This window comes from Dongia sp. P2_B8 (genome assembly GCF_056404715.1).
Map to the genome: position 1 here is coordinate 167983 of NZ_JBFUDM010000002.1, position 115343 is coordinate 283325.

The window sequence follows — 115343 nt, forward strand, 5'->3', positions numbered from 1 at the left end:
ATTCAGGATCGGCTGATTGGCGCCTCCAACCAGCTCTGCCACAAGTACGAACTCTACATGCAGGATCTGAGTTCACAGGGCAACTTCTGGGCAGGATTGTTTACCACCGCGGCGGCGACCGCCGGTGCCCTGGTCAGCGGCGGCGCCAGCCAGATTTTTGCCGGCGCAGCAGCGGTTGCCAGCGGCGGCAGGGCCGAATTCAATCAGGATTTTTTCTACAAGGAAGCGGTGCCGGCCATCTTCAAGGGTATCCGCGCCAAGCGCACCGACGTGTTGAACGCGATCTTGGCGAAGCGGTCGCAGCCAGTCTCGGCCGCGACATTGGCAACCGATGGCAGCGAGGATGCGGCGTCGCCAGGCAATACAGTCGGCCGCATTCGCGTACCGGTGCAGGATTATACGGTGGAAGCGGCGATTGCAGACGCCATCGACTATCACTGGCAGTGCAGCCTGGCATCGGGCATCGCGCATCTTGGCAGCCTGGCGACCTTGTCGGAAGAGGTTGGCGTGAAGGCGGCACGCAATTTCAACAATGCCAATACCAGCGACGGGCGCGCCAGTGTCGCCATCTCCAATCTGTTGGCCGTTGGCCCCAGGGCACAGAGTGCGATCAACGCCTCGGCGACCGGTTTCCCGGCAGCGACCGCTGCCATGAAGCTGCCCAGCGGCAAAACCGTGAAAGACAGCGTGGCAAGCCGGCAGGCCGGACAAATTGAAAAGGTGACTGCCTGCACGGCAAGCGCCATGACAGCCGCCTCTTCGGTGAGCACGGCACAGCAGGCCGTGGCGGCGGCGCAAGGCAACGCAGATGCCGTGAAGCTGGATGCGTTGAACGCTGCGATTGCCAACGGCAATCTGATTGTCACGCAGATCCAGTTCGGCCCGACGCGCTTCTCCGACGAATTGAACGCGCTCAGCAAAGGCCTTGCTGCCTTGCCGGTGGATGCCGGGGGTGCTGCCGATCCTGCGGCGGTCGAAAAGGCCGTCAGCAAGGCATTCCCTGGCGACAAGCCGGCCGATCTCGGGTGCGAAACAAAGAAATAGCCCGGAGGGCAGGACAAGGGAGAAGAGCCCTATCGTCGTCAGATGAGGCTCTTTCCTGCCGAGGCTGCCAACACCTTACCCCATGCAGGGCTGTGCCTCATAGGCACCAAGGACGCCGCGCAGGGCGAAGTCGCGCAAGCACTCGTTTAGCACCGGCTCTTTGCCAAGATAGGTGGCGTAGAACATGTTCCACACCACGGCCAGCCGCACGACATGGAGGTCGTCGCCGATCTTCTCGACTTCAAGATGGAACAATCGCAACAGCCTCTCGTCGAAGGACTTTTGGATGGCCGCATCCGATTGCTGCACAATGAGAGTATGGACCAGCGCATGATCGACGATCAGCGGCAGGGTGATGCGGCAATGGTCCGCATTGTCCCGCAGGCGCGCAAGATCGAAGATCGTGCGGATCTTCTGCTGCTTGAGCGTATAGGCTGTCTCGGCGCCAACCGCGACGATCAGTTGCGCCTGCGCCACCCAATCGACCACCTGTAGAATCTTGTAAGGCGTTTCGATGCAGATCTGGATCGGATTGGCCGTGGCCAGGGCCTGGACGTCGGTGATGTCCAATTCGCTGAGGCGGAAATCGACGAAATCATCGATCCCCTCGATCATGTCGAGCGGATAGCTGGTGCGCATCTTTTCGGCCTTCGGGTCGGGCCGTTTCAAGGCCAGCGTTGGAAATTTGCGCAACAAGGCATCGAGGCCGACGGCGGGATTGACACCGACAAAGAACGCCATGACATAAGCCGCCGCCTGGCCGAGCGTCATGTCGCCGCCGGCATCAGCGGTCGTGCCCGCGGTCGGATCCGAGCCGATGGCGTAGAATAACGTATGGCGCAGTGTGACGACGACAGCGAGCGCCAGGGTGATCCGAACAGCGCAGAGCAAGGGGGAGAATGGCGTGAGGTCGGAATTGTTGACGCGCCGGATGAGATAGATGATCGACCAGAGATAAGCCGCCACGAAGGTAATTGATATCAGCACCAACGTGCGGTCGCCCGCCGCGGTGTCGCCGAAGCCATCCAGCAGAATGCGGAACGACATGATGCAGCGGACCGATGGAATGGCGTCGGCACAGGCGCCCTGACGCATCGTGACGATGGCAAATGTACCGATGGCGGTCAGAGCCGAAAAAACCAGCATCGCCAACAGATGGATGACCACCGTATAGATCCGCGAGACGACAACATCACGGATCTCGCGCCATGACTTTTCTTGGCCTTCCCCGCTCTGAATACCGTATTTTCGGGCCACGACCGCAAAGGCCGGATGCTCGCGCAGCGGCTTGACGATCTCGCCCATATTCTCAAGCTGGCCGCGCCGCCAACGGACCACACCGAAATGACCAATGTAGATGGTGAGCGGAATGAGGAGCGACGAGACGATCGTCACGGCGACGGCGACCGGCATATCGCCCTGATATCCCGGGAAGAACAGCTTGATGAGCTCCAACATATCTGCCCCCAATTCGTTATGCGCCTGGTCGCCGGATAGCCGTGGCGTGGGCAAAAGCCCGGTAAGCGAAAGCAATGGGTGATGTCGCAAGAAAGCGGACGCGGCCGACACGCACGGCACATCGACAGGGCTGGCGCGTTCTGAGCCGCAGCCACCTTGAGGGCCAATCGTCTATACAGTTATTTATAGAAGAATTATTATTTAATCAACAAAAAAGTGCATCGATGCTGGCAAGCATGCACGCCGGCGGCAAAACGGCCGCAGAAAGATCTTCCTGCGGCCGTCAGCTGGCGATTAACGGATGTATTTATGAAGCAGCGAGATTCCGCAGCACATAGGGCAGCACGCCGCCATGGCGGAAATATTCCACTTCCTCCGCGGTATCGATGCGGCAGGTGACGGTGATCTCCTCCGTCTTGCCGTTGGCTCGCGTGATGCGAACCGCCACATCCATGCGCGGCTTGATGTTGCCGGCTTTGCCGGGGCCGGCGAGACCCACGATGTCGAACACTTCCGACCCGTCGAGACCCAGTGACTTCCGATTCATGTCGCCCTTGAACACCAGCGGCAGGACGCCCATGCCGACAAGGTTCGAGCGATGGATGCGCTCGAAGCTCTCCACCAGCACGGCCTTGATGCCGAGCAACAGGGTGCCCTTGGCTGCCCAGTCGCGGCTGGAGCCGGTACCGTATTCTTTACCACCGACCACGACCAGCGGCACGTTCGCCTTCTGGTAACGCATGGCGGCGTCATAGATCGCCATCGGCTCGCCCGCCGGCATGTAGCGTGTCACACCGCCTTCGGTGCCCGGCGCCATCTCGTTCTTCAGACGGATGTTGGCGAAGGTGCCGCGCATCATCACTTCATGATGGCCACGCCGTGCGCCGTAGGAGTTGAAGTCCGCCACCTGCACGCCCTGGCCAATGAGATACTGGCCGGCGGGGCCGTCCTTCTTGATCGAGCCCGCCGGGCTGATGTGATCGGTGGTGATGGAATCGCCCAGGATCGCCAGCGGCCGCGCGCCGCGAATGTCGCTGATGGTGCCCGGCTCCTTGGCCATGCCCTGGAAGTAGGGCGGGTTGGCGACATAGGTCGAGGCCTTGGGCCATTGATAGGTGAGGCCCTTCACGGTCTTCACCTTGCGCCAATTGGCGTCGCCCTTGAATACATCAGCATAGCGCTTCTTGAAGTCGGACAGTTTCACGGCCTTGGCGACCGTGTCGGCCACTTCCTTGGTCGTGGGCCAGATGTCCTTCAGGTAGACGGGCTTGCCCTTCTTGCCATAGCCGATCGGATCCTTGGTGATATCGATCTTCATCGTGCCGGCGAGTGCATAGACCACGCACAGCATCGGCGAGGCGAGATAGTTCGCCTTGCAATGCGGGTTGACGCGGCCTTCGAAATTGCGATTGCCCGACAGCACGGCGGCCGCCACCAGATTGCCTTTGGTGATGGCGTCGGCGATCGGTTCGGCAAGCGGCCCGGAATTGCCGATACAGGTGGTGCAGCCATAGCCGACCAGGTTGAAGCCCAATTTATCGAGTGGCTTGTTGAGGCCGGCATTCTTGAGATAGTCGGTCACGACCTGCGAACCGGGGGCCAGCGATGTCTTCACCCACGGCTTCACCGTAAGGCCAAGCTCCACCGCCTTTTTGGCGACGAGGCCGGCGCCCAGCATCACCGAGGGGTTCGAGGTATTGGTGCAGGACGTGATGGCGGCGATGACGACGGCACCGTCCTCCAGTTCCCAATCGGCACCCTTCACTGAGACGGCGCTCTCATTGCCTTTGCGGGCGAAGACATCGACCAAATTGGCCTTGAAGGTGCTGGAGACATCGGTGAGCGGTACGCGATCCTGTGGGCGCTTCGGGCCTGCCATGCTGGGTTCGACGGTGGCGATGTCGAGGCTCAAGCTGTCGGTAAAGATCGGGTCCGGGCTCTTCTTGTCGCGCCACATCCCTTGCGCCTTGGCGTATTTCTCGACCAGGGCGATGCGGTCCGCTTTGCGGCCGGTGGCCTTCAAATAGCGAATCGTCTCGGCATCCACGGGGAAGAAGCCGCAGGTGGCGCCATATTCCGGCGCCATGTTGGCGATGGTGGCGCGGTCCGTCAGGCTGAGGTCATCGAGGCCGGGGCCATAGAATTCGACGAACTTGTTGACGACGCCCTTCTTGCGCAGCATCTGCGTGACAGTCAGCACGAGGTCGGTCGCCGTGGTGCCTTCGCGCAGCTTGCCGGACAGCTTGAAACCGACCACTTCGGGAATGACCATCGAGATCGGCTGGCCGAGCATGGCCGCTTCCGCTTCGATACCACCCACACCCCAGCCCAATACGGCAAGGCCGTTGACCATGGTGGTGTGGCTGTCGGTGCCGACGAGCGTATCGGGATAGGCGACTGTCTTGGCGGCCACCTTCTTGCCCTTCACCGTGGAGGCTGGTTCCTTGAGCGTCCAGACGACTTGGGCGAGATTTTCGGTATTCACCTGATGGCAGATGCCTGTTCCCGGCGGCACGACCCGGAAATTGTCAAAGCCCAGCGAGCCCCAGCGCAGGAACTCATAGCGTTCGCCATTGCGTTCATATTCGAGATCGACATTCTTCTTGAAAGCGCCGGGGCCGGCGAAGAAATCGACCATCACCGAATGGTCGATGACGAGATCGACCGGCGAGAGCGGATTGATCTTCTTCGGATCGCCGCCCAATTTGACCATCGCATCGCGCATGGCGGCGAGATCAACCACGGCCGGGACGCCGGTGAAATCCTGCATCAGCACGCGGGCCGGGCGGTAGGCGATCTCGCGGTCGGAGCGCTTGTCCTTGAGCCACTTCTTGACCGCCTGGATGTCCTTCACCGTGACGCTGCTGCCATCTTCGTAGCGCAGCAGGTTCTCCAGCAGCACCTTCATCGAATTGGGCAGGCGCGAGAGGTCGCCCAAGGTCTTTTCGGCCGCCTTCAGGCTGAAATAATCATAGGATTTCGACCCGACCTTCAGGCTTTTGCGGGTCTTCAGACTGTTTAATGCTGGCACGGAACCACTCCCAGTTTGCGGCGCAAGATGAGCGACCCCACTCCCTGGTGCAGCGCGTTCGCGCGACCCGGCTGCAATATGCGGCTGGCAAGATGGGCCGACCGCCCAGGCTAGCAGGACATAAAACCTATAACCGACCTCGATCAGCGATCCGGACCTCGCTCTTGAACAAGATACCGGCGGCAAGGATCGAGTCGAATGCGGCGTAATTTACCATGAAGCCCCCGGTCCAGCGAGTGGCAAAGGATCGCAAAGTCCCGGATTTCCAAGGGAAATCCAGTAGATCGCTGCGGGAAAGGCCTTTGCCGTTAGACTGGCACGTTAGCTCTTGAGTTAACGTGGTTTAGATGAATTTTTAGCTAACCGAGAGACGGAATTTCCATGCTCTACCCACAGGAAATGTTGGCCTGGGCAAAGGCTACAGGACCCTCTTCAGCCCGATCGGGATCACTGCCCAGTGCGGCCAATTCCTTATTCTTGCCACATTCCCGTCCTAAACGGGACACAGGGCAAGTTGAGAGTGCCGTTCAGGACGTGAAGGCCATCCCCCTTTCCGTCCTATTGCGACCCTGGTGAATGGTCGGCCCATTCGCCCGGATGCCCCTCGAAGGGTTCCTTCTGACCGGTGCCCGCGCGCCGAGCAGCGGAACCCAGGCCGAGAACCGCGCCAGTCCCTACCCCCGAATGGCGCGGTGTGAAGGGCAGGCTGCCGCGCGCCATCCCCATCCCCCGGCGCGCGGCGCCGCCTTCTTAAGGCGGACCGCGTGCCTGTTGTTGATCCATGGGCCGCGCGGCGCCGCCTTCTTAAGGCAGTGACGAGTTTTTAGTTTCCTGGTTTTGCAACCGCCACACTGCACCGCGCACCTCACCCGAGGTAGCGCGGTTCTTTTTTGTGCGGTCGCATTCTTTGAGGTGCTATTCGGCGGCGCTGCGCGCTTCCTTGTCGCCTACCCATTTGTCGTCAATGAGAGGCAGGTGCAGGGTCACGATGGTCCCCTGCCCGACTTCGCTTTCCAGATGGAACGAGCCACCGGACAAGGCGGTGAGCGATTTCACGATCGGCAGCCCCAGGCCTGTTCCGGATTGCCGGCGCTGGTGGGCGCCGTCCACCTGCACGAAAGGCTTCAGTACTTCCGGGATGTCGGCCTTGGCGATGCCGATGCCGGTATCCTTGATCTGGATCTCGGCCTTGTTCGCATCGAGCCGCCGCGCCACCAGGTCGACCGAACCATCCTTGGGCGTGAATTTCACGGCGTTGGAAACGAGGTTGGTGACGATCTGCTTCATGACGCGCAGATCAGCCAGCAGCGGCGGCAGGTCGGGCGCCACCTCGGCCCGCAATTGCACACCGGCATTCTTGGCACGCTCGCGCATCAGCGTCATGGCGGAATCGAAAATATCGGTAACGGCAACCGCTTCCGGATGCAATTCCATCTTGCCGGCCTCGATCTTCGAAAGATCGAGAATATCGTTGATGAGCGAGAGCAGCATCTTGCCGCTGTCGAGAATATCCTTGGCATAGCCGCGATATTTCGGCGTCCCCAGCGGCCCGAACAATTCCATCTTCATGACATCGGAAAAGCCGATGATGGCATTGAGCGGTGTGCGCAGCTCATGGCTGACATTGGCGAGGAATTCAGATTTGGCACGGTTGGCGAGTTCCGCCTGGTTCTTGGCCTCGCGCAGATTTTCTTCGGACCGGATGCGTTGCGTCACGTCGCTGACGATGCCAACGAACTGCACGATGCGCCCCTGCGGGTCGGCAATCGGGCTGATCGACAATTCGTTCCAGAAGGTGCGGCCGTCCTTCCGATAGTTGCGCAAGGTGACACTGACCGGCCGCTGCTGTGCCAGTGCCCGGCGCAGGCGGTCGAGGGCTTCCGGATCGGTGTCGCGGCCTTGCAGGATGCGGCAGTTGCGGCCGATCATTTCTTCCGCCGGATAGCCGGTGATGCGGCTGAACGCGGCATTGACGAAAGTCACCGGATGTTCGGGCTTGGTTGCGTCGCAGATGAGAATGCCGGTCGAGACGGATCCCACAGCGGTTGCCAGCACTTCGTTGCGTTGGGCGAGTTCCGTCAGCCGGCTTTCCCGGCCCTTGATCGCCGTGACGTCAGTCATCAGGCGCAGGGTGCCGCCATCGGCAGTCTTCGATTCAATCACCAGCAGGGTGCGATCGTCGGGACCCGGGATTTCGACGCGCCAAGGTAGCTGCCGGTGACGCACCAGATGATCGGCGATGAGCGCTTCAGGATCTGCCGTCGCGGCATCACCCTGCGCTGGCTGTCCGCGCAGCACGTTGGCCCGCACCAGGTCGCCATAGGTAGCGCCGATCACCAGCATTTCGGCAACCAGTGGATTGAGCCGGCGATAGGTGGCGTTGCAGGCGACCAGCCGGTCCGCGGCGTCGAACACCGCCACGCCTTCCGGCAGATCGGCGATGGTGCGGCTGATGAGCGGGGCGGCCTTCAGTTCCTCCTGCTCCAACCGCGCGCGGCGATCCAATTGTGCGGCAGCGGCGGCAACAGAGTCGGCATCAAGCAAGCGGATCATGCCGATGAGCGCCGGTCCTTGCATCAGGAAGGCCAGCAACGTCACCGCCATGCTGACGAGTGGTGTGCCAGCGGATGCCGTGGCAAGTCCCGCCGGGATCAGCAGCAAAGCCGGGAGATAGGCAAGGAGCGCAAAGCGCTGCTCGGCGCGCAAACCGCGCCAGCGCTGCAGCAGCGCAGGCAGAGAGATTGCGGCCAGCAGGGCAAAGCCGCTGACGATGCCGCCCGGCCAGGAGAGCACCGGCATGGCGCCCAGTGCCAGCACAATGGCGGCGATGCGGCCGAGCAGCGGGTCAAGCCGCAAGGCGGCCAGCAGCGGCAGCAGGAAGGGTGCCATGAGATAGGCTGTGTCGCGCCACAATGGCAGGGGTTCGGCCCCCAGGGTGACGCCGAGCCGGGCGAGGGCCAGACCCATGAGGATGAGCGCGCCGAAGGCAAGACCTGCACCAGCGCGTCCCAGCCGGCCAAAACCACGCCACCCCAAAAGCCCGAGCAAGCGGAAGCCGGCGACCAAGCTGAGCGCCAAGGCGAGATTCATGAGCCCCAAAGTCGGAGCCGCCGTGAGCGTCGATACGGTGCCGTCGATCACTGTCGGTCTCTTTCCAGGATCAGCTGAGGGTCACCAGGGATGGGGGACCTTATACCCAGGTCCGCAATATGGAGCAATCATTGTAATATCAAGCATTTGAGGCAATTTTTCGCAGTCCCCAAAATCCCTCAATTTTGGGCTGAACAAAATGCATGCCAGTCCACGTCGGCAGCCCTGGCGGCCGAATCGGCGAGCGCCAAAAGGGGCGTTGCGCATTTTTTGATCCAGTCCTTGGCCGATGCCCACTCCATGAGATCGTCGATGGTGGCGCCACCCCGCCAGCCGCTGGCCCGCAGCTGTGCCCAGGCGATGAGATCGCCCATGGCGCCGATCGCCTCTTCGCGCCGCGTCGCGTCGCCGGCGAGATGCACCACTTCCAGCTTGTCCTGGTCCGGCTGCAATTCGCGGAAGGTGAAAGCGGTTCTGCCGATCAGAATATCGGTGAGAAAGGCGGGGGCGGCCGCCTGCAGATGATATTCGATCTTCACCACGCGCTGTGCCTCGTTGGCGAAGGCCGGCTGCTTGTGCTTCGCTTTGACCAGCGCCGTGACCAGGGCGGAGCCCGGCTGTGACTTGAGATCGATGAGCGCCTGGCCTTCCTTGCCGCCATTGCCCTTGATCAGCACGACATAACGCGGGCGGCCGAGCGCGCCGAGGCCGGCAACGCGCTGCGCCACATCCTGTACCTCGAAGAAGCCGGGATGGGCGCGCTTGCGGGCAAAGCGGTCCATGGCGGCGATGACATTTGCCGCTTCCTGCTTGCCAAGCTTGATGGCCTTGCCGCTATCGAAACGCAGGCGCCGCTTGCCGTCCTTGAGGACGGTCCGCTTTTCCAGAAGATCGGATTGGCTGCGGCGCTCCAGGTCGCCAAGGAGGTCGCCGATGGCGCCGCGCGCTGTGCGGCGCTCCAGCCAGCGCGGCTTGCCATCGGCAAGGGCCGCGCGATACTGCGCAAGACCATGGGCCGCCAGTGCTTTGGCATCCTTCCGGGAAATGCCCAGTTCCGGCGCCGCCAGAATGATGCCCGTTGCAAAGCGCATGAGGTCGATAACCGCCGGGCCAAGCGCCGCATCATCGAAATCGCCGATGTCGAAATAGGTCAGGCGATTGTCGCCGCGATAGGTGCCGAAATTCTCAAGATGCATGTCGCCATTGAGCCAGACCGGCGGCGCCTCGATCGCCAGCAGCGGCTTCAGCCAGCGCGCATAGAAAAGATCGCCCGTGCCGCGAAACCAGGCAAAGGCCGATTGCATCATCTTCTGGCGTTTGAGGGCGAGCAGGTCGCGCTGGATGTCTTTGCGTTTCATGAGCGAACTATGCCCGGCATCGGGATGGATCGCCAGCCTCTGATCGTTCGGCATTCATCAAAATCGTCATGGTCCGCGGAGGATGTCGATAAGGCCGGGCTAAGATGCGATCATATGGCAGAAAATGATTGTTGAATGTCATTACTGCCATACTGGTTCGCGCGCAGGATGGCCGCAGGTTTGATGAAGCGAGGGTCCCGCCATGGCCGCACAGGCACGCCGCAGGCAGATACGGCAGATCGTGATGCTGATCTATCCGCAGGCGCATCTCCTCGATATTTCGGGGCCGATGTCGCTGTTTGCGGCAGCCAATGACTTTGCCGGCTACCGGGCCTATGAGGTCAGCCTCGCTGCCCCGGAGGCCGGCATGGTGGAAACCTCGTCGGGTCTTCACATGCTGGCGACGCGGAAGATCGGCGGGACGCTGCCCGGCATCGACACCTTGCTGGTGGCGGGCGGGATCGGCGTCGATGCCGTGCTGGGCGAGCGCAAGGTGATGAACTGGCTGCGGCGGCAGGCGCCGCATTGCCGGCGCGTCGCATCGGTGTGCAGCGGTGCGCTGCTGCTGGCGGAAGCGGGCCTCCTTGATGGGCGCCGCGCCGTCACCCATTGGGAACGCTGCGACCGTATGGCCGCCGACTATCCCCGCATCACGGTCGAGCAGGACCCGATCTTTGTCCGCGACGGCAAATTCTATTCCTCGGCCGGCATCAGTGCCGGCATGGATCTGGCCCTGGCCTTGATCGAGGAGGATTTGGGCAGCGCGGTGGCAAGCGATCTGGCGCGGGAATTCGTGCTCTATATGCGAAGGAGCGGTGGTCAGGCGCAGTTCAGCCCGGCCTTGAAGGCGCAGAACACACCGCCCGGCAAGATCGCCGGCCTGCAGACCTGGATTCTTGCCCATCTGCAGCTACCGCACAGCGTCGAGGATCTTGCCGCCCGTGCGGCCATGAGCCCGCGCCATTTCGCGCGCCGATTCGCGGAAGAAACCGGCATGACGCCAGCTGCTTTCGTGACCGCCGCACGGGTCGATGCGGCCCGCCAGGCCCTGGCTGCTGGCGAAGAGAATATCGATGTTGTCGCGGCGCGCCTCGGCTTTGGCAATGCCTTGCGCCTGCGAAGGTCCTTTCAGCGTCACCTGGCCGTGACGCCCAGCCAGTTCCGCACCCATTTTCAAACCTCGGGAGTTGCCTGACATGACCGCTCAACAGAAGACCGTCGCCCTGCTGCTGTTCCCGGAGGTCGAAGTGCTCGACTTTGCCGGCCCGTTCGAGGTCTTTTCGGTCGCCGCGCAATCCGTCGATCCGGCCCCCTTCCACGTCGTGACCGTCGCGGCATCGCGCGCGCAGCTGACCGCCATCGGCGGTCTCAAAGTGGTGCCGGATCATGATCTCGATAGCTGCCCGCAGGCCGATGTCGTGCTCGTCCCCGGCGGCAATGGCAGCCGCAAGGCGATGCGTGACGACAAGATCATGGCATGGTTGGCGCGTCAGGCAGCAGGTGCTGAGATCGTGGCCAGCATCTGCACCGGTGCGTTACTGCTGGGCAAGCTTGGGCTTCTCGACGGCTTGCGCGCCACCACACATTGGAGCGCCATCGGCGAGCTGCAGGCGCTCAGCGACAAGATCGATGTGCAGCCGCAAGCCCGCTTCGTCGACAATGGCAAATACCTGACCTCTGGCGGCATCACCGCCGGCATCGACATGTCGCTCTATCTGGTGAAGCGGCTGGGCGGCCAGGCGCTGGTCGATCTCGTCATCCGCGAGATGGAATATGACTGGCGGCTGCAGGCGGCTGGGTGAGAGTCAGTTGCCAGGCCACTTAGGTTAGCCTCGCCCCTTTGGAGAGAGGCCGCGCGCAAAGCGCGCGGGTGAGGGGGCTTTCTATCCACAAGACCGATAAGCCGCCCCTCACCCCCACCCTCTCCCCGCTATCGCGGGGCGAGGGAGCGAACGAGACCGACATGCTCACCGGTCAACCTCTTAAATCGCCCGCACCTGGGCGATGAACTGGCCGACTTCGTTGTTGAGGGTGTTGGATTGCTGGCCCAGTTCCGTGGCAGCCCCCAGCACCTGGCCCGCGGCCTTGCCGGTTTCGCCGGCCGCGTGGGTGACGCCCTGGATATTGCCGGAGACTTCGGTGGTGCCCTGGCTCGCCTGCTGAACGTTACGGGCGATTTCCGAGGTGGCTGCCGACTGTTGTTCGACCGCCGTCGCTATGGTGTTGGAGATCTGGCTGATCTCCTCGATCACGCTGGCGATGCCTTGGATCGCGGTCACCGATTCTTCGGTCGCGTTCTGGATCTCGCTCACCTTGGCGCTGATTTCCTCGGTCGCCTTTGCAGTCTGCGATGCGAGGTTCTTGACCTCCGATGCCACAACAGCAAAGCCGCGGCCAGCTTCACCGGCGCGCGCCGCTTCGATCGTGGCGTTGAGGGCGAGCAAGTTGGTCTGCGCCGCGATCTCGGAGATGAGGCGCACCACGTCGCCAATCGCCTGGGCCGAGATGGCAAGACCCTGGACCTGGCTGTTGGTGTGGGCGGCCTGTTGCACGGCTTTTTGCGCGATGCTGGTCGATTGGCTGACCTGGCGGCCGATTTCCGAGATCGAGGAGGTGAGTTCCTCGGTCGCTGCCGCCACCGTCTGCACGTTGGCTGTTGCCTGTTCGGCTGCCACCGCCACGGCATTCGATTGCTGGTTGGTTTCTTCCGCCGTGGCACTCATCGATTGTGCCGAGTGCTGGAGATCGCCGGAAGCCGCCGAGAGCGAGGCCACCAGATCGCCGACCTTGCCCTCGAAACCGGCAATCAGCGTTTCCAGTGCCTGGCTGCGGGCAAGCTTGGCTTCCGAGTCCCGCTTGGCGGCTTCGTCGGCAGCGCGCTGGGCCACCAGGGCGTCCTTGAACACCACGACCGTGCGCGCCATGTCGCCGATTTCATCGCGATTCTCGAGCGCTGGGATCACGACATCGAGATTGCCGCCAGCCAGGTCGCTCATGGTCGCGGTCATCGATTGTACCGGGCGCGAGATGCTGCGCCCGATCACGATGGCACAGAAGATGCCGACCGCGAGCGCAATGCCGGCAATGATCAGCATCAGCTTCAGGGCCTTTTGTACGGCCGCCGTGGTGTCGGCTGCCACCGTACCCATGGAAGTTTGCTGTGCCGCGGTGAGTTCGTTGGCCAATTCGCCGATCCGCTTGGAGGCCTTGGCCATCTTGTCGTTGATGAGCTTGTTGAGATCGATCGCCAACGTCCGGAGTTCGCTCAGCGTCGACGAATATTTCTGCATCGTCTGGGCGGCCCCTTGCGCCGCGAGACGCTGCGGTGCCAGCTTGAGCTTGCTCTGCAGTGCTGCAATGCTGGACGAGAAGATCAAGACCGAGCGGCCGGACTGCTCGATATATTTCGGATCCTTGGTGGAGACGAAACGTTCCGCGGCGATGCGCGCGGTCAGCAGCTTTTCCTCAGCCTGGCCGGCATAGGCTGCAACCTGAAAGTCGCTGCTGGACAAGGAGGCGGTTACGATATCGGACATGAACTTGGTGGCTTTGAGGCCGAGGTCGCCGAGCTCGTCATTCTGCAGCCAGTCGCGGTCGCTCTTCATCTTGACCGCGTCCTCGAAATCCTTGTTGTAGCTGTCGAGTAGTCCCAGCATCTCGTCATACTTCTGCCGCTGCTCGTCCGAGGTGATCGCAGCCTGCTGGGCGGTCAGTGTCTCTTTCAGGCTTGGCAGCAGGCGGCGCACTTCCTGGAGCGCTTCCGGCGAGTTGTCGCGGATGAAGTCCATGACGTTGCGGCGGAGCGAGACGACGTCGCGATCGACCTGCTGGGTGGCAATCGCACTGTTGGCCATGCTGGTGAAGCCGCCGAAGCTGGAGCGGGCGGTGGTCAGGGCGAAATAGCTGAAGCCCAGCACGGCCACCAGAACCGCCAGAACAATCACGAAGCCGAAGGTGATCCGGCTGCCGATACGCAAGCGAGCCAGGGCAGAGTGCAACATGCGAGAACCCTATCGTCTGATGTTTCCCCATCGCACGTCCGGACGTAAGCCGGATCGCGCCACCTGATTTTCTTCAGGACTCCTGATTTTTTTCAGGAAAACATAAATAACAGGTTACCGTTTTGGGCTTTGAGTCACATTTTCATGTGCTGAGCCTATCCAATTTCGTCATGCCCGGACTTGGTCTGGGCATCCATACGCCCGCTGCCGTGGCGGATTCCCGGCCTTCTCCCAGGGAGGGCGATGCCATTGGAACCTGATTTAGTAGCCGCGGGACCGGTCAGCCACATGTTGGAGGGGTAGACCGGCCCTGGCACGGCCGATCTGGCGGCTGATTTCGACAAGGCCGCTCACCGGATTGGTGTCGCTGGCATTGTGCGGGGTGACAAAGATTCGTGGGTGCGACCAGAAGGGATGGTCTGCCGTCAGCGGTTCCTGGGCAAAGACATCGAGGCTCGCCGCCAGCAACTGCCCCGAGTCGAGGGCCGGGATGAGGTCGCCTTCCACCAGATGCCCGCCACGGCCGACATTGATGAGAGAGGCCCCCTTTTTGAGCCTGGCGAAGAGATCGGCCCGCAGGATGCCTTGGGTCTCTGGCGTAAGCGGCAGCAGGCAGATGAGGATATCGAGCCCGTCGAGAAAGGCGGGCAGCTCACCTTCACCGGCAAAGCTCTCGATCCCCGGCACCGCCTTGCGGCTCCTGGCCCAGCCTCGCACGGGAAAGCCGAACTCGGTCAGCACCTTTCCGGCGGCAACGCCGAGGGCGCCCAACCCCAGGATGCCGATCTGCCGGTCCCAGGCGGCGGGGTACCAATGCGGCGCCCAGCGGCCCTCGGCCTGTGCCTCTTCCAGCTCCCAGATACGGCGGTGATGGCGCAGCACCTGCCACAGCACATATTCGCTCATGCCTTGGGTGAGGCCGGGTTCGACCATGCGGACAATGGGAATGTCAGGGGGCAGTTCGGGGTTGGCAAGCAGGCGCTCGACGCCGGCTCCAAAGCAGAACACGGCCTTCAAGTCCGGCATCGCGGCGGGCAGGCCTGGCACCGGGCGCCACATCATCAGGTAGCTGATGCCGCCAAGGTCCTGACCCCCAGGATTCTGATTCGGCCGGTAGGGCACAAGCTCGAGGTCCGGCAGCGTCGCCGCGGCCTCCGCGAACAGGCCCTCATATTCATCGGCGCCGGCGAAGAGCAGCTTGGCCCGGCTCATTGCCGCACCGTGCCAAGGTCGCGGGCTTCGTGATGGAGGGCGGCCGACAGCAGCGCCTGCGTGTAGGGCTCGCGCGGCCGTTCGAACACGTCGGCGGCAGCCCCGCTTTCCACGACACGGCCCTGCTTCAACACCATGACACGATGGCTCATCGCCCTTATCACCCTGAGATCATGCGAGATGAACAGATAGCCAAGCCGATGGCGCCGTTGCAAGTCCCGCAGCAGGTCGACGATCTGCGCCTGCACCGACATGTCGAGGGCCGAGGTCGGCTCATCGAGCACGATGAGCTTCGGCTTCAGGATGAGGGCACGGGCAATGGCGATGCGCTGGCGCTGGCCACCGGAGAATTCATGGGGGTAGCGGTGCCGTGTCTCTGGATCCAGCCCTACTTCCTGCAGGGTTTCGATCACGATCTCCTCGCGCTCGGCGGCATCCCGGCCGATATCGTGAATGCCAAGCCCCTCCGCCACGATCTCACCGATCGAGAAACGCGGGCTCAATGAACCGAACGGGTCCTGGAACACGATCTGCATTTCGCGGCGCAGCGGCCGCATCTCGCCCCGGTCCAGCTGGTCGATGCGCCGGCCGTTGAACTGGATCAGGCCCTCGCTGTTGATGAGGCGCAGCAGTGCCAGCCCCAGCGTGGTCTTGCCCGACCCCGATTCGCCGACGATGCCCAGCGTTTCACCTTCGTGCAGCTGCAGCGAGGCGTCGATGAGGGCCGGCACATAATCGACCACGCGGCGGAACACGCCCTGCTTGATCGGAAAGCGGACGGAGAGCTTGTCTGTACGCAGCAATTCCGGCGCGGCCTTGGCCAGCGGCTCGACGCTGCCCTTGGGTTCGGCCGCCAGCAGATGCCGGGTATAGGCATGCTGCGGCTGGTCGAACACGGTGGCCGTTTCGCCTTGTTCGACGATATGGCCTTGTTGCATCACCGCGACGCGGCTGCTGAATTTTCGCACCAGCCCCAGATCGTGGGTGATGAGCAGAATTGCCATGCCGAGGCGCTGCTGCAGATCCATCATCAAATTCAGGATCTGCGCCTGGATGGTGACATCGAGCGCTGTCGTGGGCTCATCGGCGATGAGAAGATCGGGTTCGTTGGCGAGCGCCATGGCGATCATCACGCGCTGACGCTGGCCACCCGACATTTCGTGGGGAAAAGCTTTCAGTTTCTGCGGCGCATTGTCGATCTTGACCAGCTCCAGGAGTTCCAGCGCGCGCTTGCGGGCCGCCGTCTCGGAGACCGGCTTATGGAGCTGGATGGTTTCCACCAGCTGCCGCTCGATCCGGTGCAGCGGATTCAAGGACAACGTCGGCTCCTGGAAGATCATGGCGATGCGCCCGCCGCGGATCTGGCGCAGGCGGTCCAGGGGCATCTGCAGCAGATCCTCCTGCCGGCCGTCCGTCATCGCAAAGCGGATGGTGCCCGCCGGGTGCGAGGCCACGGGATAGGGCAGCAGGCGCAGGATCGAGAGTGCCGTCACCGACTTCCCCGAGCCCGATTCACCCACCAGCGCCAACGTCTCGCCCTTCCCAATGGCAAGATTGACCCCCTCGACGACAACCCGCGCACCAAAGGCGACGGACAGGTTCTCGATTTCCAGCAAAGGCTCACTCATTGTGCGCTGCCTTTGCGCGGATCAAAGGCGTCGCGAATCGCCTCGCCAATGAAGATCAGTAGGATCAGCATCACGCCGATCACAAGGAATCCGGTGATACCAAGCCATGTTGCCGCCAGATTCTCCTTGCCCTGCGACAACAACTCGCCGAGCGAAGGCGAGCCGGGCGGCAACCCAAACCCCAGGAAGTCGAGGGAAGTCAACGCCGCCACGGAGCCGCTGAGGGTGAACGGCAAGTAGGTCAAGGTGGCGACGAGGGCGTTAGGCAGAATGTGGCGCGTGATGATGCGCCAATCGCCCAAGCCCAGGGCCTTTGCCGCCCGCACATATTCGAGATTGCGCGCACGCAGAAATTCGGCACGCACCACGCCAATCGGCCATGTCCAGCGAAACAGGAGCAACAATCCGAGCAGCGACCAGAAACCTGGAATGATGATGGCGGAAAAAATGATGAGGATGTAAAGCGTCGGCAGACTCTCCCAGATTTCCAAGAATCTTTGCGCGAGAAGGTCGACCCAACCGCCAAAATATCCCTGCGCTGCACCGGCGAGAACGCCTACGACGGTGGTGAATACCGTCAGCAACAGACCGAACAGTACGGAAATGCGGAATCCATAGATGACGCGCGCCAGGACATCGCGTGCTTGATCGTCGGTCCCCAGCCAATTGATCCCATCTGGCGGCGTTGGCGCCGGTCCTGGCAGATTTGTCATGACCGTGTCGTAGGAAAAAGGAATCGGTGGCCACAACATCCAGCCGCCGCCTTGCGCAACCCGTTCCTTGAGGAATTCGCCCGTGAAATCGGCGGTGAGGCCCGCAACACCGCCGAACACCTCTTCACCGTAATCATGAAACACGGGCCAATAGAATTTGTCTTGATAGGAAATCAGGATTGGTCGGTCATTGGCGATGAATTCCGCCGGCAAGCTGAGACCAAAGAGAATAAGGAAGATGATCAGCGACCAGAAGCCCCTCCGGTTGGCGAGAAAGTTACGCCAGCGCCGAGCAGTAATAGGCGCCACCTTGACGCCCAATATCCAATGCCGGCTCATAGCTCACGCGCCTCAAAATCGATGCGTGGGTCGACCAGCATATACATGATGTCACCGATCAGGCCCATGACGAGACCCATCAAGGTGAAGATGTAGAGAGTGGCGAACATGATCGGATAGTCGCGATTGATGGCCGCCTCGTAGCCGAGCAGGCCCAACCCGTCGAGCGAGAAGATGATTTCGATCAGCAAGGCGTCGGCAAACAGGATGCCGATGATGGCGCTGGGGAAACCGGCAATCACGATCAGCATGGAATTGCGAAAGACATGGCCATAGAGGACACGGTGGTCCGTCAAGCCCTTTGCCCGCGCCGTTGTCACATATTGTAGATGGATCTGGTCCAGAAAGGAGTTCTTTGTGAGAAATGTGAGGCTTGAGAAACCGCCGACGACCATCGCGACAATGGGCAACGTCATGTGCCAGAGATAATCGAGCGCTTTGCCGAGCAGCGTCAGTTGGTCCCAATCATCGGATACCAGCCCGCGGATGGGAAAGAAACTCCAATAGCTTCCGCCCGCAAAAAGTACCACCAGCAGAATCGCAAATAGATAACCGGGAATGGCACTCCCTGCGATAATCGCGGTACTGGTCCAGAAATCGAAAGGCGATCCATCGCGCAGCGCCTTGGCGATGCCCAGAGGTATGGATATCCCGTAGACGATCAGCGCGGTCCAGATGCCGATGGAGATCGACACTGGCATCTTCTCTATGACGAGGTCGACCACTGGCCGCCCCTTGAAGAAGCTCTTGCCGAAATCGAAGGTGAGATAGCTCTTCATCATCATGAGGAACCGCTCATGCATCGGCTTGTCGAAGCCGTACATGCGTTGGATCTCAGCAATGAATTTTGGATCGAGCCCGCGGGCGCCGCGATACTGGTCGTTATTGTCGCCGGGCGAAGTTTGCTTCTGCGATCCTGCCATCACCTCACCACCACCCCCGGTGATGCGTGCGGTGGAATCGATCGCGGTGCCGCGCAATTTCGCAATGGTCTGTTCTACCGGCCCGCCCGGGGCTGCCTGAATGATGATGAAATTGATCACCATGATCCCGAGCAGAGTGGGGATCATCAGCAGCAGGCGGCGGATGATGTAAGCGATCATGCGGGCAGCGGGTGTGTCAGAGAGATACCCCCCTCCACCGCCGACGAATGTCGGCCTTCGCCGACGACCCTCCCCCTCAAGGGGGGAGGGAGAAGAGGACGCTGATATCCCGCTGCAGCCCTCTCCCCCCTTGAGGGGGAGAGTTGGAGAGGGGGGTGACTGCGGTCCCGCTCCATCAAGGCGCTCACTTCGCCTTCTTCCGCCGCAGCGCCGCGACGACGATCAGCACCACGACCAAGGCGCCGCCGGCATAGAGCAGGTAGGAAAGCGGCGAGCTGCCGCGATCGGCCGGGGTCTCGCCGGCCGGCGCTTCTGCTGGTGCGGCCGGCACAGTCGGCGTGGCATTGGTTGCGGCCGCTGCCGGCGGCACTTCCGCCATCTTGGCGGCGATCGCTTTGTCCTTGGCCGGGTCGATCCACCAGGCGGAAAGGCCGATATTGTAGGTCGGCTCCGGCAGCTTCGCCGGGCGGCCGAATTTATCCCAATAGGCGATGCGGGTGGCACTCATATGGAAATTCGGTACCACGTAGTAACGCCACTGCAGGATGCGGTCGAGAGCGCGGCAATGCATGACGAGATCATGGCGGTTGGGGGCCGCGATCAGGTTTTCGATCAGCTGGTCGATCACCGGGTCCTTGATGCCGATCTCGTTGCGGCCGCCGGGCGAATCGGCAGAGGCCGATCCCCAGAAATCGCGCTGCTCATTGCCGGGCGAGAGCGATTGGCCGAAACCTGATACCTGCATGTCGTAATCATAGTCGGCACTGCGCTTTTGATATTGCGCAGCATCGACTGCCCTCAAGGTGCCTTTGACACCGAGCCGTTCCAGCGATTTCACATAGGGTTGCACGATGCGGTCGAACCCGTCGCCGGCCTGCATCAGAAATTCGAACTCGAACGGCTTGCCGTCCTTCATCCGCTTGCCGCCTTCAAGCTTCCAGCCCGCCTCGTCGAGCAGGATTGCGGCCTTGGCGAGGTTGGCAGCGTTGGTGCCGCTGCCGTCACTGACCGGCGGATTGTATTCGGTGGTGAAGACCTCGTCCGGAATCTTGCCGCGCAGCGGCTCGAGAATTTTCAGCTCATCTGGCGACGGCAGGCCTTTGGCCTCCATCTCGGAATTGCCGAAATAGCTGCGCGAGCGCGTGTACTGGCCATAGAACAGCGTCTTGTTCGACCATTCGAAATCGAAGGCGAGAATCATCGCCTGGCGCACACGCGGATCCTGGAACATCGGCCGGCGCAGATTCATGGCAAAGCCCTGCATGCCGTCCGGATTGTCGTCGTGGATCAGGATCTTCTTGATGCGCCCATCCTTCAGCGCTGGTGAGTCATAGGCCGTTGCCCAAGCCTTGGCGCTATTCTCGGCGCGGATATCGAAGGCGCCGGATTTGAACGCTTCCAGCATGACGGTCGGATCGCGATAGTAATCCGTGTGCGTGATATCGAAATTGTTGGTGCCGATATTGACCGGCAGATCCTTGCCCCAATAATTGGGATCCCGCTCCATCGTAACCGAACGGCCGGCTTCGAAGCTCTTGAGTTTGTAAGGGCCGCTGCCGAGCGGTGGCTCGAGCGACGGTTCTTCGAAATTCTTGCCCTCCCAGAAAGGCTTGGGCAGCACCGGCAGTTCACCCATGATGCCGGGCAATTCACGATTGTTCTTGGACGAGAAGGTGAATTTGACGCGGGCCGCGTCCAGCACTTCCGCCTTTTCGACATTGGCGTAATAGAAGCGATAGAGCGGCGCGCCCTTTTCCTTCAGGGTGTTGAAGGAAAAGACGACATCGTCCGGCGTGATCGGCTTGCCGTCCTGCCAATGCGCCTCTTTATGGAGCGTGAAGATGATCCAGGAATTGTCCTTGGCCACCTCCATGCTTTCGGCGATGAGGCCGTAATTGGTCAGCGTATCGTCGTCGATGCGCGTCGTCAGCGTCTCATAGAGACCGCCGAGGCCAGCCGCATCGCCGCGCACGATGAAGGGATTAAAACTGTCGAAGCTGCCGACCGCGGCGGTTCGCATGGTGCCGCCCTTGGGCGCGTCGGGATTGACGTAATCCAGATGCTTGAAATCTGCCGGGTATTTCGGCGCGTCATTCAGCGTGACGGCGTGGGTCTTGTAGCTGTCTTGTGCGATGGCGTCGGGGGTAAGCAGGGGCGCAGCCCAAAGGGCCAGCGCCAAGAGACCGGCAGCTACAGTTTTCGACATTCAAGGCCTTCCCGTCATTCAACAGCTTATTTTGTGCCGAGCATAGCGGAAGGCCGGCGCACCAGGGAAGCGCCCGCTACGCCAGAAAGACCAGAAATATTGGGTATTTAACGCCCCCAGGCCCGGACGCCCGGACCTCGGACAGCTCAGCCGTTCAGCACGGCAAGGGCATGATCAAGGATACGCCGGTCGCCGGCAGCCACCACCTGGTCGCCCGAGGCAGCGGTCAGCGGCCGGCCCTGCCAATCGGTGATATGAGCACCAGCCCCCTCCAGCACCGGCACCAGAGAGAGATAGTCGTAGATGCCCAGCGTCCGCTCGACCACCAGATCGATGAAACCCGTGGCGACCATGCCGTACTGATAGCAATCACCACCATAGGTGGCCGATTTGGCGCCACCTGCCAGCGCATCGTGGCGGGCGCGGTCGGCACCCTGGAACATCTGCGGCAAGGCACAGGAGAAATAGGCGTCCTTCAGTGTCGCACAGGCACGCGCCTTCACCGGCGCATCATTGAGGGTCGTCGCATGGCCTTTGGCACCGACCCAGGTGTCGCCCAGGATCGGCATGTCGATGATCCCGAGCAACGGCTTGCCGCCCTGCGTCAGGGCAATGAGAGTCCCGAACATCGGCCGGCCGGTCACGAAGGCGCGGGTCCCATCCAGCGGGTCGAGCACCCAGACGAATTCCGCATCACCCCGTTCGGTGCCATGTTCTTCGCCGATGATGCCGTGATCGGGAAAGGCCTTGGCAATGGCGACCCGCATGGCCGCTTCGCATTCGCGGTCGGCCTGGGTCACCGGGCTTTCGTCGCCCTTGGAGATGATGTCGAGCTTCGTGCGGTAATAGCGCCGCAGAATCGGCCGGCTGATCTCAATCAGGCCGCGCGCCACAGTGATGAATTCCTGTGGCGCGATTCCCTGTGGCGAGGTCAGCTCAGCCGCGACTTTTCCCATGAAACGGGCCTTATTCTATGATCCGGCCTTATTGCGGCAGCGGCACGGGGGCATCCGACTGGTCGCGCAGCCAGCGGATGAGAGCTGCACGCTCTTCCGGCTTCTTCAAGCCGGCAAAGCTCATCTTGGTGCCCTTGGCATAGGCCTTGGGGCTGGTCAGGAACTGGTCGAGATGATCGAAATCCCAGGTGATGTTGAGATTCTTGATCACTTCGGAATAGGTGTAATCATCCTTGTGCGCCGAATGGCCGCCCAGCACGCCCCACAGATTGGGGCCGACTTTGTTCGGGCCGCCCTTTTCGAAGGTGTGGCAGGTCTTGCACTTGGCCGCGGTCTTTTCGCCGGCGGCGACATCCGCCGCAGCGATCAACGGCACCGACGAGACCGGGGCAGCATCCGGGGTCGCGGCAGCAGGAGCCGCCTCGCCAGCAGCAGCGCCAGCCTCGGCAGCTTCGCCGCCTTCAGCATGTTCGGCGCCGGCGCCAGCCGGGTTGCCATAGATAATGTTGGAGACCAGACCGACCGAAAGGGTCAGCATGCCGCCGACCAGGACCGCAGCGGCGATCTTGTTGGCTTCCAAAGACATTCGACTTCATCCCTCATGGCTTGTGCGCATCGGTCCAGCCCAAACCCCAATTGCCCCAAACCCCAGGCACTGGGAACTCCAGGCTTACCCCGAGCCGACGCGCGGAACATTTTGGCTAGTCAAGGGGCCGTAACTCGGCGCGGAATTTAACCGCTTCCGCCGCCGCTGTCCAATACCAGCGCTCCGGGTAGGGGTGGCTGGCGCCGGGTCCGTCTGGAACAATGACCCAATTTCATGCGGGTTCACGCCGGGCTTTGATTTCCGATACTTAGCGGCATAATGTCGCGCCCGGCAGGCCAGCAACGCCAGCGCAGCCGGCTGGCGAAAACAGTATCAATCCCCAGCGGGGCTCCGGCCGGCGTCCCGCAGCAACTCGATTTCATGAGCCAATTCCGTGTCCAAACCAGTAAATCCCGTCATCCTCATTCCGGCCCGCATGGCCTCAACGCGCCTGCCGGACAAGCCGTTGGCCGATATTCATGGCGTGCCGATGATCGTCCATGTCTGGCGCCGGGCGATGGAAGCCGGGATCGGACCGGTCTATGTCGCCTGTGCCGAGGCGTCGATCAAGGCGGCGGTCGAGGCAGCGGGCGGCGAGGCCGTGCTGACCGATCCCAACCATCCGTCCGGCTCCGACCGCATCCATGAGGCGCTGACCAAGATTGATCCTCATGGCCGGTTCGATGCCGTGGTGAATGTGCAGGGCGACCTGCCGACGCTGAACCCCAACCTGGTGCGCCGCGCTCTTGAGCCGCTGGACAATCCGGATGTGGATATCGCGACCCTGGCGGTGGAAATCACCCGCGAGGTGGAACGCCATGACCCCAACATCGTCAAGGCGGTGGCGGCCTTTGGCGCTCCCGGCAAAACATCGGGTGGCATCGCCCGCGCCCTTTACTTCAGCCGCGCCACCGTGCCCGCCAATGCCGTGGCCGGCGTGGTAGGTCCGCACTACCATCATATCGGCCTCTACGCCTATCGACGTGTGGCGCTGGAACGTTTTGTCAAGCTGGCGCCGGGCATTCTGGAACAGCGCGAAAAGCTGGAGCAGTTGCGCGCACTTGAGAACGGCATGCGCATCGATGTGGCGCTCGTTGACACCCTGCCGCTCGGTGTCGATACTCCGGCCGAACTTGAACGGGCGCGCGCCATGCTCGCCCCGGCCAAGTAATCCAAACGACCAAGTAGTCCAATCGGCCAAGCAATCCAAACGGCATAACGCCATTGATCATGGCATCGTTTTCAAAGAGGCGATTTTGAGCGCATCCGCACACGACACCATCGCCTTTCAAGGCCTGCCCGGCGCCTATTCCAACCTGTCTTGCCGGGCAGCCTTTCCCGACATGGTGACACTGCCCTGCGCTTCGTTCGAAGACATGTTCGCGGCGGTCCATGAAGGCCGCGCGCGCCTTGCCATGGTACCTATTGAAAACTCCGTGGCCGGCCGTGTGGCCGACATTCATCACCTGCTGCCCGAATCCGGCCTTCACATCATCGGCGAGCATTTCCAGCGCGTGAATCACCAGCTCCTCGGTGTGAAGGGCGCCAAGATCGGCGATATCAAGACGGCGCACAGCCATATCCAGGCCTTGAGCCAATGCCGCAACAATTTGCGTGCGCTGGGCATCAAGCCGGTCATGCATGCCGATACCGCGGGCGCCGCCGCCGAACTTGCCGCAGGCGGCGACAAAAGTTCGGCAGCCATAGCCTCGTCACTGGCGGCCGAGATCTATGGCCTTGAGATCCTGAAAGCCGATATGGAGGACGCCGCCCACAACACCACGCGTTTCGTGGTGATGGCGCAGGAGCCGGTCGACCCGGACGTTGCCAAGGGGCCGATCGTCACCAGTTTCGTCTTCAAGGTGCGTTCCGTCCCGGCGGCGCTCTACAAGGCGCTGGGTGGCTTTGCCACCAACGGTGTCAACATCACCAAGCTGGAGAGCTATATGCTCGACGGCCATTTCAGCAGCACGCAATTCTATGCCGATATCGAGGGTCACCCTGACCAGCGCCCGGTACGCCTCGCTTTGGAAGAACTCTCCTTCTTCTCCCGCGAAGTGCGCATCCTCGGCGTCTATCCGGCGTCGCAATTCCGCTTCGACGATTAGCGTTCCCGGTTAAAGTTCCGCCGCCACCTCAATGATGCAATCGGCGAGCGCGTCGATGGCTGGCGAGGCTGTGCTGGCGCTGCGCAGCAAGGCGAGTTCCAGCGATGGCAGCGGCGGGAAACCGTCGCGCTCGCGCAGCACCTTCAAGGATGCCGGCACGCTGGAGAGCGGCATGGCCGCCACCGCAAGCCCGGCTTCCGCCACCGCCAGCAAGGGGGCGAGGTTCGGACTGCTATAAGCGATGCGGTAGGGCATCCCAGCCTTGGTCAGCAGCTCGGTCACGAATTGCCGTGCCAGGCAGTCGGGCTGGAAGACCGCCACCGGCAACGGCGATTTTCCCAGCATCGGATTGCGCTTTGCCGTGGCCCAGGCCAGGGGCTCGGTGCGCAGGAACTGGCCGGCGGCACGCCCGGGCGTGCGGGTGATGACGGCAAGGTCCAGCTCACCGTGATCGAGGAGCGACATCAGGCGCGGGCTGGTCTCGCATCTGAGGTCGAGATCGATGCGGGGCTGCTCGGCGGTAAAGCGCGCGAGGATCGGCGGCAGCAGGCCGGTCGCGTAATCATCCGGCATGCCGAGGCGCACCGCGCCGAAGGTTGCCGTCCCGGAAAGTGTCGCCAGCGCTTCGTCCTGCAAACTCAGCAACCGGCGCGCATAGCCAAGCAACGCCTCGCCCTTCGGCGTCAGGCGCGCAAAGGGCCGCTCGCGGGTGAAAAGCTGATGACCGGCCACCTCCTCCAGCCGCTGGATCTGCATGCTGACGGCCGATTGCGTGCGGCCGATACGCTCGGCGGCAGCCCGAAAGCTGCCATCGGCGACGATCGCGAGGAAGGTGCGCAGCAGGTCAGGATCGAGTTGGCGCAGCATGCTAATTCAATATTTCTGATTGATATGTCAATTTAATCAGTTTGCATGATTTTGCGAAATTTCTCAAGCTCCGCCACCTGTTAGGGAGGCATGAGATGTGGGATTTGATCTGGACCAGCGCGCCTTTTGTGCTGTCGATGGCGGGGTCGCCGGGGCCCAACAATGTCTTGGCGGCGGCGAGCGGCACCAATTTTGGCTTGGCGCGCACCGTGCCGCAGATCCTCGGTTTCACCTCAGGCGTGGGGGTGATGATCGTGCTGATGGGATTGGGGTTTGCCCAGATCCTCGACTTCTTCCCCTGGACCCATGACGGGCTGAAGATCGTGGGGGCATCCTATCTGCTCTATCTCGCCTGGCGCATCGCGCGGGCAAAGCCAGGTACCGCCAGCCGCACGGGCCGGCCGCTCTCCTACCTCGAGGGCATGCTGTTCCAGCTCAGCAATCCCAAGGCTTGGATCGTGGCGTTGGGCGCAGTCACCACCTTTACCGTGGCCGATACCGCGATCCTGCCGCAGGTGCTGACCTTGGCCCTGGTGTTCTTCGTCGTCGGCACGCCGGCGGTGGGCGCCTGGGCGCTGTTCGGCCATGCCGCCGCCAGGCTGCTCACCTCGCCGCGGAATCTGCGCCTCTTCAATCTCGCGATGGCAGGGCTGCTGGTAGCCTCGATCGTCACGCTGTTTGTTTGAGGGGCGATGCCTCGACGTTATGACTGACGCCGAGCAGCCCCAGCACCCGGTCGCGGAGACGGACGAAGGCGAGGTCGGAGCGGTCGCGCTCTGCCCCCAGCGGGACGGACAGGATGTTGGCAATGCGGCCCGGATGCGGCTGCATCACCACGATGCGGTCGCCCAGATAGACTGCCTCGTCCACATCGTGGGTGACCAGGATCGCCGTGATCCCCTCATGACGCACAATGCGGCGCAACTCATCCTGCAACCGCAGGCGCGTGAGCGCATCGAGGGCACCCAGCGGTTCGTCGAGCAGCAGTAGGCGCGGCCGGTTGACGAGCGCACGCGCAATGGCAACACGCTGCTGCATGCCACCCGACAGCTGCGCCGGATAGGCACCGGCAAAATCGCTGAGGCCCACCAAAGCCAGATGTTCGGCGATCGTGTCACCCTTCTGCACGCGGGTGAGCTTGCTCTTGCGGAGTGCCACGGCGACGTTGCCCTCGACGGTGAGCCACGGCAGCAGGCGATGTTCCTGGAACACGATGCCGCGATCGAGACTGGGGCCGGTGACCAGGTTACCGTCGACGCGGACGGTGCCGTCGTGATCGAGGTCGAGGCCCAGGATCAGGCGCAGCAAGGTAGATTTGCCGCAGCCTGAGGCGCCGACGATGCTGACGAACTCGCCAGGTTCGACGCTGAGGTCGATATCGGTCAGGGCCTGCACCGCCTTCCCCGCCACGACAAAACGCTTGGCAACACCGGCGATGTCGAGGGCCTGCGGATGTGCGGCCGTTTCCAGAGCATGCAGCTGTGCGTTCATATCGTTCTCCCGATTTGGATACGTGTCTCGATGAGGCTGGCGAGTTTGTTGAAGAGGATGCCGATCAAACCCAGCAACACGATGCTGAGGAGGACCAGATCCATCTGGAACAACTGCCGTCCTTCCATCAGGCGACCACCGATACCAGGCGAGATGGTCATGAAGAGCTCGGCTGCCACTGTCGCTTGCCAGGCATAGATGAGACCGGCATGAAGGCCGGTGAAGATTGACGGCAGGGCACCCGGCAAGGCCACAAAGCGCACGAAGTCGAAACGGCTGAAAGTCAGCACGTCGGCGAGTTCGACATACTTTGCCGGAATATCGCGGACACCCTGCCAGCTGTTGATGACATTGGGCTGGAAAGTGGCAAAGGCGATGAAGGCGATCTTGCCGATTTCGCCCGATCCGAACCAGACGGAGAGGAGCGGCACCCAGGCAAAGAGGGCGATCTGCCGGTGCACCAGCAGGCTGGGCCCGAAGATCTTCTGCGCCAGGCGCGAGAAGCCCAGCACAAGGCCTGCGGCAATGCCGAGTGCACTGCCGATAGCGAAACCGGCGAGGTCACGGCCGAGGCTGGCAAGGACATCCAGGATGAGATCGCCTTGCCGGAACTCCGCGATGGCGCGGGCGGCCACATCCTCCAAGGGCGGCAGGAATTTGATGTCGACCCACCCCAGATGACTGGCTGCTTCCCACAACGCCAGCAAAGCGAGGGGCAGGACGAAGCCGCGCGCGTGTTTTTTCGTGAGCTTCATGAGGCACGCAACTGCCAGCGTTGCAGATGTCTCTCGACCCGGCCCAGGACCCAATCGGCGCTGACGCCGATGATGCCTATGAGCAGCATGCTGGTGATGACCAGCTCCAACTGGAAGAGCTGCCGCCCATAGGCCATGAGATAGCCAAGACCCTCGGTCGAGGCCAGCAGTTCGACCGCGACCAGGGTCTGCCAGGAATTCGAGGCACCCTCGCGCAGGCCCGTGAAGATCGCCGGCACCGAGGCCGGCAGGATGATTGTGGAGAGTGTCGACCAGCGGCCAAAGGTAAAGGCCCGGCCTACCTCGCGATAGGCCGATGGCACATCGCGGATGCCCTGATAGGCGCCGAGCGCCACAGGGATAAACGCAGCCAAGGCAATGACGATGGTCTTCAATCCTTCGTCGATGCCGACCAGGACGATGAGGAGCGGTATCCACCCCACGATCGGCACCTGACTGATCGCAAGGAAGAGCGGATCGATATAATCGTGAAGCCGCTTTGAGAGACCCATGGCGGCGCCGATGAGGATGCCGATACCGGCGCCCAGCGCAAAGCCGCGCAACACGCGCGTTATGCTGATGAGACTGTCGCCCCACAGACTGCCATCGGCGGCATAATCATGGATCGTCTGCCAGACGATCTCGGGGGCGGGCAGGATCTGTTCCGGCAGCCAGCCAAAGACGGCGGAGGCCTGCCAGGCGATCAGCAGGAACACGGGAAAGGAAAGGCCGAGCGCAATATCGCCCCAGCGAATCTGCGACAGGAAAGCAGGGCGGGCAGCATTTCCGCGATCGCCCAGCTGATCATGATGATCATACCGGCCCTCGATCCCAAGATCGAGCTGCGATGTCAGGATATGCTGCCCGCTGGTCATTATTGGGCTGCCACTTCGACGCGGCCCGACGAAACCTTTTTGCCGTCGGCATCGTAGCGGGGCCAGTAATCCTCGAGACCCAGCTCCTTCAACGCCGTGTTGAGATATTGCGGCGCGAGCCAGCTGTCGATATCGACGTCCTTCTTGATGAGGCCGTATTGCTTGGCCTTCGCCGCCTTTTCCTTGTAGCGCGCGATGATGAAATCATCGAGCACAGCCGTATTACGCCGGGCGAGGGGCTGGCCGTCAAAATCTTCGGCGAAGCTTGCGGCCGGCACGCCGGATTTGGCCCAGGCATCGAACACCGCCTGCCGGTTGGCTTCGTCGGAACCCCAGGCTGCGGCCTTCACGAAAGCCGTGGTGATACGCTGGGTCAGGTCGGGATGCTTCTGTTCAAAATCCTCGGTCACAAAGACCGCGGAGTTAGTACCGAAGATCGGCTTGTCCTCTTTGGAGGCATAGACGATCTTGACGATGCCGCGCTTGGCGAGATCGAGATATTCCTCGCCACCGAAGGAGGCATCGACATTGCCGGCAGCCAGCGCCGCCGTGGAATCGCCTGTCGTCAGGCTGACGAAGCGGATGTCCTTTTCGGTGAGCTTATGCGCTTCCAGGACAGCATCTGTGGCGATCTGCAGATTGGTGCCGCGGAACTGCGCCACCTTCTTCCCCTTGAGATCGCCGATATTCTTGATCTCGGAATTGGGCGCGACCGCGAGATAAAGAGAGCCGCGTTCAGAGGCCGGCAGCAACAGCCTGGTCTTGAGGCCCCGCGACCGGCCAACGATCGAGGGCAGATCGCCAAGGCCTGCCGCGATGTCGAGCTTTTCGGCCGCCAGCGATTCATTCAGTTCCGGACCGGCACCCCGGAAATAGGTCCATTCGATCTTGATGTCCTTGTCGTTCTTGAACTCATTCTCCAGATACTCGCCGACGCGGGCGAGGCTCACGGAATCGCCATAGCCATAAGGGCGGTTGTCGACGCCCACACCGGGATAGCCGACGCGGATCACGGTTTCCTCGGCGAAGGCGGCGCTGCCAAGAGCGACCGATCCAAGGCCGATGGCCAACACGGCCAGATGTTTCAATTTCATGAGACAAGACTCCTCTGTTGCCGGCTGCGAGGGTCGCGGGCGGCTGGATGGTGGATGGATTGGGGAGGCGCTGGGTTAGCTGCCGGCGCTACATCGTTGCGTGAGAATGCTTATCATGCGCCGCATTATTCTGCGGCCTGGCGGGCCTGGGTACGCAGCGTCCTTGTGACCGAGCGGCGGCCGTCGGTGCTGATCGGAACATCGCCCGCCACGGTCGAACGGCGGACGATGCGGCTCTGATCGCCGTAATCGTTGATGGCGTAATGCTGGGTCGCCTGATTATCCCAGATCGCGACATCGCCCTTGCGCCAGTTCCAGCGCACCGTGTTCTCCAGCCGGATTACATGGTTCTGCAGCAGGCTGAAGAGGGAGGCCGAATCGATATTGGAATGACCGACGAACCGCTGGATGAAATAGCCCAGAACCAAGGACTTCTCACCGGTATCGGGATGGATGCGCACGACCGGATGTTCGGTTTCATAGGCGGTCGAGGCGAAGACGTCTTCGTAATGCTTGCGTTCCGCGTCGGTCGCCTTCGGGCGCTGGGCGGCATAGTCATACTTGTTGCTGTGGACCGCCCAAAGATTGTCGGCGAGCTGTTTCAGCTGTGGCGTCAGATCGTCATAGGCGGCAACCGTATTCGCCCAGACCGTGTCGCCGCCATAGGCCGGGATCTCGACGGCGCGCAGGATCGAATATTTCGGATAGGCGTCGACGAAGGTGACGTCGGTGTGCCATTGGTCGGCCTTGCCGTTGCCACGTACGGCGTCCAATTCCAGGATGGCGTTCGATCCGTCGCGCACCTTTTCCGTGGGATGCGGCACCAAATCACCGAACAGACAGGCAAAGCGCTCCTGGGTCGCATCATCGAGATGGCCCTGGCCGCGGAAGAACACCACGCGATGCTTGCGCAGCACCTCGCGGATCCCTTCCACCCGTTCCGGCGATAAATCGCCATCGAGGCTGACATCGAGAATTTCGGCACCGATCCGGCCGGCAAGGCGACGGATGGGCAATACTTCAAATTTGGTCACTTCCTTGAGCGCAGCGGTCATAATGTCTCTCCTCGAATCTGAGCGTGGGGCTCTGGGTTGGGATTATTCGGCGGCGGCGCGGGAACTGCTCGCCGCCACATGCTTGGGGAAAGGCAGGCCGAGATTTTCGCGCAGCGTGCGGCCTTCATAGTCGGTGCGGAACAAGCCACGTCGGCGCAGCTCCGGCAGGACCAGTTCGATGAAATCGTCGAGGCCGCCAGGCACGGTCGGCGGCATGATGTTGAAACCGTCGGCGCCGCCTTTGAGGAAGCGCTCCTCAAGCTCGTCGACGATCTGTTCAGCGGTACCAACCAACTGCCAATGGCCGCGAGCACCAGCGACGCGCAGATAGAGCTCGCGGATGCTGAGATTCTCGCGCCGCGCCAGATCGATGAACAATTGCTGGCGGCTCTTGCTGGCATTGGATTCAGGTAAATCCGGCAAGGGCCCATCGACCGGATAGGCCGAGAGATCGAAATTGCCGATATAGGTCGAGAGCAATGCCAGGCCAACATCCGGATGGATCAGATTCTGCAGCTGCTCGAACTTGTCCTGCGCTTCGGCCTCGCTGCGGCCGACCACCGGGAACACGCCCGGCATTACCTTGAGATCGTCGGCATGGCGGCCATATTTCGGCAGACGCGCCTTAAGGTCGGCATAGAAGGATTGTGCATCGCCTAGCGTGCGCTGGGCAGTGAAAACCACTTCCGCCGTGCGCGCCGCCAATTCCTTGCCGACTTCGGATGAGCCGGCCTGGATCAGCACCGGATGTCCCTGGGGCGAGCGCGCCACGTTCAAGGGGCCGCGCACCTGAAAATGCTTGCCCTGATGGTTGAGGATGTGGAGCTTTGCCGGATCGAAGAAGCGGCCGCTCTCCTTGTCGCGCAGGAAGGCATCGTCTTCCCAGCTGTTCCACAGGCCCAGCACGACATCGGCAAATTCATTGGCGCGGTCGTAGCGGTCGGCATGCAGCAGGCCACTCTTCGGGTTGAAGTTCTGCGCCTCGATCCCGTCCGATGAGGTCACCAGGTTCCAGCCTGCCCGGCCCTGGCTCAACTGGTCCAACGAGGCGAAATAGCGCGCAAGGTTGAAGGGTTCCGTGAAACTGGTCGAGGCGGTTGCGACCAGACCGATGCGCTCGGTCACCGCCGACAGAGCGGAGAGCAAGGTGATGGGCTCGAACCCGTTCGACCATTCATCAACGCGGCTCAAGGCATTGATGCGGCTTTCACCGACGCCGACACCGTCAGCCAGAAAGATGAGATCGAATTTAGCGCGCTCCGCGGCCTGGGCGAATTTGACACGATAGGCGAAGTCCGTCGTCGCCGTTGCCAAGACATCCGGGTGCCGCCAGGCCGCCACGTGATGCCCACCGGGATACATGAAGGCCCCCAACTTCATTTCTCTGGGCTTCATTTGTCTTTGTTGAGCCATCGCCGCCTCGATTTAAAAACGTGCTGTCGATCAGCGACAGCAGCACCGTTTCATAAATCTCTATTTAGGCGATGGGATAAAGCGAGGAATTCTGGCGCACAGCGTAAGGAAAACTGGGGAGGTTCTACACCTGAACGCGCGGTCAATAGCGCGCGACGTCGAAACCCCGTTTCTGCAACATCGATTGCAGCGAATCCTTGCCGGCAAGATGGGCCGCACCGACGGCGATGAAATGCGTGCCGCCGCTTTGCATGAGATTGGTGATCTGCTTTGCCCAATTGGCATTGCGATCGGTGAGAAGATGCCGATAGAAGAGCTGATCCGCCTCGGTCATCGTCTCCGCCTGCAGCAAGGCGCCGAGCCCGTCAACATCGCCGGCAAGCCAGGCCGTGGAAATCTTGTCGATCATCGCAGCTGCATCGGGCTGCGCTGCAAGCAACTGGCTCAGCATTGCCAATTCTATTTTCGGCGGCAGGCCGGCCATGAAGGAAAGCTGCTCCTGCGCCGTCTCCAATCCCTTGACCGGCTTGCCGATGGATTTGGCGTCCGACAGCAATTGATTGTCGACCCCTTGGTCTGATTCATATCCAGCCTGCTGCATCGGCGTGCCGCTCAGCTTCATGGCCGCGAACCAGGGGCGCATCGATTCGAATTCGACCAACGGAATGCCGACACGCTTGGCGGCTTCGCGCAGCCGCTGCCATTCTTCCGGTGTCAGCTTGGTGGAGAGGGGATGGACGGGATCCTTGCCGTACTTCCACAGATCCGCCTGGCTCAAGCTGCCTTTGCTGCCATCGGCGATTTCGAGCCACAGCGCGTCGCTTGACTTCAACGCGCTGGCAATCTTGTCGGAGCGCCAATCGGTGCCGGGCTTGAGGAGATGCACTGTGCCGAGCAGATAGATCGTGGTGTCGGCATCCTTCACCACCCACATGGCCGGGTCTGCCGTGGCAGCGCCGGCAAAGGGCAGGAGTGCGGCGAGGGTCGCAAGGCAGCCCAGCAGAGCCTGCCGGGCAGCATTGATCAGGCGATTCACATCAAGGCGCAAGGCAGGAACCCCCGGCTGGACAAGGCGCCTAGCTATATGGGTCCGGAAAGGCCTGCTGCCAAGGGGGCGCCCGGAAGGGAGGGCTGTCAGCCCTGATGACGCCAGCGCTTGACGATGTCGTTGAGGGCGGCGGCATCCAGCTGGTCCTGCTGCCAGGCGCTGGCAAAGGGCGCCGTGCGGCTGTGGGGCTGATGTTCATCGGCCAACCGGTCGAAATCGATGCGGGTCGGCAGGGGGACACCCTCACCCACCGCGATCGCCTGGCCGTTGCGCAAGGATGGCAGCTCGCTCATCAGGCCGAGGCTCGATTCCGGTAGCGCTGCCGCCAGGAATTCCTGATCCTTCTGACTGGTCATGCGCAGCGCGAAGATGGTGCTGCATTGCGAGAGCACCGTCGTGTCCAGTTCCGATGGACGCTGGCTGATCAAGCAGAGCGACACGCCATATTTGCGGCCTTCCTTGGCGATGCGCGAGAGCGCCCGCTTGGTCGGCTCGAACCCAGCGCGCTCATCCGCCGGCGCATAGCGATGCGCTTCCTCGCACACCAGAAGCACCGGTGCCTTCTGCTCGCTCCACAAGGCGAAATCGAAACTCATCCGGCACAGCAGCGAGACGACAACGTTAAGGATTTCCGCCGGCACGCCGGACGTATCCAGGACCGTCACCGGCTTGCCACCCACCGGCACGCGGAACAGGCGCCCCAGAATCTTCGCCATATTGTCGCGCGTGACCATGCCCTGAAGCGCGCTGCTGGTGCCACCACCCCCGGAAACTCCACTGGGAAACATGAAAGCCAAGCGCCGGTCGGCCTGCATATGCGCGAAACGTTCCTTGATGCGGTGATAGGCAGCCATGTCGGCCGGCCGGTCGAGCTTGCCCAGGATCGCATCGATGATCTTGGCGATGTCCGAGAGACGGTAAGGGACCGGCGTGTCGATGGTGATCTGCAGCGCTGCGTCCGCATCCTGCACCATGTTGCGCTTGGCCTGCGTTACCACCTGGTTCAGCAGCACCGCATCAGCGTCTGGCTGTGGACTGCCCGTGCCGATCACCATTTCCCGCAGCTCTTCGAAGTTGAGCAGCCAGTAGGGCAATTCGAGATCGGCAGGCGTCACGATCTCCGCCCGGTCCTTGAAGGCGGCTGCATATTCGTTGTGCGGATCGAGAATGACGATATGCGCGTTGGCATGCTGGCTGAGCAGGGCGCGGAGGATGGTGACGATGGCGCAGGATTTGCCGGCGCCCGTCGTGCCCAGCACGGCAAAATGCTTGCCGAGCAATTCCGTCGGCATGATTTCGGCCGGGATCGTGTGATCCTGATGCAGGGCGCCGATGCGTGCGCTCCGCTGCGTGGTGTCGACGGGGCGCGTGAAGACGCGCCGCAGATCCTCGCTACTGGCCCGCGCCATCACATCGTCGAGGGTCGGAAATGTCGAGACGCCGCGCTGGAAGAGTGCGTTGCCACCACCGCGATGGTCGATCTCACCCACCAGTTCCACATCGACGCGGCGCATTTCCTGCTCGCGATGCGACGGGTTATCGATGCTGATGCCGGTCACGAAGCCGAACACGGTCGATTGCTCGGTCACGATCTTGATGAGTTCGCCGATGTGAGGCCCGCGCGCGGCACCGCCATCGCGTTCCAGCAAGCCAACGACTTTTGCGCCGGAGACCGCGATCACCCGCCCTAATTTTGCGGCGGGGGCTGCCGTCGGCAGGGTTGCGGCGGCAATGTTGACGGGTAGGGCACTCATGGACGGCGCTCCGGGTACAACTTACACATGCGGTATGAGAGCGATGATCCTACAACGGGAATCGTTTCAATACTATTTATTGAACGCATACATAAATGTGCGTGAGGGCAATTGTCCTACCCGATCTAAGAGTCGGGGGCTTAGAGCTTCACCCAATCCTCGATCAGGCGGCGGGAAATCGAATCGGCACGCGGCAGACGAAAAGTCTCGTTTTCCGGCGAGTTCAGCAGTTCCATGCGCGTCATCCAGCGCGCCGATTCGATCTCGCCATCATGGAGATCGAATTTCTCCGTATCGGCTTCGGCGGTAAAACCCAGCATCAGCGAGGCCGGGAACGGCCAGGGCTGCGAGCCGAAATAGCGCACATCGCGGACCCGCAACCCTACTTCCTCGAACACCTCGCGCGCCACCGCATCCTCCAGCGCCTCGCCCGGTTCGACGAAGCCCGCCAGCACCGAATGCATGCCCTGCGCCCACATGCCTTGCCGCGCCATCAGGATCTTGTTGCCGCAGGTAACGCGCATGATGACGGCGGGATCTGTCCGGGGAAATTGCACCGTCGCGCAATCGCGATCGGTGCATTGCCGCTGATGCCCCGCGGCCTTCACCTCGGTGGGGGCGCCGCACACGCCACAATAACGATGGCGCTGATGCCAATAGGCCAGACCGCGCGCATAGGCGAGCAACGCTCCATCCCGCTGCGGCAGCAACGGACCGATGCCGCGCAGTTCCTGGAAATCGCCGAGCTCGGTCGCGCTGTTTTCATCGAGCACGGAAAGATCGAGCGCAAAATGCGCGATCCCCTCTTCGACCCCCAGCAATATGACGGTTTCGGCCTGGGCGACGATATCGGCCTGGGCGACCGGGTCCAGCAACCGCAATTTCGGTACCGTATCGGGCAACACCAAATGACGCAGCCGCCAGACGGGGTAGAGCCGGCTCGTCGGATCGGCCAGGCGCGCCTTCAGCCAGCCATGGTCTTCGCGATGTTGGGCGCTGCGGTCGAAATCGCCGGTGGCATAAAAATAAGTGTGCATGTCACAGATTCGTTAATTCGGCGGCGTAATCGGCTGGGGCCCCACCTATCCCTTGACGGGAAGATTGTCAGGACACATTTACCGTAACGGTCCTGCTGGTAAGCTAACAGCTTAGCAATTTGACCTTTTCGGCGCTTCAGTCGATCATGCGGCAATTGTTTTGATCATCAGGTTGTTATACTTGCCATGAGCATCACGCGGCGGCAATTGCTCTCGAACATGGCCGGCACCTTTGCGCTGACAGCGGGTGCGGGACTTGTCCTTTCTGTTTCCGGCAATCGGGCCTTTGCGGAATCGCAGCAGGCCTCGGCGGAAGCGGGGTTTACCTTCGCGCCACCCGAAGGCCGCTTCATTTATACCATCACCCGCGATGGTGACCCGATCGGCACGCAAAAGCTCGACTTCATGCATGACGGCAACAACCGGCTGACCGTGATCACCGACGTCGAGATCGACGTGCGCATGCTGGGCCTGAGCTTCTACAAATTCACCCAGCATATCGAAGAGAAGTGGCAGGACGGCGTCTTGCAGGGGCTTCTTTCGCAAACCAATGACGATGGCGAAGAGCGCAATGTGGATTTGAAGCGCGACGGTGACCGCCTGAAAGGCGTCTACAACGCCAAGAAGCGCGATGTTCCGGGCGATCTCATCCCCAGCACCCTGTGGCATCCCGATGCCATCAGGCAAAAGACCGTGCTCGACACCGTGCGGGCGCGCCAGCATCAGGTGATGGTCGACGACAAGGGCGAAGGGATGCTGATGCTGCCGGCGGGCCAAGTAACGGCGCGGCACTTCTCCTTCACCGGTGAGCTCAACCGCGATGTCTGGTATGGGCCGGACGGAATCATCCTGCAGGCCGAAATGAAGGCCAAGGACGGTTCCATCATCCGCCAGCAATTGCTCGATCGACCTTAGATAGTCGGGCCCCGAAGCTGGGCCCGCCATCCCACATCATCATCGAGGAAGATTCCATGCTTTGGCTCGTCAACGGGCAGATCTGCGACGTCGAGACCGGCCGCGTGCAACGCCTCGATCTTGGTGTCACGCTGGAGCCCGTGGATCGTGGCCGCATCACCACCGTGACCAAGAAAGCCAAGCCCAAGGCGGACGACCGAATCATCGACATGTCCGGCCTTTATCTGCTGCCGGGCCTCATCGATTGCCATGTGCATCTGGTCATGAAGCCCGAAGACGATGTCGCCGACATGCAGCGCCGCACCGATGCCGGCATCGCCCTTTACGCCGCGAACGCTGCAGCCAACACACTCCTCGGCGGCACCACCACGGCACGCGATTGCGGTGGCTGGAACTATGTCGAGATGGCGCTCCGCAATTCGATCGAGAGCGGCGAATCGATTGGCCCGCGCCTCTATCTCTCCGGCCGCATCCTCTCCATGACCGCACCCGGCATGTTCGATTATCCCGGCATGTATGAAGTGGCCGACGGACCAGAGGCCGTCAAGGCGGCAGCGCGCAAGCAATTGGCCATGGGTGCGGATTTCATCAAGCTGATGGCGTCCGGCGCGTTCCTCGCGCCAGAGCGCGAGGATCCGCGATCGACGCAATACACGATTGAGGAAATCAAGGCCGCGGTCGATGTCGCCCGGACGCAATTCAAGCATGTGGCAGCACACGCCCATGCTGCCGACGGCATCCGCCACGCCGTGGCGGCTGGTGTCGACAGTATCGAGCATGGCAGCTTCGCCGACACGGCCGCCCTCAAGCTGATGGCTAGCCAAGGTACCTATCTGGTGCCGACCCTTTGCTCGCTGACGTCGTTCCTGCGCGATGATGTGGCCATGGCCGCCACCCGCCCACATTGGCGCGAACGCCTTGTCTCGACCGGCGACGCTTTCCTGGAAACGATGCGGGAGGCGCATCGGCTAGGCGTCCCCTTTGCCATGGGGTCGGATGCCGGGACACCCGGCAATCATCACGGCGGCAATGCCGATGAAGCGGTCGATATGGTCCTGGAAGTCGGCATGAGCCCGGCGGAGTCCCTACGCGCCTCGACCCTCAATCCGGCCGTGCTGCTGCGCCAGGAGGAGCATCTGGGGACTCTGCAGGAGGGGCGTTTTGCCGACATCCTGGCCTGTGCCGAGAACCCGTTCCGCGACATCACCGCCGTGAAGCGTCTCAAGATGGTCATGAAAGGCGGCGTAAGCTATCGCGGCCTGGGGATCGCAACGGCGGCCTGATACCCCAAGAGGCTGAATTACAACGATAATTTATTGCGGCAATTCGGCAGTTGCGCGGAGTGGGTGGATTCTTGCTATAAGCTCGCCCGGGAGGTTGGTGGCGGACGTATGTCTCGCCAACCCGGTCAGGTCCGGAAGGAAGCAGCCGTAACGAGTTTGCATGCGGGTCGCAGGCCAGCCTCCCACCTCCCTTTTCCCAAAAATTCTCCATCCGAATAGGTGGCGCTGCCGTTAAGATTGCTGGCGCCGCTGTCCGATTTTTTGTACCAACTCACAGACACTTTTCCTTCCGGGCAAAGACCAGTGCCAAAGACCAGCGATGAGTGAAAACGAGGGGCCGATTCAGGCGGGTGGCAATGATGCCAACGGGCATTATCGCGTCCTTGCCCGCAAATACCGCCCGAGCGATTTTGCCGGCCTGGTCGGCCAGGAAGCCCTGGTCCGCACGCTGACCAACGCCATCGCCGCCGGGCGCCTCGCCCACGCCTTCATGCTGACCGGTGTGCGCGGTGTCGGCAAGACCACCACCGCCCGCATCCTGGCGCGCGCTTTCAACTGCGTCGGCCTCGATGGCAGCGGCGGTCCCACCGCCAGCCCCTGCGGCCAGTGCGAACATTGCGTGGCGATTGCCGAAGACCGTCATGTCGATGTCATCGAGATGGATGCCGCGAGCCGCACCGGTGTCGGTGATATTCGCGAGCTCATCGAGGGTGTGCGCTACCGGCCGGTGAGCGCGCGCTACAAAGTCTATATCATCGACGAAGTGCACATGCTCTCCAACAACGCCTTCAACGCGCTGTTGAAGACGCTGGAAGAACCGCCGGCCCATGTGAAGTTTGTCTTCGCCACCACGGAAATCCGCAAGGTGCCGGTGACGGTCCTATCGCGCTGCCAGCGTTTCGATTTGCGCCGCATCGAGGCCGATGTGCTGGCAGCCCATTTCACGCGCATCGTGGCGGCCGAGAATGTCGCCGTGGAGCCCAATGCGCTGGCGCTCATTGCGCGCGCCGCAGATGGTTCGGCGCGCGACGGCCTGTCGCTGCTCGACCAGGCGATCGCCATGGCGGAAGGGTCGGTCAGCGAAAACCAGATCCGCGAGATGCTGGGCCTCTCTGACCGCACGCAGCTCTTTGATCTTTACGAAGCGGTCATGGGTGGCGAGGCAGCCAGGGCGCTCGATCTGTTGGGCACCATGTACCGTGCCGGCGCGGATCCCATCGTCGTCGTGCAGGATCTCCTCGATCTCACGCATCTCCTCACGCGCGCCAAGATTTCCGCCGAGGTGCTCGCCCAGCCGACCCTGCCGGAAGCCGAGCGCAAGCGCGGCGCGGAACTGGCGCAGAAGCTTTCGATGCCCGTACTGGCGCGCACATGGCAGATGTTGCTCAAAGGTCTCGGCGAAGCGCAGGCGGCCCCGCAGGCGCTGGCCGCGGTCGAGATGGCCTTGATCCGATTGATGCATGTCGCCGATCTGCCGACACCGGGCGATCTGGTGAAGCGGTTGAGTGCCGGCCAGGGTGCAGCAGCACCCAGCGGCGCGGCATCTGCCGGAAATGGTACCCGCAACGGCAACGGTGCCGGGACATCGGCGATTGCGTCGAGTTACGTCGGCAACGGTAATTCAGGTGGATCCCGCACCCAGGCGCAGGGCTCGGCCATGCGCATGGAACTGGTGCCGCAGGAAGCACCGCCAGCATTGGGCCATACGGCTGCGAAGCCGGATGCCGCCACGTTGGCCGATCCGCGCAGCTTCGACGATATCGTGGCTTTGTTCCGCGCCAAGCGCGAAGCCATTTTGCTGACACACCTGCTTTCGGACGTGCATCTGGTGCATTTCGAGGCCGGGCGCATCGAGTTCCGCCCCTCGGAGCGGGCACCGACCAATCTTGCCAACCGTATCGCCGGCTGCCTCAATGAATGGACCGGCAAGCGCTGGCTGGTCTCGCTCTCCAACGCCGCCGGTGAAGCGACGCTGAAGCAGCAGGAGGCCGCCGCCGTCGCCGAGCGCAAGCGGCAGGCTGCCGAACATCCGCTGGTGCAGGCCGTCCTGAAAGCCTTTCCCGGCGCCAGCATCGAAGATGTGCGCGACTTGATCGACGCCGCTGCCGCCACCAGTTCAGATGCTGATAGCGATGCGCCGGATGCGGAAAGCGCCGGCGCTGAAATTGACTTCCCGATTGGAGACGATGAGTTATGAAGAATCTCGGCCAGATGATGAAACAGGCCCAGCAGATGCAGTCGAAGATGGCTGAGATGCAGGCGGCCCTGGAGCAAGCCGAAGTGACAGGCCAATCCGCCGGCGGCATGGTCAGCATCGTCATGACCGCCAAGGGTGAACCCAAGCGCGTGAAGATCGACCCCTCGCTCGTCAATCCGGCGGAAGTCGAGGTGCTGGAAGACCTGATCAGCGCCGCCTTGCGCGATGCCCGCGGCAAGGCCGAGGTCTACATCTCCGAGGAAATGGGCAAGGTAACGGGCGGCTTGCCCCTGCCACCGGGATTCAAGCTGCCGTTTTGATCGATCACGGTCCCGGTTGGTGAAAGCTTTCAGTCACTACCCCCCTCCCCAGCCCTCCCCCTCAAGGGGGGAGGGAGCGTTCTTTCTATTCCCCTCCCCCCTTGAGGGGGAGGGTCAGGGAGGGGGGTATCTCACTGCCAACTCGCTGTGGCCACGCCCATGAACGACATCGACAAACTCATCCAGATCATGGGGCGACTGCCGGGGTTGGGGCCGCGGTCGGCGCGGCGGGCCGTGCTGCATCTCCTGAAGAAGCGCGAGACGCTGCTGCATCCCTTCATCAACGCGCTGGGCGATGTCGCGGCCAATGTGAAGACTTGCACCGTCTGCGGCAATCTCGATGCCGCCGACCCCTGCACCATCTGCCGCGACACCGGGCGCGACGCGACGCAGCTCTGTGTCGTTGCCGATGTCGGCGATCTGTGGGCGCTGGAGCGCATCGCCACCTTCAAGGGGCGCTATCATGTGCTGGGCGGCGTCCTGTCGGCCCTCGATGGTATCGGACCGGAACAGCTCTCCATCGGGCCGCTTTTGCGCCGGATCGAGGGTGGCGAGGTGAAGGAGGTCATCCTGGCCCTTGGCGCCACCGTCGATGGCCAGACCACGGCGCATTATCTGGGTGACCGGCTGCAGCCCTTCAATCTTGCCATTTCGCGCCTTGCCCATGGCGTTCCGGTGGGTGGCGAGCTCGATTATCTCGACGACGGCACCCTCATCCAGGCGATGAAAGCCCGCCAGAAGCTGTAAACGGGCCTAAACCCGGCAAATCTGGCCCGATCCTTGCATTTCCAGTAGGATCACGGGACGCAACGTAAAGGCTTAAGACATTGGCCGAGCTGGAACCACCGCTGCCGCGCAAGGAAAGGCGGGCGCATAGGCGCCCCTTGCCGCTGCCGGAGGTCAAATTCGTGCCGGCCGGCAATCCCAGCCTACCGACCTTCGTCAGCCTGATGCTGATGATCACCACCTTCATGATCGTGCTCACCAGCATTTCGCTGCACGAGAACACCCGCATGCGCGCCCTGATGTCGAGCGTGAACGAAGCCTTTGCTGGCGTTCCCGGGGCCGCTTCGGCCGGCGAGGAAGCCGCCGCCAAGGAGAAATTGCTGGGCCAGATCGTGACTGGGTTCAAGACGGCCGTGCCGCTCGCCAATGTCGACGCCGCAGCAGGCGGCGACCGGCTGGAACTGACCCTGCCGCTGGATGCCGTCCTCGACACCGCAAACGGCATCGTCACCAGCGAGTTCGACAGTGGCATGAAGGCCATGGCGGCGGCGCTCGCCAAGAAGCCGGCCGATGTCGATTACGATCTGGAAATCCGCTTCGATGACAGCGCTCTCGGCAACGCCCATGCCGCGGCCATCGCTGCTGCCGCGATCAAGGGTGGCATCGCGCCATCGCATCTGTCGCTCGCCACCGGCCTGGTCAAAGCCGATCTCGATAGTGCGCATAATCTGGCGGTCCTGGTGAAGCTCGACCCCATTGCGGCGCCACCCGGCAAGGCGCCGCTCAGCACAGCACCGCTTATCACAGCACCGGCCGATTCATCGGGAGCACCCTGAGATCATGTCAGGCGACAATTTCATCCGCGCTGGCGAGATGCGCCGGGAAGAGATCAAGCAGCCGGTCTGGCTGATGAGCTTTGCCGATTTCGCCGGCTGCCTGCTGGCGAGCTTCGTGCTGCTTTATTCGCTGGCCCAGACCGACCGCGAGCGCATGCAGGCGGCGTTCGGCATCGAAGCCGGCCCCAAGGTCGAAGCCGGGACGGAGGGCGGTGCCGCCGACAAGTCGATGAAGGCGAAGCCGGTCGAGGACGGCAAGAACACCGATTACCTGGCGAGCCTGCTGCAGACCAAGATCGATGCAGTGCCGGCCCTTGCCGACATCGCGGTGATTCCCTTGGCTGACAAGATCGCCCTCGACCTGCCGATCACGCGGCTCAACATCGATGCCACAAATGCAGGCCGCGCCGACGATCTTCTCTTTGCCCTGGCCGGGCTGCTTTCCGTCATTCCCAATGAGAGCGCCATCACGACCGAGCTGCCCTTTGTCCCCGACGGCGAGAATTGGACCAAAGGCATCAGCCTTGCCAATGCCCTGGCGCAGAAGCTGCGGGATTCCGGGGCGCCGGATGGCCTCGTTGCCCGCACCGCCGTCAGCAGTGACAGTACGGCGCATGTCCGCGCAGTCATTTTCCGCGATGCGGAAGAGCCCTGAAACATTCCGGTAACGCGCACGCAAAAGTGATGGCCGTTACTTGAGCCGCACGTGGCGCCTGTCATAGTCTTGCCGCATTCCAACCCCATTTCTAGTCACGCAATTCTCGTCAGATCACTCGATAAAGGAATTCCCCATGCGCTCCCTTCTCGCCGCCGGCACCGCCTTGGCCCTCGCCCTCACTGCCACGACGGCAGCCAGTATTTCCGTTGCCTGGGCGGAGACCGCCGTTACCACGGACACGCAGACCGGCATTGCCGTCACCATCTACAACCAGGATCTGGCGCTCATTCGCGATTCGCGCAATGTGCCCGTGGTGGCCGGCGAGAATGACATCGCCTTCATCGATGTGGCAGCCGGCATGCGGCCGGAGACGGCGTTGCTGAATTCCGCCGGCGGTGCTCTTGATGTGCTGGAGCAGAATTTCGATTTTGATCTGCTGACGCCGCAGAAACTGCTGGAGAAATCCGTTGGCCAGACGATTCGTGTCTTCCGCACCAATCCGGAAACCGGCGAGGACAGCAGCGAAGAGGCCGAAGTCTTGTCCGTGGCCGACGGCCAGGCCGTGCTGAAGATCGGTGACCGCATTGAAACCGCGGTCCCGGGCCGTTTCGTCTATGCGGGTGTCCCTGCCAATCTGCGCGCGCGGCCGACCCTGGTGGTGAAGGCCAATGCCGAGAAGGCCGGCGATATCGCGGTCGATCTTTCCTATCTCAGCCGCGGCCTCTCATGGTCGGCGGATTACGTGGTCGACCTGGCGCCGGATGAGAAGACCGTCAACATCAACGGGCTGGTGACGCTGACCAATCAGAGCGGTGTTACCTACAAGGATGCAAAGCTGCAGCTGGTGGCCGGCAATGTGAATCAGGTGCAGCCCATGTTGGAGCGGGCTTCCGGTGGCGTGATGGCCATGGACGCCATGCCGGCGGCACCCAAGATGATCGAGCAGGCAGCGTTCGAATATCACCTCTATACGCTCGAGCGCCCGACGACCTTGAAGGAGAACCAGACCAAACAGGTTGCCATGCTGGCGGCCAGCGATGTCCCCGTCGAGAAGCAATATCTCATCACCAACAGCGCCAATGTCTGGGGCAATTACGGTTATAATTTCGGCGAAGGCCCGCGCCAGAATGCCGCCGTCAAACTGAAATTCAAGAATGAAGAGAAGGCGCATCTTGGGCTGCCGCTCCCGGCCGGTGTCATTCGCGTCTACAAGAAGGACAGCGCGGGCAATGCCCTCTTCGTCGGCGAGGATCATATCGACCATACGCCGAAGAACGAACGCGTCGACCTCACCTTGGGTGAAGCCTTCGACATCACCGCGCGCGCCAAGCAGACCGATTACAGCAAGCTTGCCGACGATCTCTATGAGAATTCCTACGAGATCGAAATCAAGAATGCGAAGAAGGAAAAGGTCACCGTCGATCTCCGCGAAGCCATCCCCGGCGATTGGAAGATGACCCAGGAATCACAACCTCACGAGAAGCTCGATTCCAGCACGGCGGGCTGGCAGGTCGAGGTCCCGGCGGAAGGGTCGACGGTGGTGAAATATACGGTGCGGATTAAGTTGTAAGAGCGGGACTGATCCCGCCACCCCCTCTCCCCCACGTTGGGGGGAGGGAGTTGCAGCCGACTGGTTGAGATGCTGCGTATCATGCTCGCTCGAGTCCCCTCCCCCCAACGTGGGGGAGGGTTAGGGAGAGGGGGCCTTCTCTGCCACGACTCACTTCCCAGCAAACGTCACTTCCGGATCCAGCACCTTCGAGAGTTCCCAGGGTGTCCAGATCCAGGTCGCCTGCATCTGCTCGACGAAGTCGCGCCAGAAGTCGCGCTTGCCTTTGACTTCCGCCGGCCAGCCCTTGTCGAAGAGAGCGGCTGCCAGATCGGCGTGTCCGCTATAGACGAGATCGAGCAAGTCGCTCCAGATGACGGAATCAAGCTCGCCCTTGGTCTGCGGCCGCTCGGTGGCTGTCATCGGCACATAAGGGCCGCCGAAAGCCAGCACCGCTGTTCGCATGTCGGCTGCCAGCTTATCGAGTGTCGCCTGGTCGGGTGTCTCCTTGTACATGGAATCCGACAAGTGATAGCCCTCCGGTGCCCAGTCGAGAATGACGGCACCGCCCGGCGATCCGGCAAAGGAGGTGTTCCAATAGGCAAAGGAATCATCGCCGAACGTCAGGCGTGGCGGGCTGCCAACCCATTCCTGCGACAAGGTCGGTTCGGAATTGCCGATCGCCAATTCCTGCATCTTGAATGCCGGGCCTGGGAAGATCGCATAGAGTGTCGTGCAGCAATGAGCACCACCGGAATAGCTTGAGAGGATGGCGAGCGGCGCCGGTTCGGCGACTGAATAGCCGTCCGGCATTGCCGGCCGCGCCCAGACAATGAAGGCGTTGCCATCGACGATGGCATCAAGGCATGTGTCGCCGCGCTCGATGACGATATATTCCTGCGGCAGTTCACCGTCGGTCACCTCGTCGGTGGATTGCCGCGGATAAAGCGTGATGGAAAGATCACCGACTTGCATCCGGGTCAATGTTTCCGGCCCCAGCGCGCGGCGCTTGGCGAGAGCGGTCCCGTCTTCGACCTTGCAGCCATTGCCCGCCGACATATCGCCAAGGCGGCCGTCGCCCGCCACTTTGGACACATCCTGCGCCCACGCGCCGGAAGCAGCCAGCAAGCCAATGGCGCATAGCAGGGTTGGCAGGGTCGTCGAACGCATCACAGAGTCTTCTCCTTGAACTGGCAGATATCGTGAACGACGCAGACCGCACAATCGGGCGAGCGCGCCTTGCAGACATAGCGGCCGTGCAGGATCAACCAGTGATGGCAATGCTGCTTGTATTTTGCCGGCACGCGTTTCTCCAGCGCGAGCTCCACCGCCAGGACATCCTTGCCCGGCGCCAGGCCCGTGCGGTTGGAGACGCGGAAGATATGTGTGTCGACGGCGATGGTTGGTTCACCAAAAGCGATATTTAAAACGACATTGGCGGTTTTCCGCCCCACGCCCGGCAAGGTTTCCAGGATGGTGCGGTCCGGCGGCACTACGCTGCCATGTTCCGCTATCAGGATTTCCGAGAGCCTGATGACGTTCTTGGCCTTGGTGTTGAAGAGGCCGATGGTCTTGATATGGTCCTTGAGCCGCGCTTCGCCCAGGTGCACCATTTTCTCCGGCGTGTCCACAATCTGGAACAGTTTGGCCGTCGCCTTGTTGACCCCTACATCGGTCGCTTGCGCCGAGAGAACAACGGCCACCAGCAAGGTGTAGGGATTGACATAGTTGAGCTCGCCCTTGGGTTCCGGATTGGCTTTCTGCAGGCGCGCAAAAAACGTCTCGATCTGGTCCTTCTTGAGCATAGCTGGCCTGTGATGCGCGAGGGGGCGGGCTTATTGTGCCGGCAGGTTGTATCGGGTGGGCTTCAGACTATACTTGGCCGCAAGCCAGCGGAAGACGTCACAGCTATGACCGACCCTCAGAACAATGCTGCAGAACGGCCAGCGAATGAACTGCCGGGAGATGAATTGCCGGTGTTCGAGGCGATTCTCTATCCGCATCGTTCCCTGGGAAGGCGCGGCTATCTCATCCTCATTGCCGGGACGGCGCTGATCATGGGCCTTTACGGCCTCACCTTCCTTCTCCTCGGCGCCTGGCCGATCTTCGGTTTCATCGGCGCTGAATGGCTGCTGTTCTGGTTTCTCTTCTCGCGCCATTACCGGGGCGATCGCCGTGCCGAGCGGCTGCGGCTCTATCACGACCGGCTGGTGGTGGAACGGCTGGACGCGAAGGGTCGCTTCACGGCCTTTTCGCTGCAGCCTTATTGGCTGCAAGTCGTCCTCGCCCCAATGGGAAGTTCTGGGGGAAGGCCTGGGGGACGGGCTGGCGAAGCCGAGCCGGACAATGCGCTCTATCTTCGATCCCACGGCAAGCATCTTGAGATCGGCGCTTTTCTGTCAGCCCCCGAACGGCGCGATTTTGCCGGTGAGCTTGCCCGCGTCCTCGACCGCAACCGCCATGCAACGCCGCCTCACGATTCACTGGCCCCGCAACAGAACTGATTTCCGATCATGACCCAAGACAGTACCCCGCCGCAGGCTTCCAATCTGCGCCATCCCGGGCTCGTCGAATATAGCCTGCTGCTGCTACTGGCGTTGGTCTGGGGCTCATCCTTCTTGTTCATCAAGATCGCGGTCAGCAACGGTCTGCCGCCCTTGAGCCTTGCCACCATGCGCATCGCGATCGGCGCGGTCATCCTGCTTGGGCTGGCACGGTTCCGCGGTCAGGCCTGGCCGCGCTGGTCGAAAGTTGAGGCGAATGACGCTGATATTCAGGGTGGCGCCGGGATCTGGCTGCGCCTCACCTTCCTCGGCATCATCGGCAATTCGCTGCCCTTCTTCCTCATCGGCTGGGGCGAGCAGTTCACGACCTCACAATTGGCGGCCATCCTAATGGCGACGATTCCGCTCCTCGTCCTCATCCTCGCCCATCTCATGACCCATGACGAAAAGCTCTCAGGCCCCAAGGTGATCGGCGTCATCTGCGGTTTTGCCGGCGTGGTCGTCCTGGTCGGCGTCGATGCATTGAAGGGCCTGGGAGCACAGGTGATCGGACAGATCAGCATTCTGCTGGGCTGCCTCAGCTATTCCTTTTACGGCGTCAATGCGCGGCGCCTGCCGCAGATGGGGGCCGAGATGACGGTCGGCATCATCTTAGCCTTGGGCTTTCTGTCGATCCTGCCGATCTGGCTGATCGTCGACCAGCCTTGGCAACTCTCACCGTCCGGCGGCGCCTGGTTCGCTGCCTTGTGGCTGGGCCTCCTGTCCACGGCCTTCGGCAATTGGCTGTTCTTCACCCTGATGCGCCGGTCAGGCGCCAGCTTTGGCGCCAACAACAATTTCCTGGTGCCGGTGATGGGCCTGGGCTGGGGCTATTTCGGCTATCACGAAGTGCCGGGCTACAATGCAGTGGTGGCGCTTGCGTTGATTCTGGTGGGGCTCGCCTTGCCGCGGGTCAAGTGGCGGCGGAGAGGCGCTTAGGCGCGATTCTTAGAACCCTCGCCCCGCTTGCGGGGAGAGGGCAGGGTGAGGGGTGGATGGGCGAAGTTCCGGCGTAGCGCCCCTCACCCCAACCCTCTCCCCACTATCGCGGGGCGAGGGAGTTCACCGAGTTATCTCAACCGGCGTTCGCCGCCGGACCACCGACATTGAAGCCGAGCACGTCCTTCATCGTATAGAGGCCCGGGCCTTTGCCTGCGGCCCAGAGGACGGCTTTCACGGCGCCCCGTGCAAAGATCTCGCGGGAGGAGGCCTTGTGGGTGATTTCGACGCGTTCACCGTCGGCTGCGAAGATGACACTGTGATCACCAACGACATCGCCGCCACGCAGCGCTGCAAAACCGATTTCACCTTTCGCCCGCGGGCCTGCCTGGCCGTCGCGGCCGCGCTTGGCGACCCGGCGCAGGGTCGTGCCCCGGCCGCGGGCGGCAGCTTCGCCCAAGGTGAGGGCGGTGCCGGACGGTGCATCGATCTTGTGGCGATGATGCATCTCGATGATCTCGATATCCCAATCGGTGTCGAGGATGCGTGCCATTTCCTCAACCACCTGTTCCAGGAGATTGACGCCCAGCGACATGTTGGAGGCCATGATGATCGGCGCGCGCTGGGCGGCGCGGGCGACGGCCGCCTGCTGGTCGGTGTCGAGACCAGTGGTGCCGATGACGTGTGCGGTGCCGTTCTTGGCCGCAAAGCTTGCGTGCAGGGCCGTGGCCGAGGGGTTGGTGAAATCGATCACCACATCGGCGCTGTCGAACAGCAAGGCCGGATCGTCGCCTACGGTGATGCCGAAAGGCTCGGTGCCGGCGAGGGCGCCAAGATCCATGCCGAGAGCCGGCGAGCCGCGGCGTTCGGTGCCGCCCACGACCAGAACGCCCGGTGCCTGGGCCAGCATTTTCAGGAGCATCTGGCCCATGCGGCCGGCGCAGCCGGCGATGCCGACACGGGTCGCCCCGTTCAATTGCCGCTTCGGCTTGGGGCCGGATGGAGCCACAGCTTTGGCAGCCGCAGGTTTAGCAGGAGCTGGCTTGACTGGAGTCGGCGCTACCTTCGCAGGTGCAGCAACAGCTTTCGCAGCAGGGGCTTTCGCCGGTGGCGCCTTCGTCATAACCGTCTTCGTGGCCGGTGCTTTGGCAGGTGCCGTCTTTGCGGCTTTATCGTTTGTTGGCAAGGGTTTGCTTTTGACAGCCGGGGCCTTCGCCGCAGCATTCTTGCTGCCGACACCGGGCGCTGCCTTGGTGGCGGCCTTGCTCACCGGCCGCTTCGCCTCTGTCTTCCCCGCCATTTTTCCCCCTGAACCAATGTTGGACGAAATCTAGACGAGGTTTACCCAATACGGCAACAGGGCTCGGTAACATGCCGGGAATGCACGGCCGGAGGAACAAGCGCCTAAAGATCGGATGAGATCAGTTGGCCGGCTCACCAGTGAAAGGCTCGCCTGGTTCGGCCGGGAAGATGGCGGTGATGCTGGTGCCCTGGTCGCGGCGGCTTTCGACGGCCAGGGTCCCGCCATGCATTTCAACCAGGTTCTTAACCAAGGCAAGGCCAAGGCCTGTGCCGCGATGCTGGTGGGCGATGCTGCTGTCGATCTGGCTGAAGGGATCGAGGGCGCGCTCGATTTCCTCTGGCTCCATGCCGATGCCGGTGTCCGACACACGCACGGCGCTGCCGCCCGCGTCATGGGGGCGGATCGCCAGCTTGATCTTGCCACCGCTGGGCGTGAACTTCACCGCATTGGAGAGCAGGTTGATGATCACCTGCTTGATGGCGCGGGCATCGCCATAGACCGGCTCGGTGGTGGGATCAACATCGGTCGACAAGCTGACGCCTGCCTCGCGCGCCATGCCGGAGATGAGCTTGGTGCTGGCTTCGGCGAGATCGCGCGCATCGATGAGCGCCGGCCGCAATTCCATCTTGCCGGCCTCGATCTTCGAAATATCGAGAATGTCATTGATGAGGTCGAGCAGCAGCCGGCCGCTTTCATGAATGAGCTCGGCATAGTCGCCATAGCGCACCGGCTGCACTTCGCCGAAGGTGCCGCGCCGCGTGACATCAGAAAAGCCGATGATGGCATTCAAGGGTGTCCGCAATTCATGGCTCATATGAGCAAGGAATTGCGACTTGGCACGGTTGGCGCTTTCAGCCGCGTGATGGGCATGCCGCAATTCGCGCGCCTGGGCTTCAAGCTTGCTGCGATTGTCTTCTAGTTCCGCCTGGTATTCCTTCGATTCCGTGACGTCGACCTCGCTCACCAGCCAGGCCGGGGCGCCGGTCGCAGCATCGAGGCAGCTGCGGGCGGTGATTTCATGCCAGCGTTCGCCCTGCGCCGTGTGGATGCGCGCGACGGTGCGCACCTCGCCGGCCTTTTCCAGCGCCTGCACCAGATTGCGATGATCCACCTCATCGACCAACCTGGCTGCCAGCGGCGATGCGGGCTCATCCCCGCGACCACCATAACTGCCACCGCCATGATTGAGGGCAGCACTGCGTGCCGCCGGATTGCTGTAGAGCACATGACCATCGAGGTCATAAAGTGTGATCATGACCGAGCTGTGCAGCAGCGCTTCGGCGCTCCGCAGGGCTTCCGGCGTGTCGTTGAACTCGGCAAGTCCTTCGCAGAACATCGCCATGCGGCCATCGCGGAGCCGGATGCCGCTGAACAGACACCGCAGCGATTGCGGCTGGCCTTGCGGATAGAGCGTCCACACTTCGGAAAAGGTGGCGCCGCTAGCGATGAAGTCTTCCTGATATTGCTTGAGCCGCGCCGCCACCGCCGGCGACATGTCGGCACTGAGGTCGCGGGCTGAGAGCGCTGTGAGGCTGTCGGCACGCCATACGCGCAAAGCCGCCGGATTGGCCCAGATTACGCGCGCATGGTCGATGTCGAAGATCCATAGAGCGGTGCGCAGGCGCATGGCCAGCGCCGCTGAAAAATCGGCCGGCAGCAGGGCGTCCTCTGCCGCGCCCAGTTTCTGACCTTGGCCGTGCCCTGCGTCACTCATGCCCATTTTCCCCAAACTGCACCGGCACGAGCCGCCCACCCGTCCGGATTTCGGGCAGAGAGAAAGCCAGCAAGGCGCAACCGTCAAGAGATGATCGGTAGGTCAGGCAACTTTCCCGAATTGGTGCGGGAATTAACCCTAAAGACCCGGCGAATCGCCGGTGAAGGCCCCGGTGGAAGGCTGCCGATTTTTTGTGGTGTCGCTTAAAAGTGCCTTCAATTGTACCAATAGGGCGTCTTCTCGGCCCATGCCTGCCAGCGCGGATTGTCGTGCAGAACCATCCAGGCGGCGCGTGACATGCGGTGGGGATCGCCGATACGGCAGATATTGCGCGTATTGCGGATCGCAAGATGTAGCGCCTCGGCGACGCGCTGGTCGCCGTTGAGCTTGAAGAAGCTCTGCAGCGTTTCGAAGGAAGAACGCTCGGCCTTGGCCCAATCGAGCACTCGCCCGATCAGGAGATCGCGCGGCAGCGGCAGATGACCAAGCTGCGTCATCTCCTGGTAATTCACCACCTCGCCATCGCTCCAGGAATTGAAGAGGTAGCTGTTCCCCAGCCATTCCGGCCAACGATCGGCAGGCACCACGCCCGTAAAGGCTGGCTTACCGGGCGTGGTTTCATAATGGCCGTATTCGTGCCAGTAATTGATGTTGAACCAGAGCTCGAGTTGCGGCACCTCCGCCATGCGCAGAACCGGACCCATGATATCGGCAAGGGTGCTGCGATAGGCGTCGACGCCGATCCCGTTGCACCACAAAGCATGATCATTGATGCCGTCGTCGATCTGGACCGAGAGATCCGTATGGCGCAGGAGGAAGAGTAGGTTTTCCTTGGCGCGCTCGGTTTCGAGAACAGCGAGCAGCGCTTTGGCCTCGTCCTTCAGCGTGTCGTGATGATCGGCGAGATAGGCCAGGAAGTGGCGATTGATGTCAGGCTGATCGAGCAGATAGCTGCGCAGCCATCCCGTTTCCGCAATCGTGTTGCGAACCTCCGGTGTGAAGGCATTGCCTTCCAGGAGACGATAGAGCGAAGCGGTCGTCAGGCCATTGAGGATTTCAAGCTCGGACGAATCCGCCCACTGTCCTTCCGCCAGCTTGATGTAATCGTCGAAGGAGCGTGCCGAGGTCCAGCGCAAATTGCGCCATGCCTTGGCCTGGGGCACGCGACCTTCGATGATCTCACCGACCGTCGGATAGAAGGTTTGCGGGCCGTCGACATAGCCGGCCATCAGAAGTGCGGCACGGGTGGCGGCCGCATTGTCCGAGGTGACGGCGTTTGAATCACCACCGATCGCATCGGCCATCAGCGCCATGGCCTTGTCGTAGGATTGTTGATCGTCGCCATAGGCCGCGCGCATGAAGAGAAGCCGCAGGGTGTGAAAGCGGAAGAGCGGGTAGAGAATTGTTTCGTCACGGGTGGCACTGCAGGATTTCATCCGTTCGTGCAGCGCGTAAAACCAGTCGATCAAACCATCCGCTTCCGCCTGATCAGCGCGCAGGCGCGAGAACACCACGGCGGACCAGACGAAGAGACCTTCCTTTTGCCACTTGTCGAGTGCCAGCCCGGTGACGTCGTCATAATTGGCGACGTCCCATTTCTTCGGATCGAAATAGGTCCAGGATGAAATGAGCGGGCGATACCAGGCGCGGCCGGCATTGCGGTCGATTCGGTGGAACGTGTCGGAGGCGGCCATGGCTTGCAGCCAGCCGGCGAAATCGTCATTGCGGTAAACGGGATCAGCTTCCTCACGCAGCCACCAATCGGCCGTGTTCTCCGGACCGCCCCGTTCCGGGCGATAGGCGCGCAAGCCGCTTTGTTTCAGCATGTCCTGGGCGCGATAATAAAGAAGATACGACGCATGATCGGCTTCGAGCTGGGCCGCCGGAATCAACAGATCGCTGAACGGCGCTGCTGGCTTTTCCGTATCGACATCGTAATCGGCTTCATAACCCTCCGGCCCACCCCAGCTGAGTTCCTGGAACTCGCTCTTGAGCGGCACTTGGTCGATGCCGCTCAGCAATCGATAGAGCGCCACTTCCTGCAGGCTGTCGCCGTAACTGACGCCGGAGCCGATCGCGAGCGATTCATCCCGGCTGGTGAGGGCCGCACCGGTGCAGGAAGCGGCTGCGTCCGGCTGGGCGCCATTCTCCTGTGCCTGGGCCGATGCCACCTGCATCGGACAAAGTGCGGCGAGCAGCGAGAAGACGCCGATGACGACGGATGAGGAAAGGCGCATGGAAGAACCCTGAAGGCGGGAAAGATAGGGACTACTCTTGCGCGCAAGTATGGCCTAATTGCGGCGCCCGTCAACGCGGCACGACCCGGTCGCGCCCGGCCTGGCGATGGAGCTGGGCGTCCCGCCGTCACTCCTTGGCGCTGTCGAAGAATTCTTTCACGCGGGCGAAGAAGCCTTCGCTTTGCGGTGAGTGGTTGCCTGATTTCTGGGCCTCGGCCTCGAACTGGGCCAGCAGCTCTTTCTGCTTCTTGTTGAGATTGACCGGGGTCTCGATGGAAAGCTCGACATACATGTCGCCGCGCGCCTGGCTGCGCAGCACCGACATGCCCTTGCCCTTCAGGCGGAACTGCTGGCCGGTCTGGGCACCAGACGGCACCGTCACCTTGGCCTTGCCGCCATCGATGGTGGGGATTTCGATATGTCCGCCGAGCGCTGCAATGGTCATGGCGATCGGGACGCGGCAATGCACATTGGCGCCGTCGCGTTCAAACAGCCGGTGCGGTTTGATGGACAGGAAAATATAGAGATCGCCCGCCGGCGCGCCCATCATGCCAGCCTCGCCTTCGCCAGCGAGACGGATGCGGGTGCCTTCCTCGACGCCCGCCGGCACATTGACCTGCAGGCTCTTTTCCCGTGCCGTACGCCCCGCGCCATGGCAGGTCTTGCACGGCTTTTCGATCACCTTGCCGGCGCCGCCGCAATGCTGGCAGCTGCGTTCGATGGTGAAGAAGCCCTGGGTCGCGCGCACCTTGCCGTGACCGTGACAGGCCGGGCAGGTGATCGGCTGCGCACCCTTTTCGCCACCGGTGCCGTGGCAATCGTCGCACACGACGGAGCTCGGCACGCGGATCGTGGTCTGCTTGCCGTGAAAGGCTTCTTCCAGGCTGATTTCCATATTGAAGCGGAGGTCTGAGCCGCGGCCGCGAGCCTGACCGCCACCGCGCCTGCCCATGAAGTCGCCGAACATTTCGTCGAAGATATCGGCAAAGCCGCCGGCGTCGAAACCGCCGCCGCCACCCCGTGCGCCGCCATGGCCATTCTCGAAAGCGGCGTGGCCGAAGCGGTCATAGGCCGCGCGCTTCTGCTCGTCTTTCAACACGTCATAGGCTTCGTTCAATTCCTTGAACTTGGCCTCGGCCTCGGCATTTCCCGGATTGCGGTCGGGATGATATTCCATGGCCTTCTTACGAAAGGCCTTCTTGAGGGCGTCCGCATCGCTACCCTTTTCGACCCCAAGCGTTTCGTAATAATCGCGCTTCATGATGACTTCGTCTGGCCAGAATTATCTTTGGATAAAGGTAGAGGCCGGGACCTGTATCACCTGGATACCGGCCCCGACCTCTATATCGGACACGCTCTCAACAACGCGTTAACGCGCGTTAGGCGCTCTTGCCCTTGCGCTCGTCGACTTCCTCGAAATCGGCGTCGACGACCTTTTCGTCATTGGCGGACGCAGCCGGTTCGCCTTCACCAGCGGCACCGGCAGCTTCACCCGTAGCACCTTCGGCAGCCTGCGCCTTGTAGAGGGCTTCGCCGACTTTCATCAACGCCTGCGTCAGGGCCTGGGTCTTGGCTTCAATGGCCTCGACATCCTCGCCGTCCTTGACCGCCTTCAAATCGGCGGACGCGGTTTCGACGAGCGCCTTGTCTTCGGCCGAGACCTTGTCACCTGCATCCTTCACCTGCTTTTCAGCATTGTGAATGAGGGCTTCGGCCTGGTTGCGGGCTTCGACCACTTTCTTGCGCTTCTCGTCCTCGGCCTTATGGGCCTCGGCATCCTTCACCATCTTTTCGATGTCGGAATCCGTGAGACCGCCCGAGGCCTGGATGCGGATCTGCTGTTCCTTGCCTGTGGCCTTGTCCTTGGCCGACACATTCACGATGCCGTTGGCGTCGATGTCGAAGGTGACTTCGATCTGCGGCACACCGCGCGGTGCCGCCGGCAGACCCACAAGATCGAACTGGCCGAGGATCTTGTTGTCCGCCGCCATTTCACGCTCGCCCTGGAAGACGCGGATGGTGACCGCGGTCTGGCCGTCTTCGGCGGTCGAGAACACCTGGCTCTTCTTCGTCGGGATGGTCGTGTTGCGGTCGATGAGACGCGTGAACACACCACCCAGCGTTTCGATGCCGAGCGACAATGGCGTCACGTCGAGGAGCAGCACGTCCTTCACTTCGCCCTTCAGCACCGCGCCCTGGATGGCAGCGCCGATGGCGACGACTTCGTCCGGGTTGACGGAACGGTTGGGTTCCTTGCCGAAGAACTCCTTCACCTTCTCGAGGATCTTGGGCATGCGGGTCATGCCGCCGACCACGATCACTTCCTGGATGTCGGTCGACTTCAGGCCGGCATCCTTCAGCGCTTTGCGGCACGGCTCCATCGTGCGCTCGATGAGATCGTCAACGAGAGCTTCGAGCTTGGCGCGCGTCAGCTTGATGATGAGATGCTTGGGGCCATTCTGGTCCGCCGTGATGAACGGCAGATTGACTTCGGTCTGCATCGACGAAGAAAGTTCGATCTTGGCCTTTTCGGCAGCTTCCTTCAGGCGCTGCAGAGCGAGCTTGTCTTTCTTGAGGTCGATGCCGTTCTCTTTTTTAAACTCGTCGGCGAGGTAATCCATGATGCGCGCGTCGAAATCTTCGCCGCCCAGGAAGGTGTCGCCATTGGTCGACTTCACTTCGAAGACACCGTCGCCGATTTCCAGCACGGAGACGTCGAAGGTGCCGCCGCCAAGATCGTAGACGGCGATAACGCCGCCATTCTTCTTGTCCATGCCATAGGCAAGGGCAGCGGCGGTCGGTTCGTTGATGATGCGCAGGACTTCAAGACCGGCGATCTTGCCGGCATCCTTGGTCGCCTGGCGCTGGCTGTCGTTGAAATAGGCCGGCACGGTGATGACGGCTTGCGTCACCTTTTCGCCGAGATAGGCTTCCGCCGTTTCCTTCATCTTGCCGAGGATGAACGCCGAGATCTGGCTGGGGCTGTAGTTCTTGCCATGGGCATTGACCCAGGCGTCCGAATTGTCGCCGGACACGATCTTGTAGGGGACGAGGTCGATGTCCTTCTTGGTCATCGGATCGTCGAAGCGGCGGCCGATGAGGCGCTTAATGGCGAAGAGGGTGTTTTCCGGGTTGGTGACCGACTGGCGCTTGGCGGCCTGGCCGACCAGGCGCTCGCCGGATTCCGTGAAGGCGACCATCGAGGGGGTCGTCCGCGCGCCCTCGGCGTTTTCGATGACTTTAACGTCCTTGCCTTCCATGACGGCGACGCAGGAGTTGGTCGTGCCGAGATCGATGCCGATAACTTTAGCCATGGTTTTCATCCTTTCTTGCGGCAAATCCCACCCTGGGCCTTCCACGCGAAGCACCCGTCCGGGGATCCCCGACTTGCAACAACATTGATCAGAAAATGCCCTGGTGATCGGGCGCGTATGTCCCGGGATCGGGGCATCCGCTCGGTCAGGCCTTAGGCATTGGTTTCGAGGGGATATATAGGCGGTTCTGAAAACCACGCAAGACATTGAAAACAGGAATCTTAACGATTCCCGCCCCTCGTTTGGCGAATCAGGAGGGCACCGCGCGCCCGGATGCCCGGCGCGCATGGCAAAAGACGGCGAATCAGTTAAAATATTGGAATGACCGACGCGCCCGATCAGCCGGCCCCACCACCCAAGCCATCCCGGACACCGGCGTCCTATGCCGTTATGGCATTGATGACACTGGATATTTTATTGGGCATCGGGGTTGCCGTCGGTGGTCATTGGTTGCTCGAAAGCGATGGCATCGCCTTGGCCGGCGGCGTGCTTGCCACCGTGGGCGCCTTCCTGATGCTGTTCTTTCTGCTCTGGGGCGACAAAAGCTGAACCCAAGAATATCAAGTTGATCAATAGGTTAGCCTCACCAGGCCATAGCTGGGGGCTACAATGGGACGCTACAGCGGGGCCGGATCAAGGCGGCCGATCTGGTTGTAGGCCTGCTTTTCCGGCCGTGCAGCAGCCCGGGCGGCAAGACCGCCACCTGCGGCAAGATGATCGCGCAGATTGGCCGCCCGGCGTTCCGCGAGCAGCGCCACGATACGGGCTGCCACCATGTCCAATTCCTCCCCCGCCAAGCGGTCCAGGCCGGGCTGCGGGGCGATCGGGCTGGAGAGCAGCGCCACATGCCGCTCCCGCAGCAGCCGGTTCATGATGGTCGGCACATAGCGCGCCGGCTGGGCGCGCGCGGCGCGGACTTCGGCATCGAACCAGCGGTCGATGGCATCAGCAGGCTTGCCGTCCGAGAGCCGGCCGTTACGGCGACGCCCTGCCCAATTCTGGATCGGCCAGCTGGGCTGCCAGAGCGGCCGGCGCGGCACCACCGGCAGGTCAAAGAGCCGCACTTCCTTGCCCGTGAGGGCGGCATCGGCCACCATCGACACGCTGTCGGTGGTGACGATGAAGGCATCGGCCATGGCCAGCAGGGCCGGATAGGGATTGCGGGCGCCAGCGCCCGGCTCAAACAGGAACAGGCGGTGAGGAGCCGGCAGGTCCGTCTTCAGGACCTCGAGCACTGCGGCCGGGGTGCGGGGTGAGGTTGCAACCAGCAAGGTGCCGTTGCCGGCCGCAGCGTAAGCCAGCGCTTCGCGCACCAGGCGCCTTGCATCGGCGGCGCCGAACGTGATCGGGTTCGACGGCCCGCCCACCAGCACGCCAATGCGCGGCGCGGCGATGGGGGTAAAGACCGGGGCAAAAGCTGCAACGGCGGCAGCCAGCGCGTCCTTCTGGCGCGCTGTGATCGGCAGGCTGAGATGCAGCACGTTGGCGGCCTTGGGCAGACCATATTGCGCCGTGGTCACCAGCAAATCGACACTGTCGAACGGGTCCTGGAAACGGCCGAGCTGAACATAGATGCCGGCCGGAACGCCGCCGGGTGCATTTTGCGCCTTGATCCAGCGCGCGACAGGCGCTGTGCGGCGACCGATTGAAATGACGATATCCGGCCAAGGACATTCCGCGGTGGCGTGAATCGGGTCGCTCTTCTCAAAGTCGACATGCTTGGTGGCTTGGGCAAGATCGGTACCGGGGATGGGCCCCGAGCGATACTTCAGCTGCTTGACCACCAGGCGCCATCCCAGGCGCGCTTGCAGCGCCGCACCCAGTGCCAGCACCTGCTGGTTGTCGCCCAGGCGCGGACCCTGCAGCAGCCACACGGTCGGAACCGATGCGGTCGAAACGGCGCTCTCTTGGAACGCTGGTTTGGTCGTCAGGATATTGGACATTCTAGGCCCACCGACTGGTTCGACATTCCGGCTGGTTCAACATTGAATGGGTGAAAATTAGCCTATCGTCGATGACAAGTCGCTGACAGCCTGCCGTCGCCCTGATGACAGATTGCACCAATGACAGATTGCCGGGACGAAGGTTCGCCGGCTGAATCCCAGAATATCACCTGGAATTTCACCCGGAATTTCATTCTGCCTTCAGGTCGAGCTTCTCCAATTGGCGCTGCGCCGCATTGGCAACTTCGGTCTTGGGGGCAAGTTGGAGAACGCGCAGGAAATCCTTGCGGGCAGCGTCTTTCTCGCCATTGAGTGCATGCAGGCGGCCACGCTCCAGGAGCGCATCGGGGAAGTCCGGGGCTGCGGTCAGTGCCTTGTCGAGATTGTCGGCAGCAAGATCGAGCTGACCCAGCGCGATATAGGCCGAAGCCCGCAGCGCAAAAATGTCCGGCCGCTTCGGGTCGAGATCGGCCGCTGCATTGAGATCGTCGAGGGCTTCGAAATACATGCCGCTGTTGCCATAGGTCGACGCGCGATCGAGCAGCAGATCGACATTCTTGCCGTCGATCTTGAGCCCTTCATTCTGGTCATGAAGCGCCCGCTCCACCTTGCCGGCCATGGACCAGGCCCGACCCGCCTGCATGAAAACGTTGGAGGCAAGGCGCGCTTTTACCGTGGGCAGGGTTTGGGCGATCTTTTCCAGCAGCACGCCTGCATCTTCATATTGGCCAAGGCCGATCATCGCCAGGGCCTGGCAATGCTGGGCAGCATCGGCGCCGCCATGTTTTTCCCATTCGATGGCGCTTTCCAGCGCGTCGGTTGGATTCTGATCAACCAGTGCCATGCAGGCAGCATATTGCTGTTCGTTCTCCGCCGCCGTCAGCTTGTCCTGCGCCGCCGCCGGGGCAATCGCGCACAGCAATAAGGTGGTGGCCGCGACAGAGATGGCAAAAAGCCGCATGGTTGATGTTTCCGCTTTGGCCCGCTAGGACCAATGATGAGATAAGATGGGGATAGATGGAACGATGGTGAGGAATTTGCAAGTCTCATGACCGTGAGCGATCCGACCGCGACACGCGATATGAAAACCGGGCATTTGTTCTGCTTTGGCCTTGGTTTTTCCGCACGCCATCTGGCCGATCGGCTGCTGGCGCAAGGCTGGCGCGTGAGCGGCACCTGCCGCAGCCCCGAAAAGCAGCGCGCCTTGCTGGATGCCGGTATCGACGCGCATCTCTTCGACCGCGATCATCCTGTGGCTGCCTTGTCCGATTTGCTGGCCGACGTCACGGATGTTCTAGGTTCGGTGCCGCCCGATGCGGCGGGCGATCCGGTGATCGATCTTCACCGCGCCGACCTCACGCAAGCAGCATCGCGTCTTTCATGGATTGGCTATCTGTCGACGACCGGCGTCTATGGCGATCGCGACGGCGACTGGGTCGATGAGACAAGTGCCCTCATGCCCAGCGGCGAGCGTGGCACGCGACGCTTGGCTGCAGAGCGTGCGTGGCTCTCCCTGCCACAGCCGGCGCATCTCTTTCGTCTGGCCGGCATCTACGGCCCAGGCTCGTCGGCGCTCGACGCCGTGCGTGCCGGCAAGGCGCGTCGCGTCGTCAAAGCGGGCCAGGTGTTCAGCCGGATTCATGTGGCCGACATCGCCTCTGTGCTGATGGCATCTATGGCGCGCCCCAATCCCGGTGCCGCCTACAATGTGTGCGACGACGACCCGGCACCACCGGCCGACGTGGTGACCTATGCCAGCGAACTTCTGGGGGTCGCACCACCGCCCCTGGTGCCCTATGAAAGCGCCGATCTCACCCCCATGGCGCGCAGCTTCTATGACGACAATAAACGTGTCCGCAATGACCGGATCAAGCAGGAACTGGCCGTCGAACTGGCCTTTCCCAGCTACCGGAAAGGCTTGAAAACGCTGCATGAATCGGAGTTCTAACCCCTCACCCCGGCCCTTTCCCCACCCGGAGGGGAATGCCGACCTTCGTCGGCGGCGTGGGGCGAGGGGTCCTCAGGACACCTCATCCACGGTCATGAACAGCCGGTCGAGATCCTGCTGGCGCGACAGGCGATGATCGCCGTCCTTGACCAGGGTCACCGCGACATCCTCGCTTACCAGATGATCGGCCAAGCGTAGCGAGATGCTGAACGGCACGTCATTGTCAACCTGTCCGTGGATGAGCCGCACCGGCTTGTCGATCTCGATGGCGCCGCGCAGCTGCAGATGCCGGCGGCCATCCTCGATGAGTGCCCGCGTGATGACATAAGGCTCGTCGCTATAGGCGCTGGGTTCTTCGATGCGGCCATCCTGCATCAGGCGCTGGCGCATCGCTGCGTCCATCGTTTCCCACATCAGCTCTTCGGTGAAGTCGGGTGCGGCGGCGAGACCAACGAGCGCATGGATCCGCTCGGGCCGCGCCAGCGCTGCCAGCAGCATCAACCAGCCGCCCATGGAAGAGCCAATGAGAATCTGCGGACCCTGCGTCAGGTGATCGAGCACATGAATGACGTCGTCGCGCCATCCGCCGATCGTGCCGTCGGTGAACTTTCCCGACGATTGGCCATGGCCGCTATAATCGAATCGCACATAGGCGCGACCCGTTGCGGCGCAATAGGCATCGAGCGCCATCGCCTTGGTACCGGTCATGTCGGACGCGAAGCCGCCAAGGAATACGATCCCCGGAAGCTGTCCTTGCAATTGCTTGCCATTCTCGCCGAGGTCGTTCGCGGCATGATTGCGTCGGTGATAGGCTAGATAGCGGCCATCCTGCAGCGCCAGGCGCGATGCTTGAGCCAGCACCACTTGAGGCCGAAGGCTTTGTTCGATCACAGATTTGTGAGCCCGTGCCAACGAAAAGGCCGAAGAATCGACCAAAGGATGAGGCAGCAGCTCGCTTATCCGACCGCCCACTTCACGCAGTCCCGCTTGCAATCCGGCGGCTGTGCCTGATAATGGTTCCCCAACGACCTGTGGGTTCTTTTTGGACTGCATTGGCGAAGCTCTCCCCGGATAAGAGATGTCAATCGACACCGTTTCCGCGCCTCCTCTTTACACTACCCCAGCCTTGGATCGAAGGGCGCCAACTGTGTTGCAGCTGGTGCCGCATTTCGATGCCGGTGGCGGCGCGCGCCTTGCGCTGGAGTTGGCCGGTGCGGTGACAGCTGCCGGCGGCACGGCCTATATCGGCTTTGAAACGGCAACTGTCTCGACACATGAACTGCCGCGTTATGGCGTGAAGCAGGTCGAGATGAAATTGGCCAGCCGCAATCCGGTGACCGGCTTCAACGTCGCGCGCCGCGTTGCGCGCTTTGCCGCCGAAAACAAGATCGACATCATCCATGCCCAGAGCGCCAGCCTGGCCGTCATCGGCCATGCCGCGGCGAAGAAGTCCGGCTGCCGCCTGGTCACGACCTTTCATGACGGGCCGGCCAGCGTGCGGGCGTTGAGCAAGCGCAGCCTCACCGCCTTTGCCGAATCCGACCTGGTGGTGACGCTGTCCAACAGCACGGCGGAGGAGATCGCCAAGGCGATCCCCAGCCTTGGCCACCGCCTGAGCGTCGTGCCCTATGGCATCGACCTTACCCGTTTCGATCCCACCCAGGTGACGGCGCCTCGTGTCGTGCAGCTCGCCAACCAATGGCGCGTGCCGGACGATCTGCCGGTGATCATGGCGCCGGCCGCGTTCGAGCGGGGCAAGGGCCATTCGCTGCTGCTGGAAGCCCTGGCGCTCATCCGCGACCTCGATCTGCGGTGCATCCTGGTGGGCGCCGAGCCCGATGGCGGCGCCTATCGCGCCCAGTTGGAGAAGGAAATCACCCATCACCAGCTGCAGGACCGCGTGCTGATGGCCGACGAGGTCAAGGATATGGCCGCCGCCCTGATGCTGGCCGACCTCATCGTCGCCCCCTATCTGGAACCCGCCACCTATAACCGGGTGATCATTGAGGCCCAGGCCTTGGGCCGGCCGGTGGTCGCCAGTGACTTCCCCAATGCCAGGGAGGTGCTGGAAGGCAGCTCCATGGCTTGGGTGACACCGCCCAGCGACGCCATGGCGCTGGGCTGGGCGATCCGCGACGCCCTCTCGCTGCCGCTCGACGAGCGGGAAGCCAGGACCCCGCAGGTGATCGACAATCTCCGCCAACGCGCCGACCGCATTGTCATGACCGACAGCATGCTGGCCCTCTACGACCATCTCGTGCACGCCCATCAGGCGGCGTAATCTGACGACAGGCCCGGTTGGGTCCGCTGGCAAGCTCATTCCCTCTCCCCTCGCGGGAGAGGGTCAGGGTGAGGGGATCGGGCGACTGGACTCGCTGATAGATCCCCCTCACCGCTCGCATACGCTCGCCGCCTCTCCCGCAAGGGGAGAGGCTTGGTGGTTCCTCGGGGCAGATCGAGAAGACGATAGCGATTAAAAGTCCAGATCCGCGTAATGGGGTGGCGGCTGCGTTCCTGGCCAGGTGTCGGCGAGGATCGGGCGGAAGCTGGGGCGGGATTTGACGCGGGCGTACCATTCGGCAGCTTCCCGGTGCTGGTCCCAGGCGACGTCACCGAGATAGTCGATGGCCGAGATCTGCGCCGCGGCCGCGATGTCGGCGAGGCTGAAATCATCGCCCGCCAGCCAGTTGCGGCGATCGGCCAGCCAGGAAATATAGTCGAGATGGATGCGGATATTGGCCTTGCCGGCGCGGATCGCCCCTGAATCCGGACCACCCTGGCCCAGCAGGCGCTTCAGCATCTTTTCATGAAGCAGGTTCTGCGTCACCTCACGCTCGAACTTGCCGTCGAACCAGGAAACCAGGCGCCGCGTCTCCGCCCGCGCCACCGCCGTGCGGCCCAGCAGCGGATTTTCGACATAGGCATCTTCGAGATATTCGCCGATGGCATAGGCGCCGGCGATGATTATGCCGCCCTCCTCCACCAGGACCGGGGTTTCGCCGGCCGGGTTGAGCTGCAGCAGCCCTTCGCGCCGCTCCCAGGGTTTTTCTGGCACGGGGTCGAAATCGAGCTTCTTCTCGCGCAACTGAATGCGTACCCGCCGCGACTGCGGCTGAAGCGAAAAATGGTGGAGCGACCGCATCTTGTCTCCGAATCGGCGGCGGAGACTATCACTGGCCAGCCGCCTCGGCTAGGCTCTCTCGCCGCGATATTTCAGTGATTCCGCTCTGGTTGGAGACAAGGCAAATGCGCGCCGCTTTCTATGAAAAAATGGGTCCCGCCCGCGAGGTTCTGCAGGTCGGCGACATGCCCGACCCCAGCCCGCAAGCCGGTGAGGTGCGGGTGCGCATCATGGCGTCCGGCGTCAACCCTTCTGACGTGAAGATGCGGGTGGGAACCGCCAGCGCCGCCAATCCATATCCGCGCATCATCCCCCATAGCGACGGCGCCGGGATCATCGACCAGGTGGGTGCCGGTGTGCCGCAAGCCCGTGTCGGCCAACGTGTCTGGGTGTGGAACGCGCGCTGGAACCGGCCTTTCGGGACGGCGGCAGAGTATGTGGCCTTGCCGGCCGAACAGGCGGTCCCGCTGCCGGACGGCACCGACTTTGCAGCCGGCGCGTGCCTGGGCATTCCAGCCCTCACGGCCTGGCAGGGCGTCGAGACCGACGGCGGCGTACAAGCCGGCGACTGGGTGCTGGTCAATGGCGGTGCCGGCGCCGTCGGCCATTACGCCGTGCAGATGGCCAAAGCCAAGGGTGCCAACGTCATTGCCACGGTGAGTTCAGCCGCCAAGGCCGCCCATGCCAAATTGGCTGGCGCCGAATTCGTCATCGACCGCAAGCTGGAAGATGTGACGGCCAGAATTAAACAGATCACCCGCGACAAGGGTGTCGCCCGCGCCATCGAGGTCGACTTTTCCGGCAATATCTCCTGGCTGCCGCAGGTGATGGCCGATTACGGTCTCATCGCCATCTATGGATCAAGCCAGCGCGAGGCCATGGTTGGTTTCGGCCCGTCGATCCTCGGCAACATCGCCTACCGGTTTTTCATCGTCTACAACCAGCCGCCTGCCCTGCGCGCCCGTGCCGTGGCAAGCCTCACCGACATGCTGCACAACAATGCGCTTCAGCACAGCATCGCCGCCACCTATCCCTTGAAGGATATCGCTGCAGCCCATGAGGCCGTTGAAAGCGGACAGGTCATGGGCAATGTCGTGGTGACGCCATGAACAGCGCCGACGCCCAGGCGCTGGTCCTGAAAGCCAGCGAGCTCATCGCCCCCTACCGGGTCGAGCGTGCCAAAGGATTCCGGCTCAAGAATTACGCAGCCAAGGACGGCCATCTCATCGGCAAGGAGGATGCTGAAGACCTGCTCAAGGAATGCAGCAAGAAGCTTTCCAGCCTGCAGGAGAGGTTGCACGCCGAAGGGCGCGGTTCTTTGCTGCTGATCCTCCAGGGCATGGATGCGTCGGGCAAGGATGGCGCCATCAAGAACGTGATGTCCGGCGTCGATCCGCAGGGTGTCGACGTGACCTCGTTCAAGGCGCCGGCGGGTATCGAGCTGGAACATGATTTTCTGTGGCGCTGCAATCTGGCGCTGCCGCGCCGTGGCCGCATCGGCATCTTCAACCGCTCCTATTATGAAGAAGTGGTCGCCGTGCGTGTCTATCCGCATTATCTCGACAATCAGCGCCTGCCGGCACGCGCGATCGGCAAGAAGATCTGGGATGAAAGGCTGGCCGACATTGCCGCCCATGAGGATTACCTCAGCCGCAACGGCATCGTCGTGCGCAAGATCTTCCTCAACATCTCGCAGGAAGAGCAGAAGAAGCGGCTGCTGGCGCGCATCGAAGATCCCGACAAGATGTGGAAATTCTCGCCCGACGATCTTCGCGACCGGCAGCGCTGGCCGGATTTCATGGACGCCTACGATGCAGCGATCAGCGCCACGGCCAGCAAGAAATCCCCCTGGTTCGTGGTGCCGGCCGACGACAAACCCTTTGCGCGGCTGGTGGTGGCCGGCATCGCCATCGATGCGCTGGAGAGCATGAAACTGGCCTTCCCGACGGTCGATGCCGAGCGGGCCCGCCTGGCGCGGCAAGCCGCCGCGCAACTGCAGCAGGAGAAAAGCGGATCCAAGCCAGGCAAGAAGCCCCGGAAAGACATATGATCCAGCCTGGTGAGGCCACCGTAACAAATGCCTCGGGGTTAGGAGCATCATGAGCGGGCTTCGCAGCAGATCCTGGACCTGGCGCTTCAAGAATCGGCCAGCGATCATCTGGCCATTGCTGGCAGATACCGCGCGCTTCAATGAAGCAGCGCATCTGCCGCGCCACAAGATCACGGAAATTCCGGGGCCAGATGGCGTCGTCGCCTATTTCGGCGCGGTCAAGATGGGCCCGTTCGACATCAAATGGCAGGAACGTCCGGTCAATTGGGTGTCTGAGCAATTCTTCGAACATGTCCGCGACTTTTCCAGCGGACCGCTCTCGCTCCTCGGCGCTCATCTCCAGCTCTCTTCCGACCCGGCGACCGGCGGCGCCACCGGCACCTACACGCTGAGTGCAGCGCCCCGCAATTGGATCGGCCGCCTGCTGCTTGCCACCAAATTCTTCGCCTCATCCGGCGAGACGTTCGGGCGCATGGTGGCGGAGGCTGACCGCTTTGCGTCTGGCGAGACGCCCACCATCTTCACCTATTCGGCGCCCGCCGTGACACCGGAGATTCAGGCCAAGGTCGCGCGCATGGTGGCGGAGATCGAGGCGACACCCAACGGCCATCACCTTGCCCAGCGCCTTAGCCATCATGTTCTCAATGCGCAGGAGGTCGATCTGTGGCACATCCGCCCAATCGGCCTTGCACGTGATTGGGCGGTGCCGGAACGCCATGCAATCGAGCTCTGCCTGCAGGCGGTGAAGGCTGGCTTGCTGGAACTGCGCTGGGACATTCTGTGTCCGCGCTGCCGTGTGGCCAAGGCCTGGTCAGGCGGCCTTGACCGCCTGCCGACAGGCGCGCATTGCAGCTCGTGCAACATTGACTACGACCGCGACTTCTCGAAGAATGTCGAAGCAAGCTTCCGGCCCGCAGCGGCCATCCGGCCTTTGGAATCGGGCGAATATTGCATGTGGGGACCGATGTCCGTGCCCCATGTGCGGGCCCAGATTCACTTGAAGCCCGGCGAAGCACGCGACCTCCCCGGCCGTCTCATCAAGGGGCCCTATCGCCTGCGCACGCTGGAGCCCGGTCCGGAATGCGAGATCGAGCATGATGGCGAGACCTTTCCGACACTCATCATCGAGGCGGAGGCGATCAGCGCCGGTCCATTGCAAAAGGCCGGCACCCTGCGTTTTGAAAACCACACCGGCCGGTCGCGCATCGCCATCATCGAGAGCCGGCATTGGATGGCCGATTGCCTGACAGCGGACCGGATCACCGCGCTGCAGGCCTTTCGCGATCTCTTTTCAGAAGACGTGCTGCGGCCGGGCGACGAGGTCACCGTCGGCCGCGTCACTCTCCTCTTCTCCGACCTCAAGGCCTCGACGGCGCTCTATCAGCAGATCGGCGATGCCGCGGCCTATCATCTGGTGCGCGATCATTTCGCCTTCATGGCCGATATCATCCGCAACCATGACGGTGCCATCGTGAAGACCATCGGCGATGCGGTGATGGCGGCCTTCGCAAGACCCGAAGATGCCGTGCGTGCCGCCCTTGCCATCCAGCGCGATCTTGCCAAGCGGGATGAAGGACAGGATGGGCGGGCGATCGTCATCAAGCTTGGCCTCCACCAGGGCTCCAGCATCGCTGTCACCTTGAACGACCGGCTCGATTATTTCGGCTCGACGGTCAATATGGCGGCACGGCTTCAGGGCCAGAGCGCCGGCGGCGATATCGTGCTGTCGCAGGAAATGGTCGACGACCCGGCTGTGGCCCCGGCTCTTGCCGGATTGCAGCCGGTGGCCGACCGCGCGGCCCTCAAGGGCTTCAGCGAACCCCTGACATTTTACCGCCTCAACCTCTGATCCTAGCGATTTCTTAACTATCCCAGGGTCACGCTGGCTGCGCTATCTTCTTGACGCCGTGGTTCTTTTTGGACCATGAGGACCGGATGACCGCGCGCATTCCACAGGTTGAAGGCGACGATCCCAGCCCACGCTACCGCGAACTGAGCGCGCGCGCGGTGGGCTCGAACGTCAATGAAAAGTCGCTGCTGGCGACCGACTACCTCAATCATATCAATGAAATCGTCATGCTGCTGGAGATCGTGCCGGACGCCCCGGAATGCCTGGACGATTGCAAGGCCTGGGCGCCCCTGGATTATGCCGACCATTTCCGCAATTCCGGCATCGCCGACAAGGAACTGGCAATCGAGGCCTATCCCCATTCGCCGCCGCAATATAAGCAGCCCTTCGACCAGCTGGTGCGCGAGATGAACCGGCTCATCGCCATCTCCATCAAGCGGCTGGACGTGATCCTCGCCGAGGGCAATGAAGACCAGACCCGCCACGTCGCCGCCCGCGCCTCGCAGAACCTGCAGGATCTCATCGGCCAGGCCTCGGCCATCATCCATGGCGACGACCATGTCATCGACCAGGCCCAGATCGACGCCTTGATGCAGCTCTAGGTCCTTGATGGCGCCGTGTTGCGCCCCACATTGATCTCACCATTATCGTCATGCCCGGGCGTGACGGTGTTTATTTGCGGTATTTGTGGGCATATTTGTGGGCAAAGGAATTCTGATGATGCGCCACTATCTGCCAGCATTCATTCTCCTCGTGTTTCTAACTCACGCCGCGCACGCCGAACCGCCCTTCACCGTCACCACCCTCGCCGACGGTCTCGAGCATCCCTGGTCGATCGCGGTGATGCCGGACGGCAAGCTGCTGGTTACCGAACGGCCCGGGCGGTTGCAGATCATCGACTCCCAAAACGGCAAGGCGCAGAAGATTGCCGGATTGCCGAAGGTGCGGGTGCAGAGCGAGGCCGGCCTCCTTGGCTTGGCACTCGATCCTGATTTCGCCACGAACGGCCGGCTCTATCTCTGTTATTCGACCGGATCGATGTTCAATGCCGGCAACCGCCTCTCCAGCTTCACACTGAAGAACAATGCGCTCATCGGCGAGCAGGTCTTGATCGATCATCTGCCCGGCGCCAACTGGCACAATGGCTGCCGCGCCGCCGTGTCACCGGACGGATACCTCTTTGCCAGCATGGGCGATGCCACCGATGCCGAGAAGGCGCAGGATTCGCAGAGCTTCAACGGCAAGATCTTCCGCTTGAACCGCGACGGCACGATGCCCGCCGATAATCCCTTTCCGAACTCACCGGTGTGGAGCTTCGGCCATCGCAACCCGCAGGGCCTCACCTTCAGACCAGGTAGCGGCGATCTGTGGGCAACCGAACACGGGCCCGACACGCAGGACGAACTCAACCGCATCCAAAAGGGTGGCAATTACGGCTGGCCCAATTGCCGCGGCGTAGACGCCTGCCCGGGCCTTGCCGATTATCATCCGGCGATTGCCGAGTTCGAACATGACCGGACCATCGCCATCTCCGACCTCGTCTTCTATCGCGGCACGGCCTTTCCCGATTGGCAGGGCGATATCCTGTTCGTGGCCTTGAAGACCGGCCGCCTCTATCACCTCGCCTTGGACGGCGACCGGGTTACGAAGTCGGAGATTCTGATCGACGACGCTTACGGCCGCCTGCGCGACATCGCCGAAGCCCCCGACGGCAGCCTCTATCTCGCCACCGACAATGGCGAGGACCAGATTTTGCACCTGGTGCCAAAATAGGCCCTGCCTAGACTCCGCAGCCTTCCCTCTGCTACCTTGCCGAAAATGCTGCACTGCGAAAAGCGGGCTGGATCAGGGTTGGAGGAGCGGTCGTGGCGGAGTTTCCGAAGAAGACATTGGCGGATTGGGAGAAGTTGGCGGCGCAGGAATTGAAGGGCGCCGATCCGATGAGTCTCGCCCGTGAGACGCCGGAAGGCATCCGCCTGAAGCCGCTTTACACCGAGGCCGATCTCGAAGGCCTGGAGAGCATCGATACCCTGCCGGGCCTTTCGCCTTATACCCGCGGCCCCCGCGCCACCATGTATGCGAACCGCCCCTGGACCATCCGGCAATATGCCGGCTTTTCCACGGCCGAGGAATCCAACGCCTTCTACCGCGAGAATCTGCGCCGCGGGCAGATGGGCCTTTCCGTCGCCTTCGATCTCGCCACCCATCGCGGTTATGACAGCGACCATCCGCGCGTCATGGGCGATGTGGGGAAGGCTGGCGTCGCCATCGATTCCGTCGAGGACATGAAGATCCTGTTCGACGGCATCCCCTTGGACAAGATGTCGGTCAGCATGACCATGAACGGCGCGGTCCTGCCGGTGCTGGCGGCCTTCATCGTGGCCGGCGAGGAGCAGGGCGTGCCAGCGGCGAAACTGTCGGGCACGATCCAGAACGACATCCTCAAGGAGTTCATGGTCCGCAACACCTATATCTATCCGCCGGCACCCTCGATGCGCATCGTTGCCGACATCATCGAATATACCGCGCAGAACATGCCGAAGTTCAATTCGATCTCGATCAGCGGCTATCACATGCAGGAGGCCGGCGCCAATGCGGTGCAGGAGTTGGCCTTCACCTTGGCCGATGGTCTTGAATATGTGCGCGCGGCCTTGTCGAAGGGGCTCAAGGTCGACGAATTTGCACCACGCCTTTCCTTCTTCTTTGCCATCGGCATGAACTTTTTCATGGAGATCGCAAAGCTCCGCGCCGCCCGCTATCTGTGGGCGAAACTCATGCGCCAGTTCAACCCTCAGGATCCGCAATCCTCGGCGCTCCGCACACATTGTCAAACGTCTGGCGTCTCGCTCCAAGAGCAGGATCCCTACAACAATGTGATCCGCACGACCATCGAAGCGATGGCCGCCATCCTGGGTGGCACGCAGTCGCTGCACACCAATGCGCTCGATGAAGCGATCGCCCTGCCGACACCCTTTTCCGCCAACATCGCGCGCAACACGCAGTTGGTGATCCAGGAGGAAAGCGGCATTCCCGCCGTCATCGATCCGATGGGCGGCAGCTATTATGTCGAGAGCCTGACCGCGAGCCTCATCACCGCTGCCGAGAAGCTGATCGCCGACGTGGAAGCGCTGGGCGGCATGACCAAGGCGGTCGAGAGCGGCATGCCGAAGCTGCGCATCGAGGAAGCGGCCGCCAAGCGCCAGGCGCGGGTCGATCGCGGCGAGGATATCATCGTCGGCGTCAACAAATACCAATCCAACGAGACCACCCATGTCGACGTGCTCGACATCGACAACAGCAAGGTGCGTCTGTCGCAGATCGAGCGCCTGAACAAGATGAAGGCCAGCCGCGATGCGGTGGCGGCAAAGGCAGCGCTCGATGCCCTGACGCAAGCAGCCCGCGACGGCAGCGGCAATCTGCTGGCGCTCGCCGTCGCCGCCATGCGCGCGCGCGCTTCCGTGGGTGAAGTTTCGAGCGCGCTGGAAATTGTCTATACCCGCCACAAGGCGGAGATCCGCTCGATCGCCGGCGTCTATGGCGCCGCTTATCGCGATGATCCCGGTTTCAGCGCCATCCAGCACCAGATCCAGGATTTCGCCAAGGCTGAAGGACGCCGGCCACGCATGCTGGTGGTGAAGCTGGGGCAGGACGGCCATGACCGTGGCGCCAAGATCATCGCCACCGCCTTTGCCGATCTCGGCTTCGACGTCGATATCGGACCCTTGTTCCAGATCCCCGACGAAGCCGCGCGCCAGGCCATCGAGAACGACGTCCATGTCATCGGCGTCTCGTCCCAGGCGGCCGGCCACAAAACGCTGGTGCCACAGCTCATTCAGGCTTTGCACGACCAGGGGGCTGATGACATTCGTGTGATCTGCGGCGGTGTCATTCCGGCCCAGGACTACCCGATGCTGCGCGATGCGGGTGTGGCCGCCATTTTCGGCCCTGGCACCAATATCCCCAAGGCAGCCGCCGAAATCCTGGGCCTGCTGCAGAAATCCGGCCACAAAGCGGCCTGACGCCTGGACTGAAACCTGGGCTGAAACCTGTCACCGCAACGTGATTGAACCTTTGCACCGGCTCTTACGTTGTTCTCCGTGGATCCTTATGTCGACGCTCACCCGCAATAGCTCATCGGGCGTCCATTCATGGAAGGTACGATTATGTCGATAGCCACGCGTTTCAGCTCAACTGCCGCCATTCTGGCCGTGCTGGCCTGCGCGGCATTGGCAACGGCGAGCCCGGCTGCGGCCAAGGTCCACAAGATTTACAACGATAAACAGGCCTGGCAGCTGGTCGACAAGAACAGCGACGGACAGATCAGCAAGAAGGAATGGAAATGGGCCGAAAAGCACGGTTATGACCGGCTGAATGGCGTGCCCAAGAAACATTTGTCCCGGAGCGAGTATCAAAGTTATCTCGACAAATATCTGAGCTACCGGCGCAGCCAAGCTTATCGCCATAACGATAACAACCGTTACGACGGCAACAATGGCTACAAGCCGACTGGCCAGGCGACGACCAGCCAGCCCTGGTGGGCGCAGCCGACTTATGGCAATCGTCGCGGTGAATCGAGCGGCGGCTATAACGGCGATCATTGATCGAAGACCACAGGCCTGCACCCTGTCTTACCTGCGGGATGGTCTCGAGAGATGGGGCGGCCCTGCCGGAAACGGCGGGGCCGCTCTTTTTACGGCCTTGTCACGCGCTGGTAATTGCGCCTGTTGGAACAATGGCTTAGTCTAATCCCTTCATTTCCCGACTTAACTATGGGTTGGGGCTGCTGATCGAGCGCGGCCTACATGCAGCATGTCGGCCGAGTCGGGGGGCGGAGTCGAGCGTTTCAAGGGGCTGTGGCGATGGGTAAAGGGGATCAGGAAACCGGCACGGCGCGCGGCCTTCTGAAGGCGGCGGCAGGCAATGACCCGGGAACCCGGCATCACCATCGCGCCGTGATGCTCGGTGCAGCCCTGACCTTGGCCTGGTTCGGCCTCTATGGCTGGCATGTGGCGGACGCCGTCGGTTTTGAAAACCTGCAGGATTTGCTGCCCTCGGAACTGGCCCAGATCATCATTGCGCTGTTTTCGCCAGCGGTCTTTGTCTGGGTGGTCATCGGCTATGTCATGCGCGGCCGCGATCTCGAGCGGCAGACGGCGCTCCTCGCCCAGCAGCTCAACATGCTGACCTACCCGAACCCGCAGGCCGAGCAGCGTGTCAGCAACGTCGCCGACGCCATCCGCCGCCAGACCATCGAGTTGAAGGCCGCGACCGAGGATGCAGCGGCGGCCCTGTCGCAAATCGAAGGCCGCTTCCAGCATCAGCGCGGCGATCTCGACCATGCCGCCGAAGCCGCCCGTGCCGAGACCCGCGCCGTGGAAGCGCAACTGGCCGCCCAGCGCCAGACGCTGGCTGACATGCAGACGACTCTGGCCGAGCAGAAGGCCACCCTGAAGCAGGCATCCGAGCAGGAGAGTGCGGCCCTTGAGGAAACCGCGACGGGCGCTGCCGACCGCGTGGTCGCTGCCTTTGAAGCCCGCCGGCACGACATCACCGCCATTCTCGACCGCGTGCTCGACCATGGCGCCAGTGTGCGCGACGCGGTGGAACGCCAGGCCGAGATCCTGGCCGACAGCGCCGAGAAGGCAACGCTGGGTCTCCGCAACGAACTGACCGGCATCGGCCGCAGGCTCGACGAGGCCGGCGAATCCGCCCGCCGCGAAGGTCGTGCCCTGGCCGAGGCGGGCGATCAGCAACTGGCCACGATCAGCGAGATCGTTGCCCGCGGCAGCAAGGAATTCAACCTGCAGCTCCAGCGCCTGACGCAGGAAACAAGCGAGGCGGTCGAGGCCGGCAAGCGCAACACGGCCGATGCCGAAGCAGCCCTCCGCCAGGTGGTGGTCGAGATCACCGCCCAGGCGGGCCGTCATGCCAACGAGGTGGCGCAGGCCCTGGCCCTGCAGTTGCAGGGCATCAATGCCGCCAAGGCGCAGGCTCTCGATGCCGGTGAGGAATTGCAGGCGGCCTTGACCACGCAGGCAGCGCGTCTGGCCGAGCGCACCACCGATGCCTTCTCGCTGATGCGCGGCGAGATCGCGACCGAGATTTCATCGCTGAAACAGGCGGAAGAGAAGGTGAGCGCCCGCTACAGCGTGCTCGACCAGAACATGGCAGCGCATCTCGCGGCCCTCGACCGCAGCTTCGAAGCTGCCGGCGAGACGCTGGGCGCCCGGTCGGAAGCCGAGCAGGCCAGCATCCAGGCTGCGACCAGCGCCACCGAAACCCGCATCAACGCGGTTCTTGCCGCCATCGAGCGCCAGAGCCGCGAGATGCACGACCAGGCGGAAGCGAGCGCCGAACGCTTTGCCAACACGCTGCGCCGCCATCACGAACTGGTCTCGGCAACCGCCACCGCCACGGTCGGCGAGGTCATGCGCAAGACTGCCGAGATCCAGCGCCAGATGCGCGAAGAGGGCGATCTTTCGGTGGCCGCGGCTAAGACGCTGGCGGAAGATTTCGTGACCTCGCTCAACCGCATCGGCGACATCGTCAACGAAAGCTCGACACGGGCGCGCGGCGACAATGCCCTGCTGGAAGAAGCCACGCGCTCCCAGGCCGAACGGCTGACGGTGGCCGCCATGGCCGCTGCCGAGCAATTCCGCCAGTCGCTCGACCGCATGTCCGGCGACACGGCGACCATGATCCGCGCTCTTATGGACAAGATCAGCGAACAGAACCAGGCGGTCAAAACCGTGCTGCGCGCCGAGGCCAGTGATTTCCAGGAATCGACCGGCCGCGTCGGCGAGCAGATCGGCCAGCGCTTCACGGCGATGCTGAAGGAAATCGAGGCGGTCGCCGGCACCACCGGTGAACAGACGGCAGCCCTGGTCACCCAGGTCGACGCTCAGAGCCAACGCCTGACGCTGGCAGCCGACGTTGCGGCACAGCGCCTGCGCCAGCATATCGACGCCGAGACAGCCAAGATCGCGGAGCTCAGTGCCGCCAACGAAACCCGCCAGAATGCCATCGTGCAGGCGGTCGATCTGGCAACCGGCCAGCTCGACACGGCGGCCATCGCGCACGCCGACCGCTTCGCCATCTTGCTCAAGCGGCAGGAAGAGCGTCTGGGTGTGCTGAATGATGCGCAGGATGCCGCCAGCCGGCGGCTTGGCACCACCATCGATGCCCAGGGCCATCTCCTGGAACAGGCGGCCGACCGCGCCGCCGAGCGCCTGGCCCAGCGCCTGCGCGAGAACGAGAGTTCGATCACCGCCGGTATCACGGCGCTGGTTGCGGAAACCAAATCCCTGGATGCCACCGTGGCATCACAGCGCCTGCGCCTCACGGAAGCCGGCACGGAAGCCAGCGGCAAGATCCGCAGCGAGCTAGACGCGCATGCGGCCAGCCTCAACGAGATGGCAGCAGGCCTTGCCGCCAAGGTGGCGCTCTTGAGTGCCGCGGTTGATGCCGAAGGCCATGCGCTGACCAACGCGCTCCAGGCTGCCGGCGACCAGGCGCTGGAGAAGTTACGCGCCGAGATCGTGCATCAGCAGGTGGCGATGAGCGATCACGCCAGCACGGTGGGTGATCGCATGCGCGCCAACGAGACCGCCATCACCGCCAATGTGAACGAGGTGCTGGCCCGCGCCACCGTGCTGGAAGAGGCGATGAATGCACAGCGTGCGCGCCTTGCCGACGCCGGGACGGCCGCCAGCGAGCTCATCCGCGCCGAGCTTGCGACCCATGCCGCAAGCCTCAACGAGATGGCGGCTGGCCTTTCCGCCAAGGTGGCCATGCTCAGCGCCACCGTCGGGTCCGAGAGCAGCAGCCTTGGCAGCGCCCTGCAGGGCAGCACCGATCAGGCCCTGGAAAAGCTGCGCGCCGAGATCGAGCGCCAGCAGGCCGCGATGAATGCCCATGCCGACAGCGTCACCGAACGCCTGCGCGCCAACGAAACCGCAATGACCGGCAATGTGGCCGAGGTGCTGGAACGCGCAACTGCATTGGAAGCTGCGATGGCGGCCCAGCGCGCGCGCCTTGCGGAAGCTGGCGTTGCGGCAAGCGACCTCATCCGCACGGAGCTCAGCGCCCATCATGAGAGCCTCAACCGGATGTCGGCGGATCTTGCCGCCAAGGTCAAGGAACTCAGCGATGCGGTAGCAGCCGAAAGCCTTGCCATGGCAGGTGCCGTGCAAAGTGCCGGCGATGGCGCCATCGCGCGACTGAAGGGCGAGATCGAACGGCAGATTTCCGGCATGGAAGGCCTGACCGCCACCCTCATCACCCGCACCACGGCGCTCGACGGCACGATCCTGAGCCAGCGCGACCACCTGGTCGAAGCGGCAGAAGCGGCGGCCGAGGGCTTCCGCGACATCCTGCGCCGCCAGGCCGATGAATTCGTGGCGGCGGCCGAGGCTGTGGCCAGCCGCTCGGCAGCGCTCGAAGGTGTCACCCATGCCCAGCGCGATGAGCTGATCGCGGCCTCGAAAAACGCCGCCGAACATTTTGCGAGTGCATTGCGTTTGCAGGCGCAGGAGATCGCTTCGGCGACCGCGGCGGCCGTACAGCAGACCGAAGGTCTCGGTGCCTCGGCCCGCGTACAGGCCGAAAATCTCGCCGCCATGATGGCGGAAAGTACCCGGCGGTTCGAGCAGGTGACCGACGAACACGGCAAGGCGCTGAGCGAGGCCGGCGAACGTGCCGGCGAAACCGTGCGGGCGCGTCTTGCGGACCAGTATGGCGAGATCGATCGCCGCTTCAGCGAGATCGTGACGCAAAGCAGCAGGCTTCATAACAGCGCCGACGAGCAAGCCGTGATCCTCGGCAAGGCCGCGGAACAGGCAGCGCAGGTCGCCATCGCCATGCGCGATGCGCTGGCGGACCAGGCCAAGGCTGCCAACCTTGCCGGCCTCGAGATCAACGAGCGTGCCTTGGAAGCCGGCCGCGTCATGCAGCGGCAGGCAAGCGACCTGGCCGACGCCTTGCAGGCGATCGTGCAGAAGAATGCCGCCAATCTCAAAGCCGCCACGGAGACGGCCGGCCTGCAGGCCATTGAGCTGGGCCAGACCCTGGTCAGGCAGAATGACGATCTTGCCCTGGCGCTCACCCGGACGCAGGCCGCCACCACCGAGATCCGCACAGCACTGCAGACGCAGATCGACGAATTGTCGGCGGTGACGCAGAAAGTCGAAGTCGAGGCGCGTGTCATCGGCACCGTCTTCCGCACCGAAGCCGACACCTTGCGCGAAGCGGCCGAGAAGGCATCGGGGACGGCCGGCGAGTTGCAGCAGCAGATGCGCGATGGCCTTTCCGCCTTGGAAGCGGTGGCGACACGTGCGCTTGAGAAATCCGAGCTGCTGCACCAGGACGTCGCCCGTCAGGGCGAGCTGGTGAAGGCTGCCACCGAAGAGGGCGGCAAGCGCACGACGGAACTGGCCGGCCTTTACGAAGGCCATGCGCGGCAATTGTCGGAAGCATCCGAAATGGCGCGCGAAAAATTGGAGCAGATGGGCCGGTCGCTCGCCGCACAGGCTGAGATTCTCTCCACCATCACCGATCAGGCGGTCGGGCGGCAGCAGCAACTCAACGTGACACTCGGCCAGCGCGTCGAGCAATTATCGGCGGTCGGCAAGGAAGGCCAGCATCAGCTCTCGACACTCAACATCTCGGCCCAGACCTTGGCCGAGTTCCTGCGCGCCACCACGACGGAGAGCACGCGCGAAGCCAAGGAAACGATCCAATTGTTCCGCGATGGTGCCGAGGCCTTGTCGCAGGTGACCAAGAAGGCGGCGCAGCAGGTGAGCGGCGTCAAGGCCGCAGTCGCCGAACAGATCACCGAGCTCTCGGATCTCTCGGTCAAGGTGCACGACATGGCGGAACAGGTGCGCGGCCAATTGCGCGCCCAGGCCAAGGAATTCTCTGACGCCGCCTTGTCCGCCAAGGCCAGCGCCGAAGGTGCGCGCGGCGATGCACAGCAGGCCAGCGAAATTCTCAACCGCCAGGTAGAATCGCTGGCGCAGGCAGCCGCCCGCATGAACCAGCATCTCGCAGGCCTCGGCACCGATATCGACAAGCGCATCGATTCCATGAGCCGGGCCGCCGAGAGCGCCGCCAGCAAGGTTGGTGCCATCGGGCAGAGCTTCGAGCGCCAGGCCGAAGGTTTCGGCCGCGCCCTCGATCTTGCACAGTCAAAGGCCGCGGAGCTGGGCGAAGCTTTCCGTGGACAAAGCCTGGAACTGGCCAAGACCTCGCAGATCGCCCTGGAGCGCATCGACAAGCTGCGGGAGACGCAGAACAGCTCCACCCGCGACAGTTTCCTGCGCGCGGCGTCGGTGATGATCGAGGAATTGAACGGCCTTGCCCTCGACATCCATTCGCTGCTCGACAACGAGATCCCGGAAGATATCTGGAAACGCTACCGCGAAGGCGACCGCTCGATCTTTGCCCGCCGCCTGTTCCGCAACAAGGACAGCTATGTCATTCCGGCGATCGAGCAACGCTATCAGCGCGATGAGCGGTTCCACGACATCGTCGACCGGTATCTGAAGAAGTTCGAGGATCTGCTGACACAGTCGGCCAAGGCAGACCCGGAGGCGGTGCTCAATGCCGCCATCATCACCGCCGATGTCGGCAAGCTCTATCTGGTGATGGCCAAGAGTTTGGGGCGCAACGCGGAGAATTGACGTCGTATCTTATGACGTCATGCCCGGGCGAAGACCCGGGGATCCACTGTAGCAGTTGAAAGAGTGGATGCCCGGCCAGCCTTGATTCAAGAGTGGGCCCGGGCATGACGGGAACTGTAGGGTAGCCCCCTTACCCCTTCACATCCACTTCGGCGAAGGTCATGACCATGTTGACCAGATCGTCGTCGTCGGAGAGCGGCAGGAGCAGTTCTTCCTGGCTGCGCAGGAAGCCGGATTTGCTGACATAGTCCGACCAGTCATAGACCGGCAGGCGCTCGCCGATCACGATGTCATAATTGCGCAGCGATTCCTCGGCGCTGAAGCCGATGCAGCATTCCTCGACCGTGCGCCCGGTAGGGTTATAGCCGCGAAAGCTGACGTCGAGCTCGCCCACCAGCCGGTAGACCATGCGCCGCGGATTGTGGCTGATATCGATCAGCTGCATGTTGGCAAGCCAGGGCTTCATTTCGATAGGATCGATATCGCGGCGGGACGGCATGCGCCGCCCAGCCCGCTTAGAATCCCAATAGCCATAGAAAGCGCGCGTACTGGAGAGACAACGGCCCAGCATCAGATTGATATCGGTCGTGCGCGGATACATGATGCTGTCTTAGCGCGGCCCTCGGCAGAGATCAATCTGCCGCTGGAGCCGGGCTACCGTGCCAGCTACAACCCCAGGGTCGCAATCCCAGGGTCACAATCCCGGGGCCACAATCCCAGGACCATGCAAGCGATGGGGCGGGCGATGCGTTTCGATCCGGTTGCGGCGTTCGCAAAAGTCATTTTGCATCGCAGCGGCGATGCCGGATCATTGGGTGAGGATTTCCAGGAGTATTTTGATGGCCAGCGCCTTTCTTGCCCATGTGACCCAGACCTTGGAGACGATCCGCGCTGACGGATTCTGGAAGGCGGAGCGGGTTATCGCGACGCCCCAAGGGGCCGATATCGCGCTTGAAGGTGGCGCCAAGGTGCTCAATTTCTGCGCCAACAATTATCTTGGCCTTGCTGACGATGCCCGCCTGATCGACGCCGCCAAGAGCGGGCTCGACGATCATGGTTTCGGCATGGCCTCGGTCCGCTTCATCTGCGGGACCCAGGATCTCCATAAGACGCTCGAAGCGGACATCTCCCGCTTCCTCGGCACCGAGGATACGATCCTTTATTCCTCCTGCTTCGATGCCAATGGCGGCCTTTTTGAGACCGTGCTGGGGGAGGAGGATGCGGTCATCTCCGATGCGCTCAACCATGCCTCGATCATCGACGGCGTCAGGCTGTGCAAGGCCAAGCGCTTTCGCTATGCCAACAACGACCTTGCCGATCTCGAAGCCAAGCTGAAGGAGGCCGATGCTGCTGGCACCCGCTTCAAGCTCATTGCCACCGATGGCGTCTTTTCCATGGACGGCATCATTGCCGACCTCAAGGGCATCACCGACCTTGCTGCCCGCTACAATGCTCAGGTGATGGTCGATGACAGCCACGCCATCGGCTTTGTCGGCAAGACCGGGCGCGGCTCCGCCGAACATAATGGCGTGCAGGCGAAGATCGATCTTTTCACCGGCACCTTCGGCAAGGCGCTGGGTGGTGCTTCGGGCGGCTATATCGCCGGCAGGAAGCCGGTCATCGACCTGCTTCGTCAACGGTCGCGCCCCTATCTTTTTTCCAATTCGCTGATGCCGGCCATCGTGGCGGCGACCAGTGCCTGCCTGCAGCTTATCGACAGCAAGGAGGGGGCCGACCTGCGCGCCCGCCTCATCAAGAACGGCCAGCATTTCCGTAGCGCCATGAGCAAGCTCGGCTTCCGTCTCGTGCCCGGCGAGCATCCGATCATCCCGGTCATGCTGGGCGATGCGAAACTGGCCAGCACCATGGCCGACGCCCTCCTCAAGGAAGGCATCTATGTCATCGGCTTTTCCTATCCCGTGGTGCCCAAGGGCCAGGCGCGCATTCGCACGCAAATGTCCGCAGCCCATAGCGAAGAGGATATCGACCATGTCATCGCAGCCTTTGCCAAGGTCGGCAAAGCGCTTGGCGCGATTTAAGGAGTTTCCATGAAAGCCCTCGTGAAAGACAAAGCCGGCCCCGGCCTGACGCTGACCGACGTGCCCAAGCCCGAGGTCGGGCACAATGATGTTCTCATCCGCATCAGGAAGACGGCCATCTGCGGCACCGACATCCATATCTGGAAATGGGATGAATGGGCGGCAAAGACTGTGCCGCTTGGCATGCATGTAGGACACGAATATGTGGGCGAGATTGTCGCCATGGGCCAGGAGGTGCGTGGCTTCGAGATCGGCGACCGCGTGTCAGGCGAAGGGCATGTGACCTGCGGCCATTGCCGCAATTGCCGCGCCGGGCGCAGGCATCTTTGTCGCAACACATTCGGCATCGGCGTCAACAGGCCCGGTGCCTTTGCCGAATTCCTGGCGCTGCCCGCCGTCAACGCCTTCAAGATTCCCGACAACATTGCCGACGATCTTGCCGCCATCTTCGATCCTTACGGCAATGCCACGCATACGGCCCTCAGCTTCAACCTCGTGGGCGAAGACGTGCTGATCACCGGCGCAGGTCCCATTGGCATCATGGCCGTGGCGATTGCCAAGCATGTGGGTGCCCGCCATGTGGTGGTGACCGATGTCAATGATTACCGCCTGGATCTGGCGCGCAAGATGGGCGCCAGCCGTGCCGTCAATGTCGCCAAGGAAAAGCTCGCCGATGTTATGACTGAGCTTGGCATGGTGGAAGGCTTTGACGTGGGGCTGGAGATGTCCGGCGTGCCGTCGGCCTTTGCCAGCATGCTCGAAGTCATGAACCATGGCGGCAAGGTGGCCTTGCTCGGCATTCCGCCCAGCAACACGGTGATCGACTGGAACAATGTGATCTTCAAGGGGCTGGAGATCAAAGGCATCTATGGCCGCGAGATGTTCGAGACCTGGTACAAGATGGTGGCGATGCTGCAATCGGGCCTCAACCTCGACCCGATCCTCACACACCATTTCCCCTTGAGCGCCTATGTCGAGGGTTTCGAGACCATGCTCTCCGGCCAATCGGGCAAAGTGATTCTTACCTGGCCATAATCGCGGGGCCATAACCATTGGGCCTCAAGAAAAACACCGCCTGGGCGGGGTGCCCAAGCGGTGTGTGAGGTGATGGCTGGCAAACGAAATCTCGCAAACAGGAAGTGTCAAACGTAGGGTGTCACCTGATCAATGCGCGGTGGGGCGCTTTGGTTCCTTGGTTTCCAATTCGGGGATATTGGCTGTGCCCATTTTTGTGGGTGCCGAGGCCGTCTCCTCGGGCTCAGCGTCGACACCGAGCCGCTTGATGGCATCGCGCACGGCACGCAGACGCTCCGATGTCACGCCGGAGCCAGGCCCCGCCATATTTTCTTCTGCCGCCACCAGCAGCAGGCCGAGATCGTAATCCCATTGCTGCAGCAGCTTCAGTTTCTGCTGGCGTGTCAGATCATCGGTCGCGATCAATTCGGCCGGACTGCCATAGACCTTGGCAACATCCTGCATCGCTGCGTCGAATTCCTTGTCCTGCATCATTTCTTCCTCCGCCTGTTGTGCTTCGGTCGTGGCAGCATATGGAGTGGTAACGCTGGCAGCGCGGATCCGTTCCTCAGTGGAACAGGAACCAGATCAGGATGAGGACCGGAATCGGCACACCAATCAGCCACAACAGAGCATAACGCATGGGAATTCTCCGTCTTTTTTGCGCAGAATCGGGCAACCGCCGCGGTGCCCGCTGCGTCAGGTGACACAAAGGTTTGTGATAGCCGTGACATAACCGGAGAGGGCTGGAGTGGTTCCAAGATTTGCAGCGGCGCAAGAGTTCAGCGCGAGCCTATCGCAGTAACTCCCTCCCCCCTTGAGGGGGAGGGTTGGGGAGGGGGGTATCTCTCCGCTACTCGATTGATAGAACCCGGTCGCACCACACCCCCCTCCCGCGCTGTCGCGCGGCCTCCCCCTCAAGGGGGGAGGCGAAGGCATCATTATTCAGCCTTGATGATGCGCGCGGCGAAGAAGCCGTCCAGGCCGCCTTGGTCGGCGAGGTGGCTGGGGAGGGAGCGGAAGTCGCCGGCCGGTGAGATGAGTTCGAAGAGGCCGCCCACTTCGTCGGTATGGATGCGGTCGCGTTTCAGATTGCCATGGCGCGCCAGCACGGCATCGACGCGGTCGGGCCCTTCTTCAGGCTGCAGCGAGCAGGTGCAGAAGATGAGCGTGCCGCCGGGGCGCAGCAAGGAGACGGCCTTATCGAGCAGGCGGTCTTGGGTCGCACTGAGCTTGGCAAGATCGCGCGGGTCTTTGAGCCATGCCACGTCCGGATGACGGCGGATGGTGCCGGTCGCCGAGCAGGGCGCATCCAGCAGCACCGCGTCGAAATCGCGACCGCGATCCCAGAGAGCCGCATCAGCTGCTTCCAGTTCGGCATGCAAGCGCAACCGTTCGAGATTTTCTTTGACGCGCGCCAGGCGCGGCCTGGATCGGTCGAGTGCCGTCACCTGTGCACCGGCTGCCGCCAATTGCGCGGTCTTGCCGCCGGGGGCGGCGCAGAGATCGATGACGCGAAGGCCGGCGACATTGCCAAGGAGACGCGCCGGGATTTGCGCCGCCAGATCCTGCACCCACCAGGCACCGTCGGCGTAACCTGGCAGATCTTCCACCCGTTGATGGAGGCGCTCGCCGCCTTCCGACGCCACCGGACGGCGCAAGGTGCCAGGCAGCGGCATGGTGCGGGCATGGAGCTGCTGCGCCCAATATTCGGCTTCGGCCGGACGCCGGCAGCAGAAGTCGAGCGGCGGTTCATAGAGATGCGCTGTGGCGATCTGTGTTGCCTTCGCCACTCCATAGGCCTTGACCCAGCTTTGCCACAGCCAGTCGGGCAGGCTCACGGCACCGGCTGGTGCGGAGGCCAGATAGGCCTGCGGGTCGCGGGAGATGCGCCGGAGGACAGCGTTGATGAGGCCCTTGAAGCCGGTCTCGCCGCGCTGGGCCGCCAGGGTCACCATGGTATCGACCGCGGCATGGGGGGCGGTGGAGAGGAACATGATCTGGGCAGCGCCCAGGCGCAGAATGTTGCGCACGATGAGGGCGCGGGCCGGCAGGGGCTTTTCCAGGCACTGGCCCAGGGCGTGATCGATCTGCCCCATATGCCGGAGCGTGGTGGCAACCAGGGCGCGCACGAATTGGCGGTCGCGGGGGGCCAGCTTGTCGAGTTCGGCATGTTCGCCCAGGGCCTCATCGAGAGGCTTCCGGCGCCGGAACACGGCATCCATGAGGTCGAGGGCGATCGAGCGCGCCGACAAAATCGGGGAATCACCGCCCGAACTGCCTTCAGGCGCGTCTTTTGGGTCCAATTGAGGGTCTTTTTGCGACATGGCCGCCCTGATAGCGGATAAGCCGCCGCTTGTCTAATCCAGGCCAATCCATCGGCCCAAACGTGACCCCTGTCACCCGTTCTGCCCGAACCCAAAGGGCCTGCCATCGCGACCAAGGTGCAAGTCGGTTTCGGCACAACCCCTTTCACGGAGGTTACCATGGCCCAGGTCAGCAATACCGGCACCACCCCGATCGGTCAGTATCCGGAACCCAATTTCCCCAACTATTTCGCGATCTATGGCACCAACGCTGCCGACCTCATCAATGGCACCAACAGCGCCGATACCATCTACGCCCTGGGCGGTGATGACACGGTCAATGCCGGCGGTGGCAATGACAAGGTCGATGGCGGCAGCGGCAACGACTATATCGACGGTGCGGCCGGCAACGATTTGCTGATCGGCAGCTATGGTGACGACAATATCTGGGGCGGGTTGGGCAACGACACCATTTATGGCGACAGCAATGTGCCGCCGAGCCCTGTGGTCGGCCCGGCCAACGGCAACGACAATCTCCATGGCGGCAGTGGCGACGATTTCATCGATGGCGGCCTTGGCGACGATTACCTCTATGGCGATGGCGACAACGACCTGCTGTTCGGCGGCGCCGGCTATGACTATCTCTATGGCGGCAGCGGCAATGACGAAATTCATGCCGGCACCGAGAATGACCGCCTGTTCGGCGATGCGGGCGACGACAAACTGTTCGGTGACGAAGGCCAGGATCGTCTCTATGGCGGAACCGGCAACGATTTCCTCAGTGGTGGCGACGGCAATGACCGCCTGTATGGTGACGAGAATAACGACCAGCTCGATGGCGGCGCCGGCAATGACGATCTCTATGGCGGGACCGGCGATGACACGCTGTCGGGTGGCGACGGCAATGACCGCCTGTTCGGCGAGGACGGCAATGACATCATGAAGGGCGGCGCCGGCCACGATACCTTCTATATTGACCCCACACTCAACGGCCACGACATCATCATGGATCTTGATACATCGCTGGAAGCCCTGGTGCTGGACGGCATTGCCGATGCCAACGCGCCGGGCGTCACGGTGGGTGCCAGCGCCGATGGCGACGTGCTCATCAAATTTGCCAATGGCAGCTCGGTCGAGATCGACGGCTTCCAGAACCAGGGCTGGAGCAATCTCGATCAGCTCGACGACAACATGATCATCACCTATCAGCCGTAAAGCCAAGTATCGCGATCTGGAGATGCCGAAGGCCGCGTCATCCCTGGATGATGCGGTCTTTCGGCAGCCACAGGGTGACACGGGTGCCGACACCCAGCCGGCTGTGAAGGTCGAGCTTGCCGCCCTGGGCTTCGGTAAGCGCCCGCGCGATGGGCAGGCCGAGACCAGCCCCTTCATGTTCCCGCACAAAGGCTTCCTGCACCTGGCCGAAAGCCGAGAAGACCAGCGGAATGTCTTCGCTGGCAATGCCGATGCCGGTATCGGTGACGGCAAGGGCAATGCCTTCGCCAACATCGCCCAGATTGACCATGGCGCCATCGACGGTGATCTCGCCGCCGGGCAGGGTGAATTTCACCGCATTGTTGACGAGGTTGATCAGGATCTGGGTGAGCGCCCGTTCGTCAGCGCGCACTTTCGGCAAGGATGGCGCGACCGCATTGATGAGTTTCAGATTCTTGGTCTGGGCTGCATTGCTGACAAGGTTGAGCACATTCCGCGTAATCTCGAAGAGATCGCAGGGCGCATCGGCCAGGGTCATGCGGCCGGCCTCGATCTTCGAGAGATCGAGAATATCGTTGATGATCTGCAGCAGCAGCCGGCCGCTTTCGTGAATGTCGGTGGCATAGGAGCGCGCCTGGTCAGGCCCGATCGGCCCCAGCGACCCGCGCGCCAGGATTTCCGAAAAGCCGATGATGGCGTTCAAGGGCGTGCGCAGTTCATGGCTCATATTGGCCAGGAACTGCGACTTTGCCTGGCTTGCCGCCTCGGCATGCTCCTTGGCATCGATGAGTTCGTCCTGCGCCTGCATGGCTGCGGTGATCTCGACGCCGATACCGCCGATCGCCGTGATGTCGCCATGTTCGTCAGGGATGGGGAATTTGATGTCGCGGTACCAGCGGGGGCCGCCATCGCGCTCGTAGCAGACCTCGCGCACCATCGGCAGACCGGTGCGGCGCATGTCGGCTTCGAGCTGCGTGATCGCGGTGCCGCCGCTGGAGCGTTCAAAGTCGGTGATGCGGCGGCCGAGGATCTGATCGGCGGGCAGGCCGTAGAATCGCTCGCTGGCCCGGTTGATCATCAAATAGCGGCCGTCGAGATCCTTCACCGACATGGTGATGGGTGCATGCTGCATGAAGGCGCGCAGCCTGGCCTCGGTCGAACGCAGGGCCTGGGTGCGGGTCGCAATCTCCTGCTCAAGATCACGCAGCAGGCTTTTGAGTGCAATCTGGCTGCCGCATTGATTGGCAAGACGCGTCAGCGCATTGCGCTGCTGGTCGGACAGAATGCGTGGCTGATGATCGATCACCGTGAGTGTGCCCAGGATGGCGCCGCCGCAGGATTTGATATGCGCCGAGGCATAGAAGCGGAAGCCCCATTCGGTCACCAGCGCCTGCTGGTTGAAACGCTCGTCCAGTGCCAGATCCTCGACCTCGAACAGGCCATCGGTGCGGATGGCATAATCGCAGAAGGAGTCGGCGCGGGGATATTCCTTGAGCTCGGCGCCATAGCAGGATTTGAACCACAGCCGATCGCGGTCGACGAAGGAGACCAGCGAGATCGGCGTCCCACAGATCTGTGCGGCGAGCGCGGTGAGGTCGTCGAAATTCTGTTCAGCCTCGGTATCCAGGATGCCGCTTTGCCGCAGCGCGGCCAGGCGCCGCTCTTCCCAGGCCGCGACCAGGCGCGGGTCGGTCGGATAGTGGCCGAATTCCTGCGCCGCCTCCCGGTCTTTCAAGCCCGTGGTCTTGAAACCTGCAGCTTGCATGTCTTTGCCGTCGCGCTCCAAAGACACCTCCAGCGCCATCGCCCCACGCTCAGGTGACGCATATCGATGCTCTGTTAACCTTTTCATGCCGCGGAGCCCCGACACCCACACCAGCTGGGTGATTTATCTGACAATTCCTAGGTGCACAGATGGCAATCCGACAAGTCTTTTCTTACCTTGATGCCGTTTCTCGTGCGAATCGGGGGCCGCTGATGGCACCAAAGCGGTGCCAGCCCGGGGCGCTCACACCCGGCTGAAATGGGATCATTCCGGGTTTCGGAAAACAGCCATCTCTGCGCAAATGGCACTGGCATTGACGCATCCCGCCCTGATTCGGGTCCTTGAAGACTTTTCCCATGTTCATGTTGCAGCCGCTGAGGCGGCGACCAATTGCACTGCTATGGGCCGGCCAGGTGCTGGCGGCGACAGGCGCCCAATTCTACATGGTCGCCATCGTCTGGATCGCCGCCGATCTCATCGGCCGGGATGCGGGCTATGTCTCGGCCCTGCAGGCGGCTGCGTTGCTCGCCGGCAGCCTCTTTGGCGGCATCGTGACCGACCGCTGGCGGCACGGTGCCACCATGATCATGACCGACCTTGTGCGTGCCGCCCTGCTGCTGATGCTCTCGGTGGCGGCCATGCTGCACGCGATGAGCCTGCCGCTCCTCATCCTCGCTGCCATCGGCATCGCCTTGGCGACGGCAGCCTTTGAGCCGGCCTTGCAGGCGATCCTGCCCGTCATCGTCCGGGAGCCCGATCTTCGGCACGCCACCAACGGTCTCTTCGATGCAACAAAGCGCCTCGCGCGCATTCTGGGGCCGAGCCTCATTGCCCTCATCAACGGCCTTCTTGGTCCCGATCAATTCTTCATTGTGACCGCCATCGCCTTCCTGCTGTCGGCCGGCGTCATCCGCCTAGTGACGCGCCTGGTCGATGAACCAATGGCGCTGCGCAGCCTCCATGGCATGGCGGCGGCAATCGACGGCGTGCTGGGCGGCCTGCGCAGCATCAAGGGCCATCCGCTCATGGCCTATGGCCTCATCGCCAACATGATCGGCAATTTCACCTGGTCGATGGGTCTTATCCTCGGCATGGTGCTTTATCTGCGCGAGACCAGCGCCGACCCGCTCACCGACTACAGCCTGATGATGACCGCCTATGGTATCGGCAATCTCGGCGCCAATCTGGTGCTCGCCAACGTGCTGCCGGCGAATCCGCAGCGCTGGCTGATCGCCTCGAAACTGATTTTCGGTGCCGGCGTCCTGCTGCTGCCGCTCGCCACCCATGAAGGATGGCTGATGGCGATCGCCTTATTTGCCGCCATCAATGGCCCGCTTGAGAATCTTGCCATGCTGCATCTCATGCAGCACCGCTTTCCGTCACAGCGGCTGGCACAGGTCTATCGCCTGCAGCTCTGCGCCATCTTTGCCGGCCAGCTGCTCGCCTATCTTGCAGCACCCAGCCTGTTCGGCTGGGTGGGATTGGCACCCAGCATCATGGCCGCCGGCGCGCTTACGTTCGCCAGCGGCCTTGCCGGGTTCGCGCTACGTCAGAAGGACGTATCCACCTAAGGCTGCTGGGTTTCCTTGGTGGTCGTCGTTGTCGTGGTCCCGGTTGTTGAAGTGTCGGTCGGGGCGGGTGCCGTGGTGGTCTGCTCGACCGTGGTTCTGCTGTAATGGCCGACATATCCGCCATAATACGCAAAAGCACCGATCACCATCGCGACAACCAATCCGCCAACAACGAAATATAGCCCACCGGTGGGATTGCTGTTTGAAATCTCCGCCATGTCACGCTCCTCTGCCATAACCGGCAAGAAGGCAGGTGTCCGGCATCTCTTAGCGAAAGCACATTGCTTCCTCCAGGAGAAGAACCATGCAGACGGTCATTCGGTTCCTCAGATCCGTTGGCGGTGTCGCGCGATGTCCTGCACCGCGCCGAAACCAGGTGGCAGGATAATCTTTCATGACCGGCGTCGGTCTATAGGGTGGCCAGCGCTTCCAGGAACATCAATCCGAAAATCGGCAGCCGCATGCCGGACCGCCTGCGCTTGGGATCATTGGTCACCGATGGGCCCCAGCGACCGGCATAGCCGAGCAGGTTCCGCCGTGGCGCCCACCACAGCTGGGTGTCGCGATCAACAATGAAATCGAAGCGCGGATTGGCATCGTCATCTGCCGGCATTTCGGTCGGCCAATCCACGACTTGCGCTGCATTGGCGGTCTCCGCGAAATCAACGCCTCTTGGCCGCAGGATCAAGCCGAAATTGGGACCACCAGTCTGATCTTTGGGCAACTGGTTTGGATTGGGAGACAGGAGGGCAGTTGCGCCATATCTGCCATTGATGTCCTCGCTGAAAAGCAGGCCAAATCCTAAGGTCAGAATGGCTTTGACGACCATAATGGCATAGTCCGGGTCTTCGCCTTCACTGGCCGGTATTTCGGTCCCGGCAATAACATCGTCCAGGCTTTCGATCACGCCGCAAGAGCCCTTTCCGATATCGATGTCGCCTGGCGTGAAAGCCTTGAGATCGAAAGTGCCGGCTTTCAGATAATTCCCATGAGTCCCTTTCGAGACATAGATCTTCGGATGCTCGCCGACGCCTTCGACCTCCTTCCAGTTAAAAACTTGAATGCCGACGCGCTGCTCGTCATCCAGCGTGGTTTTGGGCGCGCCGACATTGCGAGAGGTGACGCCGATATAGACCGGATTGGCGCTGGCATCGATCAGGACCGCGACCGAAGTCCAGGAGCCGGCAAACGTGCCGAACAATTTTCCCTCGCCCCAATCTTCGCAGCCCTCCAGCGGCTCTTCATGCAGGGCATAGAAAAAATGATAGACCAGCAGCGATAGATTGTTGGAGATCATGTTGATCAGCTTTGGCAGATCCGGTGCGTTGGGTGGCGCCTCGGCCGCCAAGCTTGACACCGCTGCATGATCGAAATAATCAACGAAGTACCAGGGCCGCCCACCTAGCATCGCGGCGTCATAGCCCATGGGCAACAGCGTCGGGTGACGATTGTCGGTGGTGCCGGTGACATCGTTGGGTGCAGCCACGAACGGTTCCCAACCGACAAGTTGCAGGAACCGATCCTCCGACAACAAAGCATGCTGTTCACGCTCGTCCGCCGGCTTTGTTGCGACGAGGAAGGGTGAAACCCCATTCTCCCTCTCGCCGATCCAGCGCTTGCCTGAAGCTTCGTTGCGGAGGGCAGCCAACTGGCCCTTGGGCACGAGCGGCTGGCGTGGAAAGCCCGCCGGCGGCTCGCCCCAATTATCTTTCTTGTCGGTCGGCGGTGTCGCCCGCCAGATCGCGCAACGATCGAGATAGAGTTTTGGATCGATCGGGAAGAATTTTTCGTCAGGGTGAAAGAGCAGGATCGGTTCGAATCTTTTCGCAAGACCGATGGCCCGGGGATCGATCGCCATGGCGCTACCTCCTTAAATCACTGCCAACGCCAGCAGGAACATGAGCCCGAAAATCGGCAGGCGCATACCGGCACGTCGGCGCTTGGGATCATTGGTCACCGATGGACCCCAGCGGCCGGCATAGCCGAGGCGTTCCTTGCGCGGCGCCCACCACAGCTGTGTGTCGCGATCGACCACAAAATCGAACCGCGGATTGGCGTCGTCTGCCGGCATTTCGGTCGGCCAATCTTCGATCCGCGCGGCGCTGGCGATCTCGGCAAACGCCAAGCCTTTGGGTCGCAGGATCAGACCGAAACTAGGACCGCCGGTTTGGTCTTTCGGCGTCTGGTTCGGATTGGGGGAAAGGAGCGGGGTGGTACCAAACTTGGTCCATACGTCCTCGGTGAATATCAGCCCGATGCCAAGGGTGAGGAAGATCTTCAGCATGAGGACGACTGTGTCACCATCCTCGCCTTCAGTGCCCGGTATCTCGGTTCCAGCAATGACGTCGTCCAGGCTTTCGATCACCCCGCACGAGTTCTTACCGATATCGACATCGCCAGGGGTGAAGGCCGTTAGATCGAAAGCGCCCGCCTTCAGATAATTTCCGTGCGTCCCTTGCGATACGAAGATCTTCGGATGATCGCCGACCCGATCGACCTCCTTCCAACGGAAGGCCTGCATGCCAACGCGATTTTCATCATCCGCCTTGGTCTTGGGGTTTCCGATATTGCGTGAGGTAACGCCGATGAACTGCGCCTCCCCGGCGGAATTGATCAGCACGGCCACCGAAGTCCAGGCGCCGGCATAGGTACCAAACAGCTTGCCTTCGCCCCAGGCTTCACAGCCCTGCAGCGGCTCCTCATGCAAGGCATAGAAGAAGTGATAGACAACAAGAACCGGTTTGTTGGCGATTTGGGTGTCGACCAGCCGGAACAGATCCGGCGCGTCGGGCGGCGCTTCGTTTGCCAGGCCGAGCAGCGCCGTGTGATCGAAATATTCGGCGAAATACCAGGGGCGCCCGCCCTGCAACGCCGCATCGTAGACCACGGGCGACAGTGTCGGATGACGGTTGTCGCTGCTCGCGGTGACCTCGTTGGGTGATGGCGCGCCTGGTTCCCAACCGGCAAGCTGCAGGAACCGGTCATCCTGAATCAACCGCCGCTCTTCGAGTTCGCCTGCTGGTTTCTTGACGACCATGAAGGGCGAAACGCCCTTTTCCATTTCGCCGATCCAGCGCTTTCCCGCGGCCTCGTTCTTCAGGGCAGACAGCTGCGCCTTGGGTACCTGCGGCCGACGAGGAAAGCCCGCCGGGGATTCGCCCCAATTGTCTTTCTTGTCAGTCGGTGGCGCGGCACGCCAAATCGCACAGCGGTCAAGATAGAATTTCGGATCAATCGGGAAGTATTTTTCGTCGGGATGAAAGAGCAGGATTGGTTCGAATTTCTTGGCAAAGCCAATAGCTTCAGCCGGGATCGTCATAATGCGACTCCCGCCAGATCACCACATTCGTCGAGCGCCTGCCGCCACAGATCGAGAAAGGCACGCCATTGCTCGTCGCATTTCAAAATGTCTTGGGGGTCGGCAAGGTTGAGCGACTGGACCGTGCTGACCAGAGCCGCCATATCGGGATCGTTCTCCGGGTCGATGCCGGCATCGCGCAGCAGGGCAACCCATGCGCACAAGGCGGCGGCCATGTCCGGCGTGCCCAAATCGCCCGCGACCCACAGGCGAATGATATCGTCATTGATCGCCCGCAATTTCGCCTGCAAATCCCGCGGTAGGTCCACAAACGCCTGCAACTTGCGGCGCCGGATCTCGCCGCTTTGCAGAGACAAAGCGCGCGCCTGTTCGGGATACTGTGCCGTCCAGTCGCGGATTCTGCGTGCCAACCGTTCCCAGCAGCGCGCGGTTTTGCGGGTATAGGGACGACCGAGAAATTCACGGCGCATGGTACTTGGATCCAGACGCCAGATCTTGATCTCGTCGATCTCGCCGGGGAAGGCCTTGTCGTCATTGCTCCAATCATTGCCGATGGCGATGCCGCCACTCATCACCGGGCGAATGGCGCCATCCACCTTCGCATCGCCGACCAGCTCACCGTCGAGGAACAACTGCATCCGCGAAATGCCATCGTGATAGAAACCAAGCCGCATCCAGCGGCCGGCAATGACGGGATGATATTGGCGGTCCGGCGCAAATGACGTATCGCTGCGGATATAATTGTTGGTGCCGCTGCCATTCTTGAAGCGGGCCTCAAGTGCCCCTTCCAGGATACCGAATGAAAACGAGTTGTGCCCATCGACGATGGAAGACATCATCTTAGCCTGCGGATCGATACGCGCCACAAGCTCGATCTTCAGGGCGGTCAGCGGCATCCAGGCTTTGCCGATTGGGACACGGATACGGCTGCTTGGCGTTGGAAAAGTGATGAAGCCGCTGCCGGGTTCAACACCGTCGGCACCACCGCCGGTGTCGATACCCTGGCCATGATTGCCATAAGGTGATTTATCCGCTGGCAAGCCGTTCCACGTGAATCGCTGATCAAGAATGAGCTCAAGCATCGGATCCCCCGTTGGTCGCCGCGCCACGCGACGGCACCGGATTCGGCGGCGTTCAAACGCGACGCGGGGATGGATGGAAATGCTGACTGATTAGATCTGGCTGTGTGCTGACAATTATTTCGCGGCGATGACGATCGTGTCGTGATGTCTATGCGACAGGCGCCGACACTAATGGAGGAAAAATTATGCGACAAGGCGCCACGACATGTTTGTCGCGCAATCCGACAAAGAGAGGCATTTATGGCGCAGTAAGTGCGCAACCAATAAAGAAAAGCACCTGATACTTGGGTGCCCAGTGTGCATGGCGCACTTGTACCAGCACATCAAAGCTAACATGCTGGTACAAGTTACCGCTGACGGGCAGCGCCTATAGAATGAACTTCGATAGATCCGTGTTCTTGGCCAGGGGCGCCACGCGTTCGCGCACATAGGCGCCATCAATGCCAACGGTCTTCCCCGACATTTCACTGGCGGTGAAGCTCACTTCCTCGAGCAGCCGTTCGAGCACGGTTTGGAGGCGCCTGGCACCGATATTCTCGACCGTCGAATTGATCTCGGAGGCGAGATCGGCCAGCGCATCGATGGCATCGTCGGTGAAATTGAGTGTCACACCTTCGGTGCCCATCAACGCCACATATTGCTTGATCAGGCTGGCTTCCGGTTCGGTGAGAATGCGGCGCAGGTCTTCGCGGGTGAGAGCATCGAGCTCGACGCGGATCGGCAGGCGGCCCTGCAGTTCCGGCAGCAGGTCGCTGGGCTTGGCGAGATGGAAGGCACCCGAGGCGATAAAGAGGACATGGTCGGTTTTGACCGGGCCATATTTCGTGGCGACCTGTGTCCCTTCGATGAGCGGCAGCAGATCGCGCTGCACGCCTTCGCGGCTGACATCGGCGCCAGCACGTTCCGACCGCGCGCAGATCTTGTCGATCTCATCCAGAAACACGATGCCATTCTGCTCGACAGCGCGAATGGCTTCGGCGGTGACTTTCTCCTGATCGAGGAGCTTGTCAGCTTCCTCCGCCAGCAGCACCTCGTAGGAATCAGAAACGTTCATGCGCCGCGCCTTGGTACGGCCGCCAAGCGCGTTGCCCAGCATTTCGTTGAGATTGATCATGCCCATGGAGGCACCGGGCATGCCGGGGATATCGATGGTCGGCATGGACCCAGCACCGCTATCCTTCACTTGCAGTTCGATCTCCTTATCGTCGAGCTCGCCGGCGCGCAGCATGCGGCGGAACTTGGCGCGTGTTTCGGCGCCAGCCCCTTCGCCTACCAGCGCATCCAGGACACGTTCCTCGGCCAGCGTCTCGGCTTTCGCGCGCACCTGACGGCGCATCTTATCCTTCGACATCGCGATTGCGATTTCGACAAGGTCGCGGATGATCTGTTCAACATCGCGGCCGACATAACCGACTTCGGTAAATTTGGTGGCTTCCACTTTCAGGAATGGTGCCTGGGCGAGCTTCGCCAGGCGCCGGGCGATCTCGGTCTTGCCGACACCGGTCGGCCCGATCATCAGGATGTTCTTCGGGCTGACTTCCTCGCGCATGCCGTGGTCGAGCTGCTGGCGCCGCCAGCGGTTGCGGAGCGCGATGGCGACGGCGCGCTTGGCGTCATGCTGGCCGACGATGTAGCGATCGAGTTCCGAGACGATCTCGCGCGGTGTCAGCGACGAGGTCACCAGCGCCTCTTCGGCCTTGGATGTCTCTTTGCGCGATGTGTTGGGTTGGGCGGTCCTGGCTTCGGTCATCGGCTCACAGCTTTTCGATCATGACATTGTGGTTGGTATAGATGCAGATATCGCCGGCGATCTTCATCGCGCGCCGGGCAATGGTCTCAGCATCCAGCCCGTCGATATCGACGAGCGCCCGGGCGGCTGCCAGCGCATAGGCGCCACCCGACCCGATGCCGATGAGCCCGTCTTCCGGCTCCAGCACATCCCCGGTGCCCGTCAGGATCAGGCTGACGGTGGGGTCCGCCACGGCCATCATGGCTTCCAGGCGCCGCAGATAGCGGTCGGTGCGCCAATCCTTGGCCAGTTCCACGCAGGCGCGGGCCAATTGGGCGGGATATTGCTCCAATTTCGCCTCAAGCCGCTCGAAGAGGGTGAGGGCATCGGCGGTCGCCCCGGCAAAGCCGGCAATGACCTGGCCCTTGCCCAGGCGGCGCAGCTTCTTGGCGTTGGATTTCATCACCGTGGGGCCTACGGTCACCTGGCCGTCGCCGGCCAAGACGACCTCGGACCCCTTGCGCACGAGCAGGATGGTGGTGCCATGCCAGGGGGCAAGGCCGTGTTTGTCGTTCTCATCACGCGACATGGAATATCCTTAAGAAGCCTGCCGATATCGAGGGACAAGCGGGCTGGTTGGCTAACAGGGGAGATAGGTTAACGATTGGCCCCAATCAAGCCCGCAATCGACGGGGGCCCAAGCCCCGCCCTTCTCGCCGGTGTTGGCATCCGCCTCCTTATCGTCATCCCCGGGCGAAGACCCCGGGATCCACGGGTGACAGGATAGTGTGGATGCCCGGGTCAAGCCCGGGCAGGACGAACTAAAGGGGCATGACGAACTAAAGGGATAAGCCCTCTAACCACTGGTCAGAACCGCGCATCGCTGCTAAGAACCCGGCAATTAAGGCCTTTTTACTCGAGTGGGCAGGAATTCGTGATGCGTATTGGTAGGAACGAGCGCAGGACCAAGGAGACCGAGATCGCGGTCGAGGTCAATCTTGACGGCCAGGGCCGGTCGGAGATTTCGACCGGGATCGGCTTTCTCGATCATATGCTGGACCAGCTCGCGCGCCATTCGCTGATGGACCTCAAGGTCCATGCCAAGGGCGACCTCCACATCGACTATCACCACACGACCGAGGATACCGGCATCGCCATTGGCCTCGCCGTCTCGCAGGCGCTTGGCGAGCGCATCGGCATCAACCGCTATGGCGAGGCGACCATCCCGATGGACGAGACGCTGACCCGTGTCGCCCTCGACGCCTCGAACCGCGCCTATCTCATCTGGAAGGTGACTTTCAGCCGCGACAAATTGGGCGAGATGGATACCGAGCTGTTCAAGGAATGGTTCCAGGCCTTCGCTCAGAACGCCGGCCTCACGCTGCACGTTGAAAATCTCTATGGCGAGAACAATCACCATATCGTCGAGAGCTGCTTCAAGGCGCTGGCGCGCGCCCTCCGCCATGCCATCGAGATCGATCCCAGGAAGTCCGACGCGATCCCCTCGACAAAGGGAACGTTGGGCGGCTCCTTGGGGAGCTCTGGGCTTGCCAGATCGTCATGACGGTCGCAGTCATTGATTATGGTGCCGGCAATCTCAAATCCGCCGCCAAGGCGCTGAGCTATGCTGCCCGGGAAACCGGGGAAGAGGTCCTGGTCACCGCCGATGCCGCGGCGATTGCCAAGGCCGATCGCATCGTGCTGCCTGGCGTCGGCGCCTTTGCCGAATGCAAGCGCGGGCTGGAAGCGGTGCCCGGCGGTATCGCCGCCATGCGCGAAGCGGTGCTGGAAAAGGGCCGGCCGTTCCTTGGCATCTGCGTTGGCATGCAATTGATGGCCAGTGTCGGCGTCGAATATGGCGAGCATCCGGGCCTCGACTGGATCAAGGGCCGGGTGGTGAAGCTCTCACCTCAGGATTCCGCGCTCAAGATTCCGCAGATGGGCTGGAACGATCTCAGCCTGCACAAGCCGGCACACCCGATCTTCGACGGTCTCAAATCGGGCGCCCATGGCTATTTCGTCCATTCCTATCATTTCCTGGTCGATGATCCCGCCGACCTGCTGGCCGATGTCGAATATGGCGGTCAGGTGGCTGCTGCGATCGGCCGCGACAATATGGTGGGGCTGCAATTCCATCCGGAGAAAAGCCAGGCGGTGGGGCTCACGCTCCTTGCCAATTTTCTGCGCTGGAAGCCGTAAGGAAAGGTGCCGCCATCATGGCCGATCTGATGATCAGCATCGCCACCGAGTTGAAGCGCCGCGAGCTCGAAGAACTATGCGACGCGACGCAGGCTGCGGTCGAGGCTGGTGGTGGTTTCGGCTGGGTCAAGCCGCCCCATCGCAATATTCTCGAAGTCTTCTGGAAGGGCGTTACCTTGGTGCCCGACCGTGCGCTCTTCATCGCCAAGCTCGACGGCACCGTGGCGGGGTCGGCGCAGCTGGTGCGCCCCACGCGCAACAACGAAGCGCAAGGCCATTCGGCGCAGATCACCACCGCCTTCGTCGCCCCTTGGGCGCGCGGCCATGGATTGGCGCGGCAATTGACGCTGGCGGTCGAAGCTGAGGCACGCCAGCGCGGTGTCAAAGTGCTCAATCTCGATGTTCGTGAAACGCAGCAGGCAGCGATCAGCCTCTACCGGAATCTAGGCTATCACGAAATCGGCCGGCATCCACGTTACGCCCAGGTCGACGGGCAATATGTCGGCGGTCTCTATTTCTGGAAGTCGCTGGAAGATGCGCATGAGAAGTGATTGGCAATGATTCTGTTTCCGGCGATCGACCTCAAGGGTGGTCAATGCGTGCGCCTGGTGAAGGGCGACATGGCGCAGGCCACCGTGTTCAACACCGACCCCGCAGACCAGGCGCGGCAATTTGCGGCGGCCGGCGCTGAATGGCTGCACCTGGTCGATCTCGATGGCGCCTTCGCCGGTGCACCGGTGAATGAAGCCGCGGTCGAGGGCATACTCAGTGCCACCGCCTTGCCGGTGCAATTGGGCGGCGGCATCCGTGATCTTGGCCGCATTGAGGCTTGGCTGAAGAAGGGTGTTGCGCGCGTCATTCTGGGCACCGTTGCCTTGAAGAATCCGGAGCTCGTCAAACAGGCCTGCCGTACATTCCCGGGCAAGATTGCGGTCGGCATCGATGCCAAGGGCGGCAAGGTCGCGGTCGAAGGCTGGGCGGAAACATCCGAACTCACCGCCCTTGACCTCGCGCGCCGTTTCGAAGATGCCGGCGTCACCGCCATCATCTACACCGACATAGACCGCGACGGGTTGCTGCAGGGCGTCAACGTCGCTGCGACTGCGGACCTTGCCGCATCGCTGGCCATTCCCGTGATTGCATCGGGTGGCGTATCGTCGATCGACGATATCCACGCCTTGCTCGCCGCCCTGCCCACCTCGCAAAAAGGCGGCGGCGGCATCGTCGGCGTGATCTCCGGCCGCGCGATTTACGACGGCCGATTGGATCTCAAAGAAGCGCTGCAGCTCTTGAGAGAGACTGCGTGAGCGCCGCCAGCGCAAAGAACCCCTCACCCCAACCCCTCTCCCCGCAGGCGGGGCGAGGGGCTTTAAAGCGCGCCCGCAATCTGCGCAAGTCACCAACAGATGCCGAACAAAAGCTTTGGCTGCGCTTGCGAGATCGCCGATTGCAGAATGTCAAGTTTCTCAGGCAATTTCCGATCGATCGATATGTCGTCGACTTCATTTGCCGGCCTGGAAAGCTGATTATAGAAGTGGATGGTGGTCAGCATGACTCACAATCCGCTAGAGACGATGCTCGCACCAAAGCCCTGAACGCGCTCGGCTATCGTGTGGTCCGCTTTTGGAACAACGATATCCTAAGCAACATTGATGGTGTGCTCACAACCATCCTGCAAGAGCTTGGCATCGACCCAACGGCTCCCTCGCCCCGCGACAGCGGGGAGAGGGCGGGGGGTGAGGGGTCGGCAAAGAAAGAAGCAAGATCATGCTGAAGATGCGTGTCATTCCCTGTCTTGATGTCAAAGACGGGCGCGTGGTGAAGGGGGTCAATTTCGTCAACCTCATCGATGCGGGCGATCCGGTCGAGCAGGCGAAGCTTTATGATGCCGCCGGCGCCGACGAGCTGACCTTCCTCGACATTACGGCGAGCCACGAGAATCGCGACACGCTTTACGATGTCGTGTCGAAGACGGCGGAGGCCTGCTTCATGCCATTGACCGTCGGTGGCGGCGTGCGGAAATCGGAAGACATCCGCAAGCTGCTGCTGGCCGGTGCCGACAAGGTGTCGATCAACACGGCCGCGGTCAATGATCCGGACTTCGTGAAACAGGCGGCGCAGAAATTCGGCGATCAATGCATCGTCGTCTCGATCGACGCCAAGGAGACATCACCCGGCAAGTTCGAAATCTTCACCCATGGTGGCCGCAACCCGACCGGCATCGACGCCGTGGCCTTTGCCAAGCGCATGGCGGAAAACGGCGCCGGCGAATTGCTGGTGACGTCGATGGACCGCGATGGCACCAGATCGGGCTACAATCTGGCCCTGACCCGCGCCATTGCCGATGCTGTAACTGTACCCGTGATCGCGTCGGGCGGCGTCGGCACCCTGGACGATCTGGTGGCCGGCATCCGCGAGGGGCATGCGACGGCGGTTCTGGCCGCCTCCATCTTCCATTTCGGCACGTTTACCATTGGTCAAGCAAAGGCGCATATGGTGAAGGCTGGTCTGGCAATGCGCCTCGAAAGATGAAGGCCCGTTAAGCATCAAGGTCGGGGAAAGGTAAGGATTTGCGTCATGTCTGCTGAAAAACTCAACGGCACCGTGCTCGATTGTCTGTTCAAGACGATCGAAGGCCGTAAAGGCGGCGACCCGACGCAATCGCATACCGCCAAGCTGTTCAACAAGGGCACGGCCAAGATCGCCCAGAAGGTGGGCGAGGAGGCCGTTGAAGCCCTCATTGAAGCAATGCGCGGGGATAATGAGGCGCTGGTCGCCGAATCTTCGGACCTGCTTTATCATCTGCTGGTGCTGTGGGCCGATCGCGGCGTCGATCCGGCCGATGTCTGGGCTGCGCTGAAAGCCCGCGAAGGCATTTCCGGCATCGCCGAAAAAGCTGCCCGTCGCGAGGCCAAGGGCAAGTAACCCAGTTCTAACTACTGGGTGCGTTGTCGGCGACGATCGGCGCCGGCAAAGACTTCAGGCACAAATCGACCGGCTTCTTCTCCGCATCGATCGAACGCGCCTCGGCATAGGAGACGCGGTAGCTGCCTGTCCCTTCCTGATAGAGGAAGAGATCGAGCACGCAGTCGCTGCCGACATATTGGTAGATGCGGCTGGTTTCTTCGTCGCGAATGCGTGCCGGCGCGCCGAGCGCCGCCTGCAATTCATCAGCGGCAAGGCCCAGCAATTTATCGGCACTGCGCCAGATGGTGGCCGGCGCCGTCTTCGTGGCCGCGGCCGGATCGGCGGGCTGTACCGACGCGGATTGAGCCGGGTCCAACACGCCATGGGCCGGATTTTTCGGCTGCTTCACGCCGGCATTTATGGCGATGGTCTTGCCGGATTGCGCGCAGGCTGACAACAACAAGGCCGTGGTCAGCAGGACGAAGGGGAGTGCTGCGGACCGTGTGGTCGCTCTGACCGCCGATCCATGATGTGATGTAATTGATGTGTGGGAACGATACACGTTCCACTCTCCCCCAGCTTGCAACCTCCAGCGCCCCAACCCGTTCCCGTCCGGGAACCCGGCTCTGGGACCCCGGCCTTTCAGCCGCGGGTCGCAGAGCAGGATGGGTTAGCGGCCGCTGCCGGCGGTGGGGGCGCCGACGGGCGCGCCGTCAGCCAAGGCTTCGATCGTGCCGGAGATGACGCCGCCACGTTCGACTTCGAGCTGGCCGTAGCGGATCTTGCCGAGCACCTTGCCGGTGGCGCGGATGGTGAGACGCTGGCGTACGATGAGATCGCCATCGAAGCGGCCGGAAATGTCGGCGGATTCGATTTCGGCCGACCCGCGGAACTCGCCCGATCCGGCGATGTCCATGGCGCGGCAATCGGACAGGACGGCTTCGACCTTGCCTTCGACGACGAGGCTGTCGCAGGTGCGAATTTCACCGTTGAGGAAGATGTCGCGGCCGACGATGAGCTTTTTCTGCTCGGCTTCGGCAGTGGTGCGCTGGGCGGGGGTGACGCCACCGCCGGAGGGACGCGGCGCAAAGGCGCTCATGTCCGGGCTGCGGCGCGCGATATCGGGGTTCATCGCGGGGCGGGCCGGTGCTGCAGCTGCGGCATCGGGCTTCGCATAATTCTTGCTGTCGCCATCGGCCGGGCTTGCGGCAGTGCCGGTCGAGCCTTGGGTGGGTTGTTCGTCTTTCTTTTTGCCAAACATGCGGTGCTGGTCCCTAGCCTGAAACTTGAGAAAATGATCCCTGGATGTTGCGCCTGCTGTCCCCGCTTACAGCCAGCTGACCGGCTCGCTGCTTACCCTCGGCGCGGTCTCAGATTTACCACAGATTCAAACATATGCACCATAAAAGCGATGCCGATAATGGGGGCAATGAGGTTCAGGATAGGAATGGTCGACAGGAACGCAATGACGACCCCGGCCGCGACAAATCTGCCACGGTGGCACTGGAACAGCAGCTTGGCATCAGCCCGGGGCAAGCGGCGAAAAGCGGGCATTTCGAAATACTCACGACCCAGCAGATAGCCATTGAGGCCGTAGGCCACAACCACATAGACCGGCGGGAAGAACAGCAGCGGCAGGGTGAGGACGTTGGCGATGAGGGCGATGCCCGCCATCTTGACGCCATCGAGCACGGTTTCGGTCATCGAGACATTGTGGGGCAGCGGCCGGTCGGGGTAATGGCGCGCCATCACCGCATCGACCACCCGGTCGGCAAAGAGGGCTGCCGTGGTCGCGGTAACGATCGGAAAGGTGAACCAGGCAACGACCACAATCGCGAACACGCCAAAGATCTGCGCCGCGTCGCTCCACCAGCCATCGAGCCCCGTGGCCCAGCCAAGGAGATACCAGGCCAGCACGATCAGGCCGGTGAAAACGGCGATGGCGATGCCTATGCTAAGGCCGATGAGCTTCTGGATACGCGGGTCGCCAAGTTGGCCGAATGCCTGGGAAAGTGCTTGGAACAAGAAAATTATCCAGTTCTGTCAGAATGTTGCCATTATTTAGCGGAAACTGTCATTTCGAGCAACCGGGCGGGCAGGCGGAGAAAATACCCAGTGCAGGACATAGATCGATGAAACTCTGCCGCAAGATGCAGAAAACAGGTCTCGTCCTGGCGCTGCTTGCTCTCGCAGGCCCGACCCAGGCCGCGGAGCGGTTGTTGGGCGCCTGGTGCGACGATACCGGCTACCGGATCGATCTTGGCCCCGACAGCATCACCTTCCGCGACCGGCAATTGGGCGACCCGCCGGCGGGGACCGACCTTACCTTCGGCGACGGCATCGCCGTTTACCGCCAGGATTTCCGCCCGACCCAGTGGCCGCAGCTGGATGTCATCGACTGCACGCTGCGCCTCACGGGCCCCGACAGCGCCGAGGAAACCTGTCGCGGCCCCGGCTACGGGTTCATGCCGTTCTTCGCCCTGAAGCGCTGCCCCCAGGATGTGATCAGCTGACGCTATCGGCCCCACAGCCTTGCCCTCACGGGTACGATCCCTATACTCGCCGCCTTCAAAGCTCTGACAGGGGCTGACTGGCTGAATTGCGGGGATGGATGAGCGACAAGCTGTTTGACGTGTGTGGAATCGGCAATGCCATTGTCGACGTGCTGGCGCATTGCGAGCTCGATTTCATCGATGCCATGCGCCTCAACAAGGGCAGCATGACGCTGATCGATACGGAACGGGCGGAGGAGCTTTATGCCGCCATGGGACCGGCGATCGAGGTATCCGGCGGGTCCTGCGGCAATACCATCGCGGGCCTTGCCAGCCTGGGCGGCCACGGCGCCTATATCGGCAAGGTCGGCAACGACCAGCTGGGCGGCATCTTCCGCCACGATATCCGGGCGATCGGCGTCCATTTCGAGACCCCGTCCGCCACCAGCCTGACGCCGACCGCGCGGTCGTTCATCTTCGTGACGCCGGACGCCGAGCGCACGATGAACACCTATCTCGGCGCCTGCGTCGAATTGACGCCAGAGGACGTCGATCCCACCGTCGTGACTCGGTCCAAGGTGACCTATCTCGAGGGCTATCTGTGGGATCCGCCCTTGGCCAAGCAGGCCTTCCTGAAGGCCGCCAACCTGGCCCACGGTGCCGGCCGCGAAATCTCGCTCAGCCTCTCCGATTCCTTCTGCGTGCAGCGCTATCTCACCGAATTCCAGGATCTGGTGAAGAACCATGTCGATATCCTGTTCGCCAACGAATTGGAGATCAAAGCCCTGTGGGAAACCGATGATTTCAACGAGGCCGTTGCCCTGACACGGGAACATTGCTCGCTTGCGGCCATCACCAGGAGCGCCAAGGGCTCCCTCATCGTGGCCGGCCCGCAGCTGGTCGAGGTACCGGCCTGGCCCGTGGCCAAGGTGGTCGATGTCACCGGGGCCGGCGATCTTTATGCCGCCGGCTTCCTCTATGGCTATACCCAGGGGCGGGACCATGCCGACAGCGCCCGGATCGGATCCCTGGCCGCCGCCGAGATTATCAGCCATTTCGGTGCCCGGCCGGAGACGCCCTTGAGCGAGCTTTTGTTGCAGCAAGTGGGCTAATAGTTTAAAGAGCGGCCCTGAAAGACACCCCTCACCCCGGCCCTTTTTCACGGTTTGAAACAAGGGAATGAGGAGTTCGGCCCGTTGCCCTATCTAGGTGCTTGATTTAGCATCCTTTTTTGGCTTGGGGCAATTGTGGCCCGGCAGCATCGTCATCTGGCCCTCCATGGCCCCGCTTGCGGGGGTGGTGGTCTTGGATGATGGGCGGCTGGTGACAAATGTCATTATTTGTCGATAGGGGTGGTGGGCGTCACCGCATTATTCGAAAAGCGAAGCCATGAAACTGCGAAATATCGCCATCATCGCCCATGTCGACCACGGCAAGACGACCCTGGTTGACCAGCTCCTGCGTCAGTCCGGCGCCTTCCGCTCGAACCAGATCGTGGCGGAACGCGTGATGGATTCCAATGATTTGGAAAAGGAACGCGGGATCACCATTCTCGCGAAATGCACCTCGATCCAGTGGCATGACACCCGCATCAACATCGTCGACACCCCGGGCCACGCCGATTTCGGCGGTGAGGTCGAGCGCATCCTCAGCATGGTCGACGGTGTCGTGCTGCTGGTCGATGCTGCCGAGGGCGCGCTGCCGCAGACCAAGTTCGTGACCACCAAGGCGCTGCGCCTCGGCCTGCGTCCGATCGTGCTCATCAACAAGTGCGACCGTCCCGACGCCGACCCGCATGCTGTCCATGACCAGATCTTCGATCTGTTCGCCGCCCTCGACGCGACGCCGGAACAGCTCGACTTCCCCACACTCTTTGCCTCGTCGAAGCAGGGTTGGGCAACCGAAGATCTTGAGAAGGGCGAGCGCAAGGATCTGGCGCCGCTCTATGATCTCATCGTGCGCCATGTGCCGGCCCCGACCGTCGAAGAGAACAAGCCGTTCTCGATGCTGGTCACCACGCTGGAATATGACAATTATCTCGGCCGCGTGCTCACCGGCCGCATCGAGACCGGGACCGCCACCGTCAACATGCAGCTCCGTGCCATGCGTCCCGACGGGACCCAGGTCGAAGTGGGCCGCTTGACCAAGCTGCTTGCCTTCCGCGGCATCGAACGCACGCCGGTCGATTCGGCCGAGGCCGGCGACATCGTCGCCATTGCGGGCCTGACCGACAGCACGGTCGCCGACACCATCGCCGCCATGGAAGTTGAAATTCCGCTGAAGGCGCAGCCGATCGATCCGCCGACGCTCTCCATGAGCTTCTCGGTCAATGACAGCCCGCTTGCCGGTCGCGATGGCGACAAGGTGACGAGCCGCATGATCCGCGATCGCCTGATGCGTGAGTCGGAAGGCAATGTCGCCATTCACGTGACCGAGACTGAGGACAAGGACGCGTTCCAGGTCGCCGGTCGCGGTGAATTGCAGCTGGGCGTGCTCATCGAGCAGATGCGCCGCGAAGGTTTTGAGCTCTCCATCAGCCGCCCGCGCGTGATCTTCCAGATCGATCCGAAGACCAACCAGCGCCTGGAGCCGATCGAAGAAGTCGTCATCGACGTTGATGATGATTTCAGCGGCATCGTTATCGACAAATTGGGTCAGCGCCGTGGCGAACTCGTCGAGATGCGCCCGTCCGGCGGCGCCAAGACGCGCCTTGTCATGCTGGTGCCGGCCCGTGGCCTCATCGGTTATCACGGCGAGTTCCTGACAGACACCCGCGGTACCGGCGTCATGAGCCGCCTGTTCCACGGCTACGCCCCGTTCAAGGGCCCGATCGAAGGCCGCCGCAACGGCGTGCTCATCTCCAATGCCGACGGCATCTCGGTTGCCTACGCTTTGTGGAACCTGGAAGAGCGCGGCAAGTTGATGATCGATGCCGGTGTGCCGATCTATGAAGGCATGATCATCGGCGAGCATAGCCGCGCCAACGATCTTGAAGTCAATCCGCTGAAGTCGAAGCAGCTGACCAACATCCGCACCACGTCGAAGGACGAAGCCATTCGTCTGACGCCGCCGATGAAGCACAGCCTGGAACAGGCGCTGGCTTACATCGAGGATGACGAGCTGGTCGAAGTGACGCCGAAGGCGATCCGCATCCGCAAGGCGGTCTTGGATCCCAACGAACGCAAGAAAGCCGAACGCGCCGCTGAATCAGCACGCGCTGCCCAGGGTTAAACCCAGGGCTACGTCTGCAATAAGTTTCCGAATTGAAGAAGGCGGCCACCTGGCAACGGGTGGCCGCCTTTTTTATGACGCGACGTCGCAACATATCTCGTTGTCATTCTCCGCGAAGGCGGAGGATCCACGAGTTTCTTTCTTGGTGTAAGCTGCAAACTCGTGGATGGTCCGCCTGCGCGGACCATGACAATTTTGAGAGAGGAGGCGCTAGCCAAACAAGCTGGCATAGAGATCAACCCACTCCGGATTGCCTTTGACGATCAGTCTGATTTTCCAAGCTCGGTTCCATGCCTTGAGTCGCTTCTCACGCCGAATCGCAGCGTTGATGTCATCATGTGCTTCGTAATAGACCAGACGCGCCAGAGTATATTGCTTTGTGAAGCCATCGATCTCGCCAGATCGATGCTGTGAGATTCGTTTGATGAGATCAGTGGTAACGCCAACATATAAGGTGCCGTTCGGCGCGTTAGTGACGATGTAGACCGACGCATACATCCGAGAAGCACCATCAGAACGTCAGCGCTGAGCCGATGGCGAATTCCAGGGCGTCGTAGCCGTCGGCGGGATCGCTGTCATCGGCGGCTTCGTTCCAGGTGTAGAAGATGCCAGCATCGAGATCGATGCCGGGAGCCATCGCGTAATTTGCCGTGAAGCCGGCACGGTCGAGCGTGCTGTTGTCGCTGAAGCCGGCTTCCTCGGTTTCGACATGAGCGTAACCACCGCCCAGCGTCCAGGCATCGATGCCGTAGGCAAAGCCGGCGCCGACCATCCAGATATTTTCTCCCGCACCGTTGCCGTCATCGAGCAATGTGCCGGCGACACCCAGTTGCAGATTGCCGAGAGTAACGTTGGCGCCAAGATTGTAACCGGCCTGTTCGGCATCGTCGGCCGAGGTGCCTTCGACATCGCCTTCCCAATAGGCGGCGCCACCCAGGGTCATGCCCCAATCATCGCCGCTGTAATCGTAATGCAGCGCCACGGCGACATTGTGATTGGCACTGCCTTCGGAGCGGTCGGGATGAAAGGTGCTGGCCACATGATCGGTGCCACTGTCGGTCTTTTCGTCATCGTTCGGCGTATAGGACAGGCCGAAGCTGAAGCCGTTCCATACCGGTGCGTAATAGACAATCTTGATCACCGCATCCTGCAATGCCAGCGAGGCCTCCGGATCGAACAGGCCGGGGCTTAACGGCGAACCGATGATGTTGGGCGAGTAGGGGCCGAAATTGGCGGTCGACCCGGGTGGCAGCATGTACATGTTGCCGGCCGCGCCGTCCTGGGCGCCAACGCGTAGATCGCCGAAGCCGCCCTTGAAGTAGGCGTAGACATTGTCGATCTGATCGTCTTTTTCGCTCTCAGCTTCCATCTCCACGCGCGCGCCGACGGTGACGCCATTGTCGAGCGTGGTCTCGCCCATGAAGAAGATCTCGGCATCGGCGCTGAAGCCGTCGAGGTTCTGATCGTGCCCAAGCTCTCCCTGACTGTCATCGTCGAAGGTGAAGCCGTAGGCGCTGCGATAGAACCCCCCGAGGCTGAGCTTAACACCATCCGACGCCTGCGCAGCGCCCGCGATGCCGAGCAGCGACAGGCTGAGGAACGATGTGGTGGCGTACAAATTTGTCTTCATGTTGCGTCCCCACACACGAAGAGGGCGATCTTGCGGGTGCAGATTCAGCGCTGGCCGAAGATCGCGGTACCGACGCGTACATGGGTCGCGCCGAATTGGATAGCCGTTTCGAAATCGCCGCTCATTCCCATGCTGAGCGAGGGAAGGCTGTTGCGCCTGGCCATGTCGCGCAGTAAGGCGAAATGTGGCGCCGGATGCTGGTCGGCCGGCGGAATGCACATGAGGCCGTCGATCACCAGCTTCAGCTCATCGCGGCAAAAATGCAAGAAGCCATCGATCTCGGCCGGATGAACGCCGGCCTTCTGCGGCTCCTCACCAGTATTGACCTGCACGAAAAGCGCCGGCCTGCGGCCTTGTTTGGCCACTTCGTCGGCGAGGGCGCGCGCGAGCTTTTCCCGATCGACGCTTTGGATCGTATCGAAGAGCGCCACGGCCTCCCGCACCTTGTTGGTCTGCAGCGGGCCAATGAGATGAAGGTCGAGATCGGGATGCGATGCTTTTAGCGCCGGGAATTTGGCCTGCGCCTCCTGGACCCGGTTTTCACCGAAGATGCGCTGGCCGGCTGAGATTGCGACCAGGATCGCGTCTACAGGATGGGTTTTCGATACAGCGACAAGCTTGACGGCATCCGGGCCGCGGCCGTCGGCCTTGGCCGCCGTTGCAATCTGTTGGCGGACCGCAGCGAGGTTCGACTCGATATGGGTAAAATCGTTCATGTCGGCAAATTGCGCGCTGGCCGCCCGGAAGCCAAGCCACACTTGTGCAAAGCGGGGGCGTCGAAAAAGCAGCCCAAAAGCAGCAGCTGTAGTGGGGGAAGGGGCAAAAGCAAGAAGGGAAGCAGTTGCCTGCTTCCCTTCAAGTCTACCCTAAACCTTTCCAGCTTACGCTGGAGAGATATTAGAAGGTGATCGACGAACCGACCGAGAACTCGAGCGAGTCGTAGTCGTTCGCGGGGTTATCGGAGTTTGCACCCGATTCCCAGCTGTAGAACGCGCCCGCATCGAGATCGATGCCCGGGCCCATCGCATACGAGCCGGTCACACCGACGCGCTGAATGCTCATTTCGTCGTCGTTGGCAGCATCGCCATCACCATCATCGAGGTGACGCAGAGCCCAACCGCCGCCGACAGTCCAGGCGTCGACGTTGTAGCTCAGACCAACGCCAACCGACCATTCATCGGCATCTTCCGAATCATCGGTGTCGAGGTTGCGCTGCTGATCCTTCATGGTGAAGGCCGTACCGACGGTGAGACCACCGAAGGACAGGTTCACACCGGTGTTGAAGGCGAAGAAGCTGTCATCGCCATGCTCTTCGATGTCACCGGAGTAAGCCACGGCACCACCGAGGGCGAGGCCCCAGCCATCGCCTTCGAAGTCATAATGCACGCCGGCTTCGAGTTCGTGGTTGAGATCGCCATCTTGACGATCCGGGTGGAACGTGTCGGCGACGCCATCGGTCTGGGCTTCAAAGCCACCTTCCGGCACGTACGACGCACCGAAGCTGAAGCCGCCGAAGGTCGGCGAGTAGTAGGCGATCGACTGCGGCTTGCTGACCGGCGACGGATCGAAGCCGGAGATCACCAGCGCCGAACCGATCTGCGCCGGCGAGAACACGCCGAAGTTCGCGGTCGAGCTCGGCGGCAACATGTACATGTTGTCAGCGACTGCACCCTGCGAACCAACGCGGATGTCACCGAAACCACCCTTGAAGTAGACATAGGCGGCGTCGATCTGGTCGCCCGAATTCTCGGCTTCCAGTTCGATACGGGTACCGACGGTGATGCCGTTGTCCAGCGTCACGCTGCCGAGGAAGTAGACTTCGCCGTCCGTGCCGACGCCGTCCAGATTCTTGTCATGGCCAGCTTCGCCATCGGAGTCGTCATCAAAGGTAAAGCCGTAGAACGACTTCATGAAGCCGCCAAGGCTCAATTTGACACCATCGGACGCCTGAGCAGTGCCGGCCAGGAGGCCGATACCGAGCAGAGCCGAGGTCCCCAGGAGAACTTTTTTCATCTCGAGATTCCCTAAGTTTGCGATTGCCACCGGACTTTCCCTCAACCTTTTTGGTCTTAGAGAAGGCCCGGATGCCCCTCGTTCACGGACCGGCTTGCTGGGTCGATTTTGCCAAGTACTTGACGAGATCGACTCAAAAAGCCCGCTCAGCCCGGAACACGTCGTACCTTCTCGGAATGGCGGGGGGGTGTCAAACCATTTGAGCCGAACACTGTGGCAATTTTCGGAGGCTGTGGCGCAAAAGCCACAAGAGGGGTCGCAAATCCGGCAGGGATCGTGGCGAACGCCCCCCAGGACCGGGAAATGTCCTGATATATGAACCGGATCAGGCTGCCCGCTGATACGCTGTCTTGACCCGGCAATGCCCGCGTCGGGCTGGCGCAAACCGGCAACACAACCGGCGTGGGGGCAGGCGCCAGGGCCATCACCGAGCTCGATCCCATGCTCGAGGCTGATGCAGCGTACTTAGCCGGAACGCTTCGCGGCCTGGGCCTTTTCCGCCGGCCAGTAGCCGAAACGGGTCATCTGTTCCCGGTGATTTTCAACCACTTGGTCGATCTGGGCTTGGCTGAGCTGCTCGCGCCATTGGCCAGCCTGGCCAACGCGGAAGAATTTTGACCCTTTGGGCGACTTTTCCACGAACCCCTTGGCGTCTTCCTGCGCCCGAAGGCTCTTGAAGGAGGAGAGTTCGATGGCCCGGTCCAGCCGCTGGCGGGAGGGCTTCAACCCCATGAACCGGGCGATGCCGCCAAAAGTATGGAGCGGTTTCGCCAACATGTCCTCATAGCGCACGACGTGCAGGCCCGGATGCGGCGCCTGCGTCCAGCTTTTCACATGGGCTGACCAGGTATTATGGACTTCGATGACGATCTTGTCGTCGGCGAGGCCGCCATTGCTGGGGTCGGCCATGATCTCGATCGCCCGGTCGATCTCGACGCCATAATGGTCCGCGAGCGACAGAACCAGGTCGAGCGGGTTACGCACCACGTAGATGGCACCGGCCGTCAGATCCATCTGGATGATCTGTTCGCCATCGACCGTCACCAGGGCATTGTGCGTCTTGACGATCACCGTATCCGGTTTCGAGGCAACGATGGCGAGTTGCGCGCCACGGCGCATCCGGATCATGTCGTCCGGTTTCCAGGCAAGTGGCGGTCTGGGATCCAGGTGCCGGTACCATTGCACCAGGGAATCCCCGGTGGTCAGCAGGTTCATGTCGTTGATATCGGCCGGACCCGATGGATTGCGCATCAGATTGTGAATAAAAGCCCGTAGCCAGGTGTTGCCCGATTTGGGATAGCTGGCGAGCCACAGAATTTTACCCATGCACGTTCCACTCTTCTTATATGGGCTGCCCAGTCCTCAGACCGGGCAGCCAAACGGGCCCCTGATTGTGTCCCCGCCTGTATCCGGGGCCAAGATTTCGTTACCGCAGCGCGATTAGGTTGACGACGGCCTATGATTTCGCATACCAGTCTTGAGCCGCTTCCTGGGCAGCCATTTTCTGGCCTCAGGGTGGCTTTAGGGTGAAGAGCGTSGGGCCGTCAATATGAAACTCCCACATCGTCGTGCCGACCAGTCCCACGCGGGCGGTTTTGTCGCCCAAAGTCGGAAGGGGAGCCGTTTTCTCCTGATCGTCATGTCGGCCCTGGCCGCCCTGACCCTGTCAGCCTGCAATTTCGACCTGGGCGGCGAGGAAAAATACCCGACCTCGCGCCAGAAGGGCGATGCCGGCCCCCAATATGAAGAGAACAACACCGTCTTCGGCGAAGGCGGCCTGTTCGGCGCCCAGTCCAAGGACGACGGATCCGGTGGCGGCGGTGCCGGCGTCGGCGTCAATTCGCTGCTGTGGCGTGCCAGCCTCGATACTGTCTCGTTCATGCCGCTGGTCTCGGCCGACCCCTTCGGTGGCGTCATCATCACCGATTGGTATACGCCGCCGGCGACCCCGGATGAGCGTTTCAAGGTCAATGTCTACATCCTGGGCCGCGCGCTGCGTGCCGATGGCATCCGTGCCTCGGTGTTCCGCCAGCAGAACCAGGGCGGCACCTGGATCGACGCCCCGGTGGCGCTCAATACGGCCACCGACCTCGAAAACGCCATACTTACCCGCGCCCGCCAGCTGCGCCAATCTGGTCAACAAGAGTAGGCCGGCCAGCAGGAATAGGGGCACGCTTGTTAACTTCGGCCTTGGCCCACGCCCCTTTGTCATGGTCGGCGTAGGCCGACCATCCACGACTTTCTTTCGGACGCGACAAACTCGTGGATGGTCCGCCTTCGCGGACCATGACAACGAAAGAATCTGGCTCGAAAATGTCGCGATATAATTTCCTGGAAGCGGAAGGCAAATGGCAGGCGGCTTGGGCTGCCCGGAATTGCTTCGTCTCCGAGGTCGATAAATCCCGCCCCAAATATTACGTCCTGGAGATGTTCCCGTATCCGTCGGGGCGCATCCATATGGGCCATGTGCGCAACTATACGATGGGCGACGTCGTCGCCCGCTACAAGCGCGCCAAGGGGTTCAACGTGCTCCACCCGATGGGCTGGGACGCGTTCGGCTTGCCGGCGGAAAACGCCGCTCGTGACATGAAGGTCCATCCTGCCGCCTGGACCTATGACAATATCGCCAACATGCGCGCCGAGCTGAAGCGCATGGGGCTCTCCCTCGATTGGTCGAAGGAACTCGCCACCTGCCATCCCGGCTATTACGCCCAGCAGCAGCGCATCTTCCTCGACTTCTTCAAGGCTGGCCTCGCCTATCGCAAGGAAGCCTTCGTCAATTGGGACCCGATCGACCACACCGTGCTCGCCAACGAGCAGGTGATCGATGGCAAGGGCTGGCGCTCCGGGGCACCGGTCGAGAAGCGCAAGCTCAGCCAATGGTTCCTCAAGATCACCGAATATGCCGACGACCTTCTGTCGGCGCTGGGCTCGCTTGACCGCTGGCCGGAAAAAGTCCGCCTGATGCAGGAGAACTGGATCGGCAAGTCGACCGGCGCCCATGTGCGCTTCAAGTTGGCCGGCCGGACCGACCGCATCGAGGTCTTCACCACGCGCCCGGACACGCTGTTTGGCGCGAGCTTTATCGCCGTCTCGCCGGACCATGCGCTGGCGGATGCCGCAGCCAAGTCCGACCCCAAGGTCGCCGCGTTCATCGCTGAATGCCGCGCTGCCGGCACGTCGGAAGCCGCTGTCGAGGCCCAGGAGAAGCGCGGCTACAGGCTCGACATCGAGGCCGAGCATCCGTTGATGCCAGGCAAGACTTTGCCGGTCTATATCGCCAATTTCGTGCTTATCGAATACGGTACCGGCGCCATTTTCGGCTGCCCGTCCGGCGACCAGCGCGATCTCGACTTCGCCCGCAAATATGGCCTGCCAGTCATTCCCGTGGTGCTGCCGGCCGGCGAGGATCCGAAGACCTTCGCCATCGGCGACACCGCCTATACCGATGACGGCACGATCTATAATTCGCAGTTCCTCGACGGTCTCGACGTCGAAACCGCGAAGAAGAAGGTCGGTCAGGTTCTGAAAGACCAAGGCGATGGCGAGCCCACGACCATCTTCCGCCTGCGCGACTGGCTGGTGAGCCGGCAGCGCTACTGGGGCTGCCCGATCCCGATCATCCATTGCGATGCCTGCGGTGCGGTCCCGGTCCCGGACAAGGACATGCCGGTGCTGCTGCCCGACGATGTCACCTTCGAGAAGCCCGGCAATCCGCTCGACCACCATCCGACCTGGAAGCATGTGAACTGCCCCAGCTGCGGCAAGGCGGCGCGGCGCGAGACCGACACGTTCGACACCTTCGTCGATTCATCCTGGTATTTCGCGCGCTTCTGCGCGCCGCGCGACGATCAGCCGGTGGATTCGGACGCTGTCGATTACTGGCTGGCGGTCGACCAATATATCGGCGGTGTCGAGCACGCCATTCTGCACCTCCTTTATTCGCGCTTCTTCACCCGCGCCATGAAGCAGGTGGGCCTGGTGAAATTGGACGAGCCGTTCGCAGGCCTGTTCACGCAGGGCATGGTCTGCCATGAGACCTACCGCGATCCCGTCGCCAATGAATGGCTGCTGCCCGAGCAGATCGAGCGGAAAGGCCAGACCGTCACCCGCACGGATACCGGGGCTGGCGTCGAGATCGGCCGCTCCGAGAAGATGTCGAAGTCGAAGAAGAATGTCGTCGCCCCCGACGTCATCATCAACGGCTATGGCGCCGATACCGCACGCTGGTTCGTCCTGTCCGACAGCCCGCCGGAGCGGGACATGGAATGGACCGCGGCCGGTGTCGACGGTGCCTGGCGCTATTCGCAGCGCCTGTGGCGGCTCTCTTACATGTGGCTGGAAGCCCTGCCGGCCCTGAAAACACAGCAAACGGCACCGGAAAGCTTCCCGGACGCCGCCCTCGCGCTGCGCCGGGCGAGCCACAAGGCGATTGCCGGCGTGTCCGAGGATATCGAGAAGTTCCGCTTCAACCGGGCGGTGGCCAAGCTCTATGAATTCGCCAACACCCTGGCGGAAATCCAGGACGGGACCCTGACCGATGCTGCCGGCCTGTTCGCCCGCCGGGAAGCCCTGGAGACCCTCGCCCAGCTGATCGGCCCGATGATGCCGCATCTTGCTGAAGAAATGTGGGCGTCATTGGGGCACAAGACCCTGCTTGCCGAGACCGCTTGGCCAATCGCCATCCCTCAGCTTATCATTGATGAATCCGCGACCGTCGCCATCCAGGTCAACGGCAAGCTGCGCGCAACCATCCAGTTGCCGCGCAATTGCGAGGCCAAGGTGGCGGAAGCGGCGGCCTTGGCCGAGGATGCGGTGATCCGCGCCCTCGATGGCAAGGCGCCAAAAAAGGTGGTGGTGGTGCCAAACAGGATCGTCAATGTCGTGGTCTAGAAGAGATGTCCTTCGTTTCGGCGCAGCTGGCCTGACTTTGGCCGCTGCAGGGTCGCTGCTTGGCGCCTGCGGCTGGAAGCCGATGTACGGCAATGCCAGCACGACGCCGAGCGGCAATGGCACGGTCGATGCCAATCTCGCTGCCATCTCGATCAAGGAACCGTTCTGGGAACGGACTGCCGCCCCCTTTGGCGAGCTCAGCGCCGCCAGCCGGGCCAAATACGATGCCCGTACCGGGCAGGTCCTGCACAATGCGCTACGCGACGGCCTCAACCCCTATGGGCAGCCGAGTTCACCGGTCTATAGCCTCACGATCAAGCTCGAGGAACAAATCGTCTCGACCATCACCGCCGATGGCGGCGATACGAAACGCGAGGATCTGCGGCTGGAAGCAGGCTTCCTGCTGAGCAATGCCAAGGGCCAGGAGCTGCTCAAGGAAAAGACCCGGACGATCCTGGCCTATAGCGTCCTGCAGGAACCCTATCAGGATCTGATCGCCCGCAACGATGCCCGCGAGCGCGCCGCACGCCAGCTGGCCGAGTTGATCAAGCTGCGCCTGTCCAGCTATTTCGCCACCCACGGCTAAGGCAAAGCCGGCGGGCGCGCCATGAAGCTCGACCCCCATGAAACTTGACAAGCAGCCGCTTGAGCGCTTCCTGAAAGAGCCGGCGGCATCAATCGCCGCCGCCCTGGTCTTCGGTCCTGACGAAGGCATGGTGCATGAGCGCGTCATGCAGATGAGCCGCGCCATCTTGGGGGATGCGGACGATCCGTTCCGCCTGACCGAACTTTCCGGCGACGATATCAAGGCCGATCCCGCACGCCTTATCGACGAGGCCCGCGCCATCGCCATGATGGGCGGCCGGCGCGTGGTGCGTGTCAGCCGTGTCACCGATGCCGTGGAGCCGGCCTTTGCCGCCCTCCTCGCCGATCACAAGGATGGCGGCCAATGCCTGGTGGTGATCGAGGCCGGCGACATCGGCGGCAAGTCGAGCCTCAAGCGGCTCTTTGAAAACGCACCCCATGCGGCGGCCATCGCCTGCTACCGCGACGAGGCAGCAGCCCTCCCCGCCCTCATCACCGCGCAGCTGAAGGCCGCCGGGATCGAGATCGACCGCGATGCACTTTCCTATCTCGCCACCAATCTCGGTGGTGATCGCGGCATTACGCGGGCGGAGCTGGAGAAGCTCATTCTTTACATGGGTACCGAGAAGAAGGTCAGTCTCGCCGACGCCCTGGCCTGCGTCGGCGATCAGGCGGCGATCGGCCAGGACGATCTCTGCCAGGCGATCGGCATGGGCGACCTCAAGGGCCTTGAGCGGCAGCTGGAGCGCAACCTTGCCGAGACCAACGAGATCTCGCTCCTGCGCGCCGTGGCACGGCATTTCATGCGCCTCCATCAGGTGGCAAGCCGCACAGCGCGCGGCGAGCAGCTGGAAAGCGCCATGTCGTCCCTACGCCCGCCGGTCTTCTGGAAAGCGGTCGACGGTTTCAAGCAACAATGCCGCCGCTGGCCGGTGGAGAGCATCGGCAGCGCGCTCCTGCGCCTTACCGAACTCGAAGCCGAAGCCATGCGCCAGCACCAGTTCGCC

Annotated in this window: 96 protein-coding genes and 1 other RNA gene (2 of these 97 only partly in view); 46 read left to right on the plus strand and 51 right to left on the minus strand. The window is 62.1% G+C overall.

Annotated elements, in window-relative coordinates; genetic code table 11:
* Positions 1-1044, plus strand: the 3' portion of a protein-coding gene (locus AC1DWZ_RS05705; protein WP_477167906.1) for a hypothetical protein. Its footprint begins 276 nt before the window's first position; only the last 1044 of its 1320 coding nucleotides appear in the window; the start codon falls outside the window, past its left edge; it ends in the stop codon at positions 1042-1044.
* Between the two features lie 75 nt (positions 1045-1119).
* Here AC1DWZ_RS05705 and AC1DWZ_RS05710 read toward each other — a convergent pair whose 3' ends face one another.
* The 4 genes from AC1DWZ_RS05710 to AC1DWZ_RS05725 form a co-directional block, all read right to left on the minus strand.
* Positions 1120-2502 carry a hypothetical protein gene (locus AC1DWZ_RS05710; protein ID WP_477167907.1) on the minus strand — a complete coding sequence of 461 codons (1383 nt, stop codon included), beginning with the start codon at positions 2500-2502 and terminating at the stop codon, positions 1120-1122.
* A 307-nt stretch (positions 2503-2809) separates the two neighbouring features.
* A complete protein-coding gene (acnA, locus tag AC1DWZ_RS05715; RefSeq protein ID WP_477167908.1) occupies positions 2810-5533 on the minus strand; it encodes an aconitate hydratase AcnA in 2724 nt (907 codons plus the stop codon).
* Positions 5534-6448: 915 nt separating this feature from the next.
* The gene (locus AC1DWZ_RS05720; protein WP_477167909.1) at positions 6449-8674 is read right to left on the minus strand and encodes a sensor histidine kinase; all 2226 of its coding nucleotides are present in this window, start codon (positions 8672-8674) and stop codon (positions 6449-6451) included.
* A 128-nt stretch (positions 8675-8802) separates the two neighbouring features.
* Positions 8803-9981: a DUF2252 family protein gene (locus tag AC1DWZ_RS05725; protein WP_477167910.1), complete on the minus strand. Its 1179-nt coding sequence runs from the start codon at positions 9979-9981 to the stop codon at positions 8803-8805.
* 202 nt (positions 9982-10183) lie between these two features.
* On the opposite strand from AC1DWZ_RS05725, the gene AC1DWZ_RS05730 reads away from it, so the two are divergent.
* Both AC1DWZ_RS05730 and AC1DWZ_RS05735 read left to right on the plus strand, forming a co-directional pair.
* Positions 10184-11176 carry a GlxA family transcriptional regulator gene (locus AC1DWZ_RS05730; RefSeq protein WP_477167911.1) on the plus strand — a complete coding sequence of 331 codons (993 nt, stop codon included), beginning with the start codon at positions 10184-10186 and terminating at the stop codon, positions 11174-11176.
* Between the two features lies 1 nt (position 11177).
* Positions 11178-11783, plus strand: a complete 606-nt coding sequence (locus tag AC1DWZ_RS05735; protein ID WP_477167912.1) for a DJ-1/PfpI family protein — start codon at positions 11178-11180, stop codon at positions 11781-11783.
* A gap of 180 nt (positions 11784-11963) precedes the next feature.
* Here AC1DWZ_RS05735 and AC1DWZ_RS05740 read toward each other — a convergent pair whose 3' ends face one another.
* The 8 genes from AC1DWZ_RS05740 to AC1DWZ_RS05775 all read right to left on the minus strand — a co-directional run bounded on the left by AC1DWZ_RS05740 (position 11964) and on the right by AC1DWZ_RS05775 (position 22725).
* The gene (locus AC1DWZ_RS05740; RefSeq protein ID WP_477167913.1) at positions 11964-13982 is read right to left on the minus strand and encodes a methyl-accepting chemotaxis protein; all 2019 of its coding nucleotides are present in this window, start codon (positions 13980-13982) and stop codon (positions 11964-11966) included.
* 261 nt (positions 13983-14243) lie between these two features.
* Positions 14244-15194 (minus strand): 2-hydroxyacid dehydrogenase, encoded by a 951-nt coding sequence (locus AC1DWZ_RS05745; RefSeq protein WP_477167914.1) that lies wholly within the window; start codon positions 15192-15194, stop codon positions 14244-14246.
* Positions 15191-16822: an ABC transporter ATP-binding protein gene (locus AC1DWZ_RS05750; RefSeq protein WP_477167915.1), complete on the minus strand. Its 1632-nt coding sequence runs from the start codon at positions 16820-16822 to the stop codon at positions 15191-15193. The genes AC1DWZ_RS05745 and AC1DWZ_RS05750 overlap by 4 nt, the downstream gene beginning before the upstream one ends.
* The gene (locus AC1DWZ_RS05755) at positions 16819-17874 is read right to left on the minus strand and encodes an ABC transporter permease (protein WP_477167916.1); all 1056 of its coding nucleotides are present in this window, start codon (positions 17872-17874) and stop codon (positions 16819-16821) included. Before AC1DWZ_RS05755 ends, AC1DWZ_RS05750 begins: the two co-directional genes overlap by 4 nt.
* Positions 17871-18977: a microcin C ABC transporter permease YejB gene (locus AC1DWZ_RS05760; protein WP_477167917.1), complete on the minus strand. Its 1107-nt coding sequence runs from the start codon at positions 18975-18977 to the stop codon at positions 17871-17873. Before AC1DWZ_RS05760 ends, AC1DWZ_RS05755 begins: the two co-directional genes overlap by 4 nt.
* 184 nt (positions 18978-19161) lie before the next feature.
* Positions 19162-21183, minus strand: a complete 2022-nt coding sequence (locus AC1DWZ_RS05765) for an extracellular solute-binding protein (protein ID WP_477167918.1) — start codon at positions 21181-21183, stop codon at positions 19162-19164.
* Between the two features lie 146 nt (positions 21184-21329).
* On the minus strand, positions 21330-22139 hold the full coding sequence (hisN, locus tag AC1DWZ_RS05770; protein ID WP_477167919.1) for a histidinol-phosphatase: 810 nt from the start codon (positions 22137-22139) through the stop codon (positions 21330-21332).
* 28 nt (positions 22140-22167) lie between these two features.
* Complete coding sequence (locus tag AC1DWZ_RS05775) at positions 22168-22725, minus strand: c-type cytochrome (protein ID WP_477167920.1); 558 nt, start codon at positions 22723-22725, stop codon at positions 22168-22170.
* Between the two features lie 394 nt (positions 22726-23119).
* Between AC1DWZ_RS05775 and AC1DWZ_RS05780 the strand changes: the two genes are divergently transcribed.
* Entirely contained in the window at positions 23120-23896 is a 777-nt protein-coding gene (locus AC1DWZ_RS05780; protein WP_477167921.1) for a 3-deoxy-manno-octulosonate cytidylyltransferase, read from the plus strand.
* Positions 23897-23981: 85 nt separating this feature from the next.
* The gene (locus AC1DWZ_RS05785) at positions 23982-24833 is read left to right on the plus strand and encodes a prephenate dehydratase (RefSeq protein ID WP_477167922.1); all 852 of its coding nucleotides are present in this window, start codon (positions 23982-23984) and stop codon (positions 24831-24833) included.
* A gap of 9 nt (positions 24834-24842) precedes the next feature.
* Here AC1DWZ_RS05785 and AC1DWZ_RS05790 read toward each other — a convergent pair whose 3' ends face one another.
* Complete coding sequence (locus AC1DWZ_RS05790; protein ID WP_477167923.1) at positions 24843-25700, minus strand: LysR substrate-binding domain-containing protein; 858 nt, start codon at positions 25698-25700, stop codon at positions 24843-24845.
* Positions 25701-25795: 95 nt separating this feature from the next.
* Between AC1DWZ_RS05790 and AC1DWZ_RS05795 the strand changes: the two genes are divergently transcribed.
* Complete coding sequence (locus AC1DWZ_RS05795; RefSeq protein ID WP_477167924.1) at positions 25796-26386, plus strand: LysE family translocator; 591 nt, start codon at positions 25796-25798, stop codon at positions 26384-26386.
* On the opposite strand, the gene AC1DWZ_RS05800 is transcribed toward AC1DWZ_RS05795, so the two are convergent.
* The 9 genes from AC1DWZ_RS05800 to nudC all read right to left on the minus strand — a co-directional run bounded on the left by AC1DWZ_RS05800 (position 26370) and on the right by nudC (position 36222).
* A complete protein-coding gene (locus tag AC1DWZ_RS05800) occupies positions 26370-27191 on the minus strand; it encodes an ABC transporter ATP-binding protein (protein ID WP_477167925.1) in 822 nt (273 codons plus the stop codon). The genes AC1DWZ_RS05795 and AC1DWZ_RS05800 overlap by 17 nt on opposite strands.
* On the minus strand, positions 27188-27946 hold the full coding sequence (locus AC1DWZ_RS05805) for an ABC transporter permease (RefSeq protein ID WP_477167926.1): 759 nt from the start codon (positions 27944-27946) through the stop codon (positions 27188-27190). Before AC1DWZ_RS05805 ends, AC1DWZ_RS05800 begins: the two co-directional genes overlap by 4 nt.
* The gene (locus tag AC1DWZ_RS05810) at positions 27943-28821 is read right to left on the minus strand and encodes an ABC transporter permease (RefSeq protein ID WP_477167927.1); all 879 of its coding nucleotides are present in this window, start codon (positions 28819-28821) and stop codon (positions 27943-27945) included. The genes AC1DWZ_RS05805 and AC1DWZ_RS05810 overlap by 4 nt, the downstream gene beginning before the upstream one ends.
* A complete protein-coding gene (locus AC1DWZ_RS05815; RefSeq protein WP_477167928.1) occupies positions 28821-29915 on the minus strand; it encodes an ABC transporter substrate-binding protein in 1095 nt (364 codons plus the stop codon). The genes AC1DWZ_RS05810 and AC1DWZ_RS05815 overlap by 1 nt, the downstream gene beginning before the upstream one ends.
* A gap of 125 nt (positions 29916-30040) precedes the next feature.
* Complete coding sequence (locus tag AC1DWZ_RS05820) at positions 30041-30970, minus strand: TauD/TfdA dioxygenase family protein (protein WP_477167929.1); 930 nt, start codon at positions 30968-30970, stop codon at positions 30041-30043.
* Between the two features lie 42 nt (positions 30971-31012).
* On the minus strand, positions 31013-32350 hold the full coding sequence (locus AC1DWZ_RS05825; RefSeq protein ID WP_477167930.1) for an LLM class flavin-dependent oxidoreductase: 1338 nt from the start codon (positions 32348-32350) through the stop codon (positions 31013-31015).
* A gap of 175 nt (positions 32351-32525) precedes the next feature.
* The gene (locus tag AC1DWZ_RS05830; RefSeq protein WP_477167931.1) at positions 32526-33431 is read right to left on the minus strand and encodes a TraB/GumN family protein; all 906 of its coding nucleotides are present in this window, start codon (positions 33429-33431) and stop codon (positions 32526-32528) included.
* An 86-nt stretch (positions 33432-33517) separates the two neighbouring features.
* On the minus strand, positions 33518-35185 hold the full coding sequence (locus AC1DWZ_RS05835; RefSeq protein ID WP_477167932.1) for an ATP-binding protein: 1668 nt from the start codon (positions 35183-35185) through the stop codon (positions 33518-33520).
* Between the two features lie 140 nt (positions 35186-35325).
* Positions 35326-36222 carry an NAD(+) diphosphatase gene (gene nudC / locus AC1DWZ_RS05840; protein ID WP_477167933.1) on the minus strand — a complete coding sequence of 299 codons (897 nt, stop codon included), beginning with the start codon at positions 36220-36222 and terminating at the stop codon, positions 35326-35328.
* Positions 36223-36408: 186 nt separating this feature from the next.
* On the opposite strand from nudC, the gene AC1DWZ_RS05845 reads away from it, so the two are divergent.
* The 9 genes from AC1DWZ_RS05845 to AC1DWZ_RS05885 all read left to right on the plus strand — a co-directional run bounded on the left by AC1DWZ_RS05845 (position 36409) and on the right by AC1DWZ_RS05885 (position 44727).
* A complete protein-coding gene (locus AC1DWZ_RS05845; protein WP_477167934.1) occupies positions 36409-37137 on the plus strand; it encodes a DUF6134 family protein in 729 nt (242 codons plus the stop codon).
* Positions 37138-37193: 56 nt separating this feature from the next.
* On the plus strand, positions 37194-38420 hold the full coding sequence (locus tag AC1DWZ_RS05850) for a metal-dependent hydrolase family protein (RefSeq protein ID WP_477167935.1): 1227 nt from the start codon (positions 37194-37196) through the stop codon (positions 38418-38420).
* Between the two features lie 88 nt (positions 38421-38508).
* Positions 38509-38607, plus strand: an RNA gene (ffs, locus tag AC1DWZ_RS05855) — signal recognition particle sRNA small type.
* 132 nt (positions 38608-38739) lie between these two features.
* Entirely contained in the window at positions 38740-40617 is a 1878-nt protein-coding gene (locus tag AC1DWZ_RS05860; RefSeq protein ID WP_477167936.1) for a DNA polymerase III subunit gamma/tau, read from the plus strand.
* The gene (locus AC1DWZ_RS05865) at positions 40614-40937 is read left to right on the plus strand and encodes a YbaB/EbfC family nucleoid-associated protein (protein WP_477167937.1); all 324 of its coding nucleotides are present in this window, start codon (positions 40614-40616) and stop codon (positions 40935-40937) included. The genes AC1DWZ_RS05860 and AC1DWZ_RS05865 overlap by 4 nt, the downstream gene beginning before the upstream one ends.
* Positions 40938-41096: 159 nt before the next feature.
* The gene (gene recR, locus AC1DWZ_RS05870) at positions 41097-41684 is read left to right on the plus strand and encodes a recombination mediator RecR (RefSeq protein WP_477167938.1); all 588 of its coding nucleotides are present in this window, start codon (positions 41097-41099) and stop codon (positions 41682-41684) included.
* Positions 41685-41764: 80 nt separating this feature from the next.
* Positions 41765-42499, plus strand: coding sequence for a hypothetical protein (locus AC1DWZ_RS05875; protein ID WP_477167939.1), 735 nt, complete (start codon positions 41765-41767; stop codon positions 42497-42499).
* Between the two features lie 4 nt (positions 42500-42503).
* On the plus strand, positions 42504-43154 hold the full coding sequence (locus AC1DWZ_RS05880) for a flagellar motor protein MotB (RefSeq protein ID WP_477167940.1): 651 nt from the start codon (positions 42504-42506) through the stop codon (positions 43152-43154).
* A 136-nt stretch (positions 43155-43290) separates the two neighbouring features.
* Positions 43291-44727, plus strand: coding sequence for a DUF4139 domain-containing protein (locus tag AC1DWZ_RS05885; RefSeq protein WP_477167941.1), 1437 nt, complete (start codon positions 43291-43293; stop codon positions 44725-44727).
* A gap of 150 nt (positions 44728-44877) precedes the next feature.
* Here AC1DWZ_RS05885 and AC1DWZ_RS05890 read toward each other — a convergent pair whose 3' ends face one another.
* Entirely contained in the window at positions 44878-45876 is a 999-nt protein-coding gene (locus AC1DWZ_RS05890) for a hypothetical protein (RefSeq protein ID WP_477167942.1), read from the minus strand.
* Positions 45876-46511 carry an endonuclease III gene (gene nth, locus AC1DWZ_RS05895; protein ID WP_477167943.1) on the minus strand — a complete coding sequence of 212 codons (636 nt, stop codon included), beginning with the start codon at positions 46509-46511 and terminating at the stop codon, positions 45876-45878. Before nth ends, AC1DWZ_RS05890 begins: the two co-directional genes overlap by 1 nt.
* Before the next feature lie 105 nt (positions 46512-46616).
* Here nth and AC1DWZ_RS05900 point away from each other — a divergent pair, with 105 nt between their 5' ends.
* Both AC1DWZ_RS05900 and AC1DWZ_RS05905 read left to right on the plus strand, forming a co-directional pair.
* Positions 46617-47210 (plus strand): DUF2244 domain-containing protein, encoded by a 594-nt coding sequence (locus tag AC1DWZ_RS05900; protein WP_477167944.1) that lies wholly within the window; start codon positions 46617-46619, stop codon positions 47208-47210.
* A 9-nt stretch (positions 47211-47219) separates the two neighbouring features.
* Positions 47220-48188, plus strand: coding sequence for a DMT family transporter (locus AC1DWZ_RS05905; protein WP_477167945.1), 969 nt, complete (start codon positions 47220-47222; stop codon positions 48186-48188).
* 136 nt (positions 48189-48324) lie between these two features.
* Here AC1DWZ_RS05905 and dapB read toward each other — a convergent pair whose 3' ends face one another.
* From dapB to dnaK, 5 genes are all read right to left on the minus strand, one after another.
* Complete coding sequence (dapB, locus tag AC1DWZ_RS05910; RefSeq protein WP_477168273.1) at positions 48325-49164, minus strand: 4-hydroxy-tetrahydrodipicolinate reductase; 840 nt, start codon at positions 49162-49164, stop codon at positions 48325-48327.
* Between the two features lie 445 nt (positions 49165-49609).
* Positions 49610-51205: a PAS domain-containing sensor histidine kinase gene (locus AC1DWZ_RS05915; RefSeq protein ID WP_477167946.1), complete on the minus strand. Its 1596-nt coding sequence runs from the start codon at positions 51203-51205 to the stop codon at positions 49610-49612.
* 215 nt (positions 51206-51420) lie between these two features.
* Positions 51421-53442 (minus strand): hypothetical protein, encoded by a 2022-nt coding sequence (locus tag AC1DWZ_RS05920; protein WP_477167947.1) that lies wholly within the window; start codon positions 53440-53442, stop codon positions 51421-51423.
* A 127-nt stretch (positions 53443-53569) separates the two neighbouring features.
* The gene (gene dnaJ, locus AC1DWZ_RS05925; RefSeq protein WP_477168274.1) at positions 53570-54706 is read right to left on the minus strand and encodes a molecular chaperone DnaJ; all 1137 of its coding nucleotides are present in this window, start codon (positions 54704-54706) and stop codon (positions 53570-53572) included.
* A 115-nt stretch (positions 54707-54821) separates the two neighbouring features.
* On the minus strand, positions 54822-56756 hold the full coding sequence (gene dnaK, locus AC1DWZ_RS05930) for a molecular chaperone DnaK (RefSeq protein ID WP_477167948.1): 1935 nt from the start codon (positions 56754-56756) through the stop codon (positions 54822-54824).
* Positions 56757-57077: 321 nt separating this feature from the next.
* Here dnaK and AC1DWZ_RS05935 point away from each other — a divergent pair, with 321 nt between their 5' ends.
* Positions 57078-57305: a hypothetical protein gene (locus tag AC1DWZ_RS05935; RefSeq protein WP_477167949.1), complete on the plus strand. Its 228-nt coding sequence runs from the start codon at positions 57078-57080 to the stop codon at positions 57303-57305.
* A gap of 68 nt (positions 57306-57373) precedes the next feature.
* Here AC1DWZ_RS05935 and AC1DWZ_RS05940 read toward each other — a convergent pair whose 3' ends face one another.
* Both AC1DWZ_RS05940 and AC1DWZ_RS05945 read right to left on the minus strand, forming a co-directional pair.
* Entirely contained in the window at positions 57374-58699 is a 1326-nt protein-coding gene (locus AC1DWZ_RS05940; protein WP_477167950.1) for an ELM1/GtrOC1 family putative glycosyltransferase, read from the minus strand.
* 190 nt (positions 58700-58889) lie between these two features.
* Positions 58890-59660, minus strand: a complete 771-nt coding sequence (locus AC1DWZ_RS05945) for a tetratricopeptide repeat protein (protein WP_477167951.1) — start codon at positions 59658-59660, stop codon at positions 58890-58892.
* Between the two features lie 87 nt (positions 59661-59747).
* Here AC1DWZ_RS05945 and AC1DWZ_RS05950 point away from each other — a divergent pair, with 87 nt between their 5' ends.
* Positions 59748-60647, plus strand: a complete 900-nt coding sequence (locus AC1DWZ_RS05950; RefSeq protein ID WP_477167952.1) for an SDR family oxidoreductase — start codon at positions 59748-59750, stop codon at positions 60645-60647.
* Positions 60648-60719: 72 nt separating this feature from the next.
* Here AC1DWZ_RS05950 and AC1DWZ_RS05955 read toward each other — a convergent pair whose 3' ends face one another.
* Entirely contained in the window at positions 60720-61508 is a 789-nt protein-coding gene (locus AC1DWZ_RS05955) for an alpha/beta hydrolase (RefSeq protein WP_477167953.1), read from the minus strand.
* 286 nt (positions 61509-61794) lie between these two features.
* Between AC1DWZ_RS05955 and AC1DWZ_RS05960 the strand changes: the two genes are divergently transcribed.
* Positions 61795-62928 (plus strand): glycosyltransferase, encoded by a 1134-nt coding sequence (locus AC1DWZ_RS05960; protein WP_477167954.1) that lies wholly within the window; start codon positions 61795-61797, stop codon positions 62926-62928.
* A gap of 192 nt (positions 62929-63120) precedes the next feature.
* Here the strand turns inward: AC1DWZ_RS05960 and fzlA are convergent, their stop codons facing one another.
* Positions 63121-63789, minus strand: a complete 669-nt coding sequence (fzlA, locus tag AC1DWZ_RS05965) for an FtsZ-binding protein FzlA (protein ID WP_477167955.1) — start codon at positions 63787-63789, stop codon at positions 63121-63123.
* 104 nt (positions 63790-63893) lie between these two features.
* Here fzlA and AC1DWZ_RS05970 point away from each other — a divergent pair, with 104 nt between their 5' ends.
* The 8 genes from AC1DWZ_RS05970 (at position 63894) to AC1DWZ_RS06005 (ending at position 78346) form a co-directional block, all read left to right on the plus strand.
* Entirely contained in the window at positions 63894-64877 is a 984-nt protein-coding gene (locus tag AC1DWZ_RS05970) for an NADPH:quinone reductase (protein ID WP_477167956.1), read from the plus strand.
* Positions 64874-65818, plus strand: a complete 945-nt coding sequence (locus AC1DWZ_RS05975; RefSeq protein ID WP_477167957.1) for a PPK2 family polyphosphate kinase — start codon at positions 64874-64876, stop codon at positions 65816-65818. Before AC1DWZ_RS05970 ends, AC1DWZ_RS05975 begins: the two co-directional genes overlap by 4 nt.
* 49 nt (positions 65819-65867) lie before the next feature.
* Positions 65868-67667, plus strand: a complete 1800-nt coding sequence (locus AC1DWZ_RS05980; RefSeq protein WP_477167958.1) for an adenylate/guanylate cyclase domain-containing protein — start codon at positions 65868-65870, stop codon at positions 67665-67667.
* Positions 67668-67753: 86 nt separating this feature from the next.
* Positions 67754-68269, plus strand: coding sequence for a hypothetical protein (locus AC1DWZ_RS05985; protein ID WP_477167959.1), 516 nt, complete (start codon positions 67754-67756; stop codon positions 68267-68269).
* A 115-nt stretch (positions 68270-68384) separates the two neighbouring features.
* Positions 68385-69440 (plus strand): PQQ-dependent sugar dehydrogenase, encoded by a 1056-nt coding sequence (locus tag AC1DWZ_RS05990; protein WP_477167960.1) that lies wholly within the window; start codon positions 68385-68387, stop codon positions 69438-69440.
* Positions 69441-69532: 92 nt separating this feature from the next.
* A complete protein-coding gene (scpA, locus tag AC1DWZ_RS05995) occupies positions 69533-71686 on the plus strand; it encodes a methylmalonyl-CoA mutase (RefSeq protein ID WP_477167961.1) in 2154 nt (717 codons plus the stop codon).
* A 144-nt stretch (positions 71687-71830) separates the two neighbouring features.
* A complete protein-coding gene (locus AC1DWZ_RS06000; protein WP_477167962.1) occupies positions 71831-72268 on the plus strand; it encodes an EF-hand domain-containing protein in 438 nt (145 codons plus the stop codon).
* 258 nt (positions 72269-72526) lie between these two features.
* Entirely contained in the window at positions 72527-78346 is a 5820-nt protein-coding gene (locus AC1DWZ_RS06005; RefSeq protein ID WP_477167963.1) for a coiled-coil domain-containing protein, read from the plus strand.
* 130 nt (positions 78347-78476) lie between these two features.
* Here AC1DWZ_RS06005 and AC1DWZ_RS06010 read toward each other — a convergent pair whose 3' ends face one another.
* Entirely contained in the window at positions 78477-78947 is a 471-nt protein-coding gene (locus AC1DWZ_RS06010) for a PAS domain-containing protein (RefSeq protein ID WP_477167964.1), read from the minus strand.
* 238 nt (positions 78948-79185) lie between these two features.
* On the opposite strand from AC1DWZ_RS06010, the gene AC1DWZ_RS06015 reads away from it, so the two are divergent.
* Complete coding sequence (locus AC1DWZ_RS06015; protein ID WP_477167965.1) at positions 79186-80385, plus strand: glycine C-acetyltransferase; 1200 nt, start codon at positions 79186-79188, stop codon at positions 80383-80385.
* 9 nt (positions 80386-80394) lie between these two features.
* Positions 80395-81420 carry an L-threonine 3-dehydrogenase gene (gene tdh / locus AC1DWZ_RS06020; RefSeq protein WP_477167966.1) on the plus strand — a complete coding sequence of 342 codons (1026 nt, stop codon included), beginning with the start codon at positions 80395-80397 and terminating at the stop codon, positions 81418-81420.
* A 129-nt stretch (positions 81421-81549) separates the two neighbouring features.
* On the opposite strand, the gene AC1DWZ_RS06025 is transcribed toward tdh, so the two are convergent.
* Together AC1DWZ_RS06025 and AC1DWZ_RS06030 are read right to left on the minus strand one after the other, a co-directional pair.
* A complete protein-coding gene (locus tag AC1DWZ_RS06025; protein WP_477167967.1) occupies positions 81550-81894 on the minus strand; it encodes a hypothetical protein in 345 nt (114 codons plus the stop codon).
* A 446-nt stretch (positions 81895-82340) separates the two neighbouring features.
* The gene (locus tag AC1DWZ_RS06030; RefSeq protein ID WP_477167968.1) at positions 82341-83726 is read right to left on the minus strand and encodes an RsmB/NOP family class I SAM-dependent RNA methyltransferase; all 1386 of its coding nucleotides are present in this window, start codon (positions 83724-83726) and stop codon (positions 82341-82343) included.
* Positions 83727-83885: 159 nt separating this feature from the next.
* Here AC1DWZ_RS06030 and AC1DWZ_RS06035 point away from each other — a divergent pair, with 159 nt between their 5' ends.
* A complete protein-coding gene (locus tag AC1DWZ_RS06035) occupies positions 83886-84920 on the plus strand; it encodes a calcium-binding protein (RefSeq protein ID WP_477167969.1) in 1035 nt (344 codons plus the stop codon).
* A gap of 37 nt (positions 84921-84957) precedes the next feature.
* Here the strand turns inward: AC1DWZ_RS06035 and AC1DWZ_RS06040 are convergent, their stop codons facing one another.
* Complete coding sequence (locus AC1DWZ_RS06040; protein WP_477167970.1) at positions 84958-86772, minus strand: ATP-binding protein; 1815 nt, start codon at positions 86770-86772, stop codon at positions 84958-84960.
* Between the two features lie 269 nt (positions 86773-87041).
* Between AC1DWZ_RS06040 and AC1DWZ_RS06045 the strand changes: the two genes are divergently transcribed.
* Positions 87042-88256, plus strand: coding sequence for an MFS transporter (locus AC1DWZ_RS06045; RefSeq protein ID WP_477167971.1), 1215 nt, complete (start codon positions 87042-87044; stop codon positions 88254-88256).
* On the opposite strand, the gene AC1DWZ_RS06050 is transcribed toward AC1DWZ_RS06045, so the two are convergent.
* The 6 genes from AC1DWZ_RS06050 to hslV form a co-directional block, all read right to left on the minus strand.
* On the minus strand, positions 88253-88474 hold the full coding sequence (locus tag AC1DWZ_RS06050) for a hypothetical protein (RefSeq protein ID WP_477167972.1): 222 nt from the start codon (positions 88472-88474) through the stop codon (positions 88253-88255). The two genes, AC1DWZ_RS06045 and AC1DWZ_RS06050, sit on opposite strands and share 4 nt — an antisense overlap.
* Before the next feature lie 191 nt (positions 88475-88665).
* Positions 88666-90114 (minus strand): hypothetical protein, encoded by a 1449-nt coding sequence (locus tag AC1DWZ_RS06055; protein ID WP_477167973.1) that lies wholly within the window; start codon positions 90112-90114, stop codon positions 88666-88668.
* A gap of 12 nt (positions 90115-90126) precedes the next feature.
* The gene (locus AC1DWZ_RS06060; protein WP_477167974.1) at positions 90127-91575 is read right to left on the minus strand and encodes a hypothetical protein; all 1449 of its coding nucleotides are present in this window, start codon (positions 91573-91575) and stop codon (positions 90127-90129) included.
* Positions 91572-92657, minus strand: coding sequence for a LamG-like jellyroll fold domain-containing protein (locus AC1DWZ_RS06065; RefSeq protein ID WP_477167975.1), 1086 nt, complete (start codon positions 92655-92657; stop codon positions 91572-91574). Before AC1DWZ_RS06065 ends, AC1DWZ_RS06060 begins: the two co-directional genes overlap by 4 nt.
* A gap of 367 nt (positions 92658-93024) precedes the next feature.
* Complete coding sequence (gene hslU, locus AC1DWZ_RS06070; RefSeq protein WP_477167976.1) at positions 93025-94407, minus strand: ATP-dependent protease ATPase subunit HslU; 1383 nt, start codon at positions 94405-94407, stop codon at positions 93025-93027.
* A 4-nt stretch (positions 94408-94411) separates the two neighbouring features.
* Positions 94412-94975, minus strand: coding sequence for an ATP-dependent protease subunit HslV (gene hslV / locus AC1DWZ_RS06075; RefSeq protein ID WP_477167977.1), 564 nt, complete (start codon positions 94973-94975; stop codon positions 94412-94414).
* A gap of 348 nt (positions 94976-95323) precedes the next feature.
* Between hslV and hisB the strand changes: the two genes are divergently transcribed.
* The 7 genes from hisB to AC1DWZ_RS06110 are packed head-to-tail and all read left to right on the plus strand — an operon-like array spanning position 95324 to position 99510.
* The gene (hisB, locus tag AC1DWZ_RS06080) at positions 95324-95950 is read left to right on the plus strand and encodes an imidazoleglycerol-phosphate dehydratase HisB (RefSeq protein WP_477167978.1); all 627 of its coding nucleotides are present in this window, start codon (positions 95324-95326) and stop codon (positions 95948-95950) included.
* Positions 95947-96585 (plus strand): imidazole glycerol phosphate synthase subunit HisH, encoded by a 639-nt coding sequence (hisH, locus tag AC1DWZ_RS06085; RefSeq protein ID WP_477167979.1) that lies wholly within the window; start codon positions 95947-95949, stop codon positions 96583-96585. The genes hisB and hisH overlap by 4 nt, the downstream gene beginning before the upstream one ends.
* A gap of 17 nt (positions 96586-96602) precedes the next feature.
* Entirely contained in the window at positions 96603-97136 is a 534-nt protein-coding gene (locus tag AC1DWZ_RS06090) for an N-acetyltransferase family protein (RefSeq protein ID WP_477167980.1), read from the plus strand.
* A 6-nt stretch (positions 97137-97142) separates the two neighbouring features.
* Positions 97143-97892, plus strand: coding sequence for a 1-(5-phosphoribosyl)-5-[(5-phosphoribosylamino)methylideneamino]imidazole-4-carboxamide isomerase (gene hisA / locus AC1DWZ_RS06095; RefSeq protein WP_477168275.1), 750 nt, complete (start codon positions 97143-97145; stop codon positions 97890-97892).
* On the plus strand, positions 97889-98359 hold the full coding sequence (locus tag AC1DWZ_RS06100; RefSeq protein WP_477167981.1) for an endonuclease domain-containing protein: 471 nt from the start codon (positions 97889-97891) through the stop codon (positions 98357-98359). Before hisA ends, AC1DWZ_RS06100 begins: the two co-directional genes overlap by 4 nt.
* Positions 98353-99117 (plus strand): imidazole glycerol phosphate synthase subunit HisF, encoded by a 765-nt coding sequence (hisF, locus tag AC1DWZ_RS06105; protein ID WP_477167982.1) that lies wholly within the window; start codon positions 98353-98355, stop codon positions 99115-99117. Before AC1DWZ_RS06100 ends, hisF begins: the two co-directional genes overlap by 7 nt.
* 45 nt (positions 99118-99162) lie before the next feature.
* Positions 99163-99510 carry a phosphoribosyl-ATP diphosphatase gene (locus AC1DWZ_RS06110; RefSeq protein ID WP_477167983.1) on the plus strand — a complete coding sequence of 116 codons (348 nt, stop codon included), beginning with the start codon at positions 99163-99165 and terminating at the stop codon, positions 99508-99510.
* 7 nt (positions 99511-99517) lie between these two features.
* Here AC1DWZ_RS06110 and AC1DWZ_RS06115 read toward each other — a convergent pair whose 3' ends face one another.
* From AC1DWZ_RS06115 to AC1DWZ_RS06125, 3 genes are all read right to left on the minus strand, one after another.
* On the minus strand, positions 99518-100054 hold the full coding sequence (locus tag AC1DWZ_RS06115; protein ID WP_477167984.1) for a hypothetical protein: 537 nt from the start codon (positions 100052-100054) through the stop codon (positions 99518-99520).
* 108 nt (positions 100055-100162) lie between these two features.
* Entirely contained in the window at positions 100163-100753 is a 591-nt protein-coding gene (locus AC1DWZ_RS06120) for a bactofilin family protein (RefSeq protein WP_477167985.1), read from the minus strand.
* A gap of 92 nt (positions 100754-100845) precedes the next feature.
* Positions 100846-101517: an EI24 domain-containing protein gene (locus tag AC1DWZ_RS06125; RefSeq protein ID WP_477167986.1), complete on the minus strand. Its 672-nt coding sequence runs from the start codon at positions 101515-101517 to the stop codon at positions 100846-100848.
* Positions 101518-101624: 107 nt separating this feature from the next.
* Here AC1DWZ_RS06125 and AC1DWZ_RS06130 point away from each other — a divergent pair, with 107 nt between their 5' ends.
* From AC1DWZ_RS06130 to typA, 3 genes are all read left to right on the plus strand, one after another.
* Positions 101625-102005 (plus strand): hypothetical protein, encoded by a 381-nt coding sequence (locus tag AC1DWZ_RS06130; protein ID WP_477167987.1) that lies wholly within the window; start codon positions 101625-101627, stop codon positions 102003-102005.
* Between the two features lie 98 nt (positions 102006-102103).
* Positions 102104-103096: an adenosine kinase gene (locus AC1DWZ_RS06135; RefSeq protein WP_477167988.1), complete on the plus strand. Its 993-nt coding sequence runs from the start codon at positions 102104-102106 to the stop codon at positions 103094-103096.
* Between the two features lie 277 nt (positions 103097-103373).
* Positions 103374-105215, plus strand: coding sequence for a translational GTPase TypA (gene typA / locus AC1DWZ_RS06140; RefSeq protein WP_477167989.1), 1842 nt, complete (start codon positions 103374-103376; stop codon positions 105213-105215).
* Positions 105216-105425: 210 nt separating this feature from the next.
* Here the strand turns inward: typA and AC1DWZ_RS06145 are convergent, their stop codons facing one another.
* The 5 genes from AC1DWZ_RS06145 to AC1DWZ_RS06165 form a co-directional block, all read right to left on the minus strand.
* A complete protein-coding gene (locus AC1DWZ_RS06145) occupies positions 105426-105713 on the minus strand; it encodes a GIY-YIG nuclease family protein (protein WP_477167990.1) in 288 nt (95 codons plus the stop codon).
* A 13-nt stretch (positions 105714-105726) separates the two neighbouring features.
* Positions 105727-106845, minus strand: a complete 1119-nt coding sequence (locus AC1DWZ_RS06150; protein WP_477167991.1) for a porin — start codon at positions 106843-106845, stop codon at positions 105727-105729.
* Between the two features lie 44 nt (positions 106846-106889).
* Complete coding sequence (locus AC1DWZ_RS06155; protein ID WP_477167992.1) at positions 106890-107561, minus strand: YggS family pyridoxal phosphate-dependent enzyme; 672 nt, start codon at positions 107559-107561, stop codon at positions 106890-106892.
* Between the two features lie 181 nt (positions 107562-107742).
* Positions 107743-108858 carry a porin gene (locus AC1DWZ_RS06160; RefSeq protein WP_477167993.1) on the minus strand — a complete coding sequence of 372 codons (1116 nt, stop codon included), beginning with the start codon at positions 108856-108858 and terminating at the stop codon, positions 107743-107745.
* 465 nt (positions 108859-109323) lie between these two features.
* Positions 109324-110184, minus strand: a complete 861-nt coding sequence (locus tag AC1DWZ_RS06165) for a sulfotransferase domain-containing protein (protein ID WP_477167994.1) — start codon at positions 110182-110184, stop codon at positions 109324-109326.
* Between the two features lie 223 nt (positions 110185-110407).
* Between AC1DWZ_RS06165 and AC1DWZ_RS06170 the strand changes: the two genes are divergently transcribed.
* From AC1DWZ_RS06170 to holA, 4 genes are all read left to right on the plus strand, one after another.
* Positions 110408-111007 carry a DUF3576 domain-containing protein gene (locus AC1DWZ_RS06170; protein WP_477167995.1) on the plus strand — a complete coding sequence of 200 codons (600 nt, stop codon included), beginning with the start codon at positions 110408-110410 and terminating at the stop codon, positions 111005-111007.
* Between the two features lie 137 nt (positions 111008-111144).
* The gene (gene leuS, locus AC1DWZ_RS06175) at positions 111145-113751 is read left to right on the plus strand and encodes a leucine--tRNA ligase (RefSeq protein WP_477167996.1); all 2607 of its coding nucleotides are present in this window, start codon (positions 111145-111147) and stop codon (positions 113749-113751) included.
* Positions 113738-114337 (plus strand): LPS assembly lipoprotein LptE, encoded by a 600-nt coding sequence (gene lptE / locus AC1DWZ_RS06180; protein ID WP_477167997.1) that lies wholly within the window; start codon positions 113738-113740, stop codon positions 114335-114337. Before leuS ends, lptE begins: the two co-directional genes overlap by 14 nt.
* Before the next feature lie 37 nt (positions 114338-114374).
* Positions 114375-115343: the 5' portion of a DNA polymerase III subunit delta gene (gene holA / locus AC1DWZ_RS06185; protein WP_477167998.1), read on the plus strand. The gene runs 57 nt beyond the window's last position; the window shows 969 of its 1026 coding nt (coding positions 1-969); the start codon lies at positions 114375-114377; its stop codon lies off the right edge, out of view.

What these genes read in the sequence shown, in the direction of transcription:
- AC1DWZ_RS05710 (WP_477167907.1), bottom strand. Translation starts at nt 2,502, where the DNA reads ATGTTGGAGCTCATCAAGCTGTTCTTCCCGGGATATCAGGGCGATATG.
- AC1DWZ_RS05725 (WP_477167910.1), bottom strand. Translation starts at nt 9,981, where the DNA reads ATGAAACGCAAAGACATCCAGCGCGACCTGCTCGCCCTCAAACGCCAG.
- AC1DWZ_RS05730 (WP_477167911.1), top strand. Translation starts at nt 10,184, where the DNA reads ATGGCCGCACAGGCACGCCGCAGGCAGATACGGCAGATCGTGATGCTG.
- AC1DWZ_RS05735 (WP_477167912.1), top strand. Translation starts at nt 11,178, where the DNA reads ATGACCGCTCAACAGAAGACCGTCGCCCTGCTGCTGTTCCCGGAGGTC.
- AC1DWZ_RS05740 (WP_477167913.1), bottom strand. Translation starts at nt 13,982, where the DNA reads ATGTTGCACTCTGCCCTGGCTCGCTTGCGTATCGGCAGCCGGATCACC.
- AC1DWZ_RS05745 (WP_477167914.1), bottom strand. Translation starts at nt 15,194, where the DNA reads ATGAGCCGGGCCAAGCTGCTCTTCGCCGGCGCCGATGAATATGAGGGC.
- AC1DWZ_RS05750 (WP_477167915.1), bottom strand. Translation starts at nt 16,822, where the DNA reads ATGAGTGAGCCTTTGCTGGAAATCGAGAACCTGTCCGTCGCCTTTGGT.
- AC1DWZ_RS05755 (WP_477167916.1), bottom strand. Translation starts at nt 17,874, where the DNA reads ATGAGCCGGCATTGGATATTGGGCGTCAAGGTGGCGCCTATTACTGCT.
- AC1DWZ_RS05760 (WP_477167917.1), bottom strand. Translation starts at nt 18,977, where the DNA reads ATGATCGCTTACATCATCCGCCGCCTGCTGCTGATGATCCCCACTCTG.
- AC1DWZ_RS05765 (WP_477167918.1), bottom strand. Translation starts at nt 21,183, where the DNA reads ATGTCGAAAACTGTAGCTGCCGGTCTCTTGGCGCTGGCCCTTTGGGCT.
- hisN (WP_477167919.1), bottom strand. Translation starts at nt 22,139, where the DNA reads ATGGGAAAAGTCGCGGCTGAGCTGACCTCGCCACAGGGAATCGCGCCA.
- AC1DWZ_RS05775 (WP_477167920.1), bottom strand. Translation starts at nt 22,725, where the DNA reads ATGTCTTTGGAAGCCAACAAGATCGCCGCTGCGGTCCTGGTCGGCGGC.
- AC1DWZ_RS05790 (WP_477167923.1), bottom strand. Translation starts at nt 25,700, where the DNA reads ATGCTGCGCCAACTCGATCCTGACCTGCTGCGCACCTTCCTCGCGATC.
- AC1DWZ_RS05795 (WP_477167924.1), top strand. Translation starts at nt 25,796, where the DNA reads ATGTGGGATTTGATCTGGACCAGCGCGCCTTTTGTGCTGTCGATGGCG.
- AC1DWZ_RS05800 (WP_477167925.1), bottom strand. Translation starts at nt 27,191, where the DNA reads ATGAACGCACAGCTGCATGCTCTGGAAACGGCCGCACATCCGCAGGCC.
- AC1DWZ_RS05805 (WP_477167926.1), bottom strand. Translation starts at nt 27,946, where the DNA reads ATGAAGCTCACGAAAAAACACGCGCGCGGCTTCGTCCTGCCCCTCGCT.
- AC1DWZ_RS05810 (WP_477167927.1), bottom strand. Translation starts at nt 28,821, where the DNA reads ATGACCAGCGGGCAGCATATCCTGACATCGCAGCTCGATCTTGGGATC.
- AC1DWZ_RS05815 (WP_477167928.1), bottom strand. Translation starts at nt 29,915, where the DNA reads ATGAAATTGAAACATCTGGCCGTGTTGGCCATCGGCCTTGGATCGGTC.
- AC1DWZ_RS05820 (WP_477167929.1), bottom strand. Translation starts at nt 30,970, where the DNA reads ATGACCGCTGCGCTCAAGGAAGTGACCAAATTTGAAGTATTGCCCATC.
- AC1DWZ_RS05825 (WP_477167930.1), bottom strand. Translation starts at nt 32,350, where the DNA reads ATGAAGTTGGGGGCCTTCATGTATCCCGGTGGGCATCACGTGGCGGCC.
- AC1DWZ_RS05835 (WP_477167932.1), bottom strand. Translation starts at nt 35,185, where the DNA reads ATGAGTGCCCTACCCGTCAACATTGCCGCCGCAACCCTGCCGACGGCA.
- nudC (WP_477167933.1), bottom strand. Translation starts at nt 36,222, where the DNA reads ATGCACACTTATTTTTATGCCACCGGCGATTTCGACCGCAGCGCCCAA.
- AC1DWZ_RS05845 (WP_477167934.1), top strand. Translation starts at nt 36,409, where the DNA reads ATGAGCATCACGCGGCGGCAATTGCTCTCGAACATGGCCGGCACCTTT.
- AC1DWZ_RS05850 (WP_477167935.1), top strand. Translation starts at nt 37,194, where the DNA reads ATGCTTTGGCTCGTCAACGGGCAGATCTGCGACGTCGAGACCGGCCGC.
- AC1DWZ_RS05860 (WP_477167936.1), top strand. Translation starts at nt 38,740, where the DNA reads ATGAGTGAAAACGAGGGGCCGATTCAGGCGGGTGGCAATGATGCCAAC.
- AC1DWZ_RS05865 (WP_477167937.1), top strand. Translation starts at nt 40,614, where the DNA reads ATGAAGAATCTCGGCCAGATGATGAAACAGGCCCAGCAGATGCAGTCG.
- recR (WP_477167938.1), top strand. Translation starts at nt 41,097, where the DNA reads ATGAACGACATCGACAAACTCATCCAGATCATGGGGCGACTGCCGGGG.
- AC1DWZ_RS05880 (WP_477167940.1), top strand. Translation starts at nt 42,504, where the DNA reads ATGTCAGGCGACAATTTCATCCGCGCTGGCGAGATGCGCCGGGAAGAG.
- AC1DWZ_RS05885 (WP_477167941.1), top strand. Translation starts at nt 43,291, where the DNA reads ATGCGCTCCCTTCTCGCCGCCGGCACCGCCTTGGCCCTCGCCCTCACT.
- AC1DWZ_RS05890 (WP_477167942.1), bottom strand. Translation starts at nt 45,876, where the DNA reads ATGCGTTCGACGACCCTGCCAACCCTGCTATGCGCCATTGGCTTGCTG.
- nth (WP_477167943.1), bottom strand. Translation starts at nt 46,511, where the DNA reads ATGCTCAAGAAGGACCAGATCGAGACGTTTTTTGCGCGCCTGCAGAAA.
- AC1DWZ_RS05900 (WP_477167944.1), top strand. Translation starts at nt 46,617, where the DNA reads ATGACCGACCCTCAGAACAATGCTGCAGAACGGCCAGCGAATGAACTG.
- AC1DWZ_RS05905 (WP_477167945.1), top strand. Translation starts at nt 47,220, where the DNA reads ATGACCCAAGACAGTACCCCGCCGCAGGCTTCCAATCTGCGCCATCCC.
- AC1DWZ_RS05915 (WP_477167946.1), bottom strand. Translation starts at nt 51,205, where the DNA reads ATGAGTGACGCAGGGCACGGCCAAGGTCAGAAACTGGGCGCGGCAGAG.
- AC1DWZ_RS05920 (WP_477167947.1), bottom strand. Translation starts at nt 53,442, where the DNA reads ATGCGCCTTTCCTCATCCGTCGTCATCGGCGTCTTCTCGCTGCTCGCC.
- dnaK (WP_477167948.1), bottom strand. Translation starts at nt 56,756, where the DNA reads ATGGCTAAAGTTATCGGCATCGATCTCGGCACGACCAACTCCTGCGTC.
- AC1DWZ_RS05935 (WP_477167949.1), top strand. Translation starts at nt 57,078, where the DNA reads ATGACCGACGCGCCCGATCAGCCGGCCCCACCACCCAAGCCATCCCGG.
- AC1DWZ_RS05940 (WP_477167950.1), bottom strand. Translation starts at nt 58,699, where the DNA reads ATGTCCAATATCCTGACGACCAAACCAGCGTTCCAAGAGAGCGCCGTT.
- AC1DWZ_RS05945 (WP_477167951.1), bottom strand. Translation starts at nt 59,660, where the DNA reads ATGCGGCTTTTTGCCATCTCTGTCGCGGCCACCACCTTATTGCTGTGC.
- AC1DWZ_RS05950 (WP_477167952.1), top strand. Translation starts at nt 59,748, where the DNA reads ATGACCGTGAGCGATCCGACCGCGACACGCGATATGAAAACCGGGCAT.
- fzlA (WP_477167955.1), bottom strand. Translation starts at nt 63,789, where the DNA reads ATGCGGTCGCTCCACCATTTTTCGCTTCAGCCGCAGTCGCGGCGGGTA.
- AC1DWZ_RS05970 (WP_477167956.1), top strand. Translation starts at nt 63,894, where the DNA reads ATGCGCGCCGCTTTCTATGAAAAAATGGGTCCCGCCCGCGAGGTTCTG.
- AC1DWZ_RS05975 (WP_477167957.1), top strand. Translation starts at nt 64,874, where the DNA reads ATGAACAGCGCCGACGCCCAGGCGCTGGTCCTGAAAGCCAGCGAGCTC.
- AC1DWZ_RS05980 (WP_477167958.1), top strand. Translation starts at nt 65,868, where the DNA reads ATGAGCGGGCTTCGCAGCAGATCCTGGACCTGGCGCTTCAAGAATCGG.
- AC1DWZ_RS05985 (WP_477167959.1), top strand. Translation starts at nt 67,754, where the DNA reads ATGACCGCGCGCATTCCACAGGTTGAAGGCGACGATCCCAGCCCACGC.
- AC1DWZ_RS05990 (WP_477167960.1), top strand. Translation starts at nt 68,385, where the DNA reads ATGATGCGCCACTATCTGCCAGCATTCATTCTCCTCGTGTTTCTAACT.
- AC1DWZ_RS06000 (WP_477167962.1), top strand. Translation starts at nt 71,831, where the DNA reads ATGTCGATAGCCACGCGTTTCAGCTCAACTGCCGCCATTCTGGCCGTG.
- AC1DWZ_RS06005 (WP_477167963.1), top strand. Translation starts at nt 72,527, where the DNA reads ATGGGTAAAGGGGATCAGGAAACCGGCACGGCGCGCGGCCTTCTGAAG.
- AC1DWZ_RS06010 (WP_477167964.1), bottom strand. Translation starts at nt 78,947, where the DNA reads ATGTATCCGCGCACGACCGATATCAATCTGATGCTGGGCCGTTGTCTC.
- AC1DWZ_RS06015 (WP_477167965.1), top strand. Translation starts at nt 79,186, where the DNA reads ATGGCCAGCGCCTTTCTTGCCCATGTGACCCAGACCTTGGAGACGATC.
- tdh (WP_477167966.1), top strand. Translation starts at nt 80,395, where the DNA reads ATGAAAGCCCTCGTGAAAGACAAAGCCGGCCCCGGCCTGACGCTGACC.
- AC1DWZ_RS06025 (WP_477167967.1), bottom strand. Translation starts at nt 81,894, where the DNA reads ATGATGCAGGACAAGGAATTCGACGCAGCGATGCAGGATGTTGCCAAG.
- AC1DWZ_RS06030 (WP_477167968.1), bottom strand. Translation starts at nt 83,726, where the DNA reads ATGTCGCAAAAAGACCCTCAATTGGACCCAAAAGACGCGCCTGAAGGC.
- AC1DWZ_RS06035 (WP_477167969.1), top strand. Translation starts at nt 83,886, where the DNA reads ATGGCCCAGGTCAGCAATACCGGCACCACCCCGATCGGTCAGTATCCG.
- AC1DWZ_RS06040 (WP_477167970.1), bottom strand. Translation starts at nt 86,772, where the DNA reads ATGAAAAGGTTAACAGAGCATCGATATGCGTCACCTGAGCGTGGGGCG.
- AC1DWZ_RS06045 (WP_477167971.1), top strand. Translation starts at nt 87,042, where the DNA reads ATGTTCATGTTGCAGCCGCTGAGGCGGCGACCAATTGCACTGCTATGG.
- AC1DWZ_RS06050 (WP_477167972.1), bottom strand. Translation starts at nt 88,474, where the DNA reads ATGGCGGAGATTTCAAACAGCAATCCCACCGGTGGGCTATATTTCGTT.
- AC1DWZ_RS06055 (WP_477167973.1), bottom strand. Translation starts at nt 90,114, where the DNA reads ATGGCGATCGATCCCCGGGCCATCGGTCTTGCGAAAAGATTCGAACCG.
- AC1DWZ_RS06060 (WP_477167974.1), bottom strand. Translation starts at nt 91,575, where the DNA reads ATGACGATCCCGGCTGAAGCTATTGGCTTTGCCAAGAAATTCGAACCA.
- AC1DWZ_RS06065 (WP_477167975.1), bottom strand. Translation starts at nt 92,657, where the DNA reads ATGCTTGAGCTCATTCTTGATCAGCGATTCACGTGGAACGGCTTGCCA.
- hslU (WP_477167976.1), bottom strand. Translation starts at nt 94,407, where the DNA reads ATGACCGAAGCCAGGACCGCCCAACCCAACACATCGCGCAAAGAGACA.
- hslV (WP_477167977.1), bottom strand. Translation starts at nt 94,975, where the DNA reads ATGTCGCGTGATGAGAACGACAAACACGGCCTTGCCCCCTGGCATGGC.
- hisB (WP_477167978.1), top strand. Translation starts at nt 95,324, where the DNA reads ATGCGTATTGGTAGGAACGAGCGCAGGACCAAGGAGACCGAGATCGCG.
- hisH (WP_477167979.1), top strand. Translation starts at nt 95,947, where the DNA reads ATGACGGTCGCAGTCATTGATTATGGTGCCGGCAATCTCAAATCCGCC.
- AC1DWZ_RS06090 (WP_477167980.1), top strand. Translation starts at nt 96,603, where the DNA reads ATGGCCGATCTGATGATCAGCATCGCCACCGAGTTGAAGCGCCGCGAG.
- hisA (WP_477168275.1), top strand. Translation starts at nt 97,143, where the DNA reads ATGATTCTGTTTCCGGCGATCGACCTCAAGGGTGGTCAATGCGTGCGC.
- hisF (WP_477167982.1), top strand. Translation starts at nt 98,353, where the DNA reads ATGCTGAAGATGCGTGTCATTCCCTGTCTTGATGTCAAAGACGGGCGC.
- AC1DWZ_RS06110 (WP_477167983.1), top strand. Translation starts at nt 99,163, where the DNA reads ATGTCTGCTGAAAAACTCAACGGCACCGTGCTCGATTGTCTGTTCAAG.
- AC1DWZ_RS06120 (WP_477167985.1), bottom strand. Translation starts at nt 100,753, where the DNA reads ATGTTTGGCAAAAAGAAAGACGAACAACCCACCCAAGGCTCGACCGGC.
- AC1DWZ_RS06130 (WP_477167987.1), top strand. Translation starts at nt 101,625, where the DNA reads ATGAAACTCTGCCGCAAGATGCAGAAAACAGGTCTCGTCCTGGCGCTG.
- AC1DWZ_RS06135 (WP_477167988.1), top strand. Translation starts at nt 102,104, where the DNA reads ATGAGCGACAAGCTGTTTGACGTGTGTGGAATCGGCAATGCCATTGTC.
- typA (WP_477167989.1), top strand. Translation starts at nt 103,374, where the DNA reads ATGAAACTGCGAAATATCGCCATCATCGCCCATGTCGACCACGGCAAG.
- AC1DWZ_RS06145 (WP_477167990.1), bottom strand. Translation starts at nt 105,713, where the DNA reads ATGTATGCGTCGGTCTACATCGTCACTAACGCGCCGAACGGCACCTTA.
- AC1DWZ_RS06150 (WP_477167991.1), bottom strand. Translation starts at nt 106,845, where the DNA reads ATGAAGACAAATTTGTACGCCACCACATCGTTCCTCAGCCTGTCGCTG.
- AC1DWZ_RS06155 (WP_477167992.1), bottom strand. Translation starts at nt 107,561, where the DNA reads ATGAACGATTTTACCCATATCGAGTCGAACCTCGCTGCGGTCCGCCAA.
- AC1DWZ_RS06160 (WP_477167993.1), bottom strand. Translation starts at nt 108,858, where the DNA reads ATGAAAAAAGTTCTCCTGGGGACCTCGGCTCTGCTCGGTATCGGCCTC.
- AC1DWZ_RS06165 (WP_477167994.1), bottom strand. Translation starts at nt 110,184, where the DNA reads ATGGGTAAAATTCTGTGGCTCGCCAGCTATCCCAAATCGGGCAACACC.
- AC1DWZ_RS06170 (WP_477167995.1), top strand. Translation starts at nt 110,408, where the DNA reads ATGAAACTCCCACATCGTCGTGCCGACCAGTCCCACGCGGGCGGTTTT.
- leuS (WP_477167996.1), top strand. Translation starts at nt 111,145, where the DNA reads ATGACAACGAAAGAATCTGGCTCGAAAATGTCGCGATATAATTTCCTG.
- lptE (WP_477167997.1), top strand. Translation starts at nt 113,738, where the DNA reads ATGTCGTGGTCTAGAAGAGATGTCCTTCGTTTCGGCGCAGCTGGCCTG.